At 60.5% G+C, this 115,343-nt stretch carries 98 protein-coding genes, 3 pseudogenes and 1 riboswitch (1 of these 102 running past the window's edge); of the genes and pseudogenes, 53 read left to right on the top strand and 48 right to left on the bottom strand.

Going from position 1 to position 115,343, the window contains the following annotated elements; all coding sequences use genetic code 11:
• From ACIQWP_RS27505 to ACIQWP_RS27485, 5 genes are all read right to left on the bottom strand, one after another.
• Positions 1–365, bottom strand: the 5' end (the start) of a protein-coding gene (locus ACIQWP_RS27505; protein ID WP_402794392.1) for a thiazole synthase. 409 nt of this gene lie to the left of the window's left edge; only the first 365 of its 774 coding nucleotides appear in the window; its start codon is at positions 363–365; the stop codon falls past the left edge of the window.
• Between the two features lie 3 nt (positions 366–368).
• Positions 369–566, bottom strand: coding sequence for a sulfur carrier protein ThiS (gene thiS / locus ACIQWP_RS27500; protein ID WP_402794390.1), 198 nt, complete (start codon positions 564–566; stop codon positions 369–371).
• Positions 557–1,537, bottom strand: coding sequence for a glycine oxidase ThiO (gene thiO, locus ACIQWP_RS27495; RefSeq protein WP_402794387.1), 981 nt, complete (start codon positions 1,535–1,537; stop codon positions 557–559). Before thiO ends, thiS begins: the two co-directional genes overlap by 10 nt.
• Before the next feature lies 1 nt (position 1,538).
• Positions 1,539–3,365 (bottom strand): phosphomethylpyrimidine synthase ThiC, encoded by a 1,827-nt coding sequence (thiC, locus tag ACIQWP_RS27490; RefSeq protein WP_402794385.1) that lies wholly within the window; start codon positions 3,363–3,365, stop codon positions 1,539–1,541.
• A 92-nt stretch (positions 3,366–3,457) separates the two neighbouring features.
• Positions 3,458–3,589: riboswitch (TPP riboswitch) on the bottom strand.
• Between the two features lie 133 nt (positions 3,590–3,722).
• The gene (locus ACIQWP_RS27485; protein ID WP_402794383.1) at positions 3,723–4,466 is read right to left on the bottom strand and encodes a hypothetical protein; all 744 of its coding nucleotides are present in this window, start codon (positions 4,464–4,466) and stop codon (positions 3,723–3,725) included.
• 620 nt (positions 4,467–5,086) lie between these two features.
• Here ACIQWP_RS27485 and ACIQWP_RS27480 point away from each other — a divergent pair.
• Positions 5,087–6,181, top strand: a complete 1,095-nt coding sequence (locus tag ACIQWP_RS27480) for a porin (protein ID WP_402794380.1) — start codon at positions 5,087–5,089, stop codon at positions 6,179–6,181.
• Positions 6,182–6,417: 236 nt separating this feature from the next.
• Here ACIQWP_RS27480 and ACIQWP_RS27475 read toward each other — a convergent pair whose 3' ends face one another.
• Positions 6,418–7,059, bottom strand: coding sequence for a TetR family transcriptional regulator (locus ACIQWP_RS27475; RefSeq protein WP_402794378.1), 642 nt, complete (start codon positions 7,057–7,059; stop codon positions 6,418–6,420).
• A gap of 496 nt (positions 7,060–7,555) precedes the next feature.
• Here ACIQWP_RS27475 and ACIQWP_RS27470 point away from each other — a divergent pair, with 496 nt between their 5' ends.
• The 6 genes from ACIQWP_RS27470 to ACIQWP_RS27445 all read left to right on the top strand — a co-directional run bounded on the left by ACIQWP_RS27470 (position 7,556) and on the right by ACIQWP_RS27445 (position 13,038).
• Positions 7,556–8,392, top strand: coding sequence for an EF-hand domain-containing protein (locus tag ACIQWP_RS27470; RefSeq protein WP_402794375.1), 837 nt, complete (start codon positions 7,556–7,558; stop codon positions 8,390–8,392).
• A 312-nt stretch (positions 8,393–8,704) separates the two neighbouring features.
• The gene (locus tag ACIQWP_RS27465; protein ID WP_402794536.1) at positions 8,705–9,322 is read left to right on the top strand and encodes an RNA polymerase sigma factor; all 618 of its coding nucleotides are present in this window, start codon (positions 8,705–8,707) and stop codon (positions 9,320–9,322) included.
• Positions 9,315–9,764, top strand: coding sequence for a hypothetical protein (locus ACIQWP_RS27460; protein WP_402794372.1), 450 nt, complete (start codon positions 9,315–9,317; stop codon positions 9,762–9,764). The genes ACIQWP_RS27465 and ACIQWP_RS27460 overlap by 8 nt, the downstream gene beginning before the upstream one ends.
• Positions 9,761–10,210 carry a periplasmic heavy metal sensor gene (locus ACIQWP_RS27455; protein ID WP_402794370.1) on the top strand — a complete coding sequence of 150 codons (450 nt, stop codon included), beginning with the start codon at positions 9,761–9,763 and terminating at the stop codon, positions 10,208–10,210. The genes ACIQWP_RS27460 and ACIQWP_RS27455 overlap by 4 nt, the downstream gene beginning before the upstream one ends.
• A gap of 75 nt (positions 10,211–10,285) precedes the next feature.
• A complete protein-coding gene (locus ACIQWP_RS27450; protein WP_402794367.1) occupies positions 10,286–11,815 on the top strand; it encodes a DUF1800 family protein in 1,530 nt (509 codons plus the stop codon).
• Between the two features lie 2 nt (positions 11,816–11,817).
• Positions 11,818–13,038, top strand: coding sequence for a DUF1501 domain-containing protein (locus tag ACIQWP_RS27445; RefSeq protein WP_402794364.1), 1,221 nt, complete (start codon positions 11,818–11,820; stop codon positions 13,036–13,038).
• A 22-nt stretch (positions 13,039–13,060) separates the two neighbouring features.
• On the opposite strand, the gene ACIQWP_RS27440 is transcribed toward ACIQWP_RS27445, so the two are convergent.
• Entirely contained in the window at positions 13,061–13,957 is an 897-nt protein-coding gene (locus ACIQWP_RS27440) for a helix-turn-helix transcriptional regulator (RefSeq protein ID WP_402794362.1), read from the bottom strand.
• A gap of 244 nt (positions 13,958–14,201) precedes the next feature.
• Here ACIQWP_RS27440 and ACIQWP_RS27435 point away from each other — a divergent pair, with 244 nt between their 5' ends.
• The 8 genes from ACIQWP_RS27435 (at position 14,202) to ACIQWP_RS27400 (ending at position 22,738) form a co-directional block, all read left to right on the top strand.
• Entirely contained in the window at positions 14,202–15,653 is a 1,452-nt protein-coding gene (locus ACIQWP_RS27435) for an aldehyde dehydrogenase (RefSeq protein WP_402794360.1), read from the top strand.
• Positions 15,654–15,731: 78 nt separating this feature from the next.
• Entirely contained in the window at positions 15,732–17,045 is a 1,314-nt protein-coding gene (locus ACIQWP_RS27430; protein WP_402794357.1) for an ABC transporter substrate-binding protein, read from the top strand.
• Between the two features lie 7 nt (positions 17,046–17,052).
• Positions 17,053–17,805, top strand: coding sequence for an ABC transporter ATP-binding protein (locus ACIQWP_RS27425; RefSeq protein WP_402794354.1), 753 nt, complete (start codon positions 17,053–17,055; stop codon positions 17,803–17,805).
• Positions 17,802–18,530: an ABC transporter ATP-binding protein gene (locus ACIQWP_RS27420; protein ID WP_402794353.1), complete on the top strand. Its 729-nt coding sequence runs from the start codon at positions 17,802–17,804 to the stop codon at positions 18,528–18,530. Before ACIQWP_RS27425 ends, ACIQWP_RS27420 begins: the two co-directional genes overlap by 4 nt.
• Positions 18,527–19,423, top strand: coding sequence for a branched-chain amino acid ABC transporter permease (locus tag ACIQWP_RS27415; RefSeq protein WP_402794350.1), 897 nt, complete (start codon positions 18,527–18,529; stop codon positions 19,421–19,423). The genes ACIQWP_RS27420 and ACIQWP_RS27415 overlap by 4 nt, the downstream gene beginning before the upstream one ends.
• Positions 19,420–20,439, top strand: a complete 1,020-nt coding sequence (locus tag ACIQWP_RS27410) for a branched-chain amino acid ABC transporter permease (protein ID WP_402794347.1) — start codon at positions 19,420–19,422, stop codon at positions 20,437–20,439. The genes ACIQWP_RS27415 and ACIQWP_RS27410 overlap by 4 nt, the downstream gene beginning before the upstream one ends.
• Positions 20,440–20,480: 41 nt before the next feature.
• Positions 20,481–21,266 carry a coniferyl-alcohol dehydrogenase gene (locus tag ACIQWP_RS27405; RefSeq protein WP_402794344.1) on the top strand — a complete coding sequence of 262 codons (786 nt, stop codon included), beginning with the start codon at positions 20,481–20,483 and terminating at the stop codon, positions 21,264–21,266.
• A 26-nt stretch (positions 21,267–21,292) separates the two neighbouring features.
• Positions 21,293–22,738 (top strand): aldehyde dehydrogenase, encoded by a 1,446-nt coding sequence (locus tag ACIQWP_RS27400; protein WP_402794341.1) that lies wholly within the window; start codon positions 21,293–21,295, stop codon positions 22,736–22,738.
• Between the two features lie 125 nt (positions 22,739–22,863).
• Here the strand turns inward: ACIQWP_RS27400 and ACIQWP_RS27395 are convergent, their stop codons facing one another.
• A complete protein-coding gene (locus ACIQWP_RS27395) occupies positions 22,864–24,045 on the bottom strand; it encodes an MFS transporter (protein ID WP_402794339.1) in 1,182 nt (393 codons plus the stop codon).
• A 188-nt stretch (positions 24,046–24,233) separates the two neighbouring features.
• Here ACIQWP_RS27395 and ACIQWP_RS27390 point away from each other — a divergent pair, with 188 nt between their 5' ends.
• The gene (locus ACIQWP_RS27390) at positions 24,234–24,947 is read left to right on the top strand and encodes a FadR/GntR family transcriptional regulator (RefSeq protein WP_402794335.1); all 714 of its coding nucleotides are present in this window, start codon (positions 24,234–24,236) and stop codon (positions 24,945–24,947) included.
• Here the strand turns inward: ACIQWP_RS27390 and ACIQWP_RS27385 are convergent.
• Positions 24,919–26,346, bottom strand: coding sequence for an aspartate ammonia-lyase (locus ACIQWP_RS27385; protein WP_402794333.1), 1,428 nt, complete (start codon positions 26,344–26,346; stop codon positions 24,919–24,921). The two genes, ACIQWP_RS27390 and ACIQWP_RS27385, sit on opposite strands and share 29 nt — an antisense overlap.
• Before the next feature lie 275 nt (positions 26,347–26,621).
• Here ACIQWP_RS27385 and ACIQWP_RS27380 point away from each other — a divergent pair, with 275 nt between their 5' ends.
• Together ACIQWP_RS27380 and ACIQWP_RS27375 are read left to right on the top strand one after the other, a co-directional pair.
• Positions 26,622–28,073, top strand: coding sequence for an amino acid permease (locus tag ACIQWP_RS27380; RefSeq protein WP_402794330.1), 1,452 nt, complete (start codon positions 26,622–26,624; stop codon positions 28,071–28,073).
• Positions 28,070–29,032: an asparaginase gene (locus ACIQWP_RS27375; RefSeq protein WP_402794327.1), complete on the top strand. Its 963-nt coding sequence runs from the start codon at positions 28,070–28,072 to the stop codon at positions 29,030–29,032. The genes ACIQWP_RS27380 and ACIQWP_RS27375 overlap by 4 nt, the downstream gene beginning before the upstream one ends.
• 71 nt (positions 29,033–29,103) lie before the next feature.
• On the opposite strand, the gene ACIQWP_RS27370 is transcribed toward ACIQWP_RS27375, so the two are convergent.
• Together ACIQWP_RS27370 and aceA are read right to left on the bottom strand one after the other, a co-directional pair.
• On the bottom strand, positions 29,104–29,349 hold the full coding sequence (locus tag ACIQWP_RS27370; protein WP_402794325.1) for a hypothetical protein: 246 nt from the start codon (positions 29,347–29,349) through the stop codon (positions 29,104–29,106).
• 26 nt (positions 29,350–29,375) lie between these two features.
• Positions 29,376–30,665, bottom strand: a complete 1,290-nt coding sequence (gene aceA, locus ACIQWP_RS27365; protein WP_402794322.1) for an isocitrate lyase — start codon at positions 30,663–30,665, stop codon at positions 29,376–29,378.
• A gap of 206 nt (positions 30,666–30,871) precedes the next feature.
• On the opposite strand from aceA, the gene ACIQWP_RS27360 reads away from it, so the two are divergent.
• The 7 genes from ACIQWP_RS27360 to ACIQWP_RS27330 all read left to right on the top strand — a co-directional run bounded on the left by ACIQWP_RS27360 (position 30,872) and on the right by ACIQWP_RS27330 (position 38,322).
• Entirely contained in the window at positions 30,872–32,284 is a 1,413-nt protein-coding gene (locus ACIQWP_RS27360) for a short-chain fatty acyl-CoA regulator family protein (protein WP_402794319.1), read from the top strand.
• Between the two features lie 167 nt (positions 32,285–32,451).
• Positions 32,452–33,288, top strand: a complete 837-nt coding sequence (locus ACIQWP_RS27355; protein WP_402794316.1) for a transporter substrate-binding domain-containing protein — start codon at positions 32,452–32,454, stop codon at positions 33,286–33,288.
• 29 nt (positions 33,289–33,317) lie between these two features.
• Entirely contained in the window at positions 33,318–34,067 is a 750-nt protein-coding gene (locus tag ACIQWP_RS27350; protein ID WP_402794313.1) for an amino acid ABC transporter permease, read from the top strand.
• Positions 34,064–34,837, top strand: a complete 774-nt coding sequence (locus ACIQWP_RS27345) for an amino acid ABC transporter permease (RefSeq protein WP_402794310.1) — start codon at positions 34,064–34,066, stop codon at positions 34,835–34,837. The genes ACIQWP_RS27350 and ACIQWP_RS27345 overlap by 4 nt, the downstream gene beginning before the upstream one ends.
• A gap of 10 nt (positions 34,838–34,847) precedes the next feature.
• Entirely contained in the window at positions 34,848–35,636 is a 789-nt protein-coding gene (locus ACIQWP_RS27340) for an amino acid ABC transporter ATP-binding protein (RefSeq protein WP_402794307.1), read from the top strand.
• A gap of 12 nt (positions 35,637–35,648) precedes the next feature.
• The gene (locus ACIQWP_RS27335; RefSeq protein WP_402794304.1) at positions 35,649–36,989 is read left to right on the top strand and encodes an MmgE/PrpD family protein; all 1,341 of its coding nucleotides are present in this window, start codon (positions 35,649–35,651) and stop codon (positions 36,987–36,989) included.
• A 34-nt stretch (positions 36,990–37,023) separates the two neighbouring features.
• The gene (locus ACIQWP_RS27330) at positions 37,024–38,322 is read left to right on the top strand and encodes an LLM class flavin-dependent oxidoreductase (RefSeq protein ID WP_402794301.1); all 1,299 of its coding nucleotides are present in this window, start codon (positions 37,024–37,026) and stop codon (positions 38,320–38,322) included.
• Positions 38,323–38,375: 53 nt separating this feature from the next.
• Here ACIQWP_RS27330 and ACIQWP_RS27325 read toward each other — a convergent pair whose 3' ends face one another.
• The 14 genes from ACIQWP_RS27325 to ACIQWP_RS27260 all read right to left on the bottom strand — a co-directional run bounded on the left by ACIQWP_RS27325 (position 38,376) and on the right by ACIQWP_RS27260 (position 54,441).
• Complete coding sequence (locus tag ACIQWP_RS27325; protein WP_402794298.1) at positions 38,376–40,097, bottom strand: ABC transporter ATP-binding protein; 1,722 nt, start codon at positions 40,095–40,097, stop codon at positions 38,376–38,378.
• A 310-nt stretch (positions 40,098–40,407) separates the two neighbouring features.
• Positions 40,408–41,352, bottom strand: a complete 945-nt coding sequence (locus ACIQWP_RS27320) for a sugar kinase (RefSeq protein WP_402794295.1) — start codon at positions 41,350–41,352, stop codon at positions 40,408–40,410.
• 115 nt (positions 41,353–41,467) lie between these two features.
• The gene (locus ACIQWP_RS27315) at positions 41,468–42,283 is read right to left on the bottom strand and encodes a carbohydrate ABC transporter permease (protein ID WP_402794292.1); all 816 of its coding nucleotides are present in this window, start codon (positions 42,281–42,283) and stop codon (positions 41,468–41,470) included.
• Position 42,284: 1 nt separating this feature from the next.
• Positions 42,285–43,220, bottom strand: a complete 936-nt coding sequence (locus ACIQWP_RS27310) for a carbohydrate ABC transporter permease (protein ID WP_402794533.1) — start codon at positions 43,218–43,220, stop codon at positions 42,285–42,287.
• On the bottom strand, positions 43,220–44,551 hold the full coding sequence (locus ACIQWP_RS27305) for an ABC transporter substrate-binding protein (RefSeq protein WP_402794290.1): 1,332 nt from the start codon (positions 44,549–44,551) through the stop codon (positions 43,220–43,222). The genes ACIQWP_RS27310 and ACIQWP_RS27305 overlap by 1 nt, the downstream gene beginning before the upstream one ends.
• Positions 44,552–44,611: 60 nt before the next feature.
• Positions 44,612–45,271, bottom strand: a complete 660-nt coding sequence (locus ACIQWP_RS27300) for a GntR family transcriptional regulator (protein WP_402794288.1) — start codon at positions 45,269–45,271, stop codon at positions 44,612–44,614.
• 21 nt (positions 45,272–45,292) lie between these two features.
• Complete coding sequence (locus ACIQWP_RS27295; RefSeq protein ID WP_402794286.1) at positions 45,293–46,177, bottom strand: dihydrodipicolinate synthase family protein; 885 nt, start codon at positions 46,175–46,177, stop codon at positions 45,293–45,295.
• Between the two features lie 249 nt (positions 46,178–46,426).
• On the bottom strand, positions 46,427–47,719 hold the full coding sequence (locus ACIQWP_RS27290; protein WP_402794283.1) for an amidohydrolase family protein: 1,293 nt from the start codon (positions 47,717–47,719) through the stop codon (positions 46,427–46,429).
• Between the two features lie 15 nt (positions 47,720–47,734).
• Positions 47,735–48,676: an ABC transporter permease gene (locus ACIQWP_RS27285; protein ID WP_402794280.1), complete on the bottom strand. Its 942-nt coding sequence runs from the start codon at positions 48,674–48,676 to the stop codon at positions 47,735–47,737.
• Positions 48,673–49,722 carry an ABC transporter permease gene (locus ACIQWP_RS27280; protein WP_402794277.1) on the bottom strand — a complete coding sequence of 350 codons (1,050 nt, stop codon included), beginning with the start codon at positions 49,720–49,722 and terminating at the stop codon, positions 48,673–48,675. The genes ACIQWP_RS27285 and ACIQWP_RS27280 overlap by 4 nt, the downstream gene beginning before the upstream one ends.
• Positions 49,712–51,238: an ABC transporter ATP-binding protein gene (locus ACIQWP_RS27275; RefSeq protein WP_402794275.1), complete on the bottom strand. Its 1,527-nt coding sequence runs from the start codon at positions 51,236–51,238 to the stop codon at positions 49,712–49,714. Before ACIQWP_RS27275 ends, ACIQWP_RS27280 begins: the two co-directional genes overlap by 11 nt.
• Positions 51,235–52,659 carry an amidase gene (locus ACIQWP_RS27270; protein ID WP_402794272.1) on the bottom strand — a complete coding sequence of 475 codons (1,425 nt, stop codon included), beginning with the start codon at positions 52,657–52,659 and terminating at the stop codon, positions 51,235–51,237. Before ACIQWP_RS27270 ends, ACIQWP_RS27275 begins: the two co-directional genes overlap by 4 nt.
• A 15-nt stretch (positions 52,660–52,674) precedes the next feature.
• Positions 52,675–53,661: a BMP family protein gene (locus ACIQWP_RS27265; RefSeq protein ID WP_402794269.1), complete on the bottom strand. Its 987-nt coding sequence runs from the start codon at positions 53,659–53,661 to the stop codon at positions 52,675–52,677.
• 198 nt (positions 53,662–53,859) lie between these two features.
• Positions 53,860–54,441 carry a TetR/AcrR family transcriptional regulator gene (locus ACIQWP_RS27260; protein ID WP_402794267.1) on the bottom strand — a complete coding sequence of 194 codons (582 nt, stop codon included), beginning with the start codon at positions 54,439–54,441 and terminating at the stop codon, positions 53,860–53,862.
• Positions 54,442–54,510: 69 nt separating this feature from the next.
• On the opposite strand from ACIQWP_RS27260, the gene ACIQWP_RS27255 reads away from it, so the two are divergent.
• The 3 genes from ACIQWP_RS27255 to ACIQWP_RS27245 all read left to right on the top strand — a co-directional run bounded on the left by ACIQWP_RS27255 (position 54,511) and on the right by ACIQWP_RS27245 (position 56,733).
• Positions 54,511–54,942, top strand: a complete 432-nt coding sequence (locus tag ACIQWP_RS27255; RefSeq protein ID WP_402794264.1) for a VOC family protein — start codon at positions 54,511–54,513, stop codon at positions 54,940–54,942.
• A gap of 117 nt (positions 54,943–55,059) precedes the next feature.
• Positions 55,060–55,266: a KTSC domain-containing protein gene (locus ACIQWP_RS27250; protein WP_047632710.1), complete on the top strand. Its 207-nt coding sequence runs from the start codon at positions 55,060–55,062 to the stop codon at positions 55,264–55,266.
• A gap of 156 nt (positions 55,267–55,422) precedes the next feature.
• The gene (locus tag ACIQWP_RS27245; RefSeq protein WP_402794260.1) at positions 55,423–56,733 is read left to right on the top strand and encodes an MFS transporter; all 1,311 of its coding nucleotides are present in this window, start codon (positions 55,423–55,425) and stop codon (positions 56,731–56,733) included.
• A gap of 60 nt (positions 56,734–56,793) precedes the next feature.
• Here the strand turns inward: ACIQWP_RS27245 and ACIQWP_RS27240 are convergent, their stop codons facing one another.
• Positions 56,794–57,717 (bottom strand): LysR substrate-binding domain-containing protein, encoded by a 924-nt coding sequence (locus ACIQWP_RS27240; protein WP_402794258.1) that lies wholly within the window; start codon positions 57,715–57,717, stop codon positions 56,794–56,796.
• 170 nt (positions 57,718–57,887) lie between these two features.
• Here ACIQWP_RS27240 and ACIQWP_RS27235 point away from each other — a divergent pair, with 170 nt between their 5' ends.
• The 3 genes from ACIQWP_RS27235 to ACIQWP_RS27225 are packed head-to-tail and all read left to right on the top strand — an operon-like array spanning position 57,888 to position 59,639.
• A complete protein-coding gene (locus ACIQWP_RS27235; RefSeq protein WP_402794255.1) occupies positions 57,888–58,433 on the top strand; it encodes a sugar ABC transporter in 546 nt (181 codons plus the stop codon).
• Positions 58,434–58,439: 6 nt separating this feature from the next.
• Complete coding sequence (locus tag ACIQWP_RS27230; protein WP_402794252.1) at positions 58,440–58,766, top strand: hypothetical protein; 327 nt, start codon at positions 58,440–58,442, stop codon at positions 58,764–58,766.
• A gap of 21 nt (positions 58,767–58,787) precedes the next feature.
• A complete protein-coding gene (locus tag ACIQWP_RS27225; protein ID WP_402794249.1) occupies positions 58,788–59,639 on the top strand; it encodes an MBL fold metallo-hydrolase in 852 nt (283 codons plus the stop codon).
• Positions 59,640–59,832: 193 nt separating this feature from the next.
• On the opposite strand, the gene ACIQWP_RS27220 is transcribed toward ACIQWP_RS27225, so the two are convergent.
• The 6 genes from ACIQWP_RS27220 to ACIQWP_RS27195 form a co-directional block, all read right to left on the bottom strand.
• Positions 59,833–60,246: an NUDIX domain-containing protein gene (locus ACIQWP_RS27220; RefSeq protein WP_402794247.1), complete on the bottom strand. Its 414-nt coding sequence runs from the start codon at positions 60,244–60,246 to the stop codon at positions 59,833–59,835.
• A 190-nt stretch (positions 60,247–60,436) separates the two neighbouring features.
• Positions 60,437–61,624 (bottom strand): galactarate dehydratase, encoded by a 1,188-nt coding sequence (locus ACIQWP_RS27215; RefSeq protein ID WP_402794245.1) that lies wholly within the window; start codon positions 61,622–61,624, stop codon positions 60,437–60,439.
• 122 nt (positions 61,625–61,746) lie between these two features.
• A complete protein-coding gene (locus ACIQWP_RS27210) occupies positions 61,747–63,468 on the bottom strand; it encodes an ABC transporter ATP-binding protein (protein WP_402794242.1) in 1,722 nt (573 codons plus the stop codon).
• A gap of 7 nt (positions 63,469–63,475) precedes the next feature.
• Positions 63,476–64,597 (bottom strand): ABC transporter permease, encoded by a 1,122-nt coding sequence (locus ACIQWP_RS27205; protein ID WP_402794240.1) that lies wholly within the window; start codon positions 64,595–64,597, stop codon positions 63,476–63,478.
• Between the two features lie 9 nt (positions 64,598–64,606).
• Positions 64,607–65,593 (bottom strand): ABC transporter permease, encoded by a 987-nt coding sequence (locus tag ACIQWP_RS27200; protein ID WP_402794237.1) that lies wholly within the window; start codon positions 65,591–65,593, stop codon positions 64,607–64,609.
• A gap of 86 nt (positions 65,594–65,679) precedes the next feature.
• Entirely contained in the window at positions 65,680–67,626 is a 1,947-nt protein-coding gene (locus ACIQWP_RS27195; protein ID WP_402794234.1) for an ABC transporter substrate-binding protein, read from the bottom strand.
• Positions 67,627–67,838: 212 nt separating this feature from the next.
• Here ACIQWP_RS27195 and ACIQWP_RS27190 point away from each other — a divergent pair, with 212 nt between their 5' ends.
• From ACIQWP_RS27190 to ACIQWP_RS27180, 3 genes are all read left to right on the top strand, one after another.
• A complete protein-coding gene (locus ACIQWP_RS27190; RefSeq protein ID WP_402794531.1) occupies positions 67,839–68,552 on the top strand; it encodes a FadR/GntR family transcriptional regulator in 714 nt (237 codons plus the stop codon).
• 89 nt (positions 68,553–68,641) lie between these two features.
• Entirely contained in the window at positions 68,642–69,556 is a 915-nt protein-coding gene (locus ACIQWP_RS27185; RefSeq protein WP_402794231.1) for a dihydrodipicolinate synthase family protein, read from the top strand.
• A 109-nt stretch (positions 69,557–69,665) separates the two neighbouring features.
• Entirely contained in the window at positions 69,666–70,661 is a 996-nt protein-coding gene (locus ACIQWP_RS27180; RefSeq protein ID WP_402794228.1) for a GntR family transcriptional regulator, read from the top strand.
• 12 nt (positions 70,662–70,673) lie between these two features.
• Here ACIQWP_RS27180 and ACIQWP_RS27175 read toward each other — a convergent pair whose 3' ends face one another.
• From ACIQWP_RS27175 to ACIQWP_RS27145, 7 genes are all read right to left on the bottom strand, one after another.
• Positions 70,674–72,203 (bottom strand): UxaA family hydrolase, encoded by a 1,530-nt coding sequence (locus ACIQWP_RS27175; protein WP_402794225.1) that lies wholly within the window; start codon positions 72,201–72,203, stop codon positions 70,674–70,676.
• A gap of 188 nt (positions 72,204–72,391) precedes the next feature.
• Entirely contained in the window at positions 72,392–74,812 is a 2,421-nt protein-coding gene (locus ACIQWP_RS27170; protein WP_402794223.1) for a cellulose synthase, read from the bottom strand.
• Entirely contained in the window at positions 74,803–75,849 is a 1,047-nt protein-coding gene (locus ACIQWP_RS27165) for a glycosyl hydrolase family 8 (protein WP_402794221.1), read from the bottom strand. The genes ACIQWP_RS27170 and ACIQWP_RS27165 overlap by 10 nt, the downstream gene beginning before the upstream one ends.
• Positions 75,846–78,350, bottom strand: a complete 2,505-nt coding sequence (locus ACIQWP_RS27160; protein WP_402794218.1) for a cellulose biosynthesis cyclic di-GMP-binding regulatory protein BcsB — start codon at positions 78,348–78,350, stop codon at positions 75,846–75,848. The genes ACIQWP_RS27165 and ACIQWP_RS27160 overlap by 4 nt, the downstream gene beginning before the upstream one ends.
• The gene (gene bcsA / locus ACIQWP_RS27155; protein ID WP_402794215.1) at positions 78,350–80,539 is read right to left on the bottom strand and encodes a UDP-forming cellulose synthase catalytic subunit; all 2,190 of its coding nucleotides are present in this window, start codon (positions 80,537–80,539) and stop codon (positions 78,350–78,352) included. The genes ACIQWP_RS27160 and bcsA overlap by 1 nt, the downstream gene beginning before the upstream one ends.
• 60 nt (positions 80,540–80,599) lie before the next feature.
• Positions 80,600–81,574: a cellulose biosynthesis protein BcsN gene (gene bcsN / locus ACIQWP_RS27150; protein ID WP_402794212.1), complete on the bottom strand. Its 975-nt coding sequence runs from the start codon at positions 81,572–81,574 to the stop codon at positions 80,600–80,602.
• A gap of 256 nt (positions 81,575–81,830) precedes the next feature.
• The gene (locus ACIQWP_RS27145; protein ID WP_402794528.1) at positions 81,831–82,733 is read right to left on the bottom strand and encodes an alpha/beta hydrolase; all 903 of its coding nucleotides are present in this window, start codon (positions 82,731–82,733) and stop codon (positions 81,831–81,833) included.
• Positions 82,734–83,032: 299 nt separating this feature from the next.
• On the opposite strand from ACIQWP_RS27145, the gene ACIQWP_RS27140 reads away from it, so the two are divergent.
• A complete protein-coding gene (locus ACIQWP_RS27140; RefSeq protein ID WP_402794210.1) occupies positions 83,033–85,222 on the top strand; it encodes a TonB-dependent siderophore receptor in 2,190 nt (729 codons plus the stop codon).
• A 268-nt stretch (positions 85,223–85,490) separates the two neighbouring features.
• A complete protein-coding gene (locus ACIQWP_RS27135) occupies positions 85,491–86,072 on the top strand; it encodes a dienelactone hydrolase family protein (RefSeq protein WP_402794207.1) in 582 nt (193 codons plus the stop codon).
• A 150-nt stretch (positions 86,073–86,222) separates the two neighbouring features.
• On the opposite strand, the gene fhuB is transcribed toward ACIQWP_RS27135, so the two are convergent.
• From fhuB to ACIQWP_RS27095, 8 genes are all read right to left on the bottom strand, one after another.
• Positions 86,223–88,214 carry a Fe(3+)-hydroxamate ABC transporter permease FhuB gene (fhuB, locus tag ACIQWP_RS27130; RefSeq protein WP_402794204.1) on the bottom strand — a complete coding sequence of 664 codons (1,992 nt, stop codon included), beginning with the start codon at positions 88,212–88,214 and terminating at the stop codon, positions 86,223–86,225.
• Positions 88,211–89,116: an iron-siderophore ABC transporter substrate-binding protein gene (locus ACIQWP_RS27125; protein WP_402794201.1), complete on the bottom strand. Its 906-nt coding sequence runs from the start codon at positions 89,114–89,116 to the stop codon at positions 88,211–88,213. The genes fhuB and ACIQWP_RS27125 overlap by 4 nt, the downstream gene beginning before the upstream one ends.
• The gene (locus tag ACIQWP_RS27120; RefSeq protein WP_402794198.1) at positions 89,106–89,918 is read right to left on the bottom strand and encodes an ATP-binding cassette domain-containing protein; all 813 of its coding nucleotides are present in this window, start codon (positions 89,916–89,918) and stop codon (positions 89,106–89,108) included. Before ACIQWP_RS27120 ends, ACIQWP_RS27125 begins: the two co-directional genes overlap by 11 nt.
• Before the next feature lie 61 nt (positions 89,919–89,979).
• On the bottom strand, positions 89,980–90,453 hold the full coding sequence (locus tag ACIQWP_RS27115) for a GNAT family N-acetyltransferase (RefSeq protein WP_402794196.1): 474 nt from the start codon (positions 90,451–90,453) through the stop codon (positions 89,980–89,982).
• A 53-nt stretch (positions 90,454–90,506) separates the two neighbouring features.
• On the bottom strand, positions 90,507–91,097 hold the full coding sequence (locus ACIQWP_RS27110; protein ID WP_402794193.1) for a sigma-70 family RNA polymerase sigma factor: 591 nt from the start codon (positions 91,095–91,097) through the stop codon (positions 90,507–90,509).
• Between the two features lie 166 nt (positions 91,098–91,263).
• Positions 91,264–91,983 carry a 4'-phosphopantetheinyl transferase family protein gene (locus ACIQWP_RS27105; protein ID WP_402794191.1) on the bottom strand — a complete coding sequence of 240 codons (720 nt, stop codon included), beginning with the start codon at positions 91,981–91,983 and terminating at the stop codon, positions 91,264–91,266.
• Positions 91,984–93,303, bottom strand: coding sequence for a lysine N(6)-hydroxylase/L-ornithine N(5)-oxygenase family protein (locus ACIQWP_RS27100; RefSeq protein WP_402794188.1), 1,320 nt, complete (start codon positions 93,301–93,303; stop codon positions 91,984–91,986). It abuts the gene before it with no gap.
• Between the two features lie 33 nt (positions 93,304–93,336).
• A complete protein-coding gene (locus tag ACIQWP_RS27095; protein ID WP_402794185.1) occupies positions 93,337–97,314 on the bottom strand; it encodes an amino acid adenylation domain-containing protein in 3,978 nt (1,325 codons plus the stop codon).
• A gap of 327 nt (positions 97,315–97,641) precedes the next feature.
• Between ACIQWP_RS27095 and ACIQWP_RS27090 the strand changes: the two genes are divergently transcribed.
• The 17 genes and pseudogenes from ACIQWP_RS27090 to ACIQWP_RS27010 all read left to right on the top strand — a co-directional run bounded on the left by ACIQWP_RS27090 (position 97,642) and on the right by ACIQWP_RS27010 (position 113,401).
• Entirely contained in the window at positions 97,642–98,784 is a 1,143-nt protein-coding gene (locus tag ACIQWP_RS27090; protein WP_402794182.1) for a GNAT family N-acetyltransferase, read from the top strand.
• A complete protein-coding gene (locus ACIQWP_RS27085) occupies positions 98,784–100,154 on the top strand; it encodes an MATE family efflux transporter (protein WP_402794180.1) in 1,371 nt (456 codons plus the stop codon). Before ACIQWP_RS27090 ends, ACIQWP_RS27085 begins: the two co-directional genes overlap by 1 nt.
• A 14-nt stretch (positions 100,155–100,168) precedes the next feature.
• Positions 100,169–101,350: a PLP-dependent transferase gene (locus ACIQWP_RS27080; protein WP_402794178.1), complete on the top strand. Its 1,182-nt coding sequence runs from the start codon at positions 100,169–100,171 to the stop codon at positions 101,348–101,350.
• Positions 101,351–101,457: 107 nt separating this feature from the next.
• Complete coding sequence (lysA, locus tag ACIQWP_RS27075) at positions 101,458–102,702, top strand: diaminopimelate decarboxylase (RefSeq protein ID WP_402794175.1); 1,245 nt, start codon at positions 101,458–101,460, stop codon at positions 102,700–102,702.
• A gap of 153 nt (positions 102,703–102,855) precedes the next feature.
• Positions 102,856–104,271, top strand: coding sequence for a cytochrome P450 (locus ACIQWP_RS27070; RefSeq protein WP_402794172.1), 1,416 nt, complete (start codon positions 102,856–102,858; stop codon positions 104,269–104,271).
• A gap of 2 nt (positions 104,272–104,273) precedes the next feature.
• A complete protein-coding gene (locus tag ACIQWP_RS27065; RefSeq protein ID WP_402794169.1) occupies positions 104,274–105,269 on the top strand; it encodes a lysophospholipid acyltransferase family protein in 996 nt (331 codons plus the stop codon).
• Positions 105,270–105,569: 300 nt separating this feature from the next.
• On the top strand, positions 105,570–106,637 hold the full coding sequence (gene rfbB / locus ACIQWP_RS27060; protein WP_402794166.1) for a dTDP-glucose 4,6-dehydratase: 1,068 nt from the start codon (positions 105,570–105,572) through the stop codon (positions 106,635–106,637).
• Positions 106,634–107,536, top strand: coding sequence for a dTDP-4-dehydrorhamnose reductase (gene rfbD / locus ACIQWP_RS27055; RefSeq protein WP_402794163.1), 903 nt, complete (start codon positions 106,634–106,636; stop codon positions 107,534–107,536). The genes rfbB and rfbD overlap by 4 nt, the downstream gene beginning before the upstream one ends.
• An 83-nt stretch (positions 107,537–107,619) precedes the next feature.
• Positions 107,620–108,507, top strand: coding sequence for a glucose-1-phosphate thymidylyltransferase RfbA (rfbA, locus tag ACIQWP_RS27050; RefSeq protein WP_402794161.1), 888 nt, complete (start codon positions 107,620–107,622; stop codon positions 108,505–108,507).
• Between the two features lie 61 nt (positions 108,508–108,568).
• Positions 108,569–109,123, top strand: a complete 555-nt coding sequence (gene rfbC / locus ACIQWP_RS27045) for a dTDP-4-dehydrorhamnose 3,5-epimerase (protein WP_402794158.1) — start codon at positions 108,569–108,571, stop codon at positions 109,121–109,123.
• Positions 109,124–109,577: 454 nt separating this feature from the next.
• On the top strand, positions 109,578–109,829 hold the full coding sequence (locus tag ACIQWP_RS27040; RefSeq protein ID WP_402794155.1) for a transposase: 252 nt from the start codon (positions 109,578–109,580) through the stop codon (positions 109,827–109,829).
• Positions 109,795–109,941, top strand: a complete 147-nt coding sequence (locus ACIQWP_RS27035; protein WP_402794547.1) for a hypothetical protein — start codon at positions 109,795–109,797, stop codon at positions 109,939–109,941. The genes ACIQWP_RS27040 and ACIQWP_RS27035 overlap by 35 nt, the downstream gene beginning before the upstream one ends.
• Entirely contained in the window at positions 109,938–110,342 is a 405-nt protein-coding gene (locus tag ACIQWP_RS27030; protein ID WP_402794152.1) for an IS5 family transposase, read from the top strand. The genes ACIQWP_RS27035 and ACIQWP_RS27030 overlap by 4 nt, the downstream gene beginning before the upstream one ends.
• Positions 110,335–110,741: pseudogene (locus tag ACIQWP_RS27025) on the top strand (IS30 family transposase); the annotation flags it as partial. The gene ACIQWP_RS27030 and the pseudogene ACIQWP_RS27025, both read left to right, overlap by 8 nt.
• A 52-nt stretch (positions 110,742–110,793) precedes the next feature.
• Complete coding sequence (locus tag ACIQWP_RS27020; RefSeq protein ID WP_402794149.1) at positions 110,794–111,561, top strand: sulfotransferase family protein; 768 nt, start codon at positions 110,794–110,796, stop codon at positions 111,559–111,561.
• A gap of 132 nt (positions 111,562–111,693) precedes the next feature.
• A pseudogene (locus ACIQWP_RS27015) lies at positions 111,694–112,139 on the top strand (transposase); the annotation flags it as partial.
• Positions 112,140–112,213: 74 nt separating this feature from the next.
• Positions 112,214–113,401 (top strand): annotated as a pseudogene (locus tag ACIQWP_RS27010) (IS3 family transposase).
• A gap of 283 nt (positions 113,402–113,684) precedes the next feature.
• Here the strand turns inward: ACIQWP_RS27010 and cysC are convergent.
• The gene (cysC, locus tag ACIQWP_RS27005; protein WP_402794147.1) at positions 113,685–115,262 is read right to left on the bottom strand and encodes an adenylyl-sulfate kinase; all 1,578 of its coding nucleotides are present in this window, start codon (positions 115,260–115,262) and stop codon (positions 113,685–113,687) included.
• Between the last annotated feature and the right edge of the window lie 81 nt (positions 115,263–115,343).

Below are 115,343 nucleotides of genomic sequence, written 5' to 3'. Positions count from 1 at the left end.
TCGGTAAGGATTTTCGCCGCTTCCACCAGCGCAAAGACATCCGGCTGCAGCGTGTCATGGTTGCCGATGACTTCGAGCTTGATCCAGTTAGTCCGGAAGACCTCGCGCGCCATCTTCGCTGTTAGCACGGCTTCGGATACGCCATGGCAGCCGGCAGTATTGGGAAGGACGCGAACGCCGAGTTCGCGAATCATCTCGAAGAAAGCTCCGCCATTGCGCCCGCCCGCCGTTTCCCGGCGCAGCGATACCGTCACGATCCCGGTTTGCGATCGTTTGACGGCTTCCGCCAGCATGGCCGGGGAGGGGTAGCGCGCCGTGCCGAGAAGAAGGCGTGATGCAATTTGGGTTCCATAGAGTTCAAGCACGGGTCAGCCTCCCTGCATCGGGGTCAGGATTTCGATCTTGTCATTGTCGAACAGGGTATGGTCGTTGCGCTCTTCGCGATGGATGAGTTCGCCGTTGACGGCGGTTGCCAGCCATTCGCCCTCATATTCGAGCGTGGTCAGAAGCTGCGACAATGTGGTCGCGTCGACGATCTGCGTTTCGCCGTTGATGATCAGGCGCATTGGCGGTTCCTGTCGCTGGTGTGTCCGGAAAAGATGAGATCCGCGGCCTCTGCTGCCAACGCTGGCGCCAGCAGGAAGCCGTGGCGATAAAGGCCGTTGATGAGGATGATCTTGCCCTCCCGCGCTACCTTCGGGAGGTTGTCCGGAAAGGCGGGTCGGATGCCGGCTCCGGTTTCGACGACGGCGGCATCGGCAAAGGCCGGATGCACGGCATAGGCCGCGTTCAGCAGCTCCATCAGCGAGCGGGCGCTTATCGCTCCGGGAAATTCCGTTTCGATCATTGTTGCGCCGACCATGAACAGGCCATTGCCGCGCGGCACGATATAGACGGGAAAGCGTGGATGCAGCAGGCGGACAGGCCGGGCGAGGGTGACCTCCTCCGTCCGCAGAAACGCCATCTCGCCCCGCACGCCGCGCAGCGCCTGGGTTTGGCCAATGCGGGCAGCTCCGGTGCAGTCGATGATTTCAGAGTATCCGGCATCATCGGCAATTTCATCGATGAAGGCGACGCCCTTTGCCGACAGATCGTCTTTCAATGACTGCAGGACGTCGCGGGGATCGAGATGCGCTTCCTGCGGAAAGAACAGGCCCTGTCGGAAGCGACCGGCAAGCCAGGGTTCCAGGACGGCGATTTCGTCTTCGTCCACCCAGCGATAGCCCGTCGTGCGGCTCGCGAATCGCCTCAGCTCGTTTTGATCGCGGTTCGGTGCGATCACGAGCGTTCCGTTTCGGACGACCTTGCCGGGCAAAATCTTTTCCCAACGATCAGCGGAATCACGACCGCGCTCCAACACGGCCTCATCAGTGCTCTCCCGTTCGCACCAGGGCGCCAGCATGCCTCCGGCGAGCCAGGAGGCGGCGCGGAGAAAGTTTCGGCTTGGGTCCGAGATCGTGACCTCAGCCCCGCGCCGGATCAGTTCGTGGGCGACCGTGAGGCCGGCAACGCCGGCCCCTTTGACGAGAGCACGCATCTCACTCGGCCGGATGTGCGGTGGCGTCGATCGGCATATAGAGGTCGCCACCCTCCCGATATTTTGCCGCCATCGCCTCCAGCCCCTCTTTCTGCGCCTCGGCGCGGATATCGTGCGAAATCCGCATCGAGCAGAATTTCGGGCCGCACATCGAGCAGAAATGCGCGACCTTGTGCGCTTCCTTCGGCAGGGTCTCGTCGTGGAAGCTGCGGGCGGTATCCGGGTCGAGCGACAGATTGAACTGGTCTTCCCAGCGGAACTCGAAGCGGGCGCGCGACAAGGCGTCGTCACGCACCTGCGCGGCCGGATGCCCCTTGGCAAGGTCAGCCGCGTGGGCGGCGATCTTGTAGGTGATGACGCCGGTCTTGACGTCGTTGCGATCGGGTAGCCCCAGATGCTCCTTCGGGGTGACGTAGCAGAGCATCGCGGTGCCGAACCAGCCGATCATGGCAGCGCCGATGCCCGACGTGATGTGATCGTAACCCGGCGCGATATCCGTCGTCAGCGGCCCGAGCGTGTAGAAGGGCGCCTCGCCGCAGACGGCAAGCTGCTTGTCCATGTTTTCCTTGATCTTGTGCATCGGCACATGGCCGGGGCCTTCGATCATCACCTGGCAATCCCTAGCCCAGGCGATCTTGGTCAACTCGCCGAGGGTTTCCAGCTCGGCGAATTGCGCGGCGTCGTTAGCATCGGCGATCGAGCCGGGGCGAAGACCATCGCCCAGTGAGAAGGAGACGTCATAAGCGCGGCAGATGTCGCAGATTTCCTCGAAATGCTCGTAGAGGAAGCTTTCGCGGTGATGATGAAGACACCACTTGGCCATGATCGAGCCGCCGCGCGAGACGATGCCGGTGACGCGGTTGACGGTAAGCGGGATGTAATGCAGCCGCACGCCGGCATGGATGGTGAAATAGTCGACGCCCTGTTCGGCCTGTTCGATCAACGTGTCGCGATAGACCTCCCAGGTCAGGTCTTCGGCGATGCCGCCGACCTTTTCCAGCGCCTGATAGAGCGGCACGGTGCCGATCGGCAGCGGCGAATTGCGGATGATCCATTCGCGGATGTTGTGGATGTTGCGGCCGGTCGAAAGGTCCATGACGGTATCGGCGCCCCAGCGGGCGGCCCAGACCATCTTCTCGACCTCTTCCGCCATGGAGGAGGTGACGGCGGAGTTGCCGATATTGGCGTTGATCTTCACCAGAAAATTCCGGCCGATGATCATCGGCTCTGCCTCGGGATGGTTGATGTTGGCAGGGATGATCGCGCGACCGGCGGCGACTTCCTGGCGTACGAATTCCGGCGTCACATGGTCCGGGATATGAGCGCCGAAGCTTTCACCATCGCGAATCAGGGCTTCGGCTTTCGCCTTGCGGCCGAGGTTTTCGCGAATGGCGATGAATTCCATTTCCGGCGTGATGATTCCGGCGCGCGCGTAGGCAAGCTGGGTGACTGCCTTGCCGTCTTTGGCCCGCAGCGGCTGGCGCTTGGCCGGGAATTCCGGTGTCAGCCGTTCGCCGGTGACAAAGCCGTTGTCTTCGGGGCGCACATGGCGACCCTCATAAGCCTCGACATCGCCGCGGGCGAGCGCCCAGTCACGGCGCAGCTGTGGCAGGCCCTGCTCGATGCGGATGTCGGCGCCCTCGACGGTATAGGGGCCGGAGGAATCGTAGACGACAACAGGCGGCTCGCCCGATGTCGGATGGACGCTGATCTCGCGCATCGGCACGCGAATATCTGAATGGATGTCGCCCGCGACATAGATTTTTCGCGAGGCCGGCATCGGGCCTGTCGTAACGGTCGGAGTGAGGTTCTTTGCGGCAATGTTCATCGTTTGAGGCTCCAAGTTGTTGTTGGAGACCCAGTCAATCAGCCGGAATGATGAAAAGACGCCAGCATGGATTCCACGCGTGAATCCGTAGCCCTTGAGCGCTTGCACCGTCCCTACGCCAGTATGAACTGGATCAGGTTCAACGGGTCACTGCGCCACAACAGGCAAAGCCATATTGTCCAGCAGTATCTCAGCCCCTTGCCGGGACCCCCCTGGTGAATGCGGAAAGGCTAAGCCTTACCCTTGTCTTCTGTCAAGCCCGCAGCAGCGGCGGCATATTTGCCGCGATTGGCCATCCTTGCATCCGCAAGAATGCAACTTAATCGTGCAAATCTGGGTGTTCGGTATTGCGCCGCCTCAGTAACGCGGCGCGGTATTGCCGACGAAGCGATGAGGACCGGTGTGGGAGAGCTTGCTGGCCGTATCGAGCCAGATCTTGCCGCCCAGCGCTCGCCAGCGGTGACAAAAGGCGAAATCTTCGCTGAGATAGATTCCCGTCCCCTCCTCGATCATGCATTCGAACAGGGCGTATTGGGTGCCCGGCGAGCGTTTGGTGCTGGGATAGGCGTGGATTGCGTTGTAGCGCAGTTCCGGATAGGCGACGATCATTTTTTCAATGACGTTGCGCTTGATCAGAAGCATGCCTGTGCCTGCATAGATGGCACTGACGAAATCGCCTTCACGCTCGGCGACTTGGCCGACAAGCGGGGTGCCGACATAGTGAAGTGCGGCGGACGAAAGTGTTACGCCATCACGTGAATTGATGCGGGCGGCCGTGTCCCAATCGTAGTCCTTGATGGGATACATGGCGGCGACCACATCCTTGTCGGCTCCGAGCAGTCTCATGACCTGATCGGGCTCGAAGCTGATGTCGGCGTCGATGAAGAGCATGTGGGTCGCCGTGGTATCGTTCAGGAAAGACGAAACGAGCGTGTTGCGGCTGCGGGTAATCAGGGCGTCATTGCCGAGCAGAGCAAGTGTCAGTTGTATGCCCGCCTGCGCGCCCGTCTGCATCAGTGAAAAGATGGACTGCATGTAGTCCTTGGTAACGAGGCCACCGAAGCAGGGTGTCGCTATGAAGATCAGCCGGTTCTCATTCATTCGCGATTTTTCCCTCTTAGATGGCGCGACTCGCTGGAATCTAGGAAAATTCAATATTTCTGTGTGTACCGATTTATTGAATTTTGTTTCTGAACTTTGCTCAAGCCGGTGGACTAGGGCCCTCTTGCCGTTTCGTCGTGCCCGCCTCGATAGCATCGTCGCAATTGGGTTTGGTCGCCATGCTCCCGCCGATTGCCGAAACGCGCTACCATCAGATGTGGTTGATCGTCTTGATTGGCAGATGTTTGCATCAACAGGGATATCTCCGCGATCGCCGCAGGAAGCTCGATATGCCCGCCGTCGCAAGTTGCATTTAAGCAACATAGGCCAAGACTAACGCTTGAGCGTGTTTCATATAATTGACAAACATACGGGCTGTTTGTAAACCAAATACAGGACAAAAGTTGTCTTACGGTCGAGTAATCGGTCGGATCGGTAGAGGCATTTCAAGCCCTTTGCCGCGGGGGCAATCATGGAGGTTCGAGGGGACTCAAGCCAACATCAGGTGCGTATTTGCCGGGCTACCCGGTCGCGTTTAGAACGAAGCGATCTCTAAGGTGGTGCTCCAGTTGTGCGCTCGCGGTAGATTTGAAATGCATATTACAACCAGGAGTTTAATAATGAACATCAAGAGCCTTCTTCTCGGCTCCGCTGCTGCGCTGGCAGCAGTATCGGGTGCCCATGCAGCCGACGCAATCGTTGCCGCTGAGCCCGAGCCGCTGGAATACGTTCGCATCTGCGACGCATACGGTGCTGGCTACTTCTTCATTCCGGGCACGGAAACCTGCCTCAAGATTGGCGGTCGCGTCCGTTCTGAAGGCGAGTGGTACGACGCTTACAATCCGAACAGCAGGGTCGGTACGCTGTGGCACACCCGTGCTGAGCTGAGCGTCGACACCGCAACCGACACCGAATACGGTCCTCTGAAGACCAACACGGTTATCCGTTGGGACTGGAACGACGGCGGCTCGACCTCCACGAAGCTCCTGTTCGCCAACATCAGCCTCGGTGGTTTCACGGTCGGTAAGCTCGACTCGCAGTACAACCTGTATGTCGGCTACGCCGGCGACGTCATCAACGACGACGTGATCTATGACGGCCCGTACGAACTCAACCAGTTGACCTACAACTACGACGCCGGCAACGGCTTCACGGCTATGGTCTCGCTCGAAGACTCGAACTCCGCTTCCGACGGTTCGGCATCCTACGGTGCAAGCTGGTGGACGGACGACAAGTCCAACCACTACGCTCCTGATGTTGTCGCCGGTCTCGGCTTCAAGTCCGGCGCATGGGGCGTCAAGGTTGTCGGCGGTTACGACTCGATCGTCGAAGAAGGTGCTGTCAAGGTTCGCGTCGACGCTGACTTCGGCGTGTTCTCGGCCTTCTTGATGGGCGGCTACAACACCGACGGCGACAAGCTCAACAAGTATGCCGGTACCAATCTCGATCGTTCGGCTTGCCCCGTTAACGACCCGTCGAAGTGCGGCTGGGGTGACTGGGCTGTTTGGGGCGGCGGTAGCGTTCCGATCAACGACAAGCTGAAGTGGAACATCCAGCTCGCCTACACCGACTCCAAGATCTTCGCCGCTACGACGAACCTCACCTGGAATCCGGTTAAGAACCTGACGCTCCGTCCGGAAGTTTCCTACACCAACTTCGATTCTGTGAACCAGGATCAGTGGGCTGGTATCATGCGCTTCGAGCGTAGCTTCTAATAGAGAATTACCCGGCCTCGCGTCGGGTAAGAGGAGCCCGACGTTCCAATCCGTCGGGCTTCTTTCATCGATCGGTTGACCTCCGATCAAAATAAAGGACCTGGCTTTCCCTCCGGGTCCTTTTTTTATTCCAGGCTTTTGGGGATCTGTTCTGCGTTTGGCAGAGACGTCGAAGCGTTCTCGTCATTCCCAGATCATTCCGAAGGGAAAACCGCTGCGCGCCTTTCCCGGAATCGTCAGACGGCCGTAATCGCCAGCTCCTGCGCCTGGGCCAGGGGAAACCACGTCTTCAGCACCATCTTGATGAACATCTGTCCGCAAGGGACCAGCTCGAAATTGCCCCGGTCGAGCGTCCATTCGGTGATCAGGCCGCCGATGACTGCCGTCAGTGCGGAGGCGGCCGTATCCGGCGTCCAGGGCGCCGGAAGTTTCGTCTTTTCATCCATCAGCGTGAATATGCGTTCGAAGTTCTCGTGCATGTCGTGCCGGAACGAGCTTGCACGGCTGGTGGTGCCGTCACAAAACGCCATGTCGAGGTGCATCATCACCTTCAGCATGCTGCGCTTGCGCGGATCACCGTGAACGTCGTCGAATATCGCTGCTATCGTATCGGCGATGAGATCGAGCGGATTGGGCGGCAGCTCCTTGGACATCCGCTCCGCCAATTCCTGAAACGGCTCTTGGGCCTCGTCGCGAATCGCGAACATCAGCCCCTGCTTGTTCTTGAAATGCCAGTGCACTGCTCCCCGCGTGACACCGGCGGCTGCGGCTATCTCCTCCAGGCTAACATTCTCGTAGCCCCTGTCGAGAAACAGAGCCTTTGCAGACTGCAAAATCTCGCTCCTCGTTTCTGCCGCCTCCTCCTTAGTTCGCCTCATTCACCTCTCCACAGAAACCGATTTCCAAGCTGAGCCCCTCTTCTTTTATTCTTGTTCCATCAATGCCGCCCGGTGCCGGAGCCAATATACCAGCAGCGCTCAACAAAGTGGCGGAATTTATATATTCCCTAAAAATTGGGGAAGGAAATCGCAACAGAATGTATTCGTCAAGCGCCTATAAGCCACGCGCAAGTTTCCTCGTGCAATTTCCCCATGTTGGGAAGTGAAAATCGAAAATGTGCAGATGCTGATATAGCCATGATGGCGACAAGTATTGGCGGGGCGATCCCGGGTTCGCTTGCTCTGGAAACGACGCATCGGTCAAGTTGGGGCGCAAGACGCGTTTGACCAGCGGCGTTCGCAAGTCCATCCGCTCATATCGATCATCGAAGTCGTGCTTTCGCCTTCATACGGCGGGGTCTGGCGTCGAACATGTTCAAGTCGCGTACGCATAAGCCATCCGAGTTCCTCTCAACGCTCGTATCTGGAGGCCCCAATGACGAGCATATCCTCGATCTCATCGAGCAACTACTATCAATATCTGACATCGCGTTCGACAGCGTCGACGGCAGATGATTCCATTGCATCCTTGCTGTCCGATAGCTCCTCAGGTAATTCGTCGGGCAGTTCTTCCGGCACGAGTTCCTCATCGTCCTCTTCGGACGATCAGTCTCTGATCGCTTCGGCGGAGCAGCTGGTCGCGCAGCTGATGAATATGATTCTCAATCTGCAGGCCGGCACCGGCAGCGATAGCTCCACATCGGATTCGAATAGCAACTCCAGCGGTTCGACGTCGAGCACTCAGCAGGCTTCCGCAACCGGCAGCCAGGATAGCAGCCAAAGCAATATGATCAGCGCCATGGACACCAATGGCGATGGCAATATCAGCGAAGCGGAATTTGTGGCCGCGCGCCCATCGGACGTCAGCGAAACTCAGGCGCAGCAATTGTTCCAGAGCTTCGACACGAACAACACCGGCTCGCTCACCGAGGCGCAGCTCGGGAAAGCCATGGAGGCAGGGCATCACGGCCATCACGCGCAGGCTGGCGGGCAGATGAGCGATGACCAGCTGTCCACCGCATTCTCCTCCATGGATACGGACGGCGACGGCAGCGTCAGCGAATCCGAATTCGTCGCTGCCCGTCCATCCGACGTCAGCGCAGATCAGGCAACGTCGCTGTTCAAGAGCCTCGATACCTCCGGTTCCGGATCGTTGACGCAGAGCCAGTTCGAGCAGGCCATGAAGGCACAGCAGTCGCAGATGCCGAATTTCGGAAGTTTCTATTCGACCAATGAGCAGGATCTGACGACGAGCGATCTGCTGACGCTCTGATCGAGCGGAAGCTTTCGCATCCGACCATGCGAAGTGCCGGCAAACCCGGGCAGGGGAGGTTGAAACCTCTGCCTCCGGGTGAGCCGGCTCTTCTGTGTTTGCCTGGTGGGTGGTCCTTGGCGGCTTGAAAAGAAAATTCGAAAGCCCGCGACGTGAAAGCGACGGAATTCTCCCGGCATACCGTTCAATTGATGTGAACCTGTGTTTGATGTCGAAGGATGATACGCTGACCGAGATGCTGCGATCCGATTGGCCGTGCTTGCCGGAGTTGACGTCCAGGCGGGACTTGCCGGCCGGAAGGTCGAAGCCGGCGTGCCATGCCGGTATCGCGGGAAACGGAAACGGTGGCGATTGTCGATGAAGTGGGATCGCACGCCCAGGAGTGGCGACCCGGATGAGGATCTGCTCGGTCGTATCGCTGCGGGCGACGTTTCGGCGATGCGTATGATGATAGCCCGGCAGTTGCCGCGCATCATTGCCGTTGCGACCCGTATGCTTGGCGATGCGACCGAGGCCGAGGATGTGGCGCAGGAAACGTTCCTGCGCGTCTGGCGGAATGCCGGCGGCTGGCGCCAGCGCAATGCCCGCTTCAGTACCTGGGTGCATCGCGTAGCGATCAATCTTTGCTACGATCGGCTGCGGCGGCGCAAGGACGTTCTTGCCGAGCAGCCGCCCGATATCGAATATGAGGGGCCGGCGCCGGATGCGGGTCTGATGAGCGACGACGATCCGTCCAGGCGTGTGGAGCGGGCCATGCAGATGATTGCGCCCCGGCAGCGCGAGGCGATCGTCCTGGTTTACTATCAGGCGCTGTCGAATGCCGAGGCTGCCGAGGTCATGGACGTCAGTGTCGACGCACTGGAAAGCCTGCTTGCGCGTGGAAGGCGTTCCCTGCAGGTGCTTTTGTTGAAGGAACAGGGCGATGGTTGAGAGTATCGCGGGTCGGATGAATGCTGAGCGCTTCGAAGCGCTGACCGCTGCCTATGGCGGCGATATCGGCCGGTGGCCGCAGGCCGAACGCGCGGCCGCGCGGGAGTTCGCCAAGGGCCCAGCCGCCATCGAGACGCTTGCGCGCGCCACCGATCTGGATGCACTGCTCGACACCTATGTCGTGAAATCTCGCCACGCCGATCTCGAGAACCGAATTCTCGCAAGGCTCGTTCGCCGCCTGACGATACGAAACTGGTTCCGCTTCGGCTCCGCCGGTATCGGCCTCGTGGGTGTCGGCATAGCCGGCGCGCTTGCTGGCAGCATTGCCATCGCCGTGCTGGCTCCGAGCTTGACATCCGATACCTCGGTCGTCTCCGACGGAACCGCAACCATGTTCGGCGATATCGGACCGGACGCGGGCATAGTGCAGGACAGCCAATGACGGATCGCAGCTTTCGAATAGTGGTCATTTCTCTGCTGGTGCTGAACACGTTTCTGATCGGTGCGTTGGCGGGGGGCGGGCTCACATGGATACGCAAGACCCAGGCGCCGGCCGGAATGATGCCGCTCGCCGGCGAGCAGCTGCCTTCGTCCCAGAAGAAGGCGCTGCGCGCGGCGCTCAACGACGCGCGCAAGGATGAGCGCCAGAGCATTCTCGAGGCGCAGCAGGCCAAGGTCGACGCTGCCTCCATCCTGGGGCAGCCGACGCTCGACAAGGCGGCGCTTTCGGCCGCCCTGGCAAGGGCGCGCGATGCCGATATCGCCCTCAGGGCGAAGCTGGAGCAGCGCGCTGTCGATTTCGCGGCAACGCTCTCTTACGACGAGCGTCGGGTGCTCGCGGAAAGCCTGATCCGCCGCAGCATGCCAAGGGCCGCTGCCATAAAATGATCACACTTGCCGAGCGACGGATCGAAACCATGCCTGCGTTAAAGGGACATATCTGATGCAGGAGTTGGCAAGACCATGGCCCAGCAGTCCAATGATATCTATGCCGCGCTTGCCCTTTCCCGCTTTGGGCTAGGGGCAGACCATAATGGCACCACCTCGATCGCTTCCGATCCGCGCGGTGCCTTGCTGGAAGAAATCACCGAGCGCTTCGTGCCCGTCCCGGTCGGGCCACAGCTTCAATCGACCGCCGATCTTCTCGTGTCCCTTTACGCATTCCAGGACGAGCGCAAGGAGGCGAGACAACAGGCCGCCACGGCTGTCGCCGCCATACCGCAGGACAAGCCGAAGCAAGGGCCGCAACAGCCGCAGCAGCCTCCCAGCGCCATGACAGGACAGCCGAACAATCAAGCCATGGCGGCCCAGCCGAATAATCAGACAATGGCAGCGGCGATCGGCAAGGCGGTCGAGAAGCTGGAAAAGCCCCAGATGCCCTATCTTCCGCAGCAGGTTCTGCTGGCCGAAGTAGACGCGCGTTTCAACGGCACCATACGGCAGCCGTTGATCGGATTCGGCGAGCGGCTCGCCATGTTCTGGGCAAACCATTTCTCGGTCGCGATTTCGAAGAGCGAGGAAGTTCACATTGTTGCCGGTGCCTTCGAGCGCGAAGCCATCCGGCCGCATGTCTTCGGGCGTTTCGCCGACATGCTGCTAGCTGTCGAGACCCATCCGGCCATGCTCGGCTATCTCGACAATCAACAGTCGATCGGGCCGAACTCCAAGGCCAATGCCAACAAGAAGCGCGGGCTCAACGAGAACCTCGCCCGCGAGACGCTGGAACTCCACACGCTTGGTGTCAATGGCGGCTATACGCAGACCGACGTGACGACGCTTGCCAAGATCATCACCGGCTGGACGGTGGCGCGCGCCGAAGGCAAGCTCGGGACACCCGGCACCTTCGTCTTCAACGCGGGCGCTCACGAGCCCGGCGACCAGACCCTGCTCGGCCTCACTTACGCCGACAACGGCGTGGGGCAGGGACGGGAAGCGCTGCACGATCTCGCCCGCCAACCGGCGACAGCGCAGCATATCGCCACCAAGCTCGTCCGGCATTTCGTTGCCGATACCCCACCAGCGGCGCTTGTGCAGACCGTCGCTGCGACCTTCAGTAAGACCGACGGCGATCTTTCCGCTGTCTATCGGGCGCTCGTCGGTTCCGAAGACGCCTGGAACCCGACGCTGTCGAAGGTTCGCTCGCCGCTGGAATTCATGAGCGCACTTTTGCGGGCGAGCGGTGAGACGCCGAAGCCGAATGTGATTCTCGGCGCATTGACCGCTATGGGCCAACCGTTCTGGGCGCCTGCCGGCCCCAACGGCTTTGCCGACACCGTCGATGCCTGGGCCTCCAGCGAGAGCCTCAGCATGCGCATGGATGTCGCCAATATGATCGCCAATGGAGTACCGCCCCAGGTCGATCCGCGCCGCTTCGTTTCCGACAGCCTTGGGCCGCTTCTCTCGAAGGAAACGCTGCAGGCGGTATCGCGTGCGGAGACCCGCAATCAAGGCCTGACGATCGCTTATCTTTCCCCCGAATTTCAAAGGCGCTGACCATGACCTGCGAACTCATGACCCCCACCCGTCGTGCCGTGCTTGGTGCCTCCGGCGCCCTGTTCGCCTGGGCCTTCATCCCGCGTTTTGCCCACGCCGCCGGCGGGCGCGATCCGCGCTTCATCACGATCATTTTGCGCGGCGCGCTCGATGGATTGACGGCGGTTCCGCCCGTCGGCGATCCCGATTATGCGACGCTACGGCAGGCAATTGCCATGACCACAAGTGGCCCCAGCGCCGCTCTTCCTCTCGACAGCTTCTTTGCGCTGCATCCGTCGATGCCGAATTTCAACAAGCTCTATCGGGCGGGGCAGGCCGCCGTGGTGCATGCCAGCGCGACGCCCTATCGCGACCGGTCGCATTTCGACGGGCAGGATGTGCTGGAGTCTGGCTACGAAATGCCTGGACGCGTCGATTCCGGCTGGCTGAACCGGATGCTCGAGGGCTTGCCGAAGGGCGACAAGGTTGCGCCCGGCGCATCGGAGATCCGTGGATTGTCCGTCGGCGCCAATGCGCCGCTGGTCATTCGCGGCAAGGCGCCGGTGCTCGGCTGGTCGCCGTCCAACCTGCAGCCGGTCAGCGATGACCTGCCGCCGCGGCTGATGGATCTCTATAGCCACACCGATCCCTTGTTCGCGAAAATTCTCGCCGAGGGGATTTCGACCGGCAAGATCGCCGCCGGCCTCGACGTCAAGGCAAGGGGCGGACCTGGCGATCCCACGGGCATGGAGCAGATGGCGAGAGGCGCCGCGCGCCTCCTGGCGCAGGATGATGGCCCTCGCGTCGCAGCGCTTGCCTTCGAAGGATGGGATACCCATGCCGGCGAGGTGGATCGGCTCAACAAGCTTCTTGTCGGGCTGGACAATTCCCTTGCCGCGTTCCAGCAGGAGCTTGGCCCGGCCTGGAAAGACACCGCGATCTTCGTTGCGACCGAATTCGGCCGCACCGCACAGGTCAATGGTACGCAAGGCACTGACCATGGCACTGGTACCACAGCTTTCCTCGCAGGCGGCGCGATCAAGGGCGGCCGGGTGATTGCCGATTGGCCGGGTCTCAAGCAGGCGCAGTTGCGCGACGGCCGCGATCTTGCAGCCACCACGGATCTGCGCGCCGTCGTCAAGGGCATCGCGGTCGATCTGCTTGGAGCGTCGCCGGTCGCACTGACGCGCGATGTCTTCCCGGGATCGGATCACGTCCTGCCGATGAAGGGGCTGATTGTCTGAGCTGTGCTTCGGTTGCCCGACATCACGGCCAATCGGCATAGCCTGAGGAAAGCGTGCTTTCCGCGACGTTGCTCCGGCGGGCTACGTCGCGATAGGCGGCCGGCGAAAAGCCGGTTTTCTTCTTGAAGAAGTGGCTGAAATAGGTGGGGTCGCGAAAGCCGAGCCCGTCTGAAATTTCCTGGACCGTTCGTGCCGAGCGCTCCAATCGCAACTTGGCCTCCTGTACCACCCGTTCATGCAGCAAATGCACAGGGGAGCGGCCGAGCGCGCCGCGGCAGATCGCATGCAGGCGATCGGTGGTCACACCGAGTTCGCGCGCGTAGTCTGTCATTGGCCGATGGTGCCGAAACCAGGCTTCCACCAATTGCCGGTATCTTTGCAGGATCGATGCACTGCCGCCGCGTCCGCGCTGCTCTGCGGTCTCGGCGCCGCCGGCTCGCCAAAGCGCCATCAGGGTCAGCCGCATATAGGCCGAAATCGCCATCCATGAGGCGCGTGATGGGTCGCCGAGTTCGCGAACGAAGCCGGTGACGAGCGGTTGCAGCTCGTTGACGGCATCGATATTCGGCTCGGCCATGAACCACGGTTGTTCGCTGAAAATTCTGAGCGCGTAGGATTCCGCCCGGTCGCCGATCGCGTCGACCATAATCTGCGGCGAGGCGCCGATGATGAAGCCGGCGGCACCGGCCGCCATGTGCAGTTCGCAGCGCAATTGAGGTGGTAGAGAAGCTATGGTTGGCCCACGCAAGGATCTGTGGTCTTCACCCTCGGGAACCAGTGTTGCCGCTCCCGTCTGCAGCAGGAAGAGGTGATGGAATTGGGCATAGACGCCCTTCTGGAAACGGATCGTGCGAGGCGCCAGAGAGGGCTCGCGCCACTCTCCCCGTGCATGAAGATGGATGCCGCTGTCGGAAACCACCGCGTCCTCCTTCGCATGGCATGACGAAAACGTGTCATGATTGCCAGATAATTGCAATATTAACCCAGAAAATTGCATTCAAAGCGCACAACAACCACGTAATCTCTTCTCATGAGCCTTTGGGAGGAGGTCTCCGCACAAAGATATGGTCTCGCAAGGCTGCAATCCCGGCCGCGTTTGACCGTGCGCGCTTTCTCTCATTCAGATCACTGCAGGCATAGCCTGCCAAGAGCGGAAGATCGCCATGTTCGTGGCAAAACTGCTGATCGATAATGAAGCGCTGGATGCGTCCGATGCCGCAAGCTTTGAAAGCCTCGATCCGGCAACCGGCGATATCGCGACGATCGCTCCGGCCGCTTCGGTGGCAGACGCTGCTCGCGCCGCCTGTGCCGCGGCAGCCGCCTTTCCTCTGTGGTCGCAGACTGGACCCAGCGAGCGGCGAGCACTCCTGAACAGGGCCGCGGATATTCTGACCGCCCGCATGGCAGATTTTGTCGAAGCTATGGTCGGTGAAACCGGGGCGACGGCACTCTGGGCGGGGATCAATTGCACTCTCGGCGCCGATATGCTGCGCGAGGCGGCCGCCATGACGACGCAGGTCGCCGGCGAGATTATTCCTTCCAGCGAACCGGGCAGCCTTGCCATGGCGCTGCGCCAGCCGGCCGGAGTCTGTCTCGGGATCGCGCCTTGGAATGCGCCGATCATCCTTGGCGTGCGCGCCATCGCCATGCCGCTTGCCTGCGGCAATACCGTCATTCTGAAGGCATCCGAACTCTGCCCCAAAACTCATAGCTTGATCGGTGATGTGCTGCGCGAGGCGGGCTTCCCGCCGGGTGTGCTCAACGTCATCACCAATGCGCCGAAGGATGCAGCTGTGATCGTCGAGGCCTTGATTGCACATCCGGCGGTGCGCCGGATCAATTTCACCGGCTCGACGCGTGTCGGGCGCCTCATTGCCGAAGCGTCAGCGCGACATCTCAAACGGTGCCTGCTGGAGCTTGGCGGCAAGGCGCCGTTCATCGTGCTTGCCGATGCGGATATCGACGAGGCCGTTCGTGCCGCCGCCTTCGGTGCGTTCATGAACCAGGGTCAGATCTGCATGTCGACGGAGCGGATCATCCTCATGGAAGAGATCGCCGATGAATTCGTCCAGAAGTTCAGGGCGAGGGCCGAGACGCTTGTCGCCGGCAATCCGCGCGACGGCAACACACCGCTCGGGACGATGATTACGGCTGAAGCCGCACGGCGTGTTCGCACGCTGGTCGAGGATGCCTCGCAGAAGGGCGCCGTCGTCGTCTGCGGCGGTCAGGCGCGCGGCACGCAGATCGACGCCACGATCATCGATCACGTGACGCCGGCAATGCGGATCTATCGCGAGGAAAGTTTTGGGCCGCTCGCGGCGATCATCCGGGTCGACAGCATCGACGAGGCGGTCACCGTCGCCAACGACAATGAATATGGCCTGTCATCGGCCGTGTTCAGCCGCGACATCAACCAGGCGCTTTCGGTTGCAAGACGCATCGAGACGGGCATTTGCCACATTAACGAGGCAACCGTCGCCGACGAGCCGCAAATGCCGTTCGGCGGCGTCAAGTCGAGCGGCTACGGCCGCTTCGGCGGCAAGGCGGCGATCGATGAGTTCACCGAGCTGCGCTGGATCACGCTTGCCTCGGGCAAACGAGAATATCCGATCTGAGCCTTCCAAGGCGCCTGATTGGCAAGGGACTGAGACATGCGGAGTAAGAGGGCTCCGACAACAAGGGAGGATTATTTCATGACAGGTAGTTTCAACAGGCCGATATTGAACGCTGGATTGACGCGGCGTGGGTTCATGGCCGCAACGGCGGCTGGTACGGCCACACTTGCCTTGGGCGGACGGTCGGCCTTTGCTGCGGACGATACGCTGAAGGTCGGGTTTATCAGCCCGCGTACAGGCCCGCTTGGCGGCTTCGGCGAGACGGATGGCTACGTCCTGGAGCTGGCGCGCAAGGCGCTGGCTGCCGGACTGCAGGCGGGCGGCAAGACATGGAAGGTGGAGATTCTCGACCGCGACACGCAGTCCGATCCGTCGCGCGCCGGCCAACTGGCAAAGGACCTGATCAACAATCAGGCCATCGACCTGATGCTGGTGGTCTCGACGCCCGAGACGATCAATCCGGTCGCCGATGCCTGCGAGGCAGCAGGCGTGCCCTGCCTGTCGACCGTCATGCCGTGGGAGGCCTGGTATTTCGGCCGTGGGGCCAAGCCCGGCGCGCCGTCGCCGTTCAAGTGGACCTATCATTTCGGCTTCGGTGTCGGCGAATTCCTCAAGACCTATATTTCGCAATGGAACCTGATCGAGACCAACAAGAAGGTCGGTGTCATGTATCCGAACGATGCCGATGGCAACGCGATCCGCGCCAATCTGGCACCGGCGCTTGCCAAGGCCGGCTTCACCATCGTCGATCCCGGCGCCTATGAGACGGGCACCACCGATTTCTCCTCGCAGATCGCGCTTTTCCGGCAGGAGGGCGTGGAGATTTTCAACAGCTTCCCGATCCCGCCGGATTTCGCGGCCTTTTGGCGGCAGGCGGCGCAGCAGGGCCTCACCCAGCAGATCAAGATCTGCCAGGTCGCCAAGACCGGCCTCTTCCCGTCCGATATCGAGGCGCTGGGCGACCTCGGAATGAACATCGCCAGCGCCGCCTATTGGCACAAGGCCTTCCCGTACAAGTCATCGCTGACGGGTATCTCCGGCAATGATTTGGCCGATGGCTATGAGGCGGCGAGCGGCAAGCAGTGGACGCAGCAGCTCGGCGCCAGCCTGTCGCTGCTCGATGCCGGCTTCGATGCGCTGAAGGCCGCCGTCGACGTCAAAAACAAGGCGGCCGTCGCCAAGGCGATGAGCACGCTGAAGACCACGACGATCGCCGGCAAGGTGGACTTTACCAGCGGTCCCGTCGCTAACGTTTCTCCGGGGCCGATCATCGGTACGCAATGGGTGAAGGCCCCGGCCGGCTCAAAATTTGCGCTCGATTATGTCGTGACCGAGCACGTCACCGATCAGAACGTGCCCGTCGGCGCCAAACTCATCGCTTACAACGGATAACGGCATCGTGCAGGGCAAAGAGCAACAGCGGCCGGAACGGGATTTCCTGGCGGCCAAGGGCATCCACAAGCGCTTCGGGGCGCTTGTGGTTCTGGACAACCTCGACTTCTCGATGGGCGATGGCGATGCCGTCGGCATCGTCGGTCCGAACGGTGCCGGCAAGACGACGTTTCTGAGCGTGCTCGCCGGTGCATTCCAGCCAAATGCCGGGACCATCACCTTCGGCGGACAGAACGTCACGGCGCTGACGGCAGCCGACCGTTGTCGCTCCGGGCTGGTGAGAACGCATCAGATCCCAAAACCCTTCAGCGGCATGACGACCTTCGAGAACGTCTTCGTCGCCGCCTCGCACAGCAAGACATCCAGCCGCGACGAGGCCTATGAGCGCGTGGTCGATTCCCTGCGGCTCTGCGGTATGCTCGGCGTTGCCAATCGCCATGCCGATACGCTCGGCCTGCTTGACCGCAAGCGCCTGGAGCTTGCCCGGGCGCTTGCGACCGGACCCCGGCTGCTGCTGCTCGACGAGATCGGCGGCGGGCTGACCGACGGCGAGGCGAGCGAGCTGGTGGAAACCATTCTCGAATTGCGCCGCCGCGGCATCGGCATCGTCTGGATCGAACACATGGTCCATATCCTGCTTCAGGTGGTCGAACGGCTGATCTGCATGGATGCCGGCAAGATCATTGCCGACGGCGATCCGAAGGCGGTCATGAGCGATGCTGAAGTCGTGCGCGCCTATCTCGGAGGAGCGCCCGTATGAGCATTCTTTCCATTCGCAATCTCGATGTCCGCTACGGCCTGTTGCAGGCCGTGCGCGATGTCAGCTTTGATCTGGCCAAAGGCGAGGTGCTGGCACTTGTGGGAGCCAACGGCGCCGGCAAGACGACATTGCTGCGTTCCATTGCCGGCGCTCATCTTCCGGCGGGCGGCCAGATCCTGTTCGACGGCGAGAATGTTACCACCGTTCCCTCGCACAGACGCATCGCCAAGGGTGTCGCCCTGGTGCCGGAGGGGCGGCGATTGTTTTCGCAGATGACCGTTGAGGAAAATCTAATGCTCGGCAAAAGCGCCGGCCGCCGCGGCGAATGGACGGTCGAGCGGGTCTTCGACGCCTTTCCGAACCTGAAACCGCGCCGCCATGCCAAGACCGGACATCTCTCCGGCGGCGAACAGCAGGCGACGGCGATCGGCCGGGCGCTGATGAGCAATCCCGATATCCTGCTGCTCGATGAAGTATCCCTCGGCCTGTCGCCGCTGGTGGTCGACCGCGTCTATCAGCAGCTGCAAAGCCTGTTGTCATCGGGCACGACGATCGTTCTCGTCGAACAGGATCTGGCCCGCGCCATGGGCGTCGCCAGCCGCGTCATCTGCATGCTCGAAGGGCGCATCGTGCTCGACAGGCCGGCCAATGGCGTAACGCGCGAGGAGGTCACCCAGGCCTATTTCGGGCTCAACCGGCAAGCAGCTGAAAGGAGCGCCTCATGATCAACACGCTCATTCAAGGCATCCTGCTCGGCGGCTATTACGCCGTCATCGCCTGCGGACTGTCCTTCATGTTCTCGGTCATGCGCATCATCAATCTCGCGCATGGCAGCCTTGCCGTCGTTGCCGCCTATGGCCTTTGGCTGCTCGCCGCCAAACTCGGCATTCCGCCCTTTGCCGGCCTTCTGATTGTATTGCCGGTCATGGCTGCGCTCGGCTGGCTGTTGCAGAGGTTCGTGCTGGAGCGCAGCGCGCGCGGCGGTACGCTGCTGCCGATCCTGACGACCTTCGGCCTGTCGATCGTCATCGACAATCTGCTGTTCGAACAGTTCGGCGCTGACACGCGCTCGCTGGCGCCGTTCATCGGCAACCTCTCCTACGCCTCCTGGCAGTTGCCGGGCCATATCTTCGTCGGCAAGCTTGCCGTGCTGATGATGGTGACCGCGATCGTCATCCTCGGTGGGCTCCAATTCTTCCTCAGCCGTTTCGCGCTCGGCCGTTCGATCCGCGCCACGGCGGAAGACCCGGATACGGCGGGGCTCGTCGGCATCGATGCCCGCAAGGTCAACGCGGTCGCGACCGCGATCACCATGGTCACGATCGGCATTGCCGGCGCGTTTCTGGCGATGCGGGCAACCTTCAATCCCTATTCGGGCGGGCCGCAATTGCTGTTTGCCTTCGAAGCGGCCGTCATCGGCGGCGCCGGCTCGCTCTGGGGAACCTTGCTTGGCGGCATCGTCCTTGGCCTTGCGCAATCGGTCGGTGCTCAGATCCATCCGCAGGGTTTCCTGATCGGCGGCCATGTCGCCTTCCTGCTCGTCCTCTTTGTGCGGCTCCAACGGTTCGGCGTGCCCGGGCTTGGCAGGGTCCGCGCGCTTCTTCGGAGCCCGTCATGACCGTGATCGCACCCGGAATATCCATCGAGCGCTGGACGGCATCATCGCGCCTGACACTGGCCGTCATGACAGTCGCAGCCATCTTGCTGGCTGTATCGCCCGCCTTCCTGGGCGCCGGTGCCATCGACCGGATGACGGCGCTGTTCATCTACGTGATCCTCGCCGCCATGTGGAATGCGCTCGCAGGCTTCGGCGGCCTCGTCTCCGTCGGCCAGCAGGTGTTCTTCGGTCTTGGTGCCTATTTCACCATCCGTCTCGCCGATGCCGGGCTTGATCCCTTCGTCTCGCTCTTCGTTGCTGCCATCATTACCGGCATCCTCTCCGTGCCGCTCTCTTGGTTCATGCTGCGGCTGAAGGGCGGGGAGTTTGCCATCGGCATGTGGGTGATCGCCGAGCTTGCCCACCTGCTCGTCAATCTTGACCGGCTCATCCAGGGGGAAACCGGCACCTCGCTCATCGCGCTCAACGCCTATGACAGCGGCACGCGGCGCGTCGTGATCTATTGGCTGGCGCTTGCCGCGATGATTGCCCTGCTCGGCGCTCTCTTTGCCCTCATGCGCAGCCGCGCCGGCGCCGCCATGCAGGCGATCCGCGACAACGAGGATGCGGCAACCTCCGTCGGCGTCAGGGTGGCCGCGACCAAGCGGCTGCTCTTCGTGCTCGCCGCCTTCGGTATCGCGGTTGCCGGTGGCCTCTGGCTGGCAACGGCCGTCACCTTTCAGCCGAAGACCTATTTCAGCGTGCAGTGGACCGCCTACATGATCTTCATGGTGCTCGTCGGCGGCATCGGCAAATTCGAGGGCGCGATCCTCGGCGCCCTGCTGTTCTTCGTCATCGAAACCGTCTTCGGCGGAACCGGCGTCTGGTATCTGGTCGGCCTCGGCGCAGTGGCGCTCCTCTTCTCCCTCTATCTGCCGCAGGGCCTTTGGGGCGCCATCGAGCGACGCTTCGATCTGCAACTGCTGCCCGTCGGCTACAAGCTCACGGTTTCCGAACTCTTCAAGGACAAACAATAGCGGCGGCACCTATCGTCGCATTTCATGAGAAAGGTGAAATCATGCTTTTCGGCAAGACCATCCTCGTCACCGGGGTCGCCTCGGGCATCGGCGCGCGCACCGCGGAACTTGCGGGACAAATGGGTGCGGATGTCATTGGCATCGACATGCGCGAACCGTCGTCTGGCATCAGCTCCTTCATCAAGGGAGATATCTCGACGGCCAGCGGCGTCGCAGACATCGTCCGGCAGCTGCCGAACCGCATCGATGCTCTGGCCAATGTCGCAGGACTTTCGGGAAGCACCGGCGTCGCAGCAACGCTCGCTGTCAATTTCTACGGCTTGCGCGCGCTTTCCGAAGCCGTCGCGCCTCGGTTGCGCGAGGGCGGGGCGATCGTCAATGTCGCCTCGATCGCCGGCTATGGCTGGCGCGCCAATCTGGAGCGGGCAAAGACACTGACGACAATCGAGGGCTTTCCCGACGTCGCTGCTCTCGTCAGCGAGCATGGGCTGAAGGACGAGGAGGGTTATCCCTTGTCCAAGGAGCTTCTGCTGCTCTGGACCATGCGGGCTGTACATCAGCCCCTCTTCAGAGATCGCGGAATTCGGGTCAATGCCGTCAGCCCAGGCCCCGTCGAAACGCCGATCCTCAAGCAGTTTCGCGCCGTGCTCGGCGACGCCCGCGTCGACAGCGACATCACGCGCGTCGGCAGGGCAGGTACCTCGGCCGATATCGCGCCGGCCATCCTGTTCTTGTGCTCGGACGGCGCGCGTTGGATCAATGGCGCCAATCTTCCCACCGATGGTGGGCTCGAAGCCTCCATCAATGCCGACGTGCTCGGCTTCTAGATTTCATCCGCATCAGGAGACAAGCGATGAATATTTCCCTTCTCATCAACGGCGCCGACAGGCCGGCCGCCAGCGGCCGAACCTATGACCGCCTGGACCCCTTTACCGAAAAGCTGGCAAGCCGGGCGCCGGCGGCTGGCCTTAAGGATGTGGCCGCCGCAATCGAAGCCGCATCCAGCGCCTTTCCGGCCTGGTCGAGCACCGGCCCCGGCCAGCGCCGTACGATCCTGGCAAAGGCGGCCGATATCATGGACGCCAAGGTCGGCGAGTTCACGACGCTGATGATGGAGGAGACGGGAGCGACCGCGCCCTGGGCCGGGTTCAATGTCATGCTTGCCGCCAATATCCTGCGCGAAGCCGCCGCCATGACGACGCAGATTGGCGGCGAGATCATTCCGTCCGACAAGCCCGGCACGCTGGCGATGGGCATCCGCCAGGCGGCCGGCGTTTGCCTCGCGATCGCGCCGTGGAATGCGCCTGTCATCCTGGCGACGCGCGCCGTTGCCATGCCGATCGCCTGCGGCAACACGGTGATCCTGAAAGCCTCCGAGCAGTGCCCCGGCACGCAGCGGCTGATCGCGACGGCGCTTGTGGAGGCCGGCCTGCCGGCAGGCGTCATCAACGTCATCACCAATGCGCCCGAGGATGCGCCGCAAATCGTCGAAGCGCTGATCTCCCATCCGGCGGTGCGGCGCGTCAACTTCACCGGCTCGACCAAGGTGGGCAAGATCATCGCCGAACTCAGCGGCAGGCATCTGAAGCCCGCTTTGCTGGAACTCGGCGGCAAGGCGCCGCTTGTCGTGCTTGAGGATGCAGATATCGACGGCGCCGTCAACGCAGCCATCTTTGGCGCCTTCATGCATCAGGGCCAGATCTGCATGTCGACCGAGCGCATCATCGTGCATCAGGCGATCGCCGACGCCTTCGTCGCCATGCTTGCGGCTCGCGCCAGCGCACTGCCGGCGGGAGATCCGCGTGGCCATGTGGTGCTAGGTTCGCTGATCAGCCGCGATGCCGCCAGGAAGATGGAAGAGCTGATCGCCGACGCGCAGGCGAAGGGTGCTAAACTGGTGGCCGGCGGCAAGCGCACGGGCACGGTGGTCGAGGCGACGCTGCTCGATTTCGTCACGGCGGATATGCGCGTCTACGCGGAAGAATCATTCGGGCCGGTGAAGCCGATCATCCGTGTCGCCGATGAAGACGAGGCGATACGTGTTGCCAACGATACCGAATACGGCCTCTCATCCGCCGTCTTCAGCCGCGATGTCCAGCGCGCGCTTGCCGTTGCCGGACGCATTCAGTCCGGTATTTGCCACATCAACGGCCCGACTTTGAATGATGAAGCCCAAATGCCGTTCGGCGGTGTCAAGGGCAGTGGCTACGGTCGCTTCGGCGGCAAGGCAGCGATTGCCGAATTCACTGATCTGAGATGGGTTACCATCGAAGATCCAGCGCAGCACTATCCATTCTGAGGACGGGAGGTGGCGGCCAATGTCTTGTTGGCCGCCTTCTCATTTTCTTTGAGTGGATGCCCCATTGCCCGCAACGGACCAGCAAACGACCAGCGCCCCGGCGCCAGAGCTGCGTACGGGCGAAATTACGTGAGAGCCGCATGCGGCGGGACGGTGCCGCTGCGCTTCTCGTTCGCTGCGGAGATCATGGCGACCACGCAGGCCAAAGCAAGCGCCACAGCACCAAGTACCGGCAAACTGCGATAGCCATACCCACCCTCAAGCAGAGCGGCACCGATGCTTGCCGCGATCGCAATGCCGATATTGAACCCTGACGGGATGAGCGAGGAAGCGAGACTGGGTGCATCGGCGGTCCACATCAGGATGCGAGCCTGGATCGGGGTGCCGATAGCGAAATTAAGTGCGCCCCAGATGAAGATCGTCAGGCTCATCAGCAAGGGGTAGGGGCTCACCAGGTAAAGCGCGACGAGTATGGCCGCCTGAACAGCGAGCATGACGATCAGCGAGGGCATCAGCCTCCAGTCCGATAGCCGACCGCCAATGAAGACACCCAGTGTCGCCCCGACACCATTGAGCAGCAATATCCAGGGAATCAGCATGGCATCGAGGCCTGTCACCTCCCGCAGGAGCGGCGTGATGTAGGTGAAGGGCACCATTTGCCCGATCATCAGGGCGAGCATCATGATGAGGGACGTCCAGACCTGCTGACGGCCAAGAACGCGCACCTCGCGGCTGAAATGGCCGGATTGCCGAGCTTCTGCTTTCGTCGGCGGGATCAAGGCCCATATCGCGACCAATGCGAGGACGCCGACCAGAGTCATAGCCCAAAATGTCGTCCGCCATCCCCAAAGTCCGCCGATCGCCGCGCCGACAGGGACGCCGACAATATTCGAGACCGTCAAACCTGCGAGAATCACGGACACGGCGCGACCGCGAAACGCCTGCGGGACGAGGCTGACCGCCACCACCATGGCGATACCGAAATAGGCGCCATGGGCGATGGCGGTCGCAACACGGAAGATAAGCATCGCGGTGAAGTCGGGCGCAAGCGCACAAGCGATCTGCCCCAGGCAAAAGGCGATCGTAAGGGCGATGAGAATGGTACGACGCGAAACCTGTCGTGTCGCCATGGTCAGGAACGGGCCGCCGAGTGCAATTCCGAGCGCATAACCGGAAACCAGATAGCCGGCAAAGGGAATCGAGACACCCAGGCCCTCAGCCACATCCGGCAAAATACCTGCGATGACGAACTCGGTGGTGCCGAACGCAAACGCAGCCAGAAACAAGGCGAACAGAGGTAAGGGCAAGATCGACTCCCATATAAAGGAATAAGGATTTGTTTATATTGGGATGAAGGGGACATCAAGTGCGAGATATCGGCGGGAGTATTCTCCGCCTGAGGCTATCTTTCCCGGATCGCTTCAGGCCGGACGAACATGCGCCGCTTCCCGTTCGATCCTTGACAAGCGGAGAATGTTTGTGAAGTTTGGCTGCCATGAGTGAGGTGGCTGATTGGTTATCCTATACAAGTCCGATCAGTCGGAAAAACGCTGCCGAGGCAGTGTTTGAGGATATTCGTTCGGCAATTACATCGGGGCGGTTGGCGGTCGGGACGCGGCTGCCTGCCGAGTCGCAGCTTGCCGCGCGCTATGGTGTCAGCCGCCCGATTATCCGCGAAGCACTCCGCTCGCTTCAGACACTCGGCTTAACGCAGACCCGTACCGGCAGTGGCACCTATGTTGTCATGACGACGCCCGGACCGGAGCTGCGTTATGGCGGCTATTCCGCGCGCGATCTGATCGAGGCGCGTCCCTTCATCGAGGTTCCGGCGGCGGGCTGGGCGGCGCTGCGGCGCACGGAGCCGCAACTGGCAAGACTGCTTGCGCTTTGCGATGAAATGGATCTGGAGGAAGATCCCCTGAAATGGGTGACTCTGGACTCGGAATTCCACTCCATGATTGCCGCGTCCTCGGGAAATGCCGTCTTCGCCAAGATCGTCTCCGACGCCCGCGATGCCTTGATGCGGCAGTCGGAGCTGGTCAACATGATGGCGCAGCGCCGCGTGGCCTCGAATGTTGAGCACCGCCGCATCGTTGAGGCGATTGCGGCGGGATCGGAAGGGGAGGCCATCGCGGCGATGGAGGCCCATCTCGGTCAGGTGAAGCGTGTGGTGACCACGATCATCGGCGAGGATCAGCCACACCATTGAGAGGGACCGTCAGATTGGCGAGCCGCTCCGGCCGCAAGGCCTCGAACAGCTCTTCTGCGGTCAGATATTCGTGCTGAAGCACGATTTCCGGCACGGTACGACCTGTGGCTAGTGCCTCTCGGGCAACGGCGGTCGCCGCCTGGTAGCCGATCAATGGGTTGAGCGCCGTGGCAAGGCCGATCGATTCCTGTAGGCGCTGCGCCATGATGGCCGGATTGGCGGTGATGCCATCGACGCAGCGTTCGGCAAGGATATGGCAGGCTGCAGTCAGGTGCATGATGCTCTCCGACAGCGACCGCACGATGATCGGCTCGAAGGCGTTGAGCTGCAGCTGGCCGCCTTCCGCCGCCATCGTCACCGTGATGTCGTTACCGATTACCGAAAAGGCGACCTGGTTGACCATTTCCGGGATCACCGGATTGACCTTGCCGGGCATGATGCTCGATCCGGCCTGCATGGCGGGCAGGTTGATTTCGCCTATGCCGGCACGAGGCCCGGAAGAGAGAAGGCGCAGGTCGTTGCAGGTCTTCGACAGCTTGACGGCGATGCGCTTCAGCACGCCGGAGAGATGGACGAAGGCGCCGGGGTCCTGCGTTGCTTCGATGAGATCGCTTGCCGTGACCAGGGGACGGCCGGTCAGCCGGACTAGATGGGCGCAGGCAAGGGCGGCGTAGCCGACCGGCGCATTGAGGCCGGTGCCGATGGCGGTGGCGCCGAGGTTGATCTCATGCAGGAGGGCTGCCGATTCGATCAGACGGGATCGGTCTTCTCCGAGCATGACGGCAAAGGTCCTGAATTCCTGTCCAAGCGTCATCGGCACGGCGTCCTGCAGCTGCGTGCGGCCGACCTTCAAAATGCCGTCGAACTCCCTGGCCTTGCGCTCGAACGCGTCCCGTAGCGTCTCCATCGCCGCGGCCAGGCCGTCGATCGCCTCAATCAGCGCGACGTTGACGGCCGTCGGATAGGCGTCGTTGGTCGATTGGCTGAGGTTGACGTGATCGTTGGGATGAAGATGCGCATAGTCACCCCTGGCATGGCCGAGCAGTTCGAGCGCGCGGTTGGCGATGACCTCGTTGGCGTTCATGTTGGTGGAGGTTCCGGCACCGCCTTGAATGACGTCCACGACGAATTGTTCATGGAGCTCGCCGGCGCGGATTTCGCGGCAGGCCCGCACGATGGCATCGAGCCTCTCAGTGCTGAGCAGGCCGAGCTCGTGATTGGCAAGCGCGGCTGCTTCCTTGACGAAGGCAAGGCCGCGGATGAGATGCGTGTAGCGTCCGATCGGCGTGCCCGTGACCTGGAAATTCTCCACGGCTCTTGCCGTATGCACCCCCCAATAAACCTCGGCCGGAATATCCTTTTCGCCCAGCAGGTCATACTCGCTTCGCGTCCTGACCACATTATCCTCCCATGGTCGAAATGCAGTTAAATCTGTCAAGCTGTAAGACAGATTTTGAAATGTGTTATCCGCTGCGCGTTCCCGCGTCAATAAGCGCCGCCCGGCTTGACCTGCCGCCGCTCTGTGTCTAAGAGGGAAAATCTGTCAGACAGCATTACAGCATGACCGGCGACCGATAATGTCGATCGACGGCCTGATTAAGGCAAGCGGCATCCTGTCGGGTGCAAACGAGCACCCCGGACCCGTCCACGGACAAACGGCTCAAGGGAGGAGCAATGTCAGTCGAACCCATTCAGAATATCCCGGCGGATCGCCGGCCGCCTGATAATGAGGACCTTGGTTATCACAAGGCGCTGAAGCCGCGGCAGATCCAGATGATCGCCATCGGCGGCGCGATCGGCACCGGGCTTTTCCTCGGAGCAGGCGGCCGGCTCGCTGCAGCCGGTCCGGCTCTGATCTTCGTTTATGCGATCTGCGGCTTCTTCGCCTTTCTGGTGCTGCGCGCGCTTGGCGAATTGATCATGCATCGCCCGAGCTCCGGCTCGTTCGTCTCCTATGCCCGCGAGTTCTACGGCGAGAAGATGGCCTTTGCGGTCGGCTGGATGTACTGGCTGAACTGGGCCATGACCTCGGTTGCCGATGTGACGGCCGTTGCGCTCTACATGAACTTCTTCAAGCATTACGTTCCCTGGCTTGCCGGCATCGATCAGTGGGTGTTCGCGCTGATTGCGCTGATGGTCGTGCTGGTCATGAACCTTCTGTCGGTCAAGGTCTTCGGCGAGCTCGAATTCTGGTTCAGCCTCGTGAAGGTTCTGGCCCTCGTCAGCTTCCTTGCCATCGGTATCTACTTCGTTGTTTCCGGCACGCCTATTGCCGGCCATGCGCCGGGCTTCAGCATCATCAGCGACAGCGGCGGCTTCTTCCCCAATGGCATCTTGCCGGCCTTCGTCATCATACAAGGCGTGGTCTTTGCCTATGCGTCGATCGAGCTGATCGGCACGACCGCCGGCGAAACCGAAGATCCGCGCAAGGTCATGCCCGGTGCGATCCGCACGGTGGTCGCCCGCCTGCTGATCTTCTACGTCGGCTCGGTTCTGCTTCTGTCGCTGCTTTTGCCCTATACGGCTTACAAGTCCGGCGAGAGCCCCTTCGTCACCTTCTTCGGGCTGATCGGCATCAAGGGCGCCGATATCATCATGAACCTTGTGGTGCTGACGGCCGTATTGTCTTCGCTCAATGCCGGCCTCTACTCCACCGGCCGCATTCTGCATTCGATGGCTGTTTCCGGCTCGGCGCCGGCAGCGCTTTCCAAGATGAACAAGGCGGGTGTGCCCTATGTCGGCATCGCGGTGACCGCTGTCGTCACCGTCATTGGCGTGGCGCTGAATGCCGTCGTGCCGTCGGCCGCGTTCGAGATCGCGCTCAATATCTCGGCGCTCGGCATCATATCCGCCTGGGGCGTTATCGTGCTGTGCCAGCTGAAGCTCTGGAAGCTTGCAAAGCGCGGCGAGATGGCGCGTCCGGATTTCCGCATGTTCGGTGCGCCCTATACCGGTATCCTGACCCTCGTCTTCCTCTTCGCGGTGCTGGTGCTGATGGCGCTCGACTATCCCGTTGGTACCTGGACGATCGCGTCGCTCATCCTGATCGCGCCAGCGCTGGTCATCGGCTGGTATTTGCTGCGCGACCGTATCCACCGGTTGGCGGCCGAGCGGGGCCAGGCGTGACGACTGAAAGGATCAATCCGCTGGTGGCAGTCATTGCCACCGGCGGCACCATTGCAAGCGAACGCACCGACAGCGGCGCCAGCATCCCATCATTGACGGGAGAAAGCCTGCTGGCACTGCTTCCCGACATGCCCGTCGATCTCAGACCGATCGAGCTGATGGCAAGGGATTCTGCGAGCCTCACGCTCGCCGACATGCAGGAGATCAGCAACAAGGTCAGTGAATTGCTCGGCGATGCCGCCGTCGATGGCATCGTCATTCTGCATGGTACGGACGCGATGGAAGAGACGGCGCTGCTCGTTCATTTGCAACACGGGCTGAGCAAGCCAGTCGTGTTCACGGGTGCGCAATTCACCGCCGATCATCCCAAGGCCGATGGCCCTTCCAACTTGGCCGCCGCCGTTGCCGCCGCCATTGATCCGGGCAATGCAAGCCGCGGCGTGCTCGTCTGTTTCGGTGGCCGGTTGTTGCCGGCCTGGGGGCTCTACAAGCGGTCCTCGGATGTCACCGATGCCTTTAGGCAGTCGCGTCCGCTCGAGAATCCGCCAAGCCCGCGTCTTGCGGCAGCGCTCGACAACGTGCGCGTCGATGTGGTGGCGATCTATCCCGGATGTGACTCGGTGCATGTGGATGCCAGCCTCAGGGCTGGCGCCCACGGCGTTGTTCTCGCAGCTCTCGGCTCGGGCAATGCCAATCCGCGCCTGGTCGAAGCTGTCAGACGCTGTGCCGGCGTCGGCGTGCCCGTCGTGGTCTCCAGCCGCGTGCCGGATGGATTGCTGGTCTCCAGCTATGGCGGCGGCGGCGGCGGGCATGATCTTGCCGACGCCGGCGCGATTCATTCGTCTACGCTACGGCCGGGGCAGGCGAGAATCCTGCTGGCAGCTCTCGTCGCCTCCGGCGCCAGCGCTAGGGTCATCGAGCAGGCGTTTGCGGACTTCGCTGGCAGCCTCGCACCCTGATCGCGGGCCAAGCGAACGGGCCGGCCGTTGATGGACGGCACGGCCAGAAGTTTGGCTAGAGACTATGATCGTCAAGCCTGATGCGCGGCATTGGCGACAACGACGGGGATCAAAAGATCACCCCAGTTGCCGTTGCCGCCATGATGGCGGGCCGAACGGACGAGCTCGACGGAAACGCCGGCCTCGACCGCATTCATCACCGCCTGATTGAGACGATGCAACTCGTTGGCCAGCATGCGGATAACCGCCTGCTGATCGGTGTTCATGGTGAGAGACTGCTCCTCGGCTCTCTCGCGAACGCGTGCTATCGATGGCATTTCATTCTCCTCCTGTGATCTCGATGTCACTCTGCTGCTGGCTTGAATTGCGCATGCTCGGTCGATCCGTGCATGGCCGTGGTGGATGACTGGCCGCCGGTGATCGCCAGCGAGACCGCATCGAAATAGCCGGTGCCCACTTCGCGCTGATGCTTGGTGGCCGTGTAGCCATTGGCTTCGGTGGCGAATTCAGCCTCCTGCAATTCGGAATAGGCCGCCATCTGGCGGGCCTTGTAGCCGCGGGCAAGCTCGAACATGCCGAAGTTCAGCTGGTGGAAGCCGGCAAGCGTGATGAACTGGAATTTGTAGCCCATCGCGCCCAACTCGCGCTGAAACTTGGCAATCGTCGCGTCGTCCAGATTTTTCTTCCAGTTGAAGGACGGCGAGCAATTGTAAGCCAGCAGCTTGCCGGGGTGGACCCGATGCACGCCCTCGGCAAATTTACGCGCCTGTTCGAGATCCGGCTTTGACGTCTCGCACCAGATGAGGTCGCAATGCGGCGCATAGGCGACGGCCCGGGCGATGCAGGGATCGATGCCGTTCCTGACCTGGTAGAAGCCTTCGACCGTGCGGCCGGCATCGTAATCGACGAAGGGCTGGTCGCGCTCGTCGATATCCGATGTCAGAAGCTTGGCAGCCTCCGCGTCCGTACGCGCGACCACCAGTGTCGGTACGCCCATGACATCAGCTGCGAGACGCGCGGCATTGAGATTGCGGATATGGGCCGCCGTCGGGATCAGAACCTTGCCGCCGAGATGGCCGCACTTCTTCTCAGATGCCAGCTGGTCCTCGAAATGGACGCCTGCAGCACCCGCCTCGATATAGGCCTTCATGATTTCGAAGGCGTTGAGAGGGCCGCCGAAGCCTGCCTCGGCATCGGCAACGATCGGTGCAAACCATGTGTCGACGGAAAGCCCTTTGCCTTCGGCGGTCTCGATCTGGTCGGCGCGTTGCAGAGTGCGGTTGATGCGCTTGGCGAGCTCCGGCCCGGCGTTGGCGGGATAAAGGGACTGGTCGGGATACATGGCCGAGGCTGTATTGGCGTCCGCCGCGACCTGCCATCCGGAAAGATAGATCGCCTTCAGGCCGGCGCGGACCATCTGCATGGCCTGGTTGCCCGAGAGCGCACCGAGCGCATTGACGAAATCTTCCTCATGGATGAGCTGCCAGAGGCGGTTCGCACCCATCTCGGCCAGCGAATGCTGGATGGCGATCGATCCGCGCAGCCGCTCCACATCGTCTGCCGTGTAAGGCCGCTCGATACCATCGAAACGCCCTGCAGGCGCGCTTGGGACCAGTTTGTAAAAGTCTGTCATGCGATTCTCCCGATACTTCCTCTCGATCCTCCGATCGATCTCGATTGCATGACGATTTTTACAATATCGATGCCGTGACGGCCAGAAAAACGAGAAGGTCCCGTTAGATAAAAGGGTTAGGATGTGCTATCGTTGACAGCGGTTCTGAGTAAAATTGTAAATCTTGTAAAACTTAACCAGACGGAGGTTTGTAAAGGGTGTGACACATGGTTGAGCGCAAGATCTTTGCCGGACCTCGGGTTCGACGCATCCGCATGGGGCTAGGCCTGACGCAGACGACGATGGCGCAGGCGCTGGATATCTCGCCGTCCTATCTCAATCTCATCGAGCGCAATCAGCGGCCGCTGACCGTGCAGCTGCTGTTGAAACTCTCAGCGGTCTATAAGGTCGATCTCGACGAACTGCAGGGCGAACAGGGCGGCAGTGCGGGGCAGTTGCGCGAAGTCTTTGCCGATCCCTTGCTATCAGGCGAAATCCCCGGCGATCAGGAACTGATCGAGTTCGCCGAAGCAGCACCGAATGCGGCGAATGGCATGATCCGGCTCTATCGCGCCTATCGCGAGCAGGCTGCCAGATTGTCGGATCTCGCCGAGCTTCTATCGCGCGAGGGCAGGGTTGCCGATGTGGCAGCGCCGCGCCTGCCGCTCGACGAGGTTCACGACCGCCTGCAGTCGCGACCGAATTTCTTTGCCCGCATCGAGGATGCCGCTGAAACACTTCATCAGCGCCTTGCGCCAGGCGACGATATGGCTGGCGCATTGAGGACATGGCTGAAGGGCGAGCATGGTATCTCCGTTCGCCTGCTGCCGGCGCGCTCCATGCCAGGCCTGCGGCGGCGCTACGATCGACATTCGATGCGGCTTTTTCTCTCCGAGCGCCTGTCGCCATTTGATCAGCTCCGCGAGATCGCCACGGAGGTTTCTCTATTGGCGTTGCGGGGAGAGATTTCCGCCGAACTCGATGCACTTCAGCTTTCCACGCCAGAAGCCAATCGCATCGCCCGCTTCGAGCTGGCGCGCTATGCCGCTCATGCGCTTTTGATGCCCTATGGCGCCTATCTGTCGGCCGCGCAGCGCCTGCACTACGATATCGATGGTCTCGGCGCTCGCTTCGGCGTGTCCTATGAACAGGCGGCCGTGCGGTTGACCAGCCTGCAGCGCCCCGGTGCATCAGCCATCCCGTTTTTCCTGATGGAGATCGATATGGCCGGCAATCGACTGCGCAAGGCGGGCGCGCAAGGTTTTCCGCAGGTGCGCTTCGGCGGCGGCTGTCCCAAGCTCAATATCCATGTCGCCTTTGCCCAGCCCGGGCAGATCCTGGTGGATGCCGCGCAAATGCCGGACGGCAGCCGCTTTCTGACGGTCGCGCGCACGATCGAAGGGCCGCAGGCTGATTTCGGCGAGAGGGTACGCCGCTCGGCTCTTCTGCTCGGCTGCGACATCGCTCATCGCGACGAGGTCATCTATGGAAAAGCATTGGGCGCAGCCGACGTTTTGATCGGTCGGGCCTGCCGCCTATGCGAGCGTCAAGGCTGTCTGGCGAGAGCCGAGCCGCCGGTGACGCGGCCACTGGGCCTTGATGAAATGGCGGCGGGTTTAAGTGTGTTCGATTTTCAGTGAACGCAATGATTGCGTCATGGGGCAGCGCTCCTAGCAGATCGAATGTATTAAAATCTATCGTTTATATAGGTAATTTGTTGCGTCCGAGCGCCGATAAATAGCACCATATTCCTCGCCTGCCGGGCTTGGTCTCTCTAGGTTCCGCGCAGACAAGGAGTCCGATGTCCATGAATATTGCCAAGCGAACGTCTGCCGCCATTTTTGCCGCTGCGCTTTCCTGCGGTGCGCTGTTCACCACGATCGCGCATGCCGATGCGACGCTCGACCGCATCAAGGGTCGCGGCGCGCTGACGGTCGGTGTCATCCTGTCGGGTGCGCCTTTTGGCTACATCGATCCGGCAAGCCAGGAGCAGAAGGGCTACAATCTCGACATCGCCAAGGCACTCGCCGACAAGCTCGGCGTCAAGCTCGAAACGGTGACGGTGACGCCGCCGAACCGCGTGCAGTTCCTGCAGCAGGGCAAGGTCGATATCCTGATCGCCAACATGCAGTACACCGAAGAGCGCGCCAAGATCCTCGATTACGTGCCGACGCCCTATGACCGCAGCGGTGGCGCCGCCGTCGGTCGCAAGGATAGCGGTCTGAATGACTGGAGCGACCTGAAGGGCAAGCCGGTTTGCGTTTCTCAGGGCTCGAACTACACGCAGCCGCTGATCGAACAATATGGCGCGGAAGTGAAGGCGCTGCCGAGCCAACCGGAATCGCTGCTGGCGTTGCAGGGCGGCAATTGCGTCGCGGCCGTTCATGTCGGCGCGACGGTTGGTCTGCTTCTCCAGGATCGCCCGGAAGACTGGAAGGACTACAAGATCCTGTTCCCGACCGAACTTGTTCCGTCGGATTCGGTGATCTGGCTGCGCAAGGGCGATGGCGACACGCGCGACGCGCTCGACCAGGCTATTCAGGAACTGCATGCCAGCGGCAAGCTTCTCGACTATGCCAAGGCAAACCGCCTGCTCAATACGACTTTCCTTGAGGAAGAGCATAAGAAGCTCGAAGGCAAGTGATATCGACGGTCGCTTGAGGAACGGTTTGCATGGGAAGTTCGCTTCTTCAGACCTTCATCGACTGGACTGGCAAGATCGGACTGCATTACGAGTTCCTGGCCAGCGGTTATGAAGCGCAGATCTGGCGTGGTGGTTTCATCACCACGCTTTATCTCATTGTGCTCCTGATTCCGGTCAGCCTCCTCTTCGGCCTGCTGTTTGCCGCGATGCTCACTTCTGGAAACAAGGTTTTGGCAGCACCGGTCAGGGCCTTCATCGAAGTGACCCGCAACACGCCGACGCTGGTGCAGCTTATGTTCAGCTTCCTCGTGTTGAACACGTTCGTCTCCAATGGTCTTGGCGGTGCGCAGCACAATCCTTTGACGCCGTTCTTCTGGGTGGTTGCCGTCGTCGGCCTGCATGTGGCAGCGCTCCATGCCGATGCGCTTCGCGCCGGCATCGAAGCTGTGCCGGAGCAGACGGTAGAAGCGGCCAGAGCGATTGGCTTTACTCGGCTGCAGATCCTGCGTTTCGTCTCGATACCGCTCGCCTTCCGGGCGTCGTTGCCGGCAATCGTCAACAATATGATCAATCTCGTAAAGCTGACGACGGTGGGCAATGCGATTGCCGTCAGCGAGATCACCTATGCATCGATCATGGTCTGGACGCAGCGCGACAATGTCGTCGAACTGATGATCGTCATCCTGCTCTTCTTCAGCGCCATCAATCTCGCTCTCGCCAGGATCGGGCGCTGGATTGAGAAACGGCTGGCCGTGCCCGGTTTCGGAGTGGGCATATGAGCGTGGCAAAGCTCTCATCGGCTCCTTCGAGCAATTGGCTGCTCTGGCTGTTCGGGGCATTGGTCGCGCTTGCGGCGGCCTGGCTGCTGGCCGATCTCTCGCTGCTGCATGTGCTGATTGAATGGTTGCCCTATCTCGGTAGCGGCTTCCTGATGAATATCCTCATCAGCCTGCTCGCCATGGCCGGCGGCACAGTGGTCGGCGTGGCGCTTGGTATTCTCGAGCTGACACCGCTGAAGATCGTCCGCTATCCGGTCGTTGCCTATGTCCAGATCTTCCGTAACGCGCCGCATCTCGTGCTGATCTTTGCCACGACCTATATTTTCCCGTTCGAAATCGTCGTCTTCGGCCACTACCTGCCTTTTCCTGATTGGCTGAAAGCCGTCATCGGGCTTGCCATCCCCGCAAGCGCCTATGTCGCCGAAATCACGCGGGGTGCTATCCAGTCCATTCCGACCACCCAGTGGGAGGCGTCAAAGGGGCTCGGTTTTTCCCGGCTGCAGGCGCTGCGCTGGATCATCCTGCCGCAATGCGTGCGTCGTTCGCTGCCGCCCTGGATGAACCTTTTCTCCTCCATCACCATGGGGACCGCACTTGCTTCTCTGGTCGGTGTCCACGAATTGCTGCATGCCGCGACCGATGCCAGCACCGCCGTGCGCCGCTTGGATTTCACCGTGCTTGCCTATCTCGTCGTGATGGCGGCCTTCTTTGCCCTCTGCTATCCCATTTCCAGCCTGACGCGCCGCCTTGAGCGCCGCTTCAAAGCTTAAAGGAGCCGGCATGAGCCAAGCTCAGACCAATCCGATCGTCGAACTGGCCGACGTGCATCTCGCCTTTGGGTCCACCGAGGTCCTGAAAGGTATCGACCTGACGGTCGCCCGCGGCCAGACCGTTTCGATCATTGGCCCCTCGGGGTCGGGAAAATCGACGATCCTGCGCTGCATCAACGCGCTGGTCGCACCACAGAAGGGGCGCATCACCGTCAATGGCGCGCATGTCGACCAGATGCGTACGGAAGCCGAACGCATCAAGCTGCGCCAGAAGATCGGCATCGTCTTCCAGCAGTATAATCTCTTTCCGCATCTCTCCGTGCTCGACAATATCACGCTCGCGCCGATGCGTATTCTTCGCGTCGATCGCGCCGAAGCCGAGCGTCACGCCAGGGATCTTCTGGCGCGCGTGCGCCTGTCGGAAAAGGCCAGCATGTATCCGGGGCAGCTTTCCGGCGGACAACAGCAGCGCGTGGCGATCGCCCGGGCGCTGGCGATGCGGCCCGATCTCGTCCTGTTCGACGAGGTAACCTCGGCGCTCGACCCGGAAACCGTCGGCGAGGTGCTTGCCGTCATCCGCGATCTCGTCAAGGAAGGCATGACCAGCATTCTGGTGACGCATGAAATGCGTTTTGCCGAAGAGATCAGCGATGTCGTGGTCTTCACCGAAAACGGTCAGATCGTCGACCAGGGGCCGCCCGAGCACATCTTCCAGGCGTCGACGAACGCGCGCATCCGTCGCTTCGTCAACGGGCTTGCCGGTGCGCGCGCGTCGCTGGAAAACGGTGAAGGCATTTAAGGAGCTTTGACGATGGAGACGGCTTTTCCACTGACCACAGCATTTGCCGAAGCGATCGTTTTGGCCGAACCGCTGCGGGATGAGGCCGCCGTGGCAGCTGGGCGCAAGGCGATCGTCGATTGGCTTGCCTGTGCTTTCGGCGGTGCAGCCGATCGCACGACCCGCATTCTGCTGGAGCAGTTGCCGGCAGGCCCGGGTGACGCCGTCATCATCGGGCAGGGGCGCCGCACCGATGCGCTGACGGCGGCGCTCGTCAATGCCCATGCTGGCCATGTGCTCGACTATGACGATGTACATGCGAGTGCGCGCGGCCACCCGACGACGGTGATCGTGCCCGTGCTGCTTGCGCTTGCATCGGAAGAGCGGCTATCGGCCGATCGCTTGATCGCGGGCTATATCGTTGGCCTGGAAGCGATGGCGCGCCTTGGCCTCTCGATCGGCATGCGTCACTACGAGAATGGTTTTCATGCGACCGCGACGCTCGGCACGATCGGTGTCGCTGCGGCTGTGGCGCATGTACTCGGCTATTCCATGGCGGAGACCGCGACAGCACTCGGGCTCGCGGCCACGCATTCGAGCGGGCTGCGCTTGCAGTTCGGTCACGACGCCAAGCCCTATCATGCAGGTATGGCCGCCCGCTCCGGTCTGCTCTCGGCAAGGCTCGCAAAGGCCGGCTTTGGCGGCGCCCGGGATTTTCTCGACAACCCGATCGGCTTCTTTTCGGCCTTTGCCTTTGGTGAGCAACGACCTCAAGCGGCAATAGAGGGGTGGGGTGCGCCGTGGCAGATCGTGGCGCCCGGCCTCACGCTCAAGGCTTTCCCATGCTGCACGGCGAGCCATCCGGTTGCCATGATCGGTCTTCAGCTTCACGGCGAAGGTTTGCGCGCGGGGCTGGTTGAAGACGTGCTCATCACTTTTCCGCCGGGAGGCGATGCGGCATTGGTCGTCACCAGCCCGACGACCGGCATCGATGCCCGCTTCAGCGCTGAATATGTGTTCGCGACGGCCCTGGTCGACGGAGCCCTGAAAATCAGCCATTTCGGCGAGACGCCGGTGCGCGATGACCTGACGGCGATAGCACGGAACGTGCGCCGGCGGCATGACGAGAGAGCGCCACGGCTTTCGAACGATCCGAAGACACGCTTCGTCATTGCCGAAGTCACGCTCAGGGACGGAAGCCGTCTGGTGCGCGAATTCAAGGGCTTGCCAGGCCTCAGCGACCCTACGGAGAAATTCCGCGACGCGACTGGCAGCCATCAGGCCGTATCAGCCGTCCCTGATCTCGTACTGGCCATGCACAGCGAGGATGATCTTTATCGTCTCATCGAGCATCTCGCCAAAGGCCTGAACTGATCCATTTGTTTAAAGAAACCCAAGGCAGCTATCCATGAGCAAGCACCGCAAGATCCATCTCGGCCTCTTCCTGCAAGGTGCCGGCCATCACGTATCCGGCTGGCGCCATCCGGATGCGGAGGCGGGCAGTGAGAATTTCGACCTGCTGCGCCGCGTGGCGCAGATCGCCGAGGCGGGCAAGTTCGACATGCTCTTTCTCGCCGACGGCCTGACGAGCGGCGTCGACGCGCATCCGTCGATGATCGCCCGCTTCGAGCCGCTAACGCTGCTTGCCTCGCTTGCGATGGTGACGAACAAGATCGGCCTTGCCGCGACAGCGTCGACCACCTACGGCGAACCCTACCATCTCGCCCGTGCCTTCGCCTCGATCGATCATCTGAGCCACGGCCGCGCTGCCTGGAATATTGTCACGACTTCCTATGCGCGCACCGCCGCCAATTTCTCCAAGAGCCATCCGGAGCATGACGAGCGTTATGCCGTGGCCGAAGAGTTCGTCGATGTCGTGCGCGGTCTCTGGGACAGCTGGTCTGACGATGCCTTTCCGAAGGACAAGGAAAGCGGCGTCTATGCCGACCCCGCCAAAGTGCGGGTGCTCGATCACGCCGGCAAATATTATACGGTCAAGGGACCACTGAATATCCCGCGCTCGCCGCAGGGCCATCCGATCCTTATCCAGGCCGGTTCCTCCGGTCCGGGTCAGGATCTTGCCGCCCGCACCGCCGATATCGTCTTTACCGCCCAGCAGAGCCTCGGCGAGGCGCAGGCCTTCTACAAGAGCCTGAAGGGTCGGGTCGCCGGCTTCGGCCGTAGCCCCGATGACGTCGCCGTCATGCCCGGCTTCCTGCCCGTTATCGGCCGGACGGCCGTGGAAGCGCGCGAGAAGCTCGATGCCCTGAACCGCTGGACTGACATCAAGAGCGCCATGCCCCTGCTGGAAGAACGGATTGGCCATAGTCTGGCCGATTATGATCTTGATGGCCCTTTGCCCGATCTGCCGATCTCGGACCAGCTGCGCAGCCGCGCCGAGTTGTTGACCGAGCTTGCCCGCCGCGAAAAGCTGACGATCCGCGAGCTTGCCTTGCGCGTGGCGGCCGGCCGCGGCCATCACATCGTGCTTGGCACTGCCGAGGAGATCGCCGACCGCATGCAGCTATGGTTCGAAAACGGCGCTGCAGACGGTTTCAACGTCATGCCGCCCTTCTTCCCGGCCGGCCTTGAGGATTTCACCCATCAGGTCGTCCCGATTTTGCAGGAGAGAGGCCTTTTCCGCCTTGAATACGAGGGCACGACATTGCGCGATCATCTCGGTCTCTCGCGACCCGCCTGGGCCTGATGGTTGCCGAGGCGTAGGGTCTCGGCTCCAGGTCGCCGGATTACATCGGCAGATCAGGCATAAAGCCCGAACTGGGCGTTGTGGAGCCGCGCATAGGCGCCACGGCGGGCGAGCAATTCGTCATGCGATCCTTGCTCGACAATACCATTGTCACCCATGACGATGATGCGGTCGGCGTTGCGGATGGTCGACAGCCGGTGCGCAACCATCAGCGTCGTGCGTCCTTTCGCAAGCTCCAACAGCGCTTGCTGGATCGCGTATTCGGTTGCCGTGTCGAGTGCCGAGGTGGCCTCGTCGAGAATAAGGATCGGCGGGTCTTTCAGGAAGATACGGGCGATGGCGAGGCGCTGCTTCTGTCCGCCCGAAAGCTTGACGCCGCGTTCGCCCGTCGGCGTATCGAGCCCGCCCGGCAGGGACCGGACGAATTCGTCGAGCGAGGCGCGCTGCAGCGCCTTCATGATATCCTCGTCGGTGGCGCCGAGCTTTCCATAGGCGATGTTTTCGCGAATGGTCGAGCCGAACAGGAAGACGTCCTGCTGCACGATGCCGATCTGACTGCGCAGCGACGCCTGGCTCATGTCGCGGATATCGATGCCGTCGATGGTGATGTTGCCAGCCGTTACGTCGTAGAAGCGGGGCAGCAGCGAGCAGATCGTCGTCTTGCCCGTGCCGGACGCACCGACAAAGGCCACGGTCTCGCCGGGGGCGATCGTTAGAGAAAGATCCTTGAAGATGGTGGTCTGGTCGGAATAGCCGAAAGCGACGTTTCTGTAGGCGATATCGCCCTTCAGATGATCGACCACGATCGCATTCGGCCGGTCGGCGAGGTCCGGTTCCGTGTCGATCAGCGACAGGAAGCGTTTGAAGCCGGCGATGCCCTTGGGGTAGGTCTCGATGACCGAGGTGATCTTGTCGATCGGGCGGAAGAACACGTTGATGAGCAGCAGGAAGCTGATGAAGCCGCCATAGGTCAGCTCACCCGACATGACGAACCAGGTTCCCGCCATCATGACGACGAGCTGCACGAGACGCGTGCTGAAATAGCTGAGCGCAATGCTTGCCGTCATATAGGCGTAGCCGTCCAGCTTGGTCGCCTTGTAGTCCTCGTTGTCGCTGGCAAACAGCTGGCTTTCGTATCGCTCGTTGGCGAAGGCCTTGACCACGCGGATGCCGCCGACGGTTTCCTGCATGCGCGTATTGAAGTTGCCGACCTTGCCGAACAGGCTGCGCGAGTTCAGCGTCATCTTCGCGCCGTAGCGGCTGACCAGCCAGGTCATGAAGGGAACGATGGTCGTCGTTAGCAGTGCAAGCTTCCAGTGGACACTGAACATCAGCAGGAAAGCGCCGATGAAGGTCATGATCGCGATGAACAGGTCCTCGGGGCCATGATGGGCGATCTCGCCCACTTCCTCCAGGTCCTTGGTGACGTGGGTGATCAGGTGACCGGTGCGGTTGTTGTCGAAATAGCGGAAGGACAGCTTCTGGATATGGTCGAAGGCCTGTCGGCGCATATCGGATTCGATCGAGATGCCCAGCGCATGGCCCCAGTAGTTGACGATCGCCGAGAGGCCGGTCGCCACCGCATAAACGACGAGCAGCGCAGCCGCCGTCGCAAAGATCAGGCCCCAGTCGCGGCCTGGCAGTAACTGATCGATGAAGAGCTTGACCGCCAGCGGAAAGCCGAGCTCCAGCAGGCCCGCGAGCACGGCGCAGCCGAAATCCAGGAAAAACAACGTCTTGTAGCGCGCATAATAGGAAAAGAAACGGCGTAGCATGAATGCCCTCCGTGGGCATTGAAGAGGATTTGGGGAGATAAGGACGGACCGAACGACAGCCCGAATTCGGCGTCGCCGTTCAGCGTCAGTGGGTGCCGAAGTTTCTCATCTGGCGATCCTCCTGTTTGAGGGCGCGATTGGTATAACCGACGGGTACAACCCTGTCACCTCTATAAACGATAGGACAGTTGCCCTGCGAGTGCTGCGGCACGGAGGCTGAAGGATGGGCGGCGGGCGGCTTTACGATCATCCCGGCCGGCAACGGTAAAATCGCGACGCCTGCCGACGGAGGCTCGACTCCTCAGAGGTTCTAAAGCGGATGGGATCGGCGGATCACATCGGCGCGCGTCGGTGCGCCTGATCGTCCTCCGAACACCTCGCACTTGATGGCAGCGGCAATGGAAGAAAAGCGGATCGCGTCTGCCGGTGCCATTCCTTCTGCGATTGCAAGTGCGAAAGCGCCGTGGAAGATGTCCCCGGCGGCAAGCGTGTCGACGGCCCTGACGGCAATGGTCCGGGAGTGCTTGATCTTGCCGTCGTCATCATTGAACCAGTAGCTGCCGGCGGCTCCTGCTGTGACACAAATGAGCGATTGTCGGTATGCTCGTTTCAGAAGGCGGACCATCTCCGGAACATCGTCCGTTCCCGTCAGGCGTTGTGCGGCAGGTTCGGAGAAGACGATATGGGTCGCCTCCGGGGCCAATTGCGCGATAATCCCGTCCGCGGCGACATCGCCATCGAGAATGGCCGGCTTGCCGATCGCTCTTGCGGTTCTGAGAACCTGAAGTGCCAGCGCAGGCCAGCGGACGTCGACGAGCACCGCATCGAAAGTGGCGATATCCTCCGCTGTGAATTCCTTTACGGTGTGGTGCAGCTTTGGATCGTAGAAGGGGACGATCAGTCTTTCACCGTCATCGTCCACAAGGATCGTCGATACCGCGGAGCGGGCACCTTCGACCAGCGACATGCCGTGCATATTGATCCCATCGGCATTCAGATCGCCAATGATGCGCTCGCCGATTTCGTCATCACCGACGGCACCCCACAGGCTCGCCTCGCCACCGAGCCGGGTGATGGCATAGGCAGCGCTCGAGGCCATGCCTTCGGCGATCTGCAGCATGTCGTAGGGCAGGACCTTTCCCTGACCCTGCGGAAGACTGCGGACACGAAAAAGCGTGTCCAGAACGGCGGCGCCGACGCAAAGGATCTGCTTGGGTCGGCCGGATGGCGGGTCGAAGATGGACGAGGAGCTCAAGACCGCTTTCCGCTTGTTTTGTCGGCATCATGCAGGTTCGCCGGATCGCTGGCAATGTCGATCCGGCCACCGCAATGCGTCAGGTTGCTTCGTCCCTCCACGGATACCAGGCGCATCATTTGACGGCCCCGGCCGTGAGGCCCGCAATGATCTGCCTCTGCGCAAACATCGTCAGCACAAGGACCGGCAACGTGACGATCAAGGCGGCAGCGGCAAGCGGCCCCCAGCTGACCTGCTCGAAGGAAAGCATGTTGTAGACGGCGACGGGCAGCGTGCGGGTTTCGCGACTGGCAAGCACGATGCCGAAGACGAAGTTGTTCCACGAGAAGATGACCGAGAGGATGAAGGCGACGACGATGCCGGGCCGGGCGATCGGCAGGGCGATCAGGCGGAAAACCTGCCAGGGCGTGGCGCCATCGATACTTGCTGCCTCCTCGAGCTCCATCGGTGTCGTCTCGAAATAGCCGATCATGATCCACACCACGATCGGGACTGTCACGACGAGATGGATGATGATCTGCGGCCAGAGCGTTCCCAAAAGATTGAGCCACTGGAACAACAGAAACAGCGGTATGAGGAAGGATAGGCCCGGCGTCATGCGGGCGATCATGATGACGACTGCCGATTTTTCCGCCTTCAGCCGCGCGATGCCGTAGCCGGCCGGCACGCCGATGATGAGCGCGAGCAGGGTGGCCGCCCCCGTCACGAGAACTGAATTCCAGAAATAGAGGAAGAAGTTGTTTTCCTGGAAAACATTGACGTAGTTCGTCCAGGCGATGCGATCGGGAATGAGGATCGGCGGATAGGCGCCGTTGTCGATCTCGTATTTCAGCGACAGCGAGATCATCCAGAGGAAAAACAGCACGACCGGCGAAACGATCACCAGCGCCACGAAGAACAGGCCGATCCGGTTGAGTGTCGAGCGCTTCATCTCAATGTCCCTCCGCATCCGTCCATTTCGTGCGCTGCCGCATCATCAAAAGCATGAAGGAGAGCGCGACGATCAGGATGAAGAACACCACTGCCATGGCAGAGCCATAGCCGATGTCGTAATAGGAAAACGCTGTGTTGTAGAGATAGATGTTGATGGTCTCGGACGCCGTTCCCGGTCCGCCCTGCGTCATCGCATAGATGATATCGAAGCTCTTGATCGCGTCGATGCCGCGGATCATGACGGCGATCATCAGGAAGGGCGAGATCATCGGCAGCGTCAGGTAGCGGAACTTCTGCCAGGCATTGGCACCGTCGATTTCGGCGCTTTCATAGGGTTCGCGCGGCACGGATGCGAGACCGCCGAGCACGATCAGCATGACCAACGGCGTCCATTGCCAGACCTCGACCAGGACGAGCGAGGGGATGACGCTGTTTTGGTTATAGATCCATTCTTGCGGTCCGATGCCGACGAGCGACAGCAGATAGTTCAGCACGCCGAGTTGCGGATGAAACATCATCGTCCAGACCAGCGCCACGGCGACGGGCGTCGCCATCATCGGCATGACGAAGACGCCGCGCAGAAACCCGCGCAGCGGAAAGTTCGCATCGAAGATAAGCGCTGCCAGCGTCCCGAAGATCAACGGGCCGACGACGGACAGCACGGTATAGAGAACCGTGTGCCATAGTGACTCCCAGAAGCGCATGTCGGTCGCCAGCCGGACATAATTGTCCCAGCCGACGAAGCTCTGCGATTGGCCGAGCGTCCATTTGTTCACGCTCATCCAGAGGGTGAAGACCCAGGGAAAGACGATGACGGCAGCAATCACGATCAGCGCGGGAACGACAAAGGGCCAGTAGTTGGGAGCAAGCCTTTGCGGCTTGCTCCTTCCTGCAGCGGCTTTTGCGGCAGTATCTTCGATGCTCACGGAGGCCATCATCCCTCGCTTCGTGCGAGCACCGGCTCGAACTGGGCGGTTGCCGTCTTCAGCTCGGCCGCCGGATCGGCGCCGCCGATCATGTTCGTCAGCGCGACGCCATAAATGTCGCGGAACTCGGTGACCGGGATGATGACGGGCAGGGCAAGCTGCGAGACCTTGGCGGAACCGGCGACGGCATCCAGCCATGCGGCCGGCATCTTTACGCCTTCCCGAACCTTCTGGTCCTCCAGAATCGACTGACGGAAGGGAACGCCGGCGCCGGCCTGCAGCAGTCGCGCACCCATGTCGTGCGAGATCGCCCATTGGCAGAAGAGATAAGCCGCTTCCTTCTTCTGGCTGGCGGCCGTAACGCCGATGCCGTCGCCGGTCGTTGCTGCTGCCTGCGCGCTCGGTCCCTTCGGCATGACGCCATAGCCGACCTGGCCAACGACACGGGACTTTTCCGGATTTTCGATCGGCGGGGCGAAGCCGACGCCATCAAGCCACATGCCGATCTTGCCCTGCAGGAAGGCCGATTGTGCTTCTGCCCAGTTGAAGCCGGAAACGCCGGGAGGCGCCGATTTGGTCATCAGGCGCTGATAGAGCTTGGCGGCATCCACGGCCCCTTGTGATTCCGTTTGCAGCTTGCCGTCGGCCGAAAGCGGCGTTGTACCGTGACCGAGCATGAAAGTCGTCCAGACAGGCGCATTGGCATTTTTGAGGCCGCGCGCGACGAAGCCGTAGGTGTTTGTCGATTTATCCGTCAGCGCCTCGGCGGCCTTGGCCATATCCTCGAAGGTTGCCGGATAGGCCAGCCCCTTCTTCTCGAACAGCGCCTTGTTCCAATAAACGATCCAATAATCGACCGAAAAGGGCAGGGAGCGCATGACGCCCGCGGAGTCCTTGGCAAATGTCAGGCCGGCCTCTGCGAAATCGCTCTCCGTCAGCGAGGGGTCGGTGAGCGACGGGTCCTTCATGAAGCCGCTGATATCGGCCAGCCAGCCGCCCTTTTCGAACTGGCGCTTCTGCACATGGTAGCTCAGATGTACGACGTCGAAGCTCGGCTTGCCCGAGCTCAGCTCGATGGTGGTCTTCTGGCGCTGCTGCTGCTCGGGTGTCGCCTCTGCATTGACCTTGATGCCGGTTAGCGCTTCGAACTCGCTTAGATATTTGAGGATCGTTTCGCTGCGCGGGCTCTTGATCAGATTGACTTCGAGCGTCGTGCCGGAAAAGCGCTTCCAGTCGACCGCAGCCGAGGCGGTCCGGACACCCAGAAGGCTTGCCGCGCCGAGTGCTGCCGTACCGGCCATGAAGCCGCGACGTGTCGGATTGAAAAATGACGATGACATGCTGTTCCTCCTCCTTTGGCCGAAAATCTCCTCATTCGCGGCCTTGTTATTCGAAGCTTTTCAAATCTTCAGTGCCCGATCCCGTGCTCCGCCGATATGGGATACGAGAGCCGTCACAGCCTCTTCGGCGGATCGTCGCTCAATGGCCTCAAGCACTTTCAAATGCTCTTCCATTACGGGGCCGACATGGCCGTTGATGCGGAACCTGTCCTGGCTGATCAGCCGCATCTTGATCGAATTGACCCGGTAAGCATTCGAGATGATCGTATTGCCCAGCGCATCGATGAAGGCATCGTGCATGCCCCAATCCACCGATTGCGCGTGCAGCTCCAGCTCCGGGGAATTGTCGCCAGCGCGGATGGCATCGGCGATATCGCGATGATCCTTCAAAAGCTTGGCGATCGTCTCGTCGGATGCCGAATGGGTAAAGAGTGCGACAGCCTCCTTCTCGAGGAAAAGACGGAGCTGGAAGGCCTCGCGGATGAGGTCTAGGTCGATATGGGCGATCTGCAATCCACGTTGCGGGACCGTCTTGATCAGCCCTTCGGCCTCCAGGCGAGGGATCAGTTCCCGGATCGCGCCGAGCGTCAATCCCGTCAGTTCGACGAGCCGCCGTTGCGAGATGAACTGCCCTGGCCGCACGTCGCGTGCCAGCAAATGGCGCGTAAAGCTTTCGTAAGCCTTCTCTCTCAGCGTCGGTTGTTCGCCTGGTCCATCCATCGGCAGCTCCGGGCTGTTCGGTTAGGCGGCCTTGGCGCGAAACAACGCGCCGAAGGCAGCAAAGAGCGTCTCGGAATCCTGCCCGTTCGCTGGCACGAGAGGCGGACGCACGGCAAGCCAGCCGTCATCTTCCGTCAACCGGGCGAGAATTGCCTTGATCGAGGGAATGATCGGATAGTTCAGCAGCTGTTCGACGAAGCGCTCGACATTGGCATTGTCGACGCCCTTCTCCGCCATGGCCTGGACTTCGCGAGGCAGGAGGTTTGCCATGCCGGAGATCGCGCCCTGTCCGCCGAGGCGAACTCCGCGCGCCAAGTGCCGCTCGTCGCCGATCAGAATGATGAGATCGCCATGCGTCTTCAGCAGTTCCTCGGTATAAGGCCAATCGCCGGAGGAATCCTTGACGCCGACGACGACACCCGGAAACGCCGTGCGCAGGCGGCCGACAAGGGAGATGGAGAGCGGTACCATCGTCACCGATGGAATATTGTAGACGATCACGTCCCGGGCATGCGTGCCGAGCATGGTGAAGACGGCGGCAAACCATTTGAAGAGGCCGTCATCGCTGACGTTCTTGAAATAGGAGGGCGGTGCGAGAAGGATGTTGCGTACGCCTTGCGAGAGCGCCTGTCGAGCCTGTGCCGCGGCATCTTCGGCGGCATCGACGAGCACGCCCATGACGATCTGCGAGGGAGGAATGCCGGCAGCCATCATGGCGGCCAGAACCCGCTCGCGTTCCTGCATGCCGATGGACGCGCCTTCGCCTGTGGTGCCGAAAAGCGTGACGCTCTTGCAGCCGTTGGAAAGGCAGTGCTTTGCCTGCTCGATCACGCCAGGGATCGCAATCTCGCCATCCGCATCAAAGGGGGTTGCCAGCGCGGCCGACAGGCCAAAACTCTCAGTCATCCAATCCTCCCGATCTTGTAGGATCAGTGAATATCATGCTGACATGTTAGTTGTAAAGCAAGGTTTCGTTCAGTTGTTTACTTCCAGGTTCGATCCGTGAACAAGGCTGCGGCGGTGCGTTGCCATACGCTAATATGGGCCGCGTAAGCCGTCCTAGGCATGAGTGCCGTTCAAATGATTCGGCTTGCTCCGAAAAGGGCGCTTGTCTGGCACGCGCCGCGATATCGTCTTGATGGAGCGATCACATCGTCAGGAGCCGACAGGCACGTAATCGCGCCCGCCATCGATCCGTGATGGTCGGCCATCGAGAAAGAGTTCGCCGATGCGCGGTGCCGAGCGGGCGATGACCCTGCCGCGCTTGACGACGGCGAGTCGATTGGGCTTCAGGCGAAGTGCTTCCAGCGTGTCGACCGCTTGTAGTACCACGAAATCGGCATTGCAGCCCCTTTCAAGGCCGTAGCCTTCAAGGCCAAGTGTTCTGGCGGAATTGACGGTGAGTGCATCGAAGATCTTCTTCTTGTCTTCGATGCCGGCCATCTGCGCGACGTGGATCGCCATATGACCGACTTCGAGCATGTCGCCGGAGCCCATCGAATACCAGGGGTCCATCACGCAATCATGGCCGAAGGAAACGTTGAGGCCGGCATCCATCAATTCGCGCACGCGCGTCATGCCGCGCCGTTTCGGGTAGGTGTCGTGCCGGCCCTGCAACATGATGTTGATCAGCGGATTGGGGATGACGTTGATCCGTGCTTCCGCCATCAGAGGGATGAGCTTGGAGACGTAGTAATTGTCCATCGAATGCATCGAGGTCAGGTGCGAGCCGGCGACACGGCCCTGCAGTCCGAAGCGGACCGTTTCCGCGGCCAGCGTCTCGATGTGACGCGACATCGGATCATCAGTTTCGTCACAATGCATGTCGACGGGAAGACCGCGATCGGCCGCGATCCGGCAAAGCGCCTCGACCGAAGCCCTGCCTTCATCCATGGTGCGCTCGAAATGCGGGATGCCGCCGAGGATGTCGACGCCCATGTCGAGCGCCCGCTCAAGGGAAGCGACGCCATCCTGGGCGCGGTAATAGCCATCCTGCGGGAAGGCGACGAGCTGCAGGTCGATATAGGGCTTGACCCTGTCCTTCACTTCCAGAAGCGCCTCGGCCGTCACCAGCTTGGGGTCGGACGTATCGACATGGCTGCGGATGAAAAGCAGCCCTTGCGTCACCGCGAGATCGCAGTAGCGCAGCGCGCGATCGACAAGCTCTTCCTTCGTGACGATCGGGCGCAGCTCTCCCCAAAGCGCGATGCCCTCGAGAAGCGTGCCGGAAACGTTCATGCGCGGCAGGCCGAGCGAAAGCGTGGCGTCCATATGGAAATGCGGGTCGACAAAGGGTGGGCTCACCAGCCTGTCGGTCGCATCGATCTCTTCCTTTGCCCCTGTCGTGATCGAGGTTTCGATTGCTGCGATCTTGCCATCCTTGACCGCGATATCGATGCCCTTGCGGCCATCGGGCAGGTTGGCATTCCGAATGATGAGATCGAACATGAAAGGCTCCTCGGATTATCTCTCGCCACGGCGATAAGGTTGCATCAGCGCCTGCGGCACGCGGGCACGCCTGCTCATGACGACAAGGGCAACGATGGACAGAATATACGGTGTCATCAGGAAAATCTGATAGGGCACGCCCTGTACTGCGGTCTGCAGGCGCAGTTGGAAAGCGTCGAAGAAGGCAAAGAGCAGGGCGCCGAACAATGCCCGCCCCGGCCGCCAGGATGAAAAGACGACCAACGCGATGCAGATCCAGCCGCGCCCTTGCACCATCGTCGGAAAGAAGCTGTTGAAGGCGGAAAGCGTGAGGAAGGCACCGCCCATGCCCATCAGGGCGCTGCCGGCAATGATGGCGCCGTAGCGGATCTTTATCGGATTGAGGCCCTGGGCCTCGGCCGCATGCGGGTTCTCGCCCGTCATGCGGATCGCAAGCCCGACCGGCGTGCGGAAAATGAGGTAGGCCATGACGAGTGCCACCAGGATCACCAGATAGGTCGGCGCTGTCTGTGTGAAGAGAGCAGGACCGATGAAGGGCAGGGTCGAAAGGCCGGGGATGGCGATCGGCTGGAACGGAGTGATGGTCGGTGGTGTTCCGGCGACGGGCACGACCAGCCGGAAGACGTAATAGCTGAAGCTGGACGCGAACAGCGTCACGCCGAGGCCGGAAACATGCTGCGACAGGCCGAGCGTGACCGTCAGTGCCGAATGCAGAAGCCCGAAAATGCCGCCGGCGATTGCCGCAATCAGAAGTCCGGTCCACAGATCGGCGCCGTGATAGACGGAAAGCCAACCGATCATCGCGCCGAAAGTCATGATGCCTTCGATGCCGAGATTGAGGACGCCGGCGCGCTCGCAAAGAAGCGCGCCGAGCGTGCCGAAGATCAGCGGCGTCGCAATCCGCAGTACGGCTGCCCAAAGTCCGGCGGAAGCAATGATGTCAACCAGCGTGCTCATCGGCGAACCCTGTATTGCGTGAAGAACAGCGCGATCAGCATGGTCAGTAGCGACAGGGCGACCGTGACGTCGGCGATATAGCTGGGGATACCGAGGCTGCGGCTCATGCCATCGGCGCCGACGAACATCGTAGCGGTGAAGATCGCCGCAAGGACGACGCCAAGCGCGTTGAGGTTTGCAAGCATGGCGACGACGATGCCGGCATAACCGAAGCCGGGTGACAGGTCGGTGGTGACGTAACCCTTGACGCCCATCACTTCGATTGCGCCGGCAAGGCCGGCAAGCCCGCCCGAGAGACAGGCGACCTTGACGAGGGTCGAGCCGAGGCGAACACCGGCAAAGACTGCACCCGACGGATTGAGGCCGGCTGCCCGCGATTGCATGCCGAATACGGTGCGCGATTGGACGAAATAGACGATTGCCGCGATGACGATCGCAATTGCAAAGCCGATATGAAGCCGCGAGCGGGCAATGAGCTTCGGCAGCATGGCGTGATCGACAAGGGCCTGAGATTGCGGCCAGCCGAACGCGGTCGGGTCTTTCAGCACGCCATCGATCAGCATGGAGACGAAGAGAACGGCGATGAAATTCAGGATAAGGCTGGTGACAACCTCGTCGACGGAAAAGCGCAGCCGCAGCCATAGTGGCACAAGGATCAGAATCATTCCGGCGATGGCGCCGATCATCATCAGGAGCGGAATGAGGATTGGGCCGGGCAGGCCGGCGAGGATTTTTGAACCGAAAGCGGCGACCGCGATGGCACCGAAATAGAATTGCCCTTCGGCGCCGATGTTCCAGAGGCGGGCACGAAAGGCGACCGCGGCGGCGAGACCTGTCAGGATCAATGGCGTCGCGCGGGTGAGCGTCTCCGTGGCCGAAAGTCGCGAGCCAAAGGCGCCTAGCAAGATCCGCCGATAGGCTTCGAAAACGGGCGCGCCGGCAATGGCGATCAGTATGCCGGCGAGCGCGAGCGCCGCGACGATCGCAAGCACGGGCGCTAGGATCATCATGTAGAGTGGGCGGTGTTCGCGCCGTTCAAATCGCATGTTCGTTCCCGCTCGCTGCTTTCCATTCCCCGGCCATCATCAGCCCCAGGAGGCGTGCATCGGCCCCATCGGCATCGATGGGTGGCGAAAGGCGCCCGCCGACGATCGCCTGGATGCGATCTGCCAGAGCGATGACCTCATCCAGATCTTCCGAGATCAGTAGAACGGCGGTGCCTTGCCGGCGCGCTTCCAGAATGCGCCCATGAACGGCGGCGACCGCTCCTTCGTCCAGTCCGCGCGCCGGCTGGGCGGCGATGAGGATGCGCGGGCGTTCAACGAGATTGCGGCCGAGGATCAGCTTCTGCATGTTGCCGCCCGACAATAGCCGGGTGCGGGTCGCCGCGTTGCCGCCGCGCACGTCGAATGCCTCGATGATCCCTTGCGCAAACGCCATGCCGGCGCCGCGGTCGACCAGACCGTGCTTCGAATAGGAGGACAGGCGCTCAAGTACGGCATTTTCCCAGATCGCCATTTCGCCGATGGCGCCGTCGCGGTTTCGGTCTTCCGGGATGCGCCCGATGCCTGCATCGATGACCGCCGCCACGTCGAGATCGCCGACATGTTCCCCAAACAACATAAGCTCGCCGGATGAGCGGTTCGACGTTCCCGACAGCATCTGCCCCAAGCTCGCCTGACCATTGCCCGACACGCCGATGATCCCCAGAACCTCGCCGGCACGGACATGGAAGCTGATCTTCTTCAAGCGTTCGACGCCGCCGCTTTTGAGCGTGATGTCACGAGCCTCCAGAGCGATGTCGCCAGGTACGCTTTTATCGCGGATCGGGCGCGTGACGCGATGTCCGACCATCAGCTCGGCAAGCTCGGCCTTGCTGGTCTCTGATGTCCGCCGTTCTGCCGCAACCTTGCCGCCGCGCAGGACGACGATGCGGTCGGCCGTCGCCATGACTTCATCGAGTTTGTGCGAGATGAAGATCAAGGAAAGGCCCTGCGCCGCCATCTGCTTCAGCGTCGAGAACAGCTTTTCCGCCTCGATCTGGGTGAGAACTGCGGTCGGCTCATCGAGGATCAGGATGCGCGCGTCGTTATAGAGTGCCTTGAGGATCTCGACGCGCTGTTGCTCGCCAACCGAGAGGTCGCCAAGGCGGGCATCGGGATCGACTTTCAGCCCGAAGCGTTGCGATATCGCCAGCAGCTTTTTGCGGGCGGCGGCCGTTTGAGACGTGAGCGACCACAACCCTTCCGTACCCGTCATGATGTTTTCGAGCACCGTCAGATTGGGTGCGAGCGAGAAATGCTGATGCACCATGCCGACGCCGGTCCGGATCGCCGCGCGTGGCTTGCCCTGCGGTAATTCTGCATTGTCGATCAGGATGCGTCCGGTATCGGGCACGTAGTGCCCGAAGAGGATGCTCATCAGGGTCGTCTTGCCGGCGCCGTTTTCGCCGAGCAGGGCAACGATCTCGCCCTTGGCCAAAGACAGGGAGATATTGTCATTGGCCACGGTGCTGCCGAAGCGCTTGCTGACACCTTCGATGGTCAGGACAGGGGTGCTCATGCCGGAAATCCTGCAATCGGATAGCGGTGCCGCCAACGTTGCTCGGCCTCGAGCGCGGATGCAAGCCGCAGCAAGAGGTTGTCCTCTCCCATGGGCGCCATCATCTGGACCGGTAGCGGCAACCCCTCGGCATCTTCACCAAAGGGAAGCGTCAGCGCCGGGAAGCCGGATATGTTGGCAAGCGAGGCAAGCGGTGCGAAGGACGTCATGCGCTCGAGGTGCAATTCGGTGTCCGAATGATCCGTGGGGAAGGACCCGATGGGCGGCGGTGCAGAGGCGAGCATGGGCATGACGATGACATCCACCCTGTCGAAGATCTCCCATAGAATGCGGCTGGCCTTCACGGCGCCATTGAGCGAGCTCCAAAAGGTGGTTGCGGTCATGGCGCGTCCGCGCATGATGAACGCCTGCGTCATCACCTCGGCCACCAACATATCCAGCTCTAGGTCGTCGACCAGGCCGGCGATATTGACGGAAATGATATCGCCGAAGGCGCGGGCGCTGGCCTGAACGGCGCTTTCCATCTCGTCCCAACGGATGGATACCAGCTCGTTTCCTTGTCTTTCCAGAGAGCTGGCCGCTGCGTCCACCGCTTGGGCGCGGTCGGCTGCAAGGGGGTAGTGCTTTCCGGTATCCGCAAGCAGGCCGATGCGAAGCCTGCCCGTCTTAGACGGGGATTGGGCGATATCCGCGAATGGCCCCTTCGTCCTTCCGCGCACGACATCGAGTATCCGTGCGGTATCACGCACCGAGCGGGTGATTGCGAGTTCGCTGGCGATGCCGCCGAGATGATTTCCGAAGGAGGGGCCGGCGGGCACAGCGCCGCGCGTCGGCTTTAATCCGACCAGGCCGCAACAGGCCGCCGGCACGCGGATCGAGCCGCCGGCATCCGTTGCATGCGCGATCGGCACCATGCCGGCGGCGACTGCGGCGGCCGCGCCACCCGAAGAGCCACCTGCGGTTCTGCTTCGATCCAGGGGGTTTCGGCAGATCGGGCCGATCGCCGGCTCGGAGCTAAGCGAAAAGCCGAATTCCGGACTGGTGCTCAAGCCGAAGGCGCAGAGGCCCGCGTTACGAAAGCGGCCTGCCAGATCGCTGTCTGCGCCTTTGTGCGCGCGCGCGAACAGGCGCGAGCCAGCGGTCACCGGCAGCCTCGGAAAGGGGCCACCGAGATCCTTGGCGACCGTCGGCACACCGGCAAACGGTCGCAACGCAAATCGCTCGGGATGCTTTGATGCCTCCTGATCCATAGCTTGCGCGGCGGCAAGCCCCGCCTCGGGATTGAGATAGGCGATGGCGCCCAGCTGTTTGTGCTGGGCGCAGGCGGCAAGTGCTGCCTGCATGGCATCCACGCAGGCAAGCTTGCCGGACTTGATGGCGCCGGCGAGCTCCGTGGCATCGGCGAATGAAGAGCCGCTCATGATCGAGCCGAACGGTTACTTCGGCTGATCCATAACCTTCGGCACTTCGAAAGTGCCGGCCTTGATGTCGGCACGGACCTTTTCCATCGCAGCTTCCGCTTCCGCCGGTGCGACGCCCTTGACGTAGACGATGTCGCTACCGCCTTCCTTCATCAGGCCGTAGGCCGTGTAGCTGCGGCCGACCGGCTTGCCGGCGGCAACATCGGCGATCGCGGCATTGAGAATGGGGCGGAAGTACCACATGGCATTGGCAAAGACGGTATCCGGATAACGTGGCGTGTAATCGATCAGCGATCCCACAGACTTGATGTGGCGCTCCTTGGCGGCGTCCGCCGTACCGATGCGTTCGCCGAAGAGAACGTCGGCCCCGGCATCGATCTGCGCAAGACCGGCTTCGCGCGCCTTTGGAGGATCGAAGAAGGTGCCGATGAAGGAGACCAGATGCTTGCAGTCGGGGTTGACCGCCTTGACGCCTGCAGCAAACGCATTGATCAGCATGTTGACTTCGGGGATCGGAACGGCGCCGACCGAGCCGACGACATTGGACTTGGTCATCTTGCCGGCAAGCATGCCGGCAAGATAGGCGCCATCATAATTCCAGGTGCCGAAGACACCGAAATTGTCGCCGGCGGCCTCGCCGCTGGAGCCGAGAACGAAGGCTGTATCCGGGTAGTCGGCGGCAACCTGGCGCGCTTCCTTTTCCACGGCATAGGCCTCGCCGATAATCAGCTTGTTGCCCTGTTCGGCATATTCGCGCATGGCACGTGGATAGTCCGTGCCCGAAACGCCTTCGGAAAAGACGTATTCGATGACACCTTCCTTGGCCGCGTCCTGCAGCGCCTTGTGAAGACAGGAATTCCAGGCATTTTCGACCGGCGAGGCGTGAATGCCCGCAACCTTGAGCGGCGCGGCCGCTCGGGCAGCCGGTGCCAGTGTGCTGATGCCTAAGGCAATGCCGGATGCGATGACGGCGCGGCGTGTCAGTATGATTTCATTGGTCATTTTTTCGTTCCCCTGCTTTTTGATCATTTGGTAAAAATCATAGGAGGGGGCTAAAAAAGTGTCAAGCAACCTGGGTGCTTAAATAATATGCGGGAGCGGTCGATATTCGTTCGTTGCTGGCGGCTGCAAACAGTCGGCACGGTCGGTATTGTCTCGCTTCAAGCGCAGCGATTTATTACGACTTGATAAGCAGGCGCGTCAGTCTGCGATACGTTCGATCATAAGGGCAATGGCCTCGCGATAGCGGTCGACATCGCCGCCGGCATCGACGGCAAGGGCGGCCCGATCGAAGGCGGCCGACAGAATATCGGCAAGCGCGTCGACCGGGGTGCCAGACTTCCGGCCGTGACTGAGTGCTGCTTCCAATCCCTGCTTCAAGGTGAGGGTTGTCGTCTCCTCGTCCAGCTGTTTCATTTCCGTGAAGCCCAGTACCGTCGGCCCTTCGATCAGCAGAAGTCGCGTGCGGCCGGTAATCCGCATAGCATCGAGATAGGCATTGCTGCCCGCTATCAGAGCTTCGCGCGGCGCAAGGTGTTCCGGCGTTGCCTGTTCTACAGCGCGCGTCACAGCCATAGCCTCTTCGGCGACGACAGCGCGAAAGAGCGCCCGTTTGTCCTCGAAATGGTGATAGAGCGCGCCGCGGGTGATGCTGGCGGCAGCGACGATCTCCGGCGTCGACGTCTCGGCATAACCCTTTTCCACGAACAGCGCTCGTGCCGCCGCGATGAGCGCAGCCTTGGTCTTCTCGGTTCTTTCCCGATTGGAACGATAGTCTTGCATGCATGCAGCCTGTATGTTATTTGAAATAATACAGACAGATTGTATGTCTTTTTATGGGGGAAGTGAAGCATGAAGGTAACGAGCTATTATCCGGTCATCATGACCGAGCGGGTCGAGGAGACTGCAGCCTTCTACATCGCGCATTTCGGGTTTCAGGAAAACTTCGCGAGCGACTGGTACGTGCATCTGCAGTCGGCGGAGGATAGCGGCATCAACCTTGCCATTCTGAACGGCCGGCATGAGACGATCCCGGCGGAAGGGCGGGGTCGGGTGGCCGGGCTATTGCTTAATTTCGAGGTGGAAGACGTCGATGCCGTCTATGACGAGGTGTGCAAGGCCGGACTGCCCATTCTGCTTGCGATCCGCGATGAGGATTTCGGTCAGCGTCATTTCATCACTGCCGATCCGAACGGTGTGCTGATCGACATCATCAAGCCGATTCCGCCGAGCGCGGAATTCGCTGCCCTCTATTCTGAGGAGGCCCTGCCGCAGGACCGCTAAGGTATTGGGTGCAATCGATAAAATCGAGCGACACAACTCTATCTTTCATTAACTAGGTCACTTCACCCAATGTTTCGGTTTTCATGCGAGAAAGCCGGCAGGAAGGTGAGGTAACCCATGCAAGAACTCTCGGTCTCGTCAAAAATCATCAAATCGGTCTTTTTCCGCCCGGATGACGGCCGGCTTTACATTCGCTTCAGGAATGGCGAGGAACGCCAGTTTACCGGCGTCCCGCAGAAGGCGGCGATTGCCATGGTAAAGGCCTCGTCGCCCGGCCAGCACTATATCGAGCATATCCGCACCCAGTTCGAACGCGTCGCCTGAGGCGCGAACGGATCGGTCTTCGCTTCAAGGGTGCTGGCCCGCTCGTTTCTCGTCGCGGATTTTACGGACGACGTGAGCTTGATTTGTCAACGCATTGATAAACGTTGAGTTGCGCTATCTATATCAATCAGGACCATCTTTCAGGGAGGAAGAGGCGTGGTTGATGAAAAGCAGCTTATCTCCAAGATCACCTGGAGGCTCATGCCCTTTCTGGGTATCCTCTATCTGATCGCCTATATCGATCGCCAGAATGTCAGCTATGCCAAGCTTGAGATGGTCGGCGATCTCGGCATGAGCGAATATGCCTATGGTCTCGGCGCATCCCTGTTCTTCATCGGCTATTTCATCTTCGAAGTGCCGAGCAATCTGCTTCTCGACAGGTTCGGGGCCAGCAAGTGGTTTGCCCGTATCCTGGTATCCTGGGGGATCGTCACCGTCGCTCTCGCCTATACGCAGAGCGCGACGATGTTTTACATCCTTCGCTTTCTGCTCGGCGCCTGCGAAGCGGGCTTCTTTCCGGGCGTGCTTTACCTGCTGACGCTTTGGTATCCTTCTGCCTATCGCGGCACGATGGTCGGCCTCTTTATGATCTTCAGCGCCTTTGCCAACGCGATCGGCGCGCCGCTCGGCGGTGCCCTGCTGGATTTGAATGGCCTCTATGGCTTGGCGGGGTGGCAATGGGTCTTCCTCGTCACCGGCGTGCCTGCCATCATTGCCGGCATCATCACGCTGTTCTATCTGCCCGATCTGCCAGCCAAGGCCTCTTTCCTCAGCGACACCGAGAGGAACTGGCTGAAAGAACGGCTCGCGGCGGAAAATTCGGGCATGGAGAAGAACGCTTCCGACGGCTTCACGGCGCTGATCAACCCGCGTGTGCTGCTGATGGCGCTTTGCTATGTCGGATTTCCGCTGGCCGCCTATGGTCTCAGCTACTGGCTGCCGACCATCGTCAAGAATTTCGGCGTCGGCAACACCACGAACGGGTTCCTGAATGTAATTCCCTGGCTTCTTGTCGCCGTCGCCCTTTATGCGGTGCCTGCGGCCGCGGACAAGGCGGAGTCGAAGACGCCCTATATCGTCATTCCCGCGCTCGTCGGTGCCGTAAGCCTGGTCCTGTCGGCAGTTATTCCCGATCACGCACTGCAATTTACCTTCCTCTGCATTGCCGCAGCCGGCATTTTCGCAGGTCAGCCGGTGTTCTGGAGCCTGCCATCTCGTTTTCTGCGAGGGGCGGGAGCCGCAGCGGGTCTTGCCGCGATCAACTCCGTCGGCAATCTCGGTGGCTTCGTCGCCCAGAATGTCGTGCCCTGGATCAAGGATTCCACAGGCAGCACCATCGCGCCGATGTTCTTCCTAGCCGCTTGTTTGCTGGCGGCCGCGCTCCTGGTCCTTGTGATCGGACGCATGGTGCCGCGCGCGCCGCAGCGAGAGGAACTCGGCAATGCGGATGCAGCGCGCATGAAGTGACTACGAGCAGGATCAGGCGATCACTTGCCTTGGTGAAAAGGACTACCGGAAGGCCAGCCGCTAGAGGATGTTTTCGCCACGCGCCGCGTGCCCGGGGTTTCCCGTCCGCGCTTCCATGAGAAGCCAATTGGCAAAGATCTGTATTGGACCGTCGCTCAATCGGATCGGTTCCGGCAGAACGAGGCAGAAGGTCTTGGAGATCGACCGACCATCAGGCCAGGGCGCGATCAAGCGTCCTTCCGCCAGTTCTGTTTCGACATAGAGACGCGGCACCAGCGCAACGCCAAGTCCCGCCAGCGCGGCCTCAATCAGCATGATGTGAAGATCATAGCGGGGGCCGATCGCGGGATTGGTCAGCACGATGCCGGTCTCCTGTGCATAGCGTTGCCAGGCATCGGGGTTTTGGCGCCGATGAAGACGCGGCAGTTCGTCCAGGGATGGCGGCCCTTCGCCTTTATCGAGAAGCGCCGGATGGCAAACGGGAACCAAAGTCTCGTGCAGCAGTCGATGCGTTCTCATTCCCGTCCATGCGGGGTGTTCGAAATGAATGGCAGCGTCGAACCCGCTTCCGGCAAGGACAAACGGCTCCATCCGTTCGGCAAGATGCACGATAATATTCGGGTGTTTTTCCCGAAATCGCGCCAGACGGGGGATGAGCCAACGCGCGGCGAAGGTCGGGATGGTGGCAATGTCGATACTGCCGCCATCGCTCGGCTCGCCCATCAGATATTGACTGTCGCGCTCCAGGCGATCGAGTGACTCGCGAACCTGAACGGCATAACGCTCTCCATTCGGCAAAAGCCGCACGCGATTACCGATCCGCTCGAACAGCGTGACGCCGAGGAAGGCTTCGAGGCGGCCTATCTGGCGGCTGATCGCCCCTTCGGTCAGGGCCAACTCGTCGGCAGCGCGAGCAAAGCTTCCGTGACGAGCCGACGCCTCGAACGCCATGAGTGCGGAATTGCTTGGAATCTTGCGGCGCATGGGAGGCTCTCGGGCATGATGGTTCGGCATTCGATCCGCTGCCATCTTGATATTTACTCACTGAAGCATGATCCGATGTCGATGTATGGACGACGATCGGCATCCTATCATGAGCAAATATCAATGAGAAACAAGACCGGACGCTGATGTCTGCGGTCGGAGGTGATACGATGATCTATACGGTGGAATGCAGCTTTGCCGATCCACACAGCGATGCGGAGTGGAATGACTTCTATAGCCTGGAGAAACTGCCAGCCCTCATTTCGGTGAACGGCTTCCACACCTCGCAGCGCTTCAAGGCGTTGAGCCGTGGCTGCCCTGTCTATCTTGCCATTCATTCGATCGATGGCCTCGACATCCTGACGGGTGAGGAATATCGCCAAAAGGGCGGTGGCAATTTCGCACGCTGGCAACAGCACATCACCGACTGGCACCGAAATCTCTATGATGGCATCGAGCGCGCGCCGGCCATTGGTGAGGGCGAATATCTGGCCTTGAGCGCTAGAGGTCCCGAATCGCTGATCCGGCTGGGCCTTACCCCACAGGCGATGCATGCGGTCGCTATGGAGAAGTTCCCGGAATACCGCTGGCTCGCCAAAGTGGAGGGCACCAAGATCGCTGACATCGCGCACCTGCCGGAAGACCTCCATGTCTATGAACCGATGACGAGGCAATTGACGAGTGATGCCGGCGCCACCGTCGAGAAGGCACGCTAAACGCCGATGCCGAATGTCACGATTTTCATCCCCGCAGACAGGATGCCGCCGGACGAAGCACTCGCCGACCTCACGGAGCAATGCACCGAACTCTGTACGGGCATTCTCCGCGCCGCATTGGTGAATGTGCATGTCACCTATGTCGCCGTCCGGCACGGGCGGGGGCACCTGGTCTTTGCCGAAATCCAATATCGCCTTGAACCCTTTCGGACGCCGGCCGTGATGGATCGGTTCACGGAGGGCCTGGATGACGCCATCAGGCGCATTATCGACCTCACCGCGCGCATCCGTTGCTTCGGCTATGCAGCGTCGAGCATTCACGCGCGAAACTGAGCTGATGCTCTGAGAGAACCCATGACAAATATCGCATTTCCCAGCCAGCAGCTTGGCGACTTGACCATCACCGCCATCAGCGATGGCTATCTTAACGCCGGCCTCGACCTTCTCTCGAATATCGACCCGGCAGATGCCTCCCGGATGCAGGAAAGCGCCGGGGTCAATGACAGCACCTCGATCCATATCAACTGCTACCTGGTGCGTGGCGGCAGCCGTACCGTCTTGATCGACGCGGGAGCAGGTGGTTTCAGGCAATGGGGCGGTCGGCTGACGGCCAATCTCGCGCTGGCTGGCGTCCAGCCTTCCGAGGTCGATATGATCCTGTTGACACATGCACATCCCGATCATGTCGGAGGGCTGGTGGACGCTTCAGGAGAAGCGGTCTTCCCGAACGCCGAGCTTGTCGTCCACAACCGGGAAATCGCATTCTGGCGGGATGACGGCAATCTGAGCCGCGCGCCCGAGCGCGCCCGCGGCAACTTCTTGGTGGCGCGTCAGGCGCTCGACTGCTATCGCGACAGACTGCGCACCTTCGACGCCGGTGAGGTGCTCCCCGCCGTGACGGCGATGCCGCTTCCGGGCCACACGGCCGGGCACACAGGCTATCGTCTCGACTCCGCCGGCAAGAATCTGCTGGTCTGGGCAGATATCGTCCATTTCCCCCGGATTCAGATCCCGCGCCCCGATGTGTCGATTGCGTTCGATCAGGATTCACATCTCGCAGCAGCGACACGATCAAGGTTGCTTGATCTCGTCAGCTCGGAGAGGCTGCTGATCGCCGGTATGCACCTGGGCGAACTCGGTTTCGCGCGCATCGAGCGAAGGGGCGGAAGCTATGGGGTTACTTATGAGGGACTTTCCAGAGGATAGTCCCAAAAAGTTGCGCGCCGCCCTTTTTGTAATCCCCCGAGATTGGCGGCGAAGTCGCAGCAACCGATCGGTTAGAGGGTTTCTGTCGCGAAAGTCGGCATTATGCGGAGGACTTTTGGATTGTTGCGGCAACTCCAAAGTCTGCTTCGAGCCGATAGGCGCCGGTTTTCGCTGTCGAGATATCCAAAGCGGTTCAACGCAAAAGGCGAGGAGCAAAGAAATCGAAGGCTTCATGAAAGATCGGATGCCAATGTCGGTCGAGCGGCCGGTCTAGAGGATGCCAGAAGAACGCAAACGAATGGCCGTAATCATCTACGGTCTGATGCTGCCACGTCTCGGGCAAACCCAAGACTTGCCATTTGAAAAAATGCCACAGCTGGCGGTCGGGTCCGATTTCGCGTTGCCCCAGGAATGCCATGGGCGAACAGGCCGTCAGCCCGCTCTCTTCCCAAAGCTCGCGCTCGGCAGCACCAAGTGGCGTTTCGCCAGTTTCAATGCTCCCCTTCACAAACTGCCTTCCGGCGGATGGATGCACAAAGGCAAGAACCGCCGATCCGCGATCAAGTTTTCTGAACACAATGGGACAGGCTTTCTGCACTTTACTCATTCAACGATCAGGATGTTTTGCGGCGTGATTGTCAATGGACGCTTGGGTCGACAGGATTGCAGCCTCTGAATTTTCACGCTTAGGCTCGATCGGCCCTTTGGCCAACGCTGTCACGGCAAGAAGTGGAACCGCAAAATCTGGCGGGTCCACGTTTGAGTGAGCGGCTGGGCGATAAGGCCATCAGAGATCGTCAGGCAAAGGCGTAGGAGCCGTCCGGGCGCCTCGGCACGCGTCGTTGCCAATGGATGTAGCCTTCCTCCTCCATTGCCTTTTCGTCCATATCGACCCCCCAGCCCGGCCGGTCGGGCCTGAGTTCCAGATAGCCGTCCTTCGGCAGGTAGGGATCGACGACATAGCGGGTTTCCCCTTGCCGTTGCTCGATCTCATTGCCGCCGTAGACATAGGCCTGGCCCTTCGGCAACCGGTATTCGAGTATCTTGAAGTTCTGCGCGGCGGCCGAAAAATGCACGTTGACGGCGGTTGCGAGCGGACCCATCGGATTATGCGGGGCGACGCCGACGAAATGCGCCTCGGCGATCGTCGCGATGCGCCGCATTTCGCTGATGCCGCCGACGACACAGATATCGGGCTGGATGAGGTCGGCGCCCTTTACCTGTAAGAGGCGCAGGAATTCGTTGCGATTGTAGAGGGATTCACCGGTCGCCAGGACGCAGTTGAGCCCCTGTTTCAGCTCTCCCCACATCTCGATATTTTCCGGGCGCAACGGCTCCTCGTAGAAAAGCGGATCATAGGGAGCAAGCGCGTTGCCGAGCTGACGCGCGGCAACCGGCTCGAAGATCTTGGCATGGGCGTCGAAGGCGATCTCATAGTCGTCACGCACGGTTTCTCGCAGCGAGCGGAAATAGTCGGCCGATGCCTTGACGACGTTGCCCCAGCGATGCGCATGCATGTCGATGCGCCAGGGGCTGAGCTTGAAGGCGGTAAAGCCCCATTCGGCATTGAGGCGATCGAGCTCATCGCGTGCCGCCGGCGCATCCGGGGCGGTATAGACGCCGGCATAGACCTTGATGCGATCGCGCACCGCGCCACCGAGCAGCTTGTAGACTGGAACATTGAGGGCTTTGGCCGAGAGATCCCAGAGGCAATGGTCAAGCGCGGAAATTGCCGAAAGGCCAAGCGCGCCGGGCGGGAAGCGGCTTTGCTGGATCAAGAGGTTGACGAGATAATCGATGCGGCTCGGGTCCTGGCCGGCGATGAAGCCGTAGAGATAGTCGAGGATCGGCGGCAGTGCCTTGTCGGGGCCGTGATTGTAGCATTCGCCCCAGCCCGTCAGCCCATCATCCGTATCCAGCGCCACGATGACGCGCGGGCGATCCTTGTCGCGGGTCATGAATACCCGCATGCGGTCGATCTTCATCTGATTTTCCTTCTATCGATGGTTACGGATGCGGCATGGGAGGAGCCGCAGTTTGGGAAATTGTTGCCGCACCGCAGCTGAGCGGTGGCGCATCATTGCCGGCGCCATGTCGACGTCGGTCATCATGCGGCACTGCCGTTTTTCACGGTTTCAGGTTCGACATAACGGAAGCGCCGCGAGCGATCCCGATCGCGCGGGTCCGGGCGGGGGATCGCTGAGATCAGCGCTTGCGTATAGGCATGTTCGGGCGCGTTGCAGACCTTTTCGGCATCGCCGACCTCAACCAGGCGCCCCTTGTACATGACGCCGACGCGGTCGCACATGTAGCGGATGACGCCGATATCGTGGCTGATGAAGATATAGGCCAGGCCAAGCTTGTCCTGCAGCCGCATCAAGAGATCAAGCACCTGGGAGCGCACGGAGACGTCGAGAGCTGATGTCGCCTCGTCGGCGACGATGATGCGCGGATTGAGCGTGATGGCGCGGGCAATGCCGATGCGCTGGCGCTGGCCGCCGGAGAAGGCATGCGGATAGCGCTCGCGCGTCCTCGGGTCGAGGCCGACCTGTTCCATTAGATGGCAGACGCGGTCATCGAGCATCCGTCCCTTGGCGATACCGTTGACGAGCAAAGGTTCCCCGATGATCTGGGAAACCGTCATTCGCGGATTGAGTGAGCCAAACGGGTCCTGGAACACCATGCGCAGTTCACGACGGGCTGCCGCAAGTGCCGTTCCCTTGGCGCTTGCCAGATCGGTGACATCGCCATCGCCGCGGCGATAAAGGATCTCGCCGGCGGTCGGGTCGATAAGGCGCATGATCGAGCGGCCCATCGTCGTTTTGCCGGACCCGCTCTCGCCGACGATCCCCAGCGTTTCGCGCGGCAGAAGCGAGATCGAGACATCGTTAAGCGCGCGAACCTCGCCGAAGGCCATCGACACGTTGCGCAGTTCGAGAATGGGGGCGACCGTTCTGTCGAGCGGCGGTCGTGCCAGCCGGATTTCGGCCTTCCTCTCGAGCTTCAGCACCGAGCCGATCAGCATGCGCGTATAGTCGTCCTTCGGTGCATGGAAGATCTGCTCAACCGGGCCGTATTCCTTGACCACGCCATTGTGCATGACGAGCACATCGTCGGCGATCTGGGCGACGACGCCCATGTCGTGGGTGATGAACAGGACCGCCATGCCATTGGCCTTTTGCAGCCTGGCGATCAGATCGAGGATTTCGGCTTGTGTCGTGACGTCGAGCGCCGTCGTCGGCTCGTCGGCGATCAGAAGCTGCGGCTTGCAGGCAAGCGCCATGGCGATCATCGCGCGCTGGCGCATGCCGCCCGAATATTGAAAGGCGTAGCGGTCTACAGCCTTTTCCGGGGAGGGGATTTCCACCTGCTTCAGAAGCGAGATAGTCTCGGTCCGCGCCTCGGCCTTGCTCATTTTCGTGTGGAGGCGTAGCGCTTCCATGATCTGGTCGCCGACCGTGTGGACCGGCGAAAGCGAGGCCATCGGCTCCTGGAAGATCATGGCGATGTCGCGCCCGCGGATCGACCGGATTTGCCGCCCGCGCGGATTGAGCTTGACGAGATCGATGGAGCTGCCGTTCGCCGCGTTCAGAGTGATCGAGCCGGCGGTGATGCGACCCGGCGCATCGATGATCTGCAGGATCGAGCGCGCCGTGACGGACTTGCCCGACCCGCTCTCTCCGACGACGCAGAGCGTCTTTCCCGGCTCGATGGCGAAGGAGAGATTGTCGACTGCGCGAAACGTGCCGGTTCGCAGAGGAAAGTCGACGGTCAGGTTCTTGACCTGCAGCAATGGACGGGCGGTGTTCATGGAAACGATATCGGTCATGCCCGCCTCATTTATTATAGGGATCGGCTGCGTCGCGCAGGCCGTCGCCGAGAAGGTTCAAGGCCATGACGGCGATGACGACTGCGACACCCGGCAGAAAGAGCCACGGCGCCGTTGCGATCGAGCGGATGTTCTGCGCCTCGCGCAGCAGAACCCCCCATGAGATGGTCGGCGGCTGCAGCCCAAGCCCGAGGAAGGAGAGGGACGTTTCGGCGAGGATCATCGCCGGGACCGCAAGCGTGATTGACGCGATGATGTGGCTGGCAAAGCTTGGCAGCATGTGGCGGAAGATGATGCGTCCTTCGCTGGCGCCGTCCAGTCTCGCTGCGGCCACGAATTCCTCGGTACGCAATGACAGGAAGCGGCCGCGCACGACGCGGGCAAGCTGCGCCCAGCCTGTCAACGACAGGATGATGGTGATCATCATATATTGCAGCGCTGCCGGCCAACCCTGCGGCAGAGCCGCGGCCATGGCAAGCCAGATGGGGATCGTCGGCAGCGACAGCACGAAATCGATAAGGCGTTGGATGAAGAAGTCGAGCTTTCCGCCGTAGTAGCCTGAAATTCCGCCTAAAACGATGCCGAGCATCAGCGAGAAGAAGACGCCAACAAGGCCGATCGACAGCGAGATCTGCGCGCCCTGGACAGTGCGGCTGAAGACGTCACGCCCGAGACGGTCGGCCCCGAACAGCAGCAGCGGCGTCGACTTGTCCGAGGATGCCAGCAGATGGATGTTGCTCGTGAAGAGACCGAGCACCGAATATTCGTAGCCGCGCCCGAACAGGCTGATGGAGACCCGCTTCGTCGTATCTTCCTTGAAGATCGCTGCCAGCGTTTCCGGATCGCGGCTGAGTTTCAGCGGGTAGTAGTGTAGCCCGATCGAGAAGCCGTTCTCCGTGTCGATGAAATGCACTCTTTGCGGAGGATGGAAGGTTGCCCGCGCATTCTGCTGCGTGGGATCGTTGATGGCGAAGAACCCAGGGACAATAGCGACGATATACATCGCTAAGGTGACGATGAGGGCGATCATGGCCAGCTTGTGGCGACGGAATGCCCACCAGATCAGCTGCCATTGCGATGCCACGGCGTTTCGATCGGGACGGAGATTTGTAGCGGCAATATCGGCCATGGGCTTCTCCTATTCCAACCGGATGCGGGGATCGACGAGGGCAAGCAGGATGTCGCTGATGAGCGAGCCGATCAGCGTCAGCGCGCAGATCAAAAGCACGAAGGCACCGGCAAGATACATGTCCTGCGCCATCAGTGCCTGCAGCAGCAGCGGTGCGGCTGTCGGCAGATTGAGAACAATCGCCACGACGACAGACCCGGAAATGAGATTGGGCAATAGCCAGGCGATCGTCGAGATGAAGGGATTGAGCGCGATGCGCAGGGGATATTTCACCAGCAGCCGAAACTCCGAGAGACCCTTTGCCCGCGCCGTCGTCACATAGGGCTTCGGCAGCTCGTCGAGCATGTTGGCGCGCATGACGCGGATGAGGCTGGCGGTCGAGGACACGGCGAGAATGATCACGGGGAGCCAGAGATGCGACAGGAGGTCCAGCATCTTCGCGATGCTCCAGGGCGCCGTCTCGAACTGGGAGGAGAACAGGCCGCCGACATCCTGGCCGAACTCGACAGCGGCGACATACATCAGCACCAGCGCCAGCAAGAAGGAGGGGATGGCAAGCCCAAGGAAGGTGAAGGCGGTGAAGAAATAATCGCCGATCGAGTATTTCCTGACGGCTGAATAGACGCCGATCGGCAACGCGATCGCCCAGGTGGCGATCAAAGCCGCCAGCGCCAGTATCAGCGTCAGCGCCATGCGCTCCCAGATGAGGCCAGAGACCGGCTGCTGCCATTCGAAGGAGATGCCGAAATCGCCGCGCGAAAGAATGCCCCACATCCATTTGAGATACTGGATGAGCATCGGCTGATCGAGGCCGAAGCGTTCGCGCAGCTGTGCTGCCGTATTCTGATCGACCACCTCGTTCGAGGAAGCCAGCGTGGCGATATAGGTCGTCACATAGTCGCCGGGAGGGAGCTGGATCAGCACGAAGGCGAGGAAGCTGATGGCGAAGAGGGACGGGATCATCCATAAAAGGCGTTTACCGATGAAGACCAGCATGGCTCTTTCTCGCAGTGAGCGCTGCTACGGGCAGCTCCGCAGGGAGGAACGCGCCGCCCATAAGAGGCGGCGCTTGATTGGCGTGATCAACTGGTGAAGAAGAATTGCTGCGGCATGGCGGGCCCCGGATTGGGCCAGGACCAGCTGTCCGGCTGCTTTTCGGGGACGTTGCGCAGATTGTTGCGGATGATGCCGAAGCCGCCGACGGCGAGGCAAAGCCCAACGGTTTCAAACTCTTCCGCCGCGATATCGAAAATCTGCTTCATGGCGGCGCCGCGCTTGTCGAGGTCGGCCGTCGAACGCGCTTGGTCGAAGAGCTTCATGCGCTTCCTCTGGCTTTCGGGGGGCTCTTCCCCTTGCTTGCCGTTCGAGGTGTACCAGACCGCCCAGGGGATGGCGTAGCGCGAGCCCTGCGGATGGAAGGCGAAGAAATCGCGCGGATCGAGCATGGGGTCGAGACCGCCTGGCCCCGGCCAGACCTGGGCGTCATGAGCGTTGTCGTCGCCGCGAGTGTAATAGAGCGCGCGCTCGATGGTGTTGACCTTCATGTCGACGCCGATCTGCGCCCAATGGGCCTTGACCAGTTCCAGAGCGTCGACCAGATCGGGATAGAGGGTCGGAATGACATCGACGGCGAAGAAGATCTTCTGGCCGTCCGGCCTCAGGCGAAAGCCGTTCGCGTCTTTCTTGCCGTAGCCGGCCTGATCGAGCATGGCGCCGGCCTTGTCCGGATCGTGGTCGGTGAACTGGCGGGCGTATTTTTCATTGTACCAGGGATGTTCCGGTCGTGGCCCGGCCTGGTAACCCTCGCTTTGGCCGAAATAGACGATGTCGATGATTTCCTGGCGGTTGATACCGAGCGAGAGCGCCTGCCGCACCGACTTGTCGGCAAACATCTTGCGCATCGCCGGATCTTTATGGGTGATGTTGAAATAGATCTGGCATTGCTGCGAACTCGAAGGGATAAGAGAAAGAAGGCGATAGTCGCCTTTCTTCGTGTTTTGCGAAAGCGTCGGCTTGTTCGCGAGCACGCTGATGTGGCGCTCCTGAATATCGATCTTGCCGGAAATGACGTTCAGCATCAGCGATTCCACGTCCTGCGAGATGCCGAAGTTGATTTCGTCGACATAGGGAAGCTGGTTGCCAGCAGTATCGACCTGCCAGAAGTAAGGGTTGCGGGTCATGACGACGCGGGTAGCACCACCGGTATAGGGCTCTTTGACGACCCAGGGGTCGAGCGTCGGCTTATCGGGGTTGCCCCAGCGTGATGGGATCTCGATGTCGCCGCAACGGGCGCGGAAAAGTTCGGGCCAGCTGTTGGAGCCGGCCTTCTTGGCATCCTCGGCGACGTTCGGATTGTATTTCGGCAGGAACTGGCTGCAGTAGTGCTTGGGAAATAGCGTCGGGTGCTGGCCAAGCGGCGTCGCGAGGTTTTCCAGATAGAGCGCGTTCGGTGCCGCGAAGGTGAATTTCACCGTGTAATCGTCGACCTTCGTGACGTCGACCGCCTTGCCGGCGACGGATAGTTGCGCCGGCGCCGCGCTATAAAGATCGGTATTCTTGACGCAGTCTTCGATGGCAAAGACCACGTCGTCGGCGGTAAATGGATGGCCGTCAGACCAGCGGGCGCCCTGGATGAGATAGAAGGTGAACTCGGAGGCGTCCGCATTGACGTCCCAGCGTTCGGCGAGGTTCGGCAGGACCTGGGTGAACTCAAGGTTCCAGCGCACCAGGCTCTGATTGCCCACCATGCGCAAAATGCCGTTGTGGTCTGACGAGCCGCGAAGGCCACGTCGCAGCGTGCCGCCATAGGTGCCTACCTTTTCGTAAGGGGTGACGACCATGGGCTTCTTCGGCAGTCGGTCCGCAAGCGCGGGCAGTTTGCCGTCCTTGACAAGCTGCGCCAGGGCGGGCGCTTCACCACCGGCATCGGCGGCGCTGACGCGGCCGGCCAGAGACAGGGCTGCCATTCCCGCCATGCCCCCGAGGACGGCACGTCTGCTCACGCCGCGGGACAATATTTCATCGCGCATCGAATCCCTCCCGTTTTGACCTCGGTTGGGCTTTGCCTCAACCGATGCGACGAGCTCCCGACCCGTCGCGATGCACCCCTCTGGCGCAGCGTCGAGACCTTATTACGTTCTCAGATAATTACAAGAGTTGACAGATTTTTACAGATTTAGTAGCTCTGTCGCGCAGGAAATGCGCTATGGCTGTCGCTGGTCGGCAATCACGAAGGACGATGATGAAACTCTCTGTCGCCAACGATTCCGGTGCGGGCGCGACGCGCTTCGGCGACATCATCTATGAGCGGATCGTCGCCATGATCGCGGACGGACAGTTTCCGGTGAACGAACGACTGCCGGCGGAAGCAAAGCTAGCGGAAATGTTCGGTGCCTCCAGGCCCGTGGTGCGCGATGCTCTGGAACGGCTGCGTACCGACGGCTTGATCGTGTCGCGCAAGGGCTCCGGTTCCTATGTCAGGCAAAGACCGGATTCCTCGGTTTTGAAGATGGTGCCGGTGGGGTCGCTCGCCGACGTCCAGCGCTTCTTCGAATTCCGCGCCGGGCTTGAGGCCGAGGCAGCCGAGCTTGCGGCGCGCAATTGGCAGCCCGATGACAAGGAGCGGATCACGGCGGCGCTCCAGAAGATCGAACGATGTCTTCGCGAAGGCCGCCTTGGTGCCGAGGAGGATCAGGAACTGCACGATGCGATTGCGATCGCGACAGGCAATCAGTTCCATGTCACCGCCCGCGAATTGTTTCGACCGCATTTCGCCATCGGGCATTCCGTGACCCGCAGCCTTAGTCTGAAGCGGACGCCCGAGCAGATCCGCAGCGTGCAGGACGAGCATGCGGTGATCGTGCAGGCGATCTTCGAGCGGCAAGAGACCGAAGCGCACGATGCCATGAAGCGACACATATTGAATGCACGCGCCCGCATGTTCCAGGGCATTTAGGGAATTGGATAGGCTGAGGGTGAAGCGATCGGGTTCTTGAAGCTTCGTCGCTTACGCCTCGATGGGTGACGAAGGGTAAGGGTAGGAAGATGAGCATTGAAACCATGCGGCAGGCGCTGACCGGCGTATCGGGCGTTCCCGTCACTGCCTATGATGCAGATGGCGAGGTAGAACCGCGCGTGACCGCTCAGGTCTACCAGCGCGTGGCTGCAGCCGGTATTCATAACATCGTCGCGGCAGGCAATACCGGCGAGTTTTATGCGCTGACCCCAGAAGAAATCCGCCGCGTCCATGAAGCTGCTGTTGCCGGTGTCGATGGCAAGGCGCCTGTCACGGCTGCGATCGGCCGCTCCTTGCGTGAGGCGATCCGCATGGCCAAGGATGCCGCCTCGATCGGCGCCTCGGCCGTGATGTCGCATCAGCCTGTAGATCCTTTCGCCGCCCTTGCCTCGCAGATCGATTACTTCCGCGATCTGGCGGAGGCGTCGCCGCTGCCGCTCGTTGCCTATGTCCGTGCCGATGGCTTCGGTGTTGACGATATGGTTCGCCTGGCCAGCCATGGCAATATCGCCGGCATCAAGTTTGCGACGACGGATCTGATGCTGCTTTCACGTGCGATCGCGGCTTCCAATCCGAATGGTGCGCTGTTCGTTTGCGGTCTGGCCGAAAGCTGGGCGCCGACATTCGCTGCCGCCGGGGCGCGTGGCTTCACCTCCGGCCTCGTCAACGTGGCGCCAAAGCTGTCGCTTGCCGTTCATGCGGCCCTGGCGAAGGGCGATTTTGCGACAGCCCGTATGATCGTCAACAAGCTCGAGCCCTTCGAGCGTATGCGCACGAAGTTCCGCAACGGCGCGAACGTCACCGTCGTCAAGGAGGCCGTGACCTATTCCGGCCTCGATGTCGGTCCCGTCCGCGTTCCGGGGCTGCCACGCCTCGACGAGGAGGATCGCGAGGAGTTGTTCGCGCTGCTGCGTAAATGGCGGGGAGTGGATGAGGCCTTCTAGGGCCGGAGGGTCGATGGGCGGCGTGGCGCTGCTGCGCCTCTTGTTGTCCTGACCATAGCCATGCGATGCTGATTGAGGCGTCAGCCTTTGCAGCGGAACACAGGATGGCATGAGCGTATCACGATTGGACACAGGCGGCCCGCGCAAGACAAGCCTCTATGAAGAGCTTCACGGCCGGCTGAAGGCGGAAATCACGAGAGGAACCGTGCCGGAAGGGCTTGTTCTCACCGAGGCTGCCCTTGCCGATTTGGTCGGCAGCAGCCGGGCGCCGGTTCGCCAGGCGCTGCAATTATTGTTCGATGATGGGCTCATCGCCCGTTTCGATGGTCGCGGCTTTGTCGTCGGAACGACGGGAACGCCGCCGAAGCGGGTCAAGCTTGGCGACTATCTCGGCAAATTATTTGATGAAGACGGCGACAGGACGATGTTTGCCTGGCAGGCGCTCTATGAGGATGTCGAGAGCATCGTCGTCTACCGCTCCTTCTTCGGCCGCTATCGTATCAATGAAAACGAGTTGGCACGCCATTTCGGCGTCGGGCGCGGGGTGGCGCGCGATGTCTTGCTGAAGCTCGAGACACTTGGCATCACGGAGAAAGATGACAATTTTCGCTGGTCGATCGTGCCGCTGGATGCCCAGCGCATTCGCGATCTCTATGAGGTGCGCGAGCAGATCGAGCCGGTGGCGCTTTCAAGTGGCTTGGGCGGACTTTCCAATGAGCATGTCGACACGATGCTCGAGCGCCTCTCGCAGGCACTTGCTGATTATCCCGATGTCTCGGCCTCGACCATGTACGAGCTGGAACTCGACCTTCATCAACGTAGCCTGCAGTCCTGCCCGAACAAGGAGTTCCTGAGTATCCTGAAGCGGACCCACTGCATCCTCACGCTCAGCAAGCATGTCGTCGGCAGCCGCATCAAGATGCCGGACTATGAGCCGTTTCTCGCCGAGCACATTGGTGTGTTCAGGATGGTGCAAAGACGTGATGAAGAGGGACTGCGAAAAGCGATGCGCGATCACATCAGCAATTCGCAGCCCAATGTGCAGGCGCGCGCCGCCTATATTCGAGAGCACTACCTGCCGGACGAATACAGCTTTATCATCTAGCGCGAGATGGCGTCAGGTGATGGCACCGACCTGCCAGGGAACAAATTCATTGTCGCCATAGTCGAAGGTCTCGCTCAGCGTCTTCTTGCCGGAGGCGACCGCGATGATTTCCTCGAAGATCCGCTCGCCGGCTGCTTCGATCGTATCGTCCCCGCTGACGATATCGCCGCAGTTGATGTCCATGTCCTCGCGCATATGGTTGTACATCTCGGTGTTGGTGGCGATCTTGACGCAGGGCGCCGGCTTGAAGCCGGAGACGGAGCCTCTGCCTGTCGTGAAGCAGATCACATTGCAGCCGCCGGCGACCTGACCGGTGACGGCGACAGGATCATAGCCGGGCGTATCCATGAAGACGAAACCGGGCTCGTCGACGATTTCCGAATATTCGTAAACGGCCTTCAGCGGCATGGAGCCGCCCTTGGCGACCGCGCCGAGCGACTTCTCCAGGATGGTCGTCAATCCACCAAGCTTGTTGCCATAGGAGGGGTTGTTGTTGAGTTCGGCGCCGTTGCGGCGGGTATAGTCACGCCACCAATCGATCCTGGAGAGCAGTTTTTCCGCAACCGCAGGGGTCACTGCGCGGCGGGTCAGCAGGTGTTCCGCACCATAGATCTCCGGCGTTTCCGCCAGAACCGACGTACCGCCATTGCGCACCAGAAGATCGGAGGCATAGCCGAGCGCCGGATTGGCAGAAATCCCCGAATAGCCGTCGGAGCCGCCGCATTCCAGAGCGAGCTTGATCCCCGAGAGCGGCTGAACGGTGCGCTTGGCGGAATTGACCTCCGGCAGCATGTCGCTGATCATTTCGGATGCGGCCGCAATCGTCTTGCGGGTGCCGCCGAGATCCTGGATCGTCATGGTGCGCAGCCGGTTTCCTTCCTCAAGCTTGTAGTGCTCGAGAATGGGCGCGATCTGATTGGTTTCGCAGCCAAGGCCGACCATCAGGATGCCGCCGAAATTCGGATGCCGGGCATAACCCTGGAGGGTTCGCGCCAGATAGCGATAGCCTTCGGACTGAGTGTTGATGGCGCAGCCGCCGCCATGGGTGAGGGCGACGACGCCATCGACATTGTCGAAGCCATCCAGGCCGCCGGAGCGGTTGAAATGCTCGGCGATGTATTTCGAGACGGTCGCTGAACAGTTGACCGTCGTGATGATGCCGATGAAATTTCGGGTGCCGACGCCGCCGGCGCCGCGATCGAAGCCCATGAAGGTCCGACAGTCTTCTTGAGGTAACATCCCGGCTTCTTCGATATCGACGCTGAACTGGTAGGGATGCTCGGATTCGATCACCGCCAGATTCTGCAGATGGACATGGCCGCCAGCCGGAATGAACTGCGTCGCAACGCCGATCGGCTGGCCGAATTTGCGGATCTCCTGGCCCGCCTGGATGTCGCGCACCGCCACCTTGTGGCCACGCGGGATCTGATCTGCAGCGATCAAACCGTCAATACCGGTTGGGCTTCCGGCGCGGATCATCGCACGCGCGACCGCGACATCGTCGATGGGATTAAGGAGGATGACGGGCGAAACGGCGGACATGAAAAATTCCATATGTCTGAATGATTGTCTATTGCTAGCAATAGACAATCATTCGATGGAAGATGCGTCAAGCGCGTTCAACATCGCTGATGAAGTTCTCTTCTTCTCAGAAATGCGCAGGCTGAAAAATTGCGCCTCCAGGCGTTTGCGGAGATGCAGAACGATGCTGCCTCCGCGGGGGGCCAGCCTTAATTTTCCCCCTTCGGGGGATGCAAAGTAAGCTGCAGATCCCTCAAGCCACGGCTGCCGTCGCGGTTGCCGGTTGCGGCGACGGCGGTGAAGATGCGCTCGGCGTCGTCGTACATTTTGAGATTGAGGTAGCAGTAGCCGCGCAGCACCATGAGGTCGACGCGCTCCTGTTGCAGTTGCGCGCGCTGGTCGAGATAGAGCAGCGTCTCGTGATAGCGTTTGCCGTCGAAGGCGGAGAGCGCGCGATCGCTCAATATGGCCACCTGCAGTTCCGCAGCGCGCTGATGGCTCATCGGCGCCTTGGTTGCGGAGACAGCCGCATTGTTGGCAAGGCCGGCCCGTAGATAGGCGAGGCTTTGGCCGTAGGCTGCCTCTTCGCGCGACTTTGAATCCGTGTTGTTCAAGGCGACGCCAAAGGCTTCCACCGCTTCCATTGGCCGGTTGAGGTTCATCAGGCACCAGCCGCGGGAGAGCGCATTGGCAGGTGTCAAAAGCTCTGCATTCGCGGTGGTCTTGCATCCAGCCGGCTGCCGCCCAGAGCGGCTAGCCGTTCGGGCGCGAGCCTCTGGTTCGACATAATCAGGTGAGGGAGCGCGGCGGACAGGCGCCACCGGTTGCACTGGGCTTTGCGTATTGACGTAGGGCTGCGTTACCGGAGGCTGAGGTGCGACTTGAGAAACCATCGGCGGCGCAATTTGAGGCGTGCCTTGCAGCGGCACCGTCTGGGGTATGATCTGGGGCGCCGGCTGTAGCACTTGATTGGGCGACGGCAATGGTTCCGATACCGGCGTGCGCGGCGCCGGCTCACCGAGTACGGCGATGCGTTGCGAACGGCCGGCCCAGAGCCGCTGGACTTCGGCGACGCCTTGGCGGTCGTTCAACTGATTGCGCGTAATGGCGAGGCCGTAGGCGGAGGGCTCGTCATCCGGTTTCCAGCGTAGAGCCGTCTCGAACCAGCGGGCTGCCGCCTGCGGCTGGTTCATCGAGCGTGCAAACCATCCGAGCTGCTGGGCCGTTGGAACATATTTCTGCTTCACGACTTCCGCAGCGATACGGCCGAGTACATCTTCAGTCAGATTGGCCGGCGGTTGCAGCGCCATAAGATTGGCGGTCGCTGCGAGATAGGTCGCCATCGCATCCTTGGATTCGTTGCGCCATTTGTACATGGCCTCTTCGGCCTCCTGCGGCTTGCGATCGGCGATCAAAACCAGAGCTAGACCCTGTGAGATCGTGGCGGAATCTTCCTTCTCATGCGCGGCCTTGAACCATTGTTCGGCATCGGGATAATCGCCACGGCGCAGATAGTACCAGCCGAGGAGTGAATCGTCGGATGCGAGGCCCTGACTGCGGGCGACACGCTCGACTTGAGACAGATAGTCCTGCGAGACCGTCAGCTTCGGATCGTCATTGCCCTGCGCGACGAAGCGACGGGCCAGATCGATCCTTATGCTGTCGAACTCCCGCCCGCCATTGCCGTCGGGTCTTTCGAGCGCCAAAAGATCCTGCATCGGCTGATAGGGCAGCAGCGCCGAGGCCTTCTGGACGGTCGCCAGTCTTTCCTGCGGATTGGTGCAGGTTCTCAGAATGTATTTATAGGCGTCCTGGCCGCGCGCCGCGCGGTCGGTACGGATGAAGGCTTCCGCGACGCGCCAGAGGACGTCGATGTCGCTGCAGGTCAGCAGACTGGGCGTCCTGGCGCCGATATCGATCACAGTCTGATATTGCTTCAGGTCGGAAGCGTTGACGAGCCGCGTGCGTGCCTCGGCGATATCCAGACGCTCCAGGAGATCGGCAGGCGGCTGCCAGCCGGCTTCCGCTGCCTGGCGATCGGCAATGGCCTTGCGCACCTCGGCATAGCGGCCCTCCGAATAAAGCTGCCACATGGCTTCGAGCTGCTTGTCGCTGTTTTGCGGAATGGCCAGCGGGTCGGCTGGCGGCGTCCAATTCGGATAGAGAGCCTGCAACCGCGAAATTTCCGCCTGGAGCCGCGCCTTGTCGCCGCGGCTGGCGAAATAGCGCAGCGCGCTTTCATCGACCTTCGGCTGGTTGTTGGCCGCTGCTGTTGTGCTTGTCTGCTGTGACGAAGGTGGCTGGGTCGATTGTGGCTGCGCCTGCTGCGGTGCGGCCTGTGCCATCGAATCGGACGCCGCCGTGTTTGCCGGCGGCTGATCCGGGGTGTCAGAGAGGACTGCAGACGGCGCGGTCGCCTGTATATGGTCAGCAAGCGCCTGCAGGTCGACCGGCTGTCCGGATAAGCCAGGCGAGCCGGCATCCGCGGCAAGCATGGTCTGCGGTTCGAGGCGTGCGGACTTTGCCAGCTTGATCTTGTCTTCGGGCGAATCGTGATCCTTCGTCGCGAGCGTAAACCCCGCCACGGCGACGGCCATGAAAGCCATGATCAAGGTGGACTTTATAAACACTCCGGATGTTTCTCCGTGACGAAAGCCAGGCTCAACAGTTGCAAGGTGGCCGGATAGTAAAGCGATGGCGCGAACTGCTGAACCGAAGCGGGCAGTTTCGTTCCGCCCACCACACACGCCACAACATCGTTAACAATTCTATAACCGGGGTCCGGAAGCAGGTCCTTCGGTTTACCGGTCGCCAGATCGATCGTCGCCGGCTCATCTCCCTCGACCGTCATGCCTTGCTGCAGACGCGCGAGCAGCGCTTTGTCATCGATGCCGGCGCGCGCCAGGTAAAGCGGGATTCTAACGGCATTATAGCCGAATTCCGCCTCGAAGCCGTCGGCAGGCTCCGGTTTGGCCTTCAGGCTCACCCAATCGGCCGGAAGCCTGCGCGGTCCAAATTGCAAGGAGCGCAGCAGGGCAAGGCCGTCGTCGCTCAATTTCTGCCAGCGATCGGAAGGCACCAGCAGTGCCATGACCGGTAACGCCTCGAAGACCCAATAGGATGGGTTGATGATCGGTCCATCCTTGCGCTCCGGCATCCGATAGCCGTCGACGCCGGGAATGAGCAGCGTCCGTCCCCCTGAATTGATGACGACACGGGAAAGGATCGCCTTGGCCATGCTCGCAGCCGCCTGCAGATAATCCTTCTTGTTCCAGGCCGATCCAGCCAGCGCCAGCGCATAGGCAATGAGGAGATCGCCGTCCGAGGCGTTGTTGGTGTCGGCCACATGCGGCGTGGCGGCCGGGTCCCATTTCCAGACGGCAAGGCCGTCGTCGCGCAGCAGGAGTTCGGTGCGGGTAAAATACCAGATCTGTTCGAAATCGGCAGGATTATTGGCAAGATAGGCGAGCAGCATACCGTAGCCTTGTCCTTCGCTGTGGCTGATGCCGCCGTTGCCGTTGTCGATGATGCGTCCGTTCGTATCGAGGAATTTCGCCTTGTAGGCAGTCCAGGCTTGGGCGTCGATTGGCGCGCGTTGCGCGGCAGCCGGCGTCGCCGCCAGGATGGCAGCGCTGCAGATTGCAACAACAAGGCGCCGGATTTTCATTCGCGCCTGCCGATCTTGGAAAGAACGCTGGCCGTGCTGACGCCGAGCAGGAAGGAGCCGACGACGAACAGGAAGGCGTAGGACAATATGTTGCTGGAAAGCCAGTTTGCGGCAATCAGCCGATAGTTTGTCAGCGACCAGGGCTGGGAGACGACAAAGCTGAACCGGCTGACGGGCACTGTATCGATTTTTCCGGTCTTGCCCGAATAGACCGTGATGCGACCACTGATCTGCGACCAGGTGTTCTGTGCCGTCATTGCCTCAATGCCGGCGCGCAGATCTCCGGCGCTGGGAGAAGTGACAACGGTCCAGGTTGCGTCATTGGTCGGATTGGCCTCTTGGGCGATCAGGAAGCTGTTGGCATTTGACGGCGTGAACACCTGCTCCGAACCGGGGATGAAGCGGAGCGAGCTCAAGGTGATATCGAAATTGCGGTGCATCCATTGCTGGAAGCTCTCCATCTGCCCCTGCAGCATTCCGCCGCTGATGCGGGAGCGCCAATCGGCAATCGTCACGGAAGCCTCGGGCGTGCCGCCTTGGCCAGGCGCCGGCGGGCGCCAGGCCACCTGGCTGGAGGCGGAGATGTTCATTTGCGTGAAGATCGTCGACGGCAGTTGCGAGACGGAGCCGATGAACAGCGCATTGCGGGTGCCGACGGTACTTGGCGAGGCGATTGGTTCCAAAGCGATCGGGTGGCCGGCGACGAGCGCCATCTGGCCGAGCAGCGTCGCGGTCGCAGACAACGTGTCGGCATCCGCACGATCGATGAAGAGCGCAGTCGCCTCGGTCTGGCGATTGTAGGGGTAACCGGTGCCGGCAAGTGCGGCAAGGTTGGGTCGCTGCGCGACCCTTGCGAAATCCGGGACACGGAGCTGGCTCGTATCGAACAAGGCGAAGCGAGGCGTCGTGCTTGATGTCGCGGCAGGTGCGCAGGTGGAATCCTCATCCGCCAGCAACAAGGCTTCAAGCGTGATCGTGTTCAGGCCCGGCTTGAAATGCCGCATGGTGATGCGGATGGGCAGTTGGCGGAAGATGCCGCCTCCGGTGACCGTGATCGGCTTGGTGGTAGCGATACTGCCATTGACATAGACGTCGATGTGACTGCCCGGCCGCACGTCCTTGGCATAGGCGGCGTCAAGCAGAATGGTGGCCTCGCCATAGGCATTCGCATAGAAATCGGACGGGATTGCCACGTTGAAGCTGGTATGGAAACGCCGTCCGGAGAACTCCGTCGTCCTGACGCCGAGCTGCTCGAAGGAAAGGCTGGTGTTGGAGTAGATCAGCGGCGCATCCGGTGCGGACCATCGCTGCGTCACCAGCAGATCGCGGCGGGTATCGGGGTCGCGGTCGGTCGGTGAGACCACCATGTCGATCGCCGACGAGATCGCCTGCCAGGATGGTCCGCTGATCAGCAGAAGCTGTTGGCCGCTGCGCGGGTCTGTCGCGAATGTCGCCAGCGCCCCATTTTGCGCCGAGGCCGGAACGCTAAAGACGGGCTGAAGTTCTGCCGGCGTGCCGACGACGACGGTCATTTTGCCAGGACCAGGCGCGGGGAGGGCATCCGTGTCGAACGAAAAGGTTTCATTCGGCATGCCACTGAGCAGCGCCAGACCCTGCGCAAGACGCAGGATCGGCTTCGTCGTCCCCGGTTGCGCGAGTGCCGGCACAACCAGATTGAATTGCGTCTTGCCGACGCCATCGATGCCGATCGCGCGGATCGCGTCGGTCGTCGACAGTTTCTCCGCCTCTCGGCCGGCGAAGCTCAGATAGGTTCTTGCGGGATCGATGTCCGACCAGAGCTCGTAGGTCGACGGAATGTCGCAGTCGACGCGGTGCCGTTGCGTCGCCTCGAAGGTCAGCAGATTGGCACCGGGTTGCAGGAGCCCGCGTGGCACGTCGAAACTGACATCGGACTCGTTGTCGGACGAGCCGATCGGCTGCTGATGCACCACGCGGTCATTGAGGAGGACGGTGAGCTGTGATGCCTCGGGAGCGACGACCACTGCATTCTGATAGGCGAAGCTGAATTTTGCGGGCGACGATGCCTGCTCGGGCGTCAGATAGATCGACCAGGACTTGCGATCGGCTTCACCTTCCAGTCGCAACTTTGCAAAGGGAACGACATAGCGACGGAAAGCGGATGTGGCGGCGGCCGCTTGCTTGGCGTTCGGCGCGACTTGAGGCATTGCCTGAGCGGGAGTGACGGGTGTTACGGCCTGCGGCGCCGCCGTTTGCGGCGTGACTGCCGGCGGGGCTATGACGAGAGGCGGCGTAACCTGAGGAGCCGCGGTCTGCGGTATGCTGGTTTGGGGAACGGCGACCGGAGGCACCGTCTCTTTCGGGGGCTCTGCCTGTGGTGTTGTCGTCTGCGGGGCGATGATCTGCGGCACCGCCGGCGCTTCGCCTTTCGGGCGCTCGCCGGACATGTCGAAAGGCGTCGTCTGCGCCTGCGCGGCAACAGCGCCAAGGAGAAGCATGAGGGCAGGGAGGATGCGGATCATCAGCTTTTCGCCTTCGCATCCTGCCGTTGCTGCGTCCGATCCGAGCCCACACCCCTGAACAGATAGATCAGGCCGCGGCTGGTCTGGTAGAGCGACATGCTCAGGAACCAGAAGGTTCCGCGGATGATGCCCGGATTGCGCCGCCGCGCCTGCTGGAATTTCGTCCATTGATCGGAGTTGGCGAAGACGAGATCGGCAATCAGTCGATGGTCGGCGGCACCCTTCGGAATATATTGACAGCCGATAGCGGTGATGTCTCCCATCTGCTCGACGTTGCGAATGACGACCGACAACGTCACCATGTCGGCGCCGCTATAGGATTGGAAGCGTATAGTGCCTTCCGAGCCGACCTTCACCGGCTCCAGGTCCTTGTTAAAGACGTTCAACCTGGCGCCATGGACGGAAACGTCCTCGATGGACGCGGAATTCCACCGGCCGTCGGTCCCGAACTCGCTGCGCCGATCGACCCTGACGCGCCGCGAGGAGGCCCGCTCTCCGCGTTCGGAGACGACGCCGAGCGCACAGCCGGACAGGACCAGGTTGATGATGTTCCAGCCGCCGACGACAAGCGTGACGTCGGCTTTGTATGGCTCCGCATAGATACGGTATATGGTGACCGCCAGCGCAATGACCTGCACGGCGAAGATGACGAAGAACGGGCGGCTGATTTCCGAAAGGCGGCTGACGGCGATCGACTCGTCCTTGGCGGTGACCTTGAAGGTCGGCTTGCGGGGATTGAGCATGACCGAGACGACGGCTGGCAACAGGTGCACCGTCTGGACATATTCGTAGAGCTCGGAAATCCATGGCCAACGGAACGATCCATAGAGATAGTTCTGCATCATCAGGTTTACGAGCATATAGGCGAGCGTATAGGCGAGGAACTCGCTGCCCGATGCCGTGAAAATCTCGAGATCGAAGAAGAGATAGAAGAGCGGCGCAAACAGGAAGATGACGCGCGGAAACGGAAACAGCCAGAATAGAGTGGACGACATGTAGCAGAGGCGCTGCGGCAGCGTCAGGCCGCGCTTCAGGAGCGGAAAGCGAAAACGCAGGATCTGCATCATGCCCTGCGCCCAGCGGCTGCGCTGGCCGATGAAGCTTGCAAAGGTCGCCGGCTGCAGGCCGGCAATCAGCGGCTTGTCGACATAGATGCTGTTCCAGCCGGCTCCATGAAGCGCAAGCGCGGTTTCGCAGTCTTCCGTGATGCTGATGCCGCTGAAGCCATTTTGCGATTCCAGCGCCTTGCGGCTGAGCACGGCGGCCGAACCGCAGAAGAAGGCGGCGTTCCACTTGTCCAGGCCGCGCTGGATGATGCCGTAGAACATTTCGTTCTCGCTCGGCATGCTGTCGAAGGTGCGCAGATTGCGCTCCAGCGGGTCCGGATTGATGAAGAAGTGCGGGGTCTGGACGAGAAAGAGCTTCGGATCATCCTCGAAATAGCCGACGGTCTCGCGCAGGAAATCGCGCGCAGGCGCATGGTCGGCATCGAAGACAGCAATCAGCTCGCCGGTCGAATGCTCGAGCCCGTTGTTGAGGTTGCCGGCCTTGGCATGTTCATTGCGCTCACGCGTCAGATATTCGACGTCGAGGTCGGCGCAGAGCTGCTTGAGCTCGTCATGGCGGGCGATTGCGGCCTGCGATTCCAGAACTTTGGTAGAATTGCGCTTCTGTGCAGTGCCGCCATCGTCAAGCAGCCAGACCTTGAGCTTGTCGGCCGGATAGTCCATCGCCTTGGCCGAAGCGAGCGTATTGGCAAGAAGATTGGTGTCTTCGTTGTAGGATGGCACGAAGACATCGACCGTCGGGAAGTGCTTGGTCGCGGCGGCGCGCGTCGTGCGTGATGGCAGCGGAGTGGCGACGATGAAGAGGCTGAGCATCAGCATCGCCACGTTGTACATTTCGGCAAGGTAGAGCAGCAGGCCGGGAATGAAGTTTTCCAGCTGGTTGACCGGCGGTATCGTGTAGGATGTGCGCCAATAGACATAGCGCAGCACGATGGCGGTACCGAAGGCAAGCGCGACCAGCCGCCAGGTGCCTTGACGCTTGAGGATCTTGATGATCGCCATCATGGTGACGACCACGGTGCTGGCGATCAGCTGCGTTTGAAGGTTGACCGGCAAGGTGATCAGCACGATCCCGCATAGCGCTATCACGGCCCATATCAAGATGCTGCGTGCAGTGTGCATCGGTGTCCCTTCAAAGGTATTGCCAGACGCCATCCTGGCGCCCCCAAGCAGTCCCGCTTGCTAGCGGCACCCCTGAGATATGCCAGTTGCTCCGTTACAGTCCGGTAAAGGCACGATGATATTGCTTGCAGTATTTGCCGGCGGTGGCGCGGCTATCGAGCTTGCGCCGTTTGTTTGCGACGGGTCGGTCTGCCCATCCGGCAGCGGCACGCGCGGGCCGATCATCGGCGGCAAAGCGGGCGCTGCCTGCGGCTGAGGCTGCACAACGGCCGGCCGGCGAATGACGGCAGGGCGCGTCACGGCGGGGTGGTTCTGATATCCGATGCTGATCGGTGCGGTGCGATAAGGCGCGGCGTCGGGATAGACCAGCTCGCCGGGCTTGCCGAGAACGGCATCAGCGCCGCGCGGCGCGCCGAAAGGGTTCAGCGCCGCGCCGGCGAAGTGGCCGGCGATCGTATAGCCATAGACCGTGCTCAAGAGCTGGCGCTCCGTCGCATGAGCGTCGCAGAGCCGGATGCGCACCTGCACCGTGCCGAAATTGCGCTGCTCCTGCGGTGGCGCAAAACCGGCCTTCACCTGCTGCCAGGCATAAAGGCAGGTATCGCCGGCCCGGCTCTGGCCCGCGGCATAGCCGAAGGGGCCATAGTTGTTCTGCACGATGGTCGCCGAGCGGGCGAGGCGCACGCCTGGCACCGCGGCTGCCATTTCGCGAGCGATCGCGCTGTCGCTGATCGTATTGAAAGGTCTGCTCCCGAGCCCGGGGTTCGAGCCTGTTATACCGAGAAACTGAACCTTGAGGAAGTTTTGGCCAGAGACGGAAGACGATGTGGAGAGCGCGATCGTCTGCTCGACATCCTTGGCACGCCTGCGCTCGACTATATTGATGATCGCCGGTCCACCGGGAGGCGGAAAGGCCAACGCCTTGTCGCTCGTGACCGTTTCCACGCCGATCGATTGCCGAACCTGGCCGGTTGTTGTGCAACCAGCGCCGAGGCAGGCCAATATTATCAACGCTATCGTCTTTGAAAAATGCATCTCTTGGGATCGCGGCAATCGTGAGTGTTCACATTCATCGGCAAATTGCGCGACGGTCTTTGGAATCAAGCCTTTGTATTCACTATAGCAAATAAAGGTGATTATGGTTAACCAAGGGTTAATCTTGGCCGATTGGCGCTCCGGAAAGGACCAGAAACCCATGCCGAATGCGCTCCATCGCGCTGAATACACGAAGAGCGATACGTAGCCGAATAGCGAGCTGCAACTTTTGGCAGCAAGCCTATGAATTTGAAATCTATTTCTTTCTTCGTAGCGCGATCTGCACGGCCCGGTTCAGCGCAACTGGTAGAACCGACATGTGGTTCTCTCCGGCATATTCTTCAAAGGTTACGGTTCCTGTGGACGACGCCAGTTTGGCCCATCTCTGCGCTAGGTCGCGGGCAAGTTCTATCGTGCGCGTTTCCTTGGCCCGTTCCTGCCGCTTCTGCTCTTCGGCGGTACCCTTGTGGAAGGGCGCGAGTATCTCGCCCTCGTATTGCCCGGCGGAAAGATGAAGCTCCATATCGAGAGGCTCTTTATGCCCTTCCAGGAATTCGCTTTCCATTGAAAGAATTGCCGATTCCTCCCAGTAGATCGCCGGGCTCGCCGAAATCCAGCGGCTGAAGGCGTCCGGTTTCGTAAATAGCGCATAGAGCGTGAACAGGCCGCCGAACGAATGGCCGAAGAGTGTCTGGCGCGAGCGGTCGATAGGGGCTTGCTGCTCTATCCACGGCTTGAGCTCATCTTCGATGAGCGTCAGGAAGCGCTCGCCGCCGCCGGTCCGGACATCAGGCGTGTCTGGGTAGAACGGTGGATAGACGCGCCCAGGCGGCGGGCTGAGATCCCAGGAGCGGCGTAGCGGATCATAGGGTTCGTCGGTCGGATAGCCGATGGCGACGATCACGCCGTCTGCAACATCGGTCCCATTGGGATAGCTCGCCTGCACTTTCAGCGCATCGACGGCGGTCGCAAAGCAGGCGTTGCCATCGGTCAGATAGAGGATAGGCCATCCTTCCGCTGGCGCCGGCTTGTCCGGGCGGTAGATAAAGATCCTGTGCGGCTGATCGGCATTGTCAAACTTCAGATCAGCGAACGTGCAGCCGGCAAGGGTGACCGGCGCCGGCATGACAGCGGCATTTTCTGATGAGGGGTGGGACATGGCCTCTCCGGCTGACCGATAATGTGGAGCGTCCGAATTAGCGGCGCTGAATTTCGAAAAGATGATGAAATTTCTCATATTATGGAGAGTCTGATCTGACAAGCAGCCCAAATGCTTCGTCGAAGGTAATTTTTGGTTGTGAGCTGCGCCGCGCCGCGCGATCAACGGGGCCATTCTGCAACATGAAAGCGGAATTCAACAAAAAATATGACTATCCTACTCATGTATTATTGACGCCGGCTGCACCTGCGAACTAATTTGCGCCATCTTTTTCAGAAACGGGTAGGCGAAACGGGACTATGAAGCAGGGATCGTATAATTATATCAATAATTTGACACGTAAGAGAATCTATCTCGCAAGTGGCGCTACCGCCCTTGCCACAATGTTTGCCTTGAGTGGAAACGCCGTCGCGCAGGACGCTGCGGCGAACGCGAATAACGGAAATGCGACCCAGCTCGCACCGATCATCGTCAGTGGTCAGTCGAGTGATGCAAGCGACAACACGACGGTCGCGGCAAAGAAGAGCCAGGGCGCCACCAAGATCAATACGCCCCTGATCGAGACTCCGCGATCCGTTTCGGTCGTGACCAGGAAAGAGCTGGATGAGCGTGGCGCGCAGGACATCACCGAGGCGGTGCGCTATTCCGCCGGCGTCCAGACCGGCGCCTATGGCTTCGATCCGCGCTTCGATCAGATCATCATCCGCGGTAACGACATCACGACCGACGGTAGTTATCTCGACGGGCTGCGGCTGCCCTACATGAATTACGCGATGTTCCGCACCGATCCCTACGCGCTCGAGCGGGTAGAGGTGATCAAGGGCCCGGTATCGGTGCTTTATGGTGCAGGCTCTCCGGGCGGCATCGTCAATATGATATCGAAGCTGCCAACGGATGAGACGATCAGGGAGGTCGGCGCTCTCTATGGAACATCGGACCGCGCCCAGACGATGTTCGATTTCGGCGGTCGGGTCAATCAAGACGATGACAGCATGCTGTATCGGATTGTCGGTCTGGCACGAAAGGGCGATACCAATTTCGATATTGCCGACGACCGCTATCTGATCCAGCCATCCTTCACCTGGAAGCCTGACGACGCGACGAAATTTACGGTCTACGGCTCGGCGCAGTCCACCGAGACCGATGCCAATGTCGGTGCAATGATCGGCCCCGACGGCAACGTCCTCGATTTTCGCGACAGCGATCCGGATTATGACTATCAAAGGACCAAGCAGCAGCAGGTCGGCTATCAGTTCGAGCACGAGTTCGATGGCGGCTTCACTTTCCGCCAGAACCTCCGCTTCTCCCATCTGGATCTGAAGGCGCGCTATCTCAGCACCATCGACTGGGTCGGAGACGTCGCCCAACGTAGCGCGACCGCGATCGGCGACAGGATGAATGTCTTCCAGGTCGACAACCAGCTGGAATCCAAGTTCGATACCGGTCCTGCCGCTCACACCATGCTGTTCGGCCTCGACTATACCCGTATGAGCGATTCCTTCGCCTATGGGATGGATGCGACGACCAGCCCAGCCTACGATTTCGATATCGACAATCCGAAATACGGCGTATCCGGCCCGACGCCGCCCTATAACTACAGCCGGGTGAATGCCAGCCTGCAGCAGTTCGGCGCCTATGCGCTTGATCAGATCGAACTGGATAAGTGGCGCTTCACGCTCGGCGGGCGTCAGACCTGGGTCAAGCAGTCGACCGACACCACGATTGTCTCCACCGATACGACCACGAACGACAGTCTCAACAAGAATGCATTTTCCTACCAGGCCGGTGCTCTCTATCTCTTCGATAACGGGATCGCGCCATTCGCCAGCTATTCGACATCTTTCAATCCGGTCACCCAGCGATCGGCCTCCGGCAGTATCCTCGATCCCACAAAGGGCGATCAATATGAGCTCGGCGTGAAATATCAGCCGCCGGGCACCGACATTCTGCTGTCCGCCGTCGCCTATCACCTCGTGGAAAAGAACAAGCCCGTTCTCGTCGATCCGGTGGCCCTCGTCTACGAGTCACTCGGCGAGGTGACCAATAAAGGTATCGAGCTGGAGGCCAGGGCGAATATCACCGATGGCTGGGATGTGATCGCATCCTATTCCTACAACCACTCGGAAATTACCGGCGGCGACAATGTCGGCAACGCGCCTGCCGTAACACCGAAGAACATCGCCAGCCTCTGGTCGAATTATACCTTCCAGGAAGATTCGGCTGCCAACGGACTGACGGTCGGAGCCGGCATCCGTTATACCGGCGAAAACTACACAAGCACGGGCAACACCGCCAAGAACGATGCGAGCATCTATCTGGACGCAGCGGCCTCTTACGACTTCGGTGCGATCGACAAGAAGTACAAGGGCCTGACGGCATCCTTCGACATCCGCAACATCGCCAATCGTCGCGACACGGTTTGCAACGCTGGTTATTGCTATCTCGGACAGGGCCGCAACATCACGGCGTCATTGAAGTATCGCTGGTAAGTCCTTTACGGGCGCCGAACATCGATCGGCGCCCGTTTTCCCGATGGCCCCGTCTTTCGAGCGAGGGCACGGCTTCCTTTCGTCTCTCCTGCTTTTCGTCAGCCTGGACCGGCCGTCTCTTCAGCAAGGCTATTTGGAGCCGAATCTTCACGGCAACTCCCGGGATCGCCCACGCGACTTCCATAACGTGTCCGCATCCTTGCTCGAGCGGCGATGACGCTGTAGCGTCGCAGACAATGCACCCGACCATCCCGTCTGGAGGCTCCGTATGGCCGAGGTCTTGTTGTTCCATCATGTGCAGGGGTTGACCCCAGGTGTGCGCGCGTTTGCTGATAACTTGCGCTCCGCCGGCCACATCGTGCACACGCCGGATCTGTTCGATGGTCGCAGATTCCAGAGTATCGAAGAGGGGCTCGCCTATATCGGTGAGATCGGATTCGACGATATGCGGGAACGCGGCGTTCGCGTCGCCGACGAACTGCCTGCCGAGCTCGTCTATGCCGGGTTTTCGTTCGGTGTGTTGCCGGCGCAGAAATTGGCGCAGACACGGCCCGGAGCTCGCGGAGCCCTCTTCTTCCATTCTTGTCTGCCGATCAGTGGCGAATGGGCCTTCGGACCTTGGCCGGCCGGCGTCCCGGTCCAGATTCACGGCATGGAAAACGACCCGATCTTCGTCGACGAGGGCGATATCGATGCCGCACGCGAGATTGTGGAGAAGGTCGAGGACGCGGAGCTTTTCCTGTATCGCGGGGATCAGCACTACTTCGCCGACAGCTCGCTCCCGTCCTATGATGCGGATGCCACGGCACTGCTTACCAGTCGCGTGCTTGAGTTCCTGGATCGCGTTTGATCCACGCGGAAGTCCTGACTTGAACTTAGCTCAGAAAGCCGTCCTGCACACCGCAGGCAATCTGCCCGCCTTCGAGAAGCAAGCATTCCGTTCGCTGCACATATGGCTGCCGAAGGGACGCCCGCGAATGTCAACCGCCACCTCTCACCACTATGCCGTTCTGGGCCGCTTCATTAGCAATATGAGCAGCAGCGGTGCGCCGACAAGGGCCGAGACCAGGCCGGCAGGCATCTGGTAGGGAAAGGCGATCATTCGGCCGAACCAGTCCGCCAGTACCATGAGGCCGGCGCCGGCAAGCGCTGCGCCGGCAAGCTGCGGAGCCGCCCGGCGCAGGCCGAGTTCGCGGGCCAGATGCGGACCCATCAGGCCAATGAAGCTCAAGGGGCCGACGACGAGGGTGGCCGCGGCGGTCATGGTGGCGGCCAGCGCAAACAGGCAGGCACGGGCGAAATTGACGCGAATGCCGATTGCCTGCGCTGCCTGCGGGCCAAGCGGCAGCAGATCGAGCCAGCGATAGGCCAAAAATGCCAGCGCAATGCCGGTCGCCGCAGCCATTGTAGCGGAAATTGCTTTCGATACATCAATAAGATAAGTCGATCCACTCATCCATTGCATTACGATCATCGCGCGCGGATCGCCGCTCGCGGCAAGCACGCTGATGAAGGCATCCAGCATGGCTCCGAGCGCGATACCCGTCAAAAGCACCCGCTCCGGCGCAAAGCCGGATCGGATGCCGAACAGGAAGATGGCGATGAGGACGGCGAAAGCGCCTAGACCGCCGAAGCCCAATTGCGCGGCCACACCGGGAGCGGGCAGAAGGAAGAGCGCGGCGGTGACGCCGAGGGTGGCGCCGGCCGAAATGCCCAGGACCTCCGGGCTTGCCATCTCATTGCCGCTGAGCCGTTGCAGGATCGCGCCAACGACACCCAGCGTCGCGCCGGCGGCGAAAGCGCCGGCAATGCGCGGCAGGCGGTAAGGCAGCACATCCGGCCAACGGAGATAGTCAAGGAACGTCCATGTCCCATCCGGGGCGCGTCCGAAGAACACCGCTGCGGCCAAGAGAAGGACGAGCGCGGGGATCGAGACCAGCAAGAGTGCTCGCGGCGTGCGCAGAGCGTGGTTCGCATCCTGGGAGAGGTTCGGCGCGCTGCGCTGCGCTGTCTTCAAACGCGGCAGCATCAGAAGCAGCAACGGAGCGCCGAGCAATGCTGTGATGGCGCCGGTCGGAAGAAACGTCGAGGAGGCTCCGGAAAGCAGCACCAAGGCCTCATCCGTCAGAAGCAGCAATCCAGCGCCGATGAGTGGCGACCAGATAAGCTGGCTCTTCATGTGGCGAGCACCGGCAAGCTGGGCGACGCGTGGCGCGATCAGGCCGATGAAGCCGATGACGCCGACCGCGCTGGTGACGATGGCGGCAAGCGCAATCGCAATGCAGACCGCCACGATGCGGGTGCGCTTCACTGACATGCCAAGTCCGCTTGCGCCGCTGTCGCCAAGCTCCATCAGTGCTAGCGGTCGCGCCATCAGCAAGGCCGCGACAGAGAGTACAGCGATTTTCGGGAGCAGGGAAAGCGGAATGGTCCAGCTCTGCTGCGCGAGCGATCCAGCCCCCCAGATGAAGAGGCCGGAGAGATAGCGATCATTCATCAGCACGAGAATGGCGGCCAATGCGCCGCTCCAGACGCCGACGATCAAGCCCGACAGCACGAGTGCCAAGGGCGAGAAGCCGCGTCTTGCACCGATCAGGAAAACGACTGCCGCGGCCGCAGCACTGCCGAACAGGGCAACGGCGTCGCGGCTGAGACCCTGAAGAGCGGGAAAGGCGAGCATGACGGCAACGAGGGCGAGATTGGCGCCTGCAGAAATGCCGAGCGTCGAGGGCGAGGCTAGCGGATTGCGCAGCACCTGCTGCAACAGGCTTCCCGACAGCGAAAGCGCGGCGCCAGCCAGCAATGCGGTGGCGATCCTCGGCAGCGTTGAATAGAGCAGCAGCAACCGCTGAGGATCGTAACCGGCTTCCGGTGCGAACAGGCGCGAGAGGTCCGGGGCCAGCTGATGCCAGGCGAGGAGGCCGGCGATCGCGAACAGCGTCAGAGCCACGGCGGGAGCACCGAGGGTATTGTTGGCTTCGGTGCGGATCATGCGAATTTTTCCAGATGATTGAGCAGGGTGCGCGCGAAGCGCTCCGCTTCCTGCACCATGCCGAACATCAAGGTGCCCGGCAGCACGGATACGCGCCCGGCCCTCACGAAGGGGAGGCTGGTCCACAACGGGCTATCCTGCAGATTGTCGAGGACGTTCGGCGGGAGCAGGGGCTCGAAGGCGATCAGGCGCAGGCTTTGATCGAGCGTAGCGAGTTGCTCCAGCCCGATCGTTTCGAAACCCCAGTAGTCGCCAGGTCCGGTCCAGGCATTCTTGAGGCCGATCCTGGTCATGACGTTCTGATAGAGGCCCGCGCCGCAATAGATGCGGGCGTGGCGCTGGTCGACGAAATTGATCAGAGCAAGCGGCGGCGGATTGAGCTTCTTTACCCGGTTCGCACAGTCGTCGAAGAATTGCTCGGACCGGGCAAGGAAGTCCTCCGCCTGCCGCCGACGGCCGATGGCATCGGCCAGCAGCCGCGTGGCCTCGATGGAGCGTGGCAAAGCTTGCCCGCCTTCGGCATAGATCGTCAGCTCCATGACCGGCGAAATCGCCTCCAGTTGCGGCTTCAGTGGAGCGAGGTAGGGTGTTGTCAGGATCAAGGCGGGTTTGACGCTTGCCAGGACCTCGAGATTGATCTCGCTGGTCGTGCCGAGATCGACAACACCAGCAGGCATCTTCGGCTCGACGACCCACGTATCCCAGTCGGCAAGCGAAGCGATGGCGGCTGGCGTGACGCCGAGCGCGAGCAGCGTCGAGGCAAGGCCATAGTCCAGGGAAACGATCGGACCGGATATGGCGCCGGCAGACATTGCCGCTTGCGGAACGGCGAGAAGCGCTGCCGCGGCGAGAAGCGTGCGGCGGGAGAGCATCAGGGTCTCGAAGCTGAGTTCAGATGACATAGGCAAGCGGCGTTCCGTGCACGGGATGGGCGGTGACGCCCATGTTGGTGCCGTAGATCGTGTGGAGCGTCTCGGCCTTCATGAGGCTCGGCGACGGGCCGGCGGCAATGAGGCGCCCCTGCTTCAGCGCATGCAGATGGTCGCAGAAGTGGGCTGCGACATTGATATCGTGCAGGACGAGGATGACGCTTAGATCCTTCGTCCGGCAAAGCTCGCGCACCAGCCCGAGGATCTCCATCTGGTGGGCGATGTCGAGCGCCGATGTCGGTTCGTCGAGCAGCAGGCAGCGGCTGTCCTGGGCGACCAGCATGGCGATCCAGACGCGCTGGCGCTCGCCACCGGAGAGCGTGTCCACCATTCGGCCGGCCAGGCTGTCGACATGCGTCAGCCTCATCGCAGTCTCTACCTTTTCTCGGTCGAGATCGGTGAAGCGCCCAAGCGCACCATGCCAGGGGTAGCGTCCGCAGGCGACAAGCTCCTCGACGGTCATGCCCGCCGCCGAGGTGGTGTCCTGCGGCAGATAGGCGACGGCGCGCGCAAATGCGCGCATATCGTAGGAGCTGGCGGCAACGCCATCGAACAGGATACGCCCTCCCGTCGGCTGAATCTGTCTGGCCAGCAGCTTGATCAGCGTCGATTTGCCGGAGCCGTTATGGCCGATCAGGCCTGAGATCTCGCCGGCCTTGAAGCTGATGTCGAGCGGGTGAAGAATGGTCTTGCCCTCGACCTCGAAACGCAGGCCCTCCGTCGTGAAGACCGTGGCATGATGCTGGCTGTTTCGAGTGGTCGTTTCGTCTTTCATTATCTTTCCTGCTGAAGCGCACCGGCTTCCTGAAATGCTGAATGCCGCCGAAGTGGTTGCGTTAGTTGATCGACGTCAATGGTTTGACGAAGAACAGGCACGGATCGCTCTCACGCCAGAGGGTCGGAAATATTTCGGCTCGGATGAAGCCGTTCCTGTCATAGAAAGAGCGGGTCTTTTCGTATTGCGGTTCGCTCCGGCCGCGCGGAGCAAGCGTCTTCACCGTCAGGAGCTTGCAATCGGTGGAACGGGCGAATGCCTCTGCCGCAGCCAGCAAGCTTTTACCGACGCCGCTGCGATGATATCGGCGGCGGGTCGCAATCACCAGAATCTCCATCGCCGCCGGCGGGTGGGCGCGCAGCGCGACGAAGCCGGCTACGGTATCCGCCTCGACGCAACCGAACATCGGCAGGGTTTCGACAGCCCCTGCGCAGGCTTCGATGACATCTGGGTCGGTGAACCAATCCGTCAGCTCCGACATGATCTCACGACAGATTGCGCCCTTGGCTTCGGTTATCTCCACGGTTTCCTGCATTTATCCCGTCCTTTCCCGGTGATCAGCTCGCGGATGATGGCGGCAACCCGCCATCAAGCCCGCATCTCCCGCACACGCGTCGATCGGTTTCGTCTGTGACCGCTGCCGGCGGCGCAACCATGATCGGCCTCGAGCGCGATGGCGGCCAGGCAACGCGAATGCGCCTCGCGCAGGAGGCCGCATACGAGCGCGCAGGATACGCCTGCCTCCTTGGCGATGATGTTCTGGGGGACATCGTCGAAATAATGCTCCTCATAGAACTTGCGGGTTCTGGCGGGCATGGATTCGACCGTGCAACGGAAAGCCTTATAGGCCTCGGCCTCATGAAGATGCTCTTCGGGGCTTCCATAGGCGGAGGTGTTGCCGCCGACTTCCTCGTCGAGGAACAGGCCGCGCTCATATTGCAGCCTCCGCATATGATCCGTCGCCAGATTGCGCACCATGCGCATCACGTAGGGTGCGGGCGCTGCTATATCCTCCTTCAGCGGCTTGGAGACCAGCTGCAGGAGCACTTCTTGCACGACATCCTCGGCCAAGCTCATGCAGCCCGTGATCCTGCGCGCGACGGAGAGGAGCTTCGGATAGGCGTGAAGTGCTGTTTGGAGTTGCTCATTGGAAGTCGACTGCGAATGGTTGGCAATCATGTCGGGCTCTCGCTGAAATCCAAAGTTGCATTTCTGTGTGCCCCTCTTTTTTGAAAGGGACCCTATAAAACATGATAATAATAGTCAAGATAGCGGAGTCGAAAAGTGCAGCATTGGCTAAATTATGGCTTATATAACTGATTTTATTTAGATTTTTCTATATGGTCTATAAGAAAATCCCGTTTTTATGATGCTGCCATTGCGGCTTTGCCGCAGCCTTTGAGGTCGCGATAGCCCATTGAAAATCCCCGGTTTCTTCGCCACCAATCCGGCCGGAGCGGATGAAAATCGGTTCACCAGACACCTGGCTTTCAAAGCTAAAGGTTGTCTTTCCGGGCATCAATATCACGCTTTGCGGGTCGGCCAAGAAACCCTGGCCAAAGCATTTCAGCGCCGCCTCCTTCTGAACCCAGCAGGCAAGAAAAGCCTCGTGGCGATGTCGCGTATCCAACTGATGCACTTGATTGAGTTCGAGTTCGGAAAGGATCATCGGCATGATCTCGCCGGCCTCTTTCTCCGAAAATGCATCGAGGCGTTCGATATCGATGCCGATGCGGCCGCCGCGACAAATCGCGAGCACTATCCGGTCTCTCGTGTGCGAGAGATTGAAGTCGATATCGGGGTAATCACGCAGGTACGGCCTGCCGGAAGCGGTAATTGCAACAGAGAGTGCTTGCGGCGCGCTGCCGACCAGATTGCCGATGATGTTGCGACATAAGATCCGCCCACCGACGAAGAGACGCCTTGCCGCGCATGATCGGAATGCTGCGGCACGGTTCTTCTCGGTCTCGCTCAGTATCGAAACTGGTAAGGGTGGGCCGTCAGGCAGGCGCAGGCTGTGAAGCTCCACCTGCGCCCTCTGCTCCGCCGATTGGTCGGTCTCCACCTATTCCGCTGCCTGTCCCATGTGAGAGGGAAGGTCTAACGATGGCCCATGTGATTCCCATTGGACGATCGGGTCGAGCTGATCGAGATCGAAATGCTGGCGGCCAAGCAATGCGTTGGCGATCACGGCGCTGCGCCACGCGGCAAGGCTGAGCTGCGGTTCGGCGATGCCGTGGCTGTGGCGCCCGGCATTGAGAACGAAGATGCGGTTGTCTCGCGGACCGTCCCATGCCAGCGAGAAGTCGCTTTCCAGCACCGGCTCGCCAATGGAGCTGAGCTCGATACGATTTTCGAGCGAATGCAGGAATTCAGGAAGAACGAAGCGGTAGCCGGTAGCCAGCACGATCATGTCGACGACCAGCGTTTCGATGCTGTTATCGAAGCCATTGCGCATGGTCAGCGCGATTTCGGGGCCATCCTGTTCGGCGGCGATGACGTCGCGGAACGGGCGCAGCGATATGCCGTGATCCGTGCCGGCCGCCGCCTCGAGCTTCCTCTCATAGAGGCGACGATAGAGCTTTTTCAGGGTCGATGCGGAGACGCCGTCGCTTGCCAGCACCTGTCGGCGCGTATGGATGAGCCGCAGCTCTTCCGGCAGGCCGTGGAAGCGCTCCATATAGCTTGGTGTGAAGAGCTCGTTGGTGAAGGGCGTGGCGTCGAGCGGCTCGAAATTCGGCCGGCGGCTGATCCAGTGAACGGTCGAGACGGCGTTCAAGTCCAGAAGCGCATCAACGATCTCGGCGCCGCTCTGTCCTCCGCCAATGACGGCAACGCGTGGCGCTTTGACATCGCCAAGGCGCTGCGTGGCTTCGCTGCTATGGAACGTCATGGATTTCGGCAGTTGTTCGGCCCAGGCAGGGCGAGATGGGATCTTGCCGACGCCGACGGCGAGGTTGCGAGCATCGATTGCACCGTCACCGGTGGTGATGGAGAAAACGCCGTCATTGGCATGAACCTCGCGAACGCTTGCGCCGAAGCGAAGCGACGTCAGTCCGCGAGCGACCCATCCGAGATAATCGGCAAATTCCTTACGAGGGACCGCTTCATATTCCGCATTGAGAAACTGATAAAAGCGTTTATGCGCAACAAGATAAGAGAGGAAGCTCCAGGGGCTTGTCGGGTTGGTCGCGGTCACCAGATCCTTGAGGATGGATGTCTGCATCTCCGCGCCTGGCAGCATCATTCCCGGATGCCAGGAGAAGGATGGGCGCCGTTCGAAAAAGCGGACCGAAAGTTGCGGGATGGAATCGAGTTGAGCGGCAAGGCTGAGGTTGAACGGACCAATTCCGGCCCCGGCGAGGTCGAGCACGTGCGATGTCATGATGCAGCTCCAGAATAATGTCGAAGAGGGGGGTTACTTGACGATGGCTGTGGACAGCGGTCCCGGCGCAAAAGCGTGATCGAGCCGCCGGGCGAAGCGCTGATGAAAGGGCGTCTTGCCGATGATCGTCAGGTGGTTGGTGCCGGTGACGATCTCCGAGGCCGTGGCATTCGGCGAATAGCGCCGCCAGTCGATGACGTTGAGCGCGCGGGTCAGGGAATCCTCGGCCGCGAAAGCATGGATGCGGAAATCGGACTGCTCCAGGCGGTAGTTTCGGAAGATCATCGCATTGTCGATGAGAATCCAGAACGTATGCTCTTCCGAGCCGATATCCGGACCATCCGTCGGCAGTTTGACGTTATGCTTGACGACATGGTGGAGGAACTGTTCGTAGACCTCCTCGTTCATGGCGGCAAAGAGCCTCTTCCAATCCTCGCGCATCGGCGTCGTTGCAAGCCAGGTCTGTACGGCGGCATGGGTGCGCTCGCGGATGCCGTTGTCGAAGCGCGGCATGATGCCGACGGTGAACTCTTCGTCCATGTCGCAGACATCGACCATGCCGATCATGCGCAGATCGATGTCGCTGCCAAGCTGGCGGGCCGCCTCATAGGCAAGCAGACCGCCCCATGACCAGCCGAGGAAAGCGCATGGCCGGCCATTGGCTTGTCTGCGCACGGCTTCGGCATAACGCGCGGTGATGTCTTCGACGCGGGTGCTGAGCGTCTTGGTTTCGGTCAGCGAATAGCAGATGAAACCGGTCGCCGGCTGTTCCGGGCCGAGATAGTCGACGAGGCGCATATATTCGCGCGTGCTGACAAGGAGGCCCGGGAAGCAATAGAGCACCGGTCGGTCACCGTTACGACGGAGATAGACGACATCGACGCCGGTCTCGTCGCGGCTGCCGTCGATCGCCAGCGCCAGATCGCGCACCGTCGGATGGTTGAACATGTCTGCAATCGACAGCGGCCATTCGGGATGGCGCATCTTCAGGCGCGAGACGATGCGCACGGCCATCAGCGATTGGCCGCCAATATCGAAGAAATTCTCCGTGACGCCTATATCGCCGATATCGAGAATATCCTTCCAGGCTTCGAGGATCGCTCTTTCCTTGTCATTGGCCGGTGCCACCATCTCGCGTTCGATACGCGGTGCAGGAAGGGCGGCACGATCGAGCTTGCTGTTCGGTCCCATAGGGAGCTCATCGATCAGCATAATCGTCTGCGGCACCATATAGTCGGGCAAGGCCGTCATGGCGGCGCGGCGCAGCTCGGTCACGCTCAGGCTCTCGCCTTCGCGTGGCACGACATAGGCGACGAGAGAGCTGCGCCCGCCTTCATTGTGCAGGAGGATAACCGCCTCGGCGACGCGCTGGTCGGAGCGCAATACGGCTTCGATCTCGCCGGGCTCGATGCGGAAGCCGCGCAATTTGATCTGGTGATCGACGCGGCCGGCGAATTCGACGATGCCGTCTTCGCGCCAGCGGCCGAGATCGCCGGATTTATAGAGCCTGCCGTCTTGCGAGAAGGGATCGGGGATGAAGCGGTCCGCCGTCAGCTCCGACTGGCCGAGATAGCCACGCGCCAGACCGCTGCCGCCGATGTAGATTTCGCCGATCACGCCGACCGGAACAGGTGCTAGATCGGCATCGAGCACATAGATGCGCCGATCCCCGACGCCACGGCCGATTGGCGCGACCGTCCCCTCGAAGCGGGTTCCCGCCGGAATTTTCCAGATCATCGGCGTCATGATCGTTTCTGTGGGACCATAGCCGTTGATCAGCAACTGCGCCTTCAGGTTTTCGGTGATCATGTCGAACACGGCCTGCGACAGAGCCTCGCCGCCGAAGGAGTAGAGCCGCAATCGCGGTATTTCGCTGTTCTCGCCGGCATATTCGGCAAGGCCGCGGACATAGCTCGTCGGAAGGCTCGCATTGTTGACGCCGTGCCGCTTCATCATCGCGAAGGCGTCTTCCGGCGTCGCAAGCTTGTCCTGCGTCAACACCACGCCGCCACCCGCCATCAGCGGCACCATCCAGCGTTCATGCCCGCCATCGGAGGTGAAGGGAAGGACAGGATATTCGCAGGACGCCTCGCTCATCTCGTAGATGCGCAGCGTCGCCTTGCAATGATGCGCCAAAGGACCATGCTCGACCGCGACGCCCTTCGGCACGCCCGTCGAGCCGGAGGTGTAGATCACATAGGCAAGCTGCTGCGGGGCGATGGCCGTGACCGGCGCTTCGGCGCTTTCGGAAGATAGGTCGATAGCATCCAGATCGAGGTAGGGCGTGCCGATATCGTTCGGCAGGTTCGCGATGTGCTTTTTGCGGGAAATGACGAGCGACAGACCGGGTGCCGTCAGAATATGGCGGTTGCGGGCCTCCGGATGATCCGGCTCGACCGGCGTGAACGCGCCGCCGGCCTTCAGCACGGCAAGAATGGCGATGATCGCGTCGATCGATTTCTCAAGCGCGATGGCAACCCGCTTCTCCGGTCCGATCCCCATCGCGATGAGGCGATGTGCCAGTCGATTGGCCGCAAGCTCGAGCTCGCCATGTGTCACCGACTTCTCGCCCTGCGCCACGGCAAAGGCATTCGGTCGCCGTCTCGCCTGGGCCGAGATGACTTCATGGATCGGCGTGCCGTCATCCGGTTCCGGTGCGTCGGGGTAGGGCGCGGAAAGCCTATCCAATTCTTCCGGCGAGACGAAGGGGATATGCCTGATCTGCGCGGCGGGATTGGCGTTCAGCTGCGTAAGCGCGATGGCAAGGTCGCGGGCGAAGCGGCTGATCTGCTTTCGATCATGCTTTTGGGGATCGAAGCCGATGCCGATGCGAAGCTTGTCGGCAGATGCCGGTGAAACGGTGATGACCAGATCGGCGTCACGGCGCGCGGGTGGCCCCACGGGATTGTGGATCGCGGCCTCATTCGACGTCGCGTGCAGGAAGCGCAGGGGCGGGCGCACATCGAGGAGTGTCTTGACGAGGCCGGTCGTGTCAAAGAGTTCGTCGCGTCTGACCAAGGCGTCGGCAAGGGCCTCAAAGGGCAGGCATTGCCGGGTGGCTGTCCCGATTTCCGCGCCGAAAGCCGCGCGGACGCCCCCCAGCGTCATGGTGCCGTTGAGATCCGCAGTCAGGATCAGCACATCCTCGCTGCGGGCGGCGATTTTCTGCCTCTCTGGCCGCGTGACCAGGCCGATCCTTTGCGTGGCGTATCCGGAATGGCGTCGCAAGGTGATCCCGAGGGCGGCAAGCATGTCGCGCGAGGTGTCTGCGCTCGACTGCACAGACGCTTCAAGCACATGTTCGAACCAGCTCTCGTCGACGATGTCCTTTCCAGTCGACGTTTGCGGCAGGAGCGATGCGATGTTTTCCTGTGCCGCCAACCGTTGGAACCAGAAGTCCACCAGTTCCGGCGCGGGATTGCGCGGCGCACCATTGCCAGTCAGCCACGACGCCGCATCAGGCAGCGTCGTCTCTGCAATATCAAGCGGTTCCTGACTATCAATGTTGCGAAGGAAATCCGTCGCAAGCAGGTCGAGCGCTGCGGCATCGCCGAGGATGGCGTGTAGGGAGAATAGCGCAGCGATCGCTTGTCCGTTCCGGGTCAGGAGGATGAAGCGGGCCGGATTGCCGTCTGTAAGGTCTATGGGGCGGGCTCGTTCGGTCGAGGCGGCCGTGGTCAGCGCCTCATCCAGATTGTCGTCGGCAGCCAATTCTGTCTCAAGGATGTCGACGAAGCAGTCGTTTTTCAGGATCTGTTGGACGGCGCCGCCTGCCCGTGCTTCGAATTCCGAGGTGATAAGAGGATGTTGCCGCGAGAGCCTTGAAAGGCCGTCGCGCGCTGCAGCAATAGCGACGGAGGGGAAGGCAATCGCGAGTATTTGTCGTCCGTAGACGCCTTCGTTACCTGTCTCCGACAAGAGCCAGATACGTGACTGTGCTGGCGATAGCGAGCTTTTGGCGAGGTAATCCGCGTCGTTTGCTGCCTTGGCATTCCGATCATGGACAGTCATTTCTTCGCCATTCTCCCTGAGTGTACTGAAATACATATTTAATCAACAGAAATACAATAACGTATACATCTCAATATCTATGACAGATATTAAGTTTAACTGATTTGTATTTCTGGTCTTCTGGCGTCGATAAACTCAGATACTCCGAAAATTACGTCGACGTAGCTGCATGACGAACGGAGTTTTGGAAAATTCAGGAGATTATCAAAAAATATTTTTCGGAAAATATTTTGAATTCTCGCCACCGCCGTTCGTCTCTGCGGGATTAGCGCTGTGCTCGGCTTGCCGATCTCGGCCGGCGTTGTTCTGGACATGTGGAGATGGAATATGGATGCTTCCCTGGCGATCATGAGCGATAGGACGGCGGAGAAATCCTTTGATCTGCGCCTGCCGGCACCGGGTTTTGCGAGCAGCGCGCTCGCTTGCGGCCAGCCGCTCGTTGTATCGGCGGGGCCGGTACCGGGAAGCGTCCGCGTCGAGCATCACGGCGTACAGCTCGCCGCCGGCTATCTGTCGGGCCCTGCCGCCAATCTCCTGACATTCGATACAATCTCCCCGGCAGTCTCTGCCGAAGACATCGTCAACGCCGTATCGGAAGCCATTCTGGCGTGCAATCCGCAACTGACTTGCTTCGAGATCCAGCTTGCCGACGATGATCTTGCAAGGCGGTTGCTTGAATCGGGTGCGATCGAGCGCAGCGGCGATCGCCTGATCGTGCGGCCCGAATCCTTCTTCCAGCAGGCAAGGTCATGGCTCGGAAGCGCGCCCAAGTCCTACCCGGAAGTGCCGATCCTGACGAATGGTGTCCTTCATCCGCAGCGGCCGCCAAAGCCCGCCGGTCGTGTCTATAGCCGCTTCATCCCCTGGCTCGGCACGCAGCTTGGCTTCCATGTCGCCGATATCGAGGCCGATCTTCCGCATTTCCATCGCTGGATGAACGACCCGAGGGTCGCCGCCATATGGGAGGACAGCGGTGATCTTGCCTATCACCGCGATTTCATTGCGGGCCGCCTTGCCGATCCGCGCACGCTGCCACTGATCGGAACGTTCGGCGGCGTGCCCTTCGGCTACTTCGAGCTCTATTGGGCGAAGGAAGACAGGATCGGGCCACACTATGAGGCCGATGGCTATGACCGCGGCTGGCATGTGGCGATCGGCGAAGATGATTATCGCGGAAAGGCCTTTGTCAGCGCCTGGTTGCCGTCGCTGATGCACTATATGTTCCTGGCCGATCCGCGCACCCGCCGCATCGTCGGCGAACCGATCCATCATCACGCCCAACAGATCCGCAATCTCGACCGTTCCGGCTTCGCGAAGGTCAAGCATATTCAGTTCCCGCACAAGAAGGCGCTGCTTGTCATGCTCCTGCGCGAGCGCTTCTTCGTGGATCGGCTGCTGTCGCCGGATCTCACCGGTCTGTCCGAGGAGGATGGGCAACCGGTTCTTGGCTCGCTGGTGCGGGGCGCCTGATGAAAACAGCCGTCGATATGAACGATCCGCGCATCCGGCGGCTCGTTCTTGCGGTCGCGCTCCCGGCGGTGGCTGGACTGGCTGCCAGCGCCGGCCATCACGCGATCAACGCGATCTTTCTGGGGGCCCTGGGACCGGATGTGCTGGCCGGCATTAGTCTGGTCATGCCGCTGTTTCTGCTCGTCGCTGCAGCCGGTCAAGGGTTGGGTATCGGACTTGCCACGCTGCTGGCGCGCCATCTCGGCGAGGGCGATCTCAAAGCCGCGTCTTCGGTCGCGACAACGGCGCTTGCCGCGACGATTCCGCTTGGCATCCTCCTGTCGATCCTGATCTATCTCGGCCTGCCGGATTTCGTCGGCGCACTCGGCGCCAGCGACAATCTCCTGGCTCCCGGGCTCGACTACGGCCGGCTACTGGCTTTTGGCCTGACGCTTGGACTTTTGCAGGCGATTTGCGATTTCATCGCAATCGCCGAGGGCAATTCACGCTTCTCGATGATCGTCCTGATCGCCAGTTTCGCCTTGAACGCCGTTCTCGACCCCGTCTTCATCTTCCTCTTCAAGCTCGGTGCGTCCGGCGCGGCGCTGGCGACGATTGTTTCCTCCGTTGCAGCCCTTGCATGTTATGTCGCTTATTTCCTGCGTGGGTGGGGAAGGGTGAATGTGACCGGCGGGGCGATACACTGGCGGCTGCTTCGGCCGATCGCCCGGATTGGCGTTCCCGCGGCGGCGACAAGCATCGTCACCGGCTTCGGTTTTCTGGTGCTGATGCGGGAGGCCGCCGTTCACGGTGGCGACGCAGGCGTGGCCGCAACGGCAATCGCCATCCGTCTGATGACGTTGGGTCAGCTCCCGTTGTTCGGTTTTTGCCTCGGAGCTCAGAGCGTCGTCAGCCATGCCTTTGGCGCCGGCGACGCCGAGCGATTGAAGGCCGTCATCCGGTTCATGCTGGCCGTGACGATACCCGTTGCATTGCTCTATTCCATGCTGCTGTTCTTGGCCGCCGAGCCGATCGCGCGCCTGTTCACGGATAGTCCTGAGGTTGTCGGTGAGGCGGTCGTATGGCTGCGGGCACTCTTTCCGATCTTTCCGCTTGCTGCCTTTCAATCCGTCCTGCTCGTCATGCTGCAATCGCGGGGCAGGGCTGGCCTGTCCGCGCTCATAGGGCTTGCGCCGCAGGGCTATCTGCTGATCCCGCTTCTGCTCCTGCTGCCGCTTTGGATGGGCTTTGCCGGCGTCTCCACCGCCGCCGCCGCCGCTGCCATCCTTGCCGCCATCCTCGGCGGGTTCGTCGGCTGGCGGGAATGGCTCGCCATTCTGCCGACGGATGCGCCGGGCCGCCTGGCTGGCCAATCGACACTTCACCCCTGACCATGAGGACCGCCATGAACGAGACGCCGAGATTCGATGCCTACCGACACGCCATCCCCGATGCGCTGATGCCGCCCGGCGACGATCCATTCAATGCGGCCGTACCGCCGATCTACCAGACATCGCTGTTTCTGTTCGATAGCTACAAGGAGCTTGAGGACGTCTTCGCCGGCCGCTCGAAGAAGCCGATCTATTCGCGTGGCGACAATCCGACCGTGCGTCTTCTGGAGCGCAAGATCGCCGAGATGGAAGGTGCGGAAGAGGCGCGTGCCTTTTCGAGCGGCATGGGCGCCATTGCCGCCGCAGTTCTCGCTTTCGTCGGACCGGGCGACCGTATCGTTACCGTGCGTCACGTCTATAGCGATGCCTTCCGCTTCTTCGAAAAGGTGTTGAAGCGCTTCGGCATCCTCGTCGATTACATTGATGGCACGGATACGGAAGCGATGCTTGCGGCACTTCCTGGCGCCAAGCTCGCCTATCTCGAAAATCCGACATCGATGGTGTTCGAATTGCAGGATCTGACTGCGATCGCCGAAGCGGCCCGCCGCCATGGCGTCGTGACGATGGTTGACAATTCCTGGGCAACGCCACTCTTCCAGAAGCCGCTCTCCGTCGGCATCGATATCGTCATCCATGCCGCCTCGAAATATCTCGGCGGGCAGAGCGACACGGTGGCAGGGCTTGTGACCGGCTCAAAGACGCATATCGACCGGATCAACAGCGAAATCTACCCCTATACGGGTGCAAAGCTTGCGCCGTTCGAGGCATGGCTAGTGCTGCGCAATCTGGAGACCTTGCCATTCCGGATGCGCCATCATCATGAGGCAGGGCTCGAGGTAGCATCCTGGCTCAATGCCCATGAAGATGTGACCGATGTCATGCACCCGGCACTCGGCGAGCACCCTGGAAAGCGCACCTTCAGCGGCTTTGGCGGGCTGTTTTCCTTCGAGGTTTCGGATCGTATCGATGTGGCCGATTTCGTCGATGCACTGCGCCTCATCCGCATCGGCGTCAGCTGGGGCGGGCCGGAGAGCCTCGTGGTGCCGGCAAAGGCGGCGCTCAGCATTTCGCCCGAGACCAACGTCTTTGCGCGCTTTGGCGTCAGCGACCGCACGATCCGGCTGAATGTCGGGCTGCACGCGGCCAAGGAAATCATTACCGATATCGAGCAGGCACTCGTAACAGCAAAACGCTAGACGCGCGCTGCTGGCTCTGTATTGCTAGACGGGCGGAGTGGCACTGCTGCTCCGCCCATACTATTATCCATTGTTGACCTATTCCCGCCCTGACCGATTGAGACAAGATGACCATCCCCTCGAATGCGACACTGAGCGCGCTTGCCGCCGACTACGGAACGCCGCTCTGGATTTATGACGCCGCCGCGATACGCCGCCGCATTGCACAACTCTCTGCTTTCGATGTTATTCGTTATGCGCAGAAGGCCTGTTCGAACATTCATATCCTGAAGGAGATGCGCAAAGCGGGGGTACGGGTCGATGCCGTATCGCTCGGTGAGATCGATCGGGCGATGCGGGCGGGCTTTTCTGCCGGCAATGCGTCGGGAGCCGCGGAGATCGTGTTCACCGCCGATGTCTTCGATCGGCCAACCCTTGACCGCGTCATTGCCGACAAGGTCGAGGTGAATATCGGCTCCATCGACATGCTGCACCAGCTGGGAGAGCGTTCGCCTGGCCACAGAGTTTGGCTCCGCATCAATCCCGGTTTCGGGCATGGCCATAGCAAGAAGACCAACACCGGCGGCGAAAGCAGCAAGCATGGCATCTGGTTCGAGCAGCTGCAGGAGGCTGTGGCGCTGACGCGCCAGTATTCGCTGAAGCTCGTCGGCCTGCACATGCATATCGGCTCCGGCGTGGACTATGGACATTTGCAGCGCGTCTGCGGCGCGATGATTGATTTCTGCCGCGCGCTTGAAGTCGATATCGAAGCCATCTCAGCCGGCGGCGGTCTTTCCGTGCCCTACAGGGACGGCGAGGAGGAGATCGATCCCGCGCATTATTTTTCGCTCTGGGATAAGGCACGGCGCCAAATCGAAGCGCATTTCGGCCATTCGATCCGGCTGGAGATCGAGCCGGGTCGCTTCCTGACGGCGGATTCCGGCGTATTGCTTGCCGAAGTGAGGGCCGTCAAGATGATGGGCCGCAACCGATTTGTGCTTGTCGATGCCGGTTTCAGCGATCTTGCCAGGCCGGCCATGTATGGCAGCTACCATCATATCTCCATTATCCCGGGCAAGACGCCCCGCAGTGCCGCCGGAACAATCTTCCCAACCGTTGTCGCAGGCCCGCTCTGCGAGTCGGGTGATGTTTTCACGCAGACGGACAATGGTACGGTAGAAACGCGCGATCTGCCCGAAGCCCATGTCGGCGACTATCTCGTGTTCCACGGCGCCGGCGCTTACGGCGCCACGATGTCGTCGAACTATAATAGCCGCCTCTACGCGCCTGAGATCCTGATCGACGGCGAAGCGCATCGTTTGATCCGTCGGCGACAAACGCTCGATGAACTGTTTATGCTGGAAAATCTCTAGCCGCAGCTATTCGATTTTAAGTTGAAAGAAGAGCCTCCACTTCGGCGTAGCGGGGCTTTTCTGCGGTTGCGAAATGAATATAGTGAGCGCGACCGGGCGTCATAGCGCCCACTCATTGTCACCGGCCGCAAGGCGCGAAAGTTCTGCACCGCTATGCTGGCCTGGCTTGATCAAAAAACCGAAATCGTCGAACACGCCGATCAATCGTCGCGGTATTTCGAGCCGGCTCACGCCGCCTATTATGGCGGCAGGCCGGGGCAGCCGCTGAAGCTGATGCTGCAGGCGCGCAGCGATTTCCTGTCGATTTGGCGTCGTAACGACTACCGCGAGCATGTGGCAGAGTTCAAGCTTCTCGGCCGTCAGCTTATCATCGTCAATTCGCCTGATGCCATCCGCCATGTGGTTGCCAAGCGCCATGAGAATTTCGAGCGCAAGACGCCACAAATGCGCCGTGCATTGGAATATCTGCTGGGCGACGGGCTGTTCATTTCCGACAAGGAGACATGGAAGCAGCGCCGGCCGCTGGTCTCGGACATCGTGCACAAGAACCGCGTGCCGGCCTTTGGCGCGATCATGCGGAATACGGCAAGCGAGCTTGCCGACCGCTGGCAAAGCTTAGGCGAGGGCGCAGGGGTCAATGCCCTGTTCGAGATGGCGGGGCTGACGGCCGAGATCATCTCGCGCAGCATCTTCGGCAACGATCTCGGTGAGGAAAGCGCCAACGCCGTCACGGAAGGCTTCGCGAGATACCAGTCTCTGGTCGATTCCGTCAATTTTGGCTATTTTCTTGGCTTCGACGAAGGCTTGCCGATCATCAAGACGCCGAGCCTGAGCCGGTCGGTCAAACGCATTCACCGCATCATCGACCAGGTGATCGAAGACCATCTGGCCGGCAAGGGCGACAACAGCTCGATGGTCGAATTGCTGATCCGCCGGCAGAAGCGCAATCCTGAGCTGAAGCTCGACGTCGTGGCGCTCAGAAACGAGGCGGCCACGATTTTCATGGCCGGCCACGAAACCACCGCCGCGACCCTGACCTGGGCCTGGTATCTGCTTGCAGGCGCGCCCTGGGTGGAAGAGGCCATCCATGCGGAAATCGAAGCTGTCTGCGGCGATCGGGTCCCTTCGATCGAGGACGTCGCCAACCTCAACTGGTGCCGCGCGGTCATCGAAGAGACGCTGCGCCTCTATCCGCCGGTGCCGATCCTGGCGCGGCAGGCGGCCGAGCCGGACCAGATCGGCGACGTGAAGGTGCGGAAAGCCGCGCTGATTCTGATCGTACCATGGATACTGCATCGGACGGATTCGCTTTTTCCCGAGCCGCATCGCTTTCACCCGGAGCGTTTCCTCGGCGATGCGCGGCCGACGCCCTACAGCTACATTCCTTTTGCCGCCGGTCCGCGCGTATGCCCGGGCCTGCAATTCGGTCTCACCGAGGCAATCCTCTGCCTGGCAATCCTTGCCCAGCGTTTTCGCGTGCGGATCAAGGAAGGGCATAGGGTCCAGCCGCAATGCCGCCTGACACTCCGTCCACGCGACGGCATGCCAGTGACGTTACATAGGCGCTAGGAATGTCAACCGGGGACGAGACTGAGAAAAAAGTCGTTGCGACCAAGCGCAAGGCGTGGACTTACGAGCCTCCGAAGGCACCTCCCTTTGACGACTTTCTGTCAGGCGGCGACCGGCGCAAGGCTTTTCTACGCTATTGGCTTCATGAAAATATCGACAATGCCGTAGATCTCCTCCTCTATTTTGCTTTCATGCTACTGCCAGCCAGCGTCTGCTCCGATCTCGGCGGCTGGCTCGGGCGTATTCTGGCGCCGCGCTTCCACAAGGACGCCTATGCGCGCGCCGCAGCCAATCTCAAGATGATAAGACCCGAGCTCAGCGACGCGGAGCTTGGGAGCCTTCTCAAGGCTTATGCCGATTCCCAGGGTCGACAGATGGCGGAATATTCCGTCGTGCCGAGACTGGCTCGTCGGCATGTCCGCAAGATCGGCACGGAAGACCTAGTCGAGCGCTGCAGCGAGGGGCCGGTGATCTTCATCGCGCCGCATATCAGCAACTGGGAAGTGCTCTGGCATTGCCTTCTCGACATGGGGCTTGACGTCACCATGAACTACGATCCGCCCAAACGCCGCTCACGTCACTATATCGTCAATCGACTGCGCAAGGGCGCGGGCCTCGGCATCTTGAAACCAGGCCGTAGTTTCGTGCGTCCCGCTCTAAGAATCCTGGAGGACGGCGGCAACCTGCTGATGTTCTGCGACGAGGGCTTCGGTGGCCATATCCGCGCACCATTCTTCGGCCGGCCTGCCCATCTAGAAGGCAACTATGCGGTCATCGCCCGTATGGCCAGAAAGTCCAATGCACTGATTTATCCGCTCTATCTTGTTCGGGAGAAAGGCGCGAGTTTTTTGCTGCGGGCTGTGACGCCGTTGAGGCTGCCTGAAGCGGAGGGGACAGAAGGACATGCAATTGACGACGTCGCCCATCTGAATGCCGTTATCGAACCAATGGTACGCTCCTATCCGGATCAGTGGTATTTTGTAGACCATCGGCTGTGAGTGAGAAGCCGGGGCCACATTTGAGTATTTGGTAGCTGATCATGCCCATTCATGATGCCGGTTCGTCTATCTTGCAGAATTCATCTCGCATTTGTGATCACAGGTTGCATGATTTGGTCTTAAGAGGTTGAAGCCAATCGGCAACTGGGATAACTGTTCGCTCAGAAGATTGGTGTGACTTCTTCGGAGTTTGTATCGCATCCTTGTGATAGGATTATTTTCCAGCCGTCGTCTCTTGCTTATCGATAAGTGCCACGGTTAAAGTTTTATGATGTGGCTAAGCGCAGGAACGGGCTTTTCATGACGATATTGGTTTCGGGTGGCGCCGGGTTTATAGGCGGGAACTTTGTTCTTGACTGGCTTGGGCTGCATGACGAGACGGTGGTCAATGTTGATAAGCTGACCTATGCCGGTAATCTGGATACGCTGCAGGGGCTGAGGGGCAACAACCGTCATGTGTTCGTGCATGGCGATATCGGCGATTGTGAGCTGGTGGGCGATCTGCTGTCGATGCACAGGCCGCGTGCGGTGATCAATTTCGCAGCCGAGAGCCATGTCGACCGCTCCATCCACGGCCCTGGCGACTTCATCCAGACGAACATCGTCGGCACGTTCAACCTGCTGGAAGCGGTGCGCGGCTATTGGGATGGCTTGCTGGAGAATGAGAAGGAGGCGTTCCGCTTTCTTCATATCTCGACGGACGAGGTCTACGGCACCTTGTCGAAGGATGACGCGCCGTTTAACGAGCTCAATCGCTACGAGCCGAACAGCCCTTATTCCGCCAGCAAGGCAGCGTCGGACCATCTGGTGCGTGCCTGGCATCACACCTATGGCCTGCCGGTGCTGACGACCAATTGCAGCAACAATTATGGCCCGTATCATTTCCCTGAAAAGCTGATCCCGCTGGTGATCCTGAACGCGCTGTCGGGCAAGAGCCTGCCGATCTATGGCGACGGCCAGCAGATTCGCGACTGGCTCTATGTGCGAGACCATTGCAGTGCCATCCGCCGCGTGCTCGAAGCCGGCAAGCTCGGCGAGACCTATAATGTCGGCGGCTGGAACGAGAAGCCCAATCTCGATGTCGTGCAGACGATCTGCACGATCCTCGACGAGCTCCGGCCAAAGGCCGATGGCGGCCGCTACAGCGATCAGATCACCTTCGTGAAGGACAGGCCCGGTCATGACCGGCGTTACGCGATCGATGCGCGCAAGCTCGAGCGCGAACTCGGCTGGAAGCCCAAGGAGACGTTCGAGACCGGTATTCGCAAGACGATCGCATGGTATCTCGCAAACGAGGACTGGGTGCGCAACGTCGCCAGCGGCGCCTATCGCGAATGGGTCGGCAAGCAATACGAGGCCCAGTTTTGAGTGCCATTCTGGTCACCGGCGCCAATGGGCAGGTCGGTTTCGAACTGCAGCGTTCGCTCGGCACGCTAGGGAACGTCGTGGCCCTGACACGCGCAGACATGGATCTTGCAAGTGAGACAAGCATCCTGGCCGCTCTTCGCAAACACAAGCCCGGCATCATCGTCAACCCAGCTGCCTATACGGCGGTGGATCGTGCCGAAAGCGATCGGGAGCTGGCGACGGCGGTCAATGCCGAAGCTCCAGGGATATTGGCGCGCTGGGCCGCGGATAATGGCGCCTGGCTTGTCCATTACTCCACGGATTATGTCTTCGACGGCACGAAAGCCGATGCCTATCGGGAAGAGGATACCGTCAATCCGCAGTCCGTCTATGGTGAAAGCAAATGGCTCGGGGAAGAGGCGGTGCGCGCAGCCGGCGCGCGTCATGCCATTCTGCGCACCAGCTGGGTCTATGGCCATCACGGCAGCAATTTCCTGAAGACCATCCTTCGGCTGGCGGGTGAGAGAAGCGCATTGAACATCGTTGCCGACCAGGTGGGTGCGCCGACCTCGGCGGCCCTGATTGCCGAGGTCACGCGGGCGGTGATCGAGCGCATTGCCGCTTCGCAGGCCCCTGACGCGCTCTCGGGGACCTATCATCTGACCGCGCAAGGCAGCACGTCGTGGCATGGCTATGCCGCCCATATCGTTCACCAGACATTGGCGGCGGACGTCAAGCTTGCGCTTTCCCTGGACGCGCTGAAGCCGATCACGACCGCTGAATATCCGACCCCTGCCAGACGCCCGGCCAATTCAAGGCTGGATTGTAAAAAGCTGATGGATCGCTTCGATATCGCCCTTCCTCACTGGCAGGAGGGTGTTGATGATGTGTTGGCCAGACTGCTGGCCACGGGGAATTGAGAGCCGCAGGTCGATGACGATCACGGTCACAGCCCCGAGCCGATAAGACATAGATAGACGGATTGAGGACGAGACACCTGACCATGACGAAAGCTCGCAAGGGAATCATACTCGCCGGCGGATCGGGAACGCGCCTTTACCCGCTGACGCTTGCAGTCAGCAAGCAGCTCCTGCCGATCTACGACAAGCCGATGATCTATTATCCGCTGACGACCTTGATGCTCGCCGGTATTCGCGAGATTCTCATCATCTCGACGCCGCAGGACACGCCTCGTTTCGAGCAGCTGCTTGGCGACGGCAGCCAATGGGGCATCAAGCTCGATTATGCCGTGCAGCCGAGCCCGGATGGCCTTGCCCAGGCATTTTTGATCGGCGAGGTATTTCTGGATGGCGCGCCGTCTGCCCTGGTGCTGGGGGACAACATCTTCTACGGGCATGACTTTACCCGATTGCTGCACGAGGCGAACGACAAGGAAGCTGGCGCTACCGTTTTTGCCTATCACGTGCAGGACCCGCATCGCTATGGCGTGGTCGAGTTCGACGCGATGGGCCGGGCAATCAGCCTGGAGGAAAAGCCGAGGGTGCCGAAGAGCAATTATGCGGTCACCGGCCTTTATTTCTACGACGAAAGTGTCGTCGAGGTGGCGAAATCCATCCGTCCGTCGCCGCGCGGCGAGCTGGAGATCACCGATGTCAACGTGCGCTATCTGAACGCCGGGCAGCTGGATGTGCAGACCATGGGGCGCGGCTATGCCTGGCTCGACACCGGCACGCATGAATCGATGCTGGAGGCGAGCCACTATATCGCCACCATCGAGAACCGGCAGGGACTAAAGGTTGCCTGCCCCGAAGAGATCGCCTATCGCAGCGGCTGGATCAGCGCCACCGACGTCGAGGCGCTGGCGCATCCGCTCAAGAAGAACGCCTATGGGCAATATCTCCTCGGGATCTTGCGCGAGCAGATATTTTAACCGTTGCGGCGTGTTCCATGCCGCAGCATCTCCCGTGCGAATAATCCGAGCAGGACGACGAATGAAAGCCATCGATACCGCCATCCCCGACGTCAAGATCATCGAGCCTGCGGTGTTTGCCGACGATCGCGGCTTCTTTTTCGAAAGCTTCAGCAAGGTGAAGTTCGAGCAGGCGATCGGGCGCGGCGCCGATTTCGTGCAGGACAATCACAGCCGATCGGGACGAGGCGTCCTGCGCGGTCTCCACTATCAGCTGGCGCCGCATGCCCAGGCCAAGCTGGTGCGGGTGGTGGTCGGCGAAGTCTATGACGTCGCGGTCGATATCCGCAAATCCTCCCCGACATTCGGGCAATGGGTCGGCGTTCTTCTCTCCGCGGACAACAAGCGCCAGCTCTGGATACCCGAAGGTTTTGCCCACGGCTTCCTGACATTGAGCGACCACGTGGAATTTCTCTACAAGACCACCAACTACTACGCCCCGGGGAGCGACCGCGGCATCCGCTGGGACGATCCGCAGATCGCCATCGACTGGAAGATCACCGATGGGGATGGGTTGACGCTCTCTCCCAAGGATCAGCAACAGCCTTTGTTGGCGGATGCTGAAGTGTTTGGGTGAGACAACGGCGTGGTCTTTGTGAGCGTCAAAATGAAGAACCTCTGCTTACTTCGAGGCGAATCCGTTGTAACGTATTCGTGCCGAGAACTTCAAAAATAGCTAATATCGAGGGATTTTATTTAGACGCAGAAACCGATGGCTTCGCTGGGGCTTGTAGTATTTCTGGAATAAATTATTAAAAATAATCCAGATCTAGCAATAAATCAATTTATCTGATCGTATTGTTGCAATTTTACTCCATAATGATAAGTGTAGCGAAACTATATTAGTCAACTCGCCGCGCTTTTTGTTGGGCTGAAGCGGCAAGGGCGGGAATGGACTTCTTTGTAGCAAGCAGAAAGAGGCTTGTTTTAGAGCGATAAATATTAGGCCCTGTTGGTAAAGTGGATTCCCAAATCGGGAGGACCGTGATTCAAGACTTCTTTTAGGCGGCGTTTTGGCTCGCTGCGGCCTGATGGATGTGGAATGGCGGATTATCGAAGCGCTGTTGCCGACGGAACGCGGGAGAAAGTCCCGGCTTGTCCACGATAATCGGCGATATCTAAACGGCATGCTGCATGTTCTTCGGGTCGGTTGCCCCTGGCGCGACATGGGTGAGCGCTACGGAAAGTGGAGTTCCGTCTATATGCGCTCTCGCCGTTGGGCCGAACAGGGCGTGTGGGACGCCGTCCTTGAAAACCCTCGTCGAACTGGGGCTGACGGATGACTGGCAACACATGATCGACAGCACCACTGTTCGCGGCCACTCTCAGGCTGAAGGCGCTAAAGCGGGACTTATCAGGAGGCTTTTGGTCGATCACGCGGCGGCTTTACGATGAAAATCCACGCCCTCGCAGACGGTCAGCGACGTCCTCTCGGCTTTATCCTGACCGGCGGAGAGGCTTTGGACTACAGTGCCGTTCCTGATCGGCTGGCAATACCGGTCGGCAAGCCGAGGTTGTTTCTTGCCGACAAAGGATATGACGGCAATTTCCTGCGCGAGGAGCTGCTGATCCATGGGATCAGGCCGGTCATTCCGCCGAAGGCCAACTGGAAGAGACCGCCTGCCTACGACCTTCGAGCCTACAAGGATCTAAACCGCATCGAACGGATGTTCAACCGGCTGAAGCAGTTCCGTCGCGTGGCGACCCGATACGACAAGACTCGAAAATCCTTCTCAGCATTTCTCGCCATGGCTGCTGCAAAGATATGGTTGCCCTCCTTTGTCAACAGGACCTAGCCGATTTGCGATTTTCCTGCGTAACAACGACCGTCAATCACGTCCGGTCATGGATGGTCTCATACAGGCCCTGAAGGCCCTACCCCATCTTGCCCGTCGCTCGATCACCTTCGGCTGTGGCACGGAGTTCATCGATTGGCCCAATCTCCAAGCGAGCATCGGCACCCAAACCCGGTTCTGCGACCTGCAATCGCCGTGGCAGAAAGGCACTGGCGAGAATACCAATGATCGGGTACGGAATGGCTTTCGAGAGAGGTGTATCCATTGTCGGTCACAGAAGCCGATCTGATGGCGATTTGCAAATGGCTCAACGAGACACCCCGCAAATGCCTTGGCTATCGACCACCGGCCAAAGTCTTTCGCAAGAAACTGCTCGCGCAAATCAGCTATGCTAGCTAGCTTGATGAGTCACAAAAGTCGCGGTTCAACGTGAACTCACAAAGGACTGAAAATGCAAACATCTGATCCAACATTTATCATTGGAACCCAAAAATCGGGAACAACTTGGCTACGCGATTGCCTCGACAAATTCGTTCCGTTTTGCAAACCAGAATGGTATTATCCACAGATATTCAGCGACCTTACAGTGCACACGAAAACCTACGGTGCGTCTTTGTCTGATTGTGCCAGGGATTTAGCAATAAGAGAGCTTTGCCAGAGCACATGGAGAGCTTTGAATGGTGGGTATCTCGGAGAGAAGAGCGCTTACCCCTGTTCCCCCGAACTTGGAACCATCCGCGCCGATTTGCATCCTTTCGCCGTGAGTATCATGCGGCAGCACATACCCAACGCAAAAGTCGTTGTGATCGTCCGGGACCCGCGAGCAGTTTTCAACTCGCTTCGTCACTATCTCGAACACTTTCGGCCCGGCTGGTCAATGGGCATCAACCCGCAAATCTTCGCCGAAAACTGGTCTCGTCAAAACCTGCAGTGGGTGGCCGACAAGCCCGATAGCGTTGTCCTTTATGAGAAATTGAAAAATGAATTTGGGCGGACGATGGAGACTACTCTTAAGGCACTGGGAATCTATCACAGTCGCGAGGATTTGCTGGAGGTCGAGGCTGCCGTCTATGACGTGGACAAATTAAGAACCAAGCAACCTGAAATCTACCGAACTGGTGAGATCAACGAATGGCAAGAAAAGGTTGAGCCGGAAACTGCCAAGGCCATTATTGACGTCGCAGCTCCGGCAATGCGTGAAATCGGTTATGATGTTTAATGGCTATGGTACGACGAGGGAGAACGAAGGCAGAGCGGGAGCCAATGCCTCCTGAGAGGCGGAACGAAAATTAAAGTACGTGATTTCGGCCGGTTGTGATCCCCTGTTGTTTGTGAAGACAAGGGGGATCGAATGGCTTGGACCAAAATCACCCGGTTGCAGCATGACAGAAGAGCCTTGCGGTATGCAGGTGGTTCTACCGACGCGGAATGGGCGCTGATTGAACCTTTCTGCCTGCCGGCAGCGCTGCGGCCGCTCACGTGAGACGCCGATGCCCGAGGTGTGGAGCGTGCCAGTATCTTACGACCGGTGGATTGCAATGGGCTTTGTTACCAAAGGATCTTCCACCTTTCACGACCGTCCAGCATTATTTCTACCTGCTTCGCGACAGCGTCGCATTTGACATCATCAAGCAAGTTTTGGTTGAAGCGAGCCGGTTGCTTGTGGGCCGCAATGCCGAACCGACCGCTGCCGTCATCGACTGCCAACTTGTCAAGACCACGGAGAGCGGCGGACTGCGCGGCTTCGATGTGGGGAAGAAAATCAAACGACGTAAACGTCATATCATCACAGATACATAGGGTCATCTGTGACCTGCCACTGAGAATTTCCTTCAGAATGAATTGGAGTGCGGCCCATCGAGGACGAACCTATGAAGAAGCAGAGATTTACAGAAGAGCAGATCATTGCGGTGCTGAAGGAACAGGAGGCCGGAGCGAAAGCGGATGATCTTTGCCATAGGCACCGGATTTCTGAAGCGACCTTTTACGACTGGAAGGCCAAATACGGCGGCATGGCGGTGTCTGAGGCTAAGCGTCTAAAGGCGCTTGAGGACGAGAACGCCAAGCTGAAGAAACTGCGCGCCGAACAGATGCTGGATACAGCCGCACTCCGCGAGCTTCTTTCAAAGAATGGTAGGGCCTGCCGCCAAGCGTGACGCTGTCGCGCACCTGAAGACAATCATGGGCCTTCCGGAACGGCGGGCCTGCCGGATCATTTCCGCAGACCGAAAGGCGACCCGCTATCGATCCTCTCGACCGCCGGAGGTCGAGCTGCGCGCGAAGTTGCGCGATCTGGCCAATGAGCGCCGCCGGTTCGGCTATCGTCGATTGCTCATCTTGCTTCGGCGAGATGGAGAGCCGTCCGACGTCAATCGTATCTATCGGCTCTATCGCGAGGAAGGTCTTTCCGTTCGAAAGCGGAAGGTCCGACGGCGTGCTTTTGACACGCGTGCGCCGATCCTCGTTGAAGCAAAGGCAAATACCCGCTGGTCGCTGGATTTTGTTCACGATCAATTCGTTTGCGGCAGACGCTTCCGCGTGCTCAATGTGGTCGACGACGTTACGCGCGAATGCTTGGCGGCGATTCTGGACGCGTCGATCTCAGGTCGCCGTGTCGCGCGAGAACTGACGACGCTTATCGAGCGACGGGGCAGCCCCGGCATGATTGTCTCAGACAACGGGACCGACTGACCTTGAATGCCATCCTTGCCTAGTTGAAAGATCACAAGGTCGAATGACACTACATCGCGGCGCTAAGGCCAATGCAAAACGGCTATGTCGAGAGCTTCAGTGACGGCATGCGCGACGAGCTGCTCAATGAAGGTCTATTCTTTGGTCTCGATCATGTCCGCAGCGCTATTGCGGAATGGGACGACGATGACAACAATTTCCGGCCGCACTCATCGCTCGGATACCGGACCCTGGCTGACCATGCCGGAACCATCGCCACAACCAGCTCCAACGCTACGCAATGTGGAAGCTTCGCGTTTCCGCCGGTTGCTCCCACTACGTCACTTGGCATATCAAATACTGCAGAGACTCTAATTGCAGCCGGATGAAACTTCAGTTGGCAGGTCAGCATCGGCGCTTTCATCGATACGGTTTACAACACGCAGCGCCTACATTTGGCGCTCGATTATGTCACGCCGGAAGAATACAAGCAGAAGCATTCAAGTCGACGATAGATGGAAAAGGCGGCATAGCTTAATGCCCGGGTGCCGTTCACGATTTTCCTTGTCTCAGTCTAAGGGTGTACTCCAACTTTGTCCGGAGATTACCGGAAATCCTGTCTGGACTTTTCCGAAACCCGCAATGCAGCAAAAGATAACGCAAGGATTGTGTCTAAAAATACGATCTTTCGAAAAGATAACGTACTATTCTCTCTGCCGCCTCCTCAGCCGCTGAGTCGGCCGTTAAGACATGTATGTCGGGTGTCGTTGGCTGTTCGTAAGGGCTATCAATACCAGTGAAATTGCGGAGAGTACCCGCCCTGACCTTTGCGTAGAGGCCTTTTACGTCTCGCTTTTCACACTCCTGAATTGGCGTGTCGATGAAAACCTCGATAAACTCGTCATCTCGAACCATCTCGCGGGCCATTTGTCGCTCTGCTCGAAATGGAGAGATCAATGATACGAGGACGATTAAGCCAGCGTCGACAAATAGTTTGGCGGCTTCGGCTACACGCCTGATATTTTCAACTCGATCAACCTCAGTGAAACCTAAATCGCGATTGAGCCCATGGCGGACGTTGTCTCCGTCGAGGAGGTAGGTGTGCAGGCCGCGCATATGCAGCTTCCGTTCCACTAGATTAGCGATTGTGGATTTGCCTGCACCGGACAAGCCCGTAAACCAAATAATGGCGGGTCGTTGCCTTAGCAGTTTCGCACGACTCTCCTTGGTTATTTCGACTGACTGCCAATGGATGTTGGCCGCACGGCGGAGGGCGAAGTTGATCATCCCCGCGCCGACGGTCGCGTTCGAAAAACGATCGATAAGAATAAATCCGCCAGTTCTGCTATTTTCAGAGTAGGGGTCGAAGGCAATTGGTTCAGAAAGCCCCACGTTGGCGACGGCTACTTCATTGAGTTCCAATTGCTTAGCAGCAAGATGCTCAAATGAGGTAATGTTTATTTTGTATTTAATCGCGGTAATGCTGGCAGTGGTCGTCTTCGATCCACATTTCAGAAGGTAGGAGCGCCCCGGATAAAGAGGTTCTTCGCTCATCCAAATAAGATGGGCATCAAATTGATCCGCCACAGTGGGACGGGAATCGCAAGCTGCGAGCAAATCGCCGCGGCTAACGTCAAGTTGGTCGGCGAGTGTAATCGTTACGGACATCCCCGCACTGGCCTCCGATCGATCCCCGCCGTAGGTAACAATTCGCGTTACTGTCGATATCTTCCCCGATCTTGCCACCAAAAGTTGTTGACCGGTTGCTACGTGGCCTGAAGAAATTGTACCGGAGTATCCGCGAAAATCGAGGTTCGGTCGATTTACCAACTGGACGGCCATTCTGAAAGGCTTTTCGCAGCGCTGCTGTTCAACATCAACAGTCTCTAGGTACTCAATCAACGTAGGTCCGGTATACCATGGCATACGTGATGATTTTCGGCTGACGTTGTCGCCTCGGAGTGCCGACAGCGGGATCGCCATTATCGTTTTGAAACCAAAGTCGAGAGTGAGTGTTTCAAATTCGACGCGCAGACGATCGTAGACAGACTGATCGAAATCAACGAGATCGATCTTGTTAACAGCCAGCACTATATGGCGGATGCCAAGCAATGAAATAATAAAAGCGTGCCGTCGAGTCTGGGGGACAATTCCATGCCTCGCATCAACGAGCAGTACGGCTAGGTCCGAAGTCGAAGCGCCGGTCGCCATGTTGCGGGTGTAATCCTCATGACCCTGGTCTGCCCCCATGGGGTGATCCGGGCTTAATGTTAGTGCATGCTCGGTCTAGCCGCCACTGCTGGCGTTGAAGCCGGGCCATTCTGGCGCGGC

It is taken from the genome of Rhizobium sp. NPDC090279, assembly GCF_044769665.1.
Classification (GTDB): Bacteria; Pseudomonadota; Alphaproteobacteria; order Rhizobiales; family Rhizobiaceae; genus Rhizobium.
This window is presented reverse-complemented; position numbering and strand designations above follow the sequence as displayed.

Excerpts from the sequence above, each read along its gene's own strand:
- ACIQWP_RS27450 (WP_402794367.1), top strand. The coding sequence starts at position 10,286 with ATGGCCCAGCAGTCCAATGATATCTATGCCGCGCTTGCCCTTTCCCGC.
- ACIQWP_RS27175 (WP_402794225.1), bottom strand. The coding sequence starts at position 72,203 with ATGTCCGCCGTTTCGCCCGTCATCCTCCTTAATCCCATCGACGATGTC.
- ACIQWP_RS27435 (WP_402794360.1), top strand. The coding sequence starts at position 14,202 with ATGTTCGTGGCAAAACTGCTGATCGATAATGAAGCGCTGGATGCGTCC.
- ACIQWP_RS27260 (WP_402794267.1), bottom strand. The coding sequence starts at position 54,441 with ATGCAAGACTATCGTTCCAATCGGGAAAGAACCGAGAAGACCAAGGCT.
- ACIQWP_RS27080 (WP_402794178.1), top strand. The coding sequence starts at position 100,169 with ATGAACGAGACGCCGAGATTCGATGCCTACCGACACGCCATCCCCGAT.
- rfbB (WP_402794166.1), top strand. The coding sequence starts at position 105,570 with ATGACGATATTGGTTTCGGGTGGCGCCGGGTTTATAGGCGGGAACTTT.
- ACIQWP_RS27200 (WP_402794237.1), bottom strand. The coding sequence starts at position 65,593 with ATGCTGGTCTTCATCGGTAAACGCCTTTTATGGATGATCCCGTCCCTC.
- ACIQWP_RS27085 (WP_402794180.1), top strand. The coding sequence starts at position 98,784 with ATGAAAACAGCCGTCGATATGAACGATCCGCGCATCCGGCGGCTCGTT.
- ACIQWP_RS27255 (WP_402794264.1), top strand. The coding sequence starts at position 54,511 with ATGAAGGTAACGAGCTATTATCCGGTCATCATGACCGAGCGGGTCGAG.
- ACIQWP_RS27100 (WP_402794188.1), bottom strand. The coding sequence starts at position 93,303 with ATGACATCGCACGTGCTCGACCTCGCCGGGGCCGGAATTGGTCCGTTC.
- ACIQWP_RS27370 (WP_402794325.1), bottom strand. The coding sequence starts at position 29,349 with ATGCCATCGATAGCACGCGTTCGCGAGAGAGCCGAGGAGCAGTCTCTC.
- ACIQWP_RS27110 (WP_402794193.1), bottom strand. The coding sequence starts at position 91,097 with ATGATTGCCAACCATTCGCAGTCGACTTCCAATGAGCAACTCCAAACA.
- ACIQWP_RS27300 (WP_402794288.1), bottom strand. The coding sequence starts at position 45,271 with ATGGATGGACCAGGCGAACAACCGACGCTGAGAGAGAAGGCTTACGAA.
- ACIQWP_RS27275 (WP_402794275.1), bottom strand. The coding sequence starts at position 51,238 with ATGAGCACCCCTGTCCTGACCATCGAAGGTGTCAGCAAGCGCTTCGGC.
- ACIQWP_RS27295 (WP_402794286.1), bottom strand. The coding sequence starts at position 46,177 with ATGACTGAGAGTTTTGGCCTGTCGGCCGCGCTGGCAACCCCCTTTGAT.
- ACIQWP_RS27210 (WP_402794242.1), bottom strand. The coding sequence starts at position 63,468 with ATGACCGATATCGTTTCCATGAACACCGCCCGTCCATTGCTGCAGGTC.
- ACIQWP_RS27195 (WP_402794234.1), bottom strand. The coding sequence starts at position 67,626 with ATGCGCGATGAAATATTGTCCCGCGGCGTGAGCAGACGTGCCGTCCTC.
- ACIQWP_RS27315 (WP_402794292.1), bottom strand. The coding sequence starts at position 42,283 with ATGAAGCGCTCGACACTCAACCGGATCGGCCTGTTCTTCGTGGCGCTG.
- ACIQWP_RS27330 (WP_402794301.1), top strand. The coding sequence starts at position 37,024 with ATGAGCAAGCACCGCAAGATCCATCTCGGCCTCTTCCTGCAAGGTGCC.
- ACIQWP_RS27030 (WP_402794152.1), top strand. The coding sequence starts at position 109,938 with ATGAAAATCCACGCCCTCGCAGACGGTCAGCGACGTCCTCTCGGCTTT.
- ACIQWP_RS27040 (WP_402794155.1), top strand. The coding sequence starts at position 109,578 with ATGGATGTGGAATGGCGGATTATCGAAGCGCTGTTGCCGACGGAACGC.
- ACIQWP_RS27485 (WP_402794383.1), bottom strand. The coding sequence starts at position 4,466 with ATGAATGAGAACCGGCTGATCTTCATAGCGACACCCTGCTTCGGTGGC.
- ACIQWP_RS27120 (WP_402794198.1), bottom strand. The coding sequence starts at position 89,918 with ATGAAAGACGAAACGACCACTCGAAACAGCCAGCATCATGCCACGGTC.
- ACIQWP_RS27115 (WP_402794196.1), bottom strand. The coding sequence starts at position 90,453 with ATGCAGGAAACCGTGGAGATAACCGAAGCCAAGGGCGCAATCTGTCGT.
- ACIQWP_RS27415 (WP_402794350.1), top strand. The coding sequence starts at position 18,527 with ATGATCAACACGCTCATTCAAGGCATCCTGCTCGGCGGCTATTACGCC.
- ACIQWP_RS27220 (WP_402794247.1), bottom strand. The coding sequence starts at position 60,246 with ATGAGTAAAGTGCAGAAAGCCTGTCCCATTGTGTTCAGAAAACTTGAT.
- ACIQWP_RS27250 (WP_047632710.1), top strand. The coding sequence starts at position 55,060 with ATGCAAGAACTCTCGGTCTCGTCAAAAATCATCAAATCGGTCTTTTTC.
- rfbA (WP_402794161.1), top strand. The coding sequence starts at position 107,620 with ATGACGAAAGCTCGCAAGGGAATCATACTCGCCGGCGGATCGGGAACG.
- ACIQWP_RS27230 (WP_402794252.1), top strand. The coding sequence starts at position 58,440 with ATGCCGAATGTCACGATTTTCATCCCCGCAGACAGGATGCCGCCGGAC.
- ACIQWP_RS27470 (WP_402794375.1), top strand. The coding sequence starts at position 7,556 with ATGACGAGCATATCCTCGATCTCATCGAGCAACTACTATCAATATCTG.
- ACIQWP_RS27355 (WP_402794316.1), top strand. The coding sequence starts at position 32,452 with ATGAATATTGCCAAGCGAACGTCTGCCGCCATTTTTGCCGCTGCGCTT.
- ACIQWP_RS27235 (WP_402794255.1), top strand. The coding sequence starts at position 57,888 with ATGATCTATACGGTGGAATGCAGCTTTGCCGATCCACACAGCGATGCG.
- ACIQWP_RS27335 (WP_402794304.1), top strand. The coding sequence starts at position 35,649 with ATGGAGACGGCTTTTCCACTGACCACAGCATTTGCCGAAGCGATCGTT.
- bcsA (WP_402794215.1), bottom strand. The coding sequence starts at position 80,539 with ATGCACACTGCACGCAGCATCTTGATATGGGCCGTGATAGCGCTATGC.
- ACIQWP_RS27095 (WP_402794185.1), bottom strand. The coding sequence starts at position 97,314 with ATGACTGTCCATGATCGGAATGCCAAGGCAGCAAACGACGCGGATTAC.
- ACIQWP_RS27340 (WP_402794307.1), top strand. The coding sequence starts at position 34,848 with ATGAGCCAAGCTCAGACCAATCCGATCGTCGAACTGGCCGACGTGCAT.
- ACIQWP_RS27400 (WP_402794341.1), top strand. The coding sequence starts at position 21,293 with ATGAATATTTCCCTTCTCATCAACGGCGCCGACAGGCCGGCCGCCAGC.
- ACIQWP_RS27290 (WP_402794283.1), bottom strand. The coding sequence starts at position 47,719 with ATGTTCGATCTCATCATTCGGAATGCCAACCTGCCCGATGGCCGCAAG.
- ACIQWP_RS27135 (WP_402794207.1), top strand. The coding sequence starts at position 85,491 with ATGGCCGAGGTCTTGTTGTTCCATCATGTGCAGGGGTTGACCCCAGGT.
- ACIQWP_RS27160 (WP_402794218.1), bottom strand. The coding sequence starts at position 78,350 with ATGATCCGCATCCTCCCTGCCCTCATGCTTCTCCTTGGCGCTGTTGCC.
- ACIQWP_RS27405 (WP_402794344.1), top strand. The coding sequence starts at position 20,481 with ATGCTTTTCGGCAAGACCATCCTCGTCACCGGGGTCGCCTCGGGCATC.
- ACIQWP_RS27460 (WP_402794372.1), top strand. The coding sequence starts at position 9,315 with ATGGTTGAGAGTATCGCGGGTCGGATGAATGCTGAGCGCTTCGAAGCG.
- ACIQWP_RS27325 (WP_402794298.1), bottom strand. The coding sequence starts at position 40,097 with ATGCTACGCCGTTTCTTTTCCTATTATGCGCGCTACAAGACGTTGTTT.
- ACIQWP_RS27265 (WP_402794269.1), bottom strand. The coding sequence starts at position 53,661 with ATGACCAATGAAATCATACTGACACGCCGCGCCGTCATCGCATCCGGC.
- ACIQWP_RS27185 (WP_402794231.1), top strand. The coding sequence starts at position 68,642 with ATGAGCATTGAAACCATGCGGCAGGCGCTGACCGGCGTATCGGGCGTT.
- cysC (WP_402794147.1), bottom strand. The coding sequence starts at position 115,262 with ATGGGGGCAGACCAGGGTCATGAGGATTACACCCGCAACATGGCGACC.
- ACIQWP_RS27305 (WP_402794290.1), bottom strand. The coding sequence starts at position 44,551 with ATGTCATCGTCATTTTTCAATCCGACACGTCGCGGCTTCATGGCCGGT.
- fhuB (WP_402794204.1), bottom strand. The coding sequence starts at position 88,214 with ATGATCCGCACCGAAGCCAACAATACCCTCGGTGCTCCCGCCGTGGCT.
- ACIQWP_RS27240 (WP_402794258.1), bottom strand. The coding sequence starts at position 57,717 with ATGCGCCGCAAGATTCCAAGCAATTCCGCACTCATGGCGTTCGAGGCG.
- ACIQWP_RS27360 (WP_402794319.1), top strand. The coding sequence starts at position 30,872 with ATGGTTGAGCGCAAGATCTTTGCCGGACCTCGGGTTCGACGCATCCGC.
- ACIQWP_RS27165 (WP_402794221.1), bottom strand. The coding sequence starts at position 75,849 with ATGAAAATCCGGCGCCTTGTTGTTGCAATCTGCAGCGCTGCCATCCTG.
- ACIQWP_RS27180 (WP_402794228.1), top strand. The coding sequence starts at position 69,666 with ATGAGCGTATCACGATTGGACACAGGCGGCCCGCGCAAGACAAGCCTC.
- ACIQWP_RS27445 (WP_402794364.1), top strand. The coding sequence starts at position 11,818 with ATGACCTGCGAACTCATGACCCCCACCCGTCGTGCCGTGCTTGGTGCC.
- ACIQWP_RS27455 (WP_402794370.1), top strand. The coding sequence starts at position 9,761 with ATGACGGATCGCAGCTTTCGAATAGTGGTCATTTCTCTGCTGGTGCTG.
- ACIQWP_RS27420 (WP_402794353.1), top strand. The coding sequence starts at position 17,802 with ATGAGCATTCTTTCCATTCGCAATCTCGATGTCCGCTACGGCCTGTTG.
- ACIQWP_RS27020 (WP_402794149.1), top strand. The coding sequence starts at position 110,794 with ATGCAAACATCTGATCCAACATTTATCATTGGAACCCAAAAATCGGGA.
- thiS (WP_402794390.1), bottom strand. The coding sequence starts at position 566 with ATGCGCCTGATCATCAACGGCGAAACGCAGATCGTCGACGCGACCACA.
- rfbC (WP_402794158.1), top strand. The coding sequence starts at position 108,569 with ATGAAAGCCATCGATACCGCCATCCCCGACGTCAAGATCATCGAGCCT.
- ACIQWP_RS27410 (WP_402794347.1), top strand. The coding sequence starts at position 19,420 with ATGACCGTGATCGCACCCGGAATATCCATCGAGCGCTGGACGGCATCA.
- aceA (WP_402794322.1), bottom strand. The coding sequence starts at position 30,665 with ATGACAGACTTTTACAAACTGGTCCCAAGCGCGCCTGCAGGGCGTTTC.
- ACIQWP_RS27190 (WP_402794531.1), top strand. The coding sequence starts at position 67,839 with ATGAAACTCTCTGTCGCCAACGATTCCGGTGCGGGCGCGACGCGCTTC.
- ACIQWP_RS27205 (WP_402794240.1), bottom strand. The coding sequence starts at position 64,597 with ATGGCCGATATTGCCGCTACAAATCTCCGTCCCGATCGAAACGCCGTG.
- ACIQWP_RS27140 (WP_402794210.1), top strand. The coding sequence starts at position 83,033 with ATGAAGCAGGGATCGTATAATTATATCAATAATTTGACACGTAAGAGA.
- ACIQWP_RS27345 (WP_402794310.1), top strand. The coding sequence starts at position 34,064 with ATGAGCGTGGCAAAGCTCTCATCGGCTCCTTCGAGCAATTGGCTGCTC.
- ACIQWP_RS27480 (WP_402794380.1), top strand. The coding sequence starts at position 5,087 with ATGAACATCAAGAGCCTTCTTCTCGGCTCCGCTGCTGCGCTGGCAGCA.
- ACIQWP_RS27270 (WP_402794272.1), bottom strand. The coding sequence starts at position 52,659 with ATGAGCGGCTCTTCATTCGCCGATGCCACGGAGCTCGCCGGCGCCATC.
- ACIQWP_RS27350 (WP_402794313.1), top strand. The coding sequence starts at position 33,318 with ATGGGAAGTTCGCTTCTTCAGACCTTCATCGACTGGACTGGCAAGATC.
- ACIQWP_RS27225 (WP_402794249.1), top strand. The coding sequence starts at position 58,788 with ATGACAAATATCGCATTTCCCAGCCAGCAGCTTGGCGACTTGACCATC.
- ACIQWP_RS27065 (WP_402794169.1), top strand. The coding sequence starts at position 104,274 with ATGTCAACCGGGGACGAGACTGAGAAAAAAGTCGTTGCGACCAAGCGC.
- ACIQWP_RS27215 (WP_402794245.1), bottom strand. The coding sequence starts at position 61,624 with ATGAAGATCGACCGCATGCGGGTATTCATGACCCGCGACAAGGATCGC.
- bcsN (WP_402794212.1), bottom strand. The coding sequence starts at position 81,574 with ATGCATTTTTCAAAGACGATAGCGTTGATAATATTGGCCTGCCTCGGC.
- ACIQWP_RS27090 (WP_402794182.1), top strand. The coding sequence starts at position 97,642 with ATGGATGCTTCCCTGGCGATCATGAGCGATAGGACGGCGGAGAAATCC.
- thiC (WP_402794385.1), bottom strand. The coding sequence starts at position 3,365 with ATGAACATTGCCGCAAAGAACCTCACTCCGACCGTTACGACAGGCCCG.
- ACIQWP_RS27430 (WP_402794357.1), top strand. The coding sequence starts at position 15,732 with ATGACAGGTAGTTTCAACAGGCCGATATTGAACGCTGGATTGACGCGG.
- ACIQWP_RS27475 (WP_402794378.1), bottom strand. The coding sequence starts at position 7,059 with ATGAGGCGAACTAAGGAGGAGGCGGCAGAAACGAGGAGCGAGATTTTG.
- ACIQWP_RS27285 (WP_402794280.1), bottom strand. The coding sequence starts at position 48,676 with ATGAGCACGCTGGTTGACATCATTGCTTCCGCCGGACTTTGGGCAGCC.
- ACIQWP_RS27390 (WP_402794335.1), top strand. The coding sequence starts at position 24,234 with ATGAGTGAGGTGGCTGATTGGTTATCCTATACAAGTCCGATCAGTCGG.
- ACIQWP_RS27310 (WP_402794533.1), bottom strand. The coding sequence starts at position 43,220 with ATGGCCTCCGTGAGCATCGAAGATACTGCCGCAAAAGCCGCTGCAGGA.
- thiO (WP_402794387.1), bottom strand. The coding sequence starts at position 1,537 with ATGCGTGCTCTCGTCAAAGGGGCCGGCGTTGCCGGCCTCACGGTCGCC.
- ACIQWP_RS27145 (WP_402794528.1), bottom strand. The coding sequence starts at position 82,733 with ATGTCCCACCCCTCATCAGAAAATGCCGCTGTCATGCCGGCGCCGGTC.
- ACIQWP_RS27125 (WP_402794201.1), bottom strand. The coding sequence starts at position 89,116 with ATGTCATCTGAACTCAGCTTCGAGACCCTGATGCTCTCCCGCCGCACG.
- ACIQWP_RS27070 (WP_402794172.1), top strand. The coding sequence starts at position 102,856 with ATGCTGGCCTGGCTTGATCAAAAAACCGAAATCGTCGAACACGCCGAT.
- ACIQWP_RS27380 (WP_402794330.1), top strand. The coding sequence starts at position 26,622 with ATGTCAGTCGAACCCATTCAGAATATCCCGGCGGATCGCCGGCCGCCT.
- ACIQWP_RS27280 (WP_402794277.1), bottom strand. The coding sequence starts at position 49,722 with ATGCGATTTGAACGGCGCGAACACCGCCCACTCTACATGATGATCCTA.
- lysA (WP_402794175.1), top strand. The coding sequence starts at position 101,458 with ATGACCATCCCCTCGAATGCGACACTGAGCGCGCTTGCCGCCGACTAC.